Origin of the sequence: Sporichthya polymorpha DSM 43042 (assembly GCF_000384115.1) — a bacterium.
Lineage (GTDB): Bacteria > Actinomycetota > Actinomycetes > Sporichthyales > Sporichthyaceae > Sporichthya > Sporichthya polymorpha.
This window is the reverse complement of the sequence record NZ_KB913029.1, coordinates 4,725,799-4,840,297: the sequence shown is the minus strand read 5'-3', so window position 1 is coordinate 4,840,297 and position 114,499 is coordinate 4,725,799. Positions and strand designations below refer to the sequence as shown.

100 protein-coding genes (2 of these 100 running past the window's edge) are annotated in these 114,499 nt (G+C 70.7%); 58 read left to right on the top strand and 42 right to left on the bottom strand.

Features of this window, described 5'->3' with window-relative positions:
- Positions 1-505: the 5' portion of a branched-chain amino acid ABC transporter permease gene (locus SPOPO_RS0123495; RefSeq protein WP_211210951.1), read on the bottom strand. It extends 767 nt beyond the left edge of the window; the window shows 505 of its 1,272 coding nt (coding positions 1-505); the start codon lies at positions 503-505; its stop codon lies beyond the left edge, outside the window.
- Between the two features lie 133 nt (positions 506-638).
- Here SPOPO_RS0123495 and polA point away from each other — a divergent pair, with 133 nt between their 5' ends.
- A complete protein-coding gene (polA, locus tag SPOPO_RS0123490) occupies positions 639-3,347 on the top strand; it encodes a DNA polymerase I (RefSeq protein ID WP_028985050.1) in 2,709 nt (902 codons plus the stop codon).
- 312 nt (positions 3,348-3,659) lie between these two features.
- On the top strand, positions 3,660-5,054 hold the full coding sequence (locus tag SPOPO_RS33245; RefSeq protein ID WP_169577225.1) for an SdrD B-like domain-containing protein: 1,395 nt from the start codon (positions 3,660-3,662) through the stop codon (positions 5,052-5,054).
- Positions 5,055-6,265: 1,211 nt separating this feature from the next.
- Here SPOPO_RS33245 and SPOPO_RS0123475 read toward each other — a convergent pair.
- Positions 6,266-7,120, bottom strand: a complete 855-nt coding sequence (locus SPOPO_RS0123475; RefSeq protein ID WP_019877592.1) for a class I SAM-dependent methyltransferase — start codon at positions 7,118-7,120, stop codon at positions 6,266-6,268.
- Positions 7,121-7,388: 268 nt separating this feature from the next.
- Here SPOPO_RS0123475 and rpsA point away from each other — a divergent pair, with 268 nt between their 5' ends.
- Both rpsA and coaE read left to right on the top strand, forming a co-directional pair.
- The gene (rpsA, locus tag SPOPO_RS0123470) at positions 7,389-8,870 is read left to right on the top strand and encodes a 30S ribosomal protein S1 (RefSeq protein ID WP_019877591.1); all 1,482 of its coding nucleotides are present in this window, start codon (positions 7,389-7,391) and stop codon (positions 8,868-8,870) included.
- Positions 8,871-8,995: 125 nt separating this feature from the next.
- A complete protein-coding gene (coaE, locus tag SPOPO_RS0123465) occupies positions 8,996-9,601 on the top strand; it encodes a dephospho-CoA kinase (protein ID WP_019877590.1) in 606 nt (201 codons plus the stop codon).
- Between the two features lie 162 nt (positions 9,602-9,763).
- Here the strand turns inward: coaE and SPOPO_RS0123460 are convergent, their stop codons facing one another.
- Positions 9,764-11,206, bottom strand: coding sequence for a CpsD/CapB family tyrosine-protein kinase (locus tag SPOPO_RS0123460; protein WP_156870181.1), 1,443 nt, complete (start codon positions 11,204-11,206; stop codon positions 9,764-9,766).
- 203 nt (positions 11,207-11,409) lie between these two features.
- Positions 11,410-11,700 carry a hypothetical protein gene (locus tag SPOPO_RS0123455; RefSeq protein ID WP_019877588.1) on the bottom strand — a complete coding sequence of 97 codons (291 nt, stop codon included), beginning with the start codon at positions 11,698-11,700 and terminating at the stop codon, positions 11,410-11,412.
- A 168-nt stretch (positions 11,701-11,868) separates the two neighbouring features.
- Between SPOPO_RS0123455 and SPOPO_RS0123450 the strand changes: the two genes are divergently transcribed.
- The 7 genes from SPOPO_RS0123450 to SPOPO_RS0123420 all read left to right on the top strand — a co-directional run bounded on the left by SPOPO_RS0123450 (position 11,869) and on the right by SPOPO_RS0123420 (position 20,382).
- Positions 11,869-13,599 carry a PEP-utilizing enzyme gene (locus tag SPOPO_RS0123450; RefSeq protein WP_019877586.1) on the top strand — a complete coding sequence of 577 codons (1,731 nt, stop codon included), beginning with the start codon at positions 11,869-11,871 and terminating at the stop codon, positions 13,597-13,599.
- Positions 13,600-13,654: 55 nt separating this feature from the next.
- Positions 13,655-14,992 (top strand): MFS transporter, encoded by a 1,338-nt coding sequence (locus SPOPO_RS0123445; protein WP_019877585.1) that lies wholly within the window; start codon positions 13,655-13,657, stop codon positions 14,990-14,992.
- Between the two features lie 88 nt (positions 14,993-15,080).
- Entirely contained in the window at positions 15,081-15,869 is a 789-nt protein-coding gene (locus SPOPO_RS0123440) for an inositol monophosphatase family protein (protein ID WP_019877584.1), read from the top strand.
- Between the two features lie 38 nt (positions 15,870-15,907).
- Entirely contained in the window at positions 15,908-16,831 is a 924-nt protein-coding gene (gene cysD, locus SPOPO_RS0123435; RefSeq protein ID WP_019877583.1) for a sulfate adenylyltransferase subunit CysD, read from the top strand.
- On the top strand, positions 16,832-18,082 hold the full coding sequence (locus tag SPOPO_RS0123430) for a sulfate adenylyltransferase subunit 1 (protein ID WP_019877582.1): 1,251 nt from the start codon (positions 16,832-16,834) through the stop codon (positions 18,080-18,082).
- 31 nt (positions 18,083-18,113) lie between these two features.
- Entirely contained in the window at positions 18,114-19,229 is a 1,116-nt protein-coding gene (locus SPOPO_RS35975) for a lysyl oxidase family protein (protein ID WP_019877581.1), read from the top strand.
- Positions 19,204-20,382: a serine hydrolase domain-containing protein gene (locus SPOPO_RS0123420; RefSeq protein ID WP_019877580.1), complete on the top strand. Its 1,179-nt coding sequence runs from the start codon at positions 19,204-19,206 to the stop codon at positions 20,380-20,382. Before SPOPO_RS35975 ends, SPOPO_RS0123420 begins: the two co-directional genes overlap by 26 nt.
- A 104-nt stretch (positions 20,383-20,486) precedes the next feature.
- Here the strand turns inward: SPOPO_RS0123420 and SPOPO_RS31310 are convergent, their stop codons facing one another.
- The 3 genes from SPOPO_RS31310 to SPOPO_RS33235 all read right to left on the bottom strand — a co-directional run bounded on the left by SPOPO_RS31310 (position 20,487) and on the right by SPOPO_RS33235 (position 23,012).
- Positions 20,487-21,437: a DUF559 domain-containing protein gene (locus SPOPO_RS31310; RefSeq protein ID WP_169577224.1), complete on the bottom strand. Its 951-nt coding sequence runs from the start codon at positions 21,435-21,437 to the stop codon at positions 20,487-20,489.
- Between the two features lie 229 nt (positions 21,438-21,666).
- Positions 21,667-22,311 carry a sortase domain-containing protein gene (locus tag SPOPO_RS31305; RefSeq protein WP_019877578.1) on the bottom strand — a complete coding sequence of 215 codons (645 nt, stop codon included), beginning with the start codon at positions 22,309-22,311 and terminating at the stop codon, positions 21,667-21,669.
- Positions 22,308-23,012 carry a hypothetical protein gene (locus SPOPO_RS33235; protein ID WP_019877577.1) on the bottom strand — a complete coding sequence of 235 codons (705 nt, stop codon included), beginning with the start codon at positions 23,010-23,012 and terminating at the stop codon, positions 22,308-22,310. The genes SPOPO_RS31305 and SPOPO_RS33235 overlap by 4 nt, the downstream gene beginning before the upstream one ends.
- Before the next feature lie 126 nt (positions 23,013-23,138).
- Between SPOPO_RS33235 and uvrB the strand changes: the two genes are divergently transcribed.
- The gene (gene uvrB, locus SPOPO_RS0123400; RefSeq protein WP_019877576.1) at positions 23,139-25,256 is read left to right on the top strand and encodes an excinuclease ABC subunit UvrB; all 2,118 of its coding nucleotides are present in this window, start codon (positions 23,139-23,141) and stop codon (positions 25,254-25,256) included.
- Positions 25,257-25,275: 19 nt separating this feature from the next.
- The gene (locus SPOPO_RS0123395; protein WP_156870177.1) at positions 25,276-25,851 is read left to right on the top strand and encodes a hypothetical protein; all 576 of its coding nucleotides are present in this window, start codon (positions 25,276-25,278) and stop codon (positions 25,849-25,851) included.
- Positions 25,852-25,854: 3 nt separating this feature from the next.
- Here SPOPO_RS0123395 and SPOPO_RS0123390 read toward each other — a convergent pair whose 3' ends face one another.
- The 3 genes from SPOPO_RS0123390 to SPOPO_RS0123380 are packed head-to-tail and all read right to left on the bottom strand — an operon-like array spanning position 25,855 to position 27,936.
- Complete coding sequence (locus SPOPO_RS0123390) at positions 25,855-26,199, bottom strand: cupin domain-containing protein (protein ID WP_019877574.1); 345 nt, start codon at positions 26,197-26,199, stop codon at positions 25,855-25,857.
- Between the two features lie 19 nt (positions 26,200-26,218).
- Positions 26,219-27,466, bottom strand: coding sequence for an acyl-CoA dehydrogenase family protein (locus SPOPO_RS0123385; protein WP_019877572.1), 1,248 nt, complete (start codon positions 27,464-27,466; stop codon positions 26,219-26,221).
- Positions 27,467-27,522: 56 nt separating this feature from the next.
- Complete coding sequence (locus tag SPOPO_RS0123380) at positions 27,523-27,936, bottom strand: SCP2 sterol-binding domain-containing protein (protein ID WP_028985046.1); 414 nt, start codon at positions 27,934-27,936, stop codon at positions 27,523-27,525.
- Between the two features lie 147 nt (positions 27,937-28,083).
- On the opposite strand from SPOPO_RS0123380, the gene SPOPO_RS0123375 reads away from it, so the two are divergent.
- Entirely contained in the window at positions 28,084-30,744 is a 2,661-nt protein-coding gene (locus SPOPO_RS0123375; protein ID WP_019877570.1) for a helix-turn-helix transcriptional regulator, read from the top strand.
- A gap of 67 nt (positions 30,745-30,811) precedes the next feature.
- Here the strand turns inward: SPOPO_RS0123375 and SPOPO_RS0123370 are convergent, their stop codons facing one another.
- Entirely contained in the window at positions 30,812-31,672 is an 861-nt protein-coding gene (locus SPOPO_RS0123370) for a hypothetical protein (protein WP_019877568.1), read from the bottom strand.
- 118 nt (positions 31,673-31,790) lie between these two features.
- Between SPOPO_RS0123370 and SPOPO_RS0123365 the strand changes: the two genes are divergently transcribed.
- From SPOPO_RS0123365 to SPOPO_RS0123355, 3 genes are read left to right on the top strand one after another with little or no spacing between them, the layout of a single operon-like run.
- A complete protein-coding gene (locus SPOPO_RS0123365; protein ID WP_019877567.1) occupies positions 31,791-32,915 on the top strand; it encodes a response regulator transcription factor in 1,125 nt (374 codons plus the stop codon).
- Positions 32,899-34,017 carry a helix-turn-helix transcriptional regulator gene (locus tag SPOPO_RS35770; protein WP_019877566.1) on the top strand — a complete coding sequence of 373 codons (1,119 nt, stop codon included), beginning with the start codon at positions 32,899-32,901 and terminating at the stop codon, positions 34,015-34,017. The genes SPOPO_RS0123365 and SPOPO_RS35770 overlap by 17 nt, the downstream gene beginning before the upstream one ends.
- 48 nt (positions 34,018-34,065) lie before the next feature.
- Positions 34,066-34,863 carry a TIGR03084 family metal-binding protein gene (locus SPOPO_RS0123355; protein WP_019877565.1) on the top strand — a complete coding sequence of 266 codons (798 nt, stop codon included), beginning with the start codon at positions 34,066-34,068 and terminating at the stop codon, positions 34,861-34,863.
- A 36-nt stretch (positions 34,864-34,899) separates the two neighbouring features.
- Here the strand turns inward: SPOPO_RS0123355 and SPOPO_RS0123350 are convergent, their stop codons facing one another.
- Together SPOPO_RS0123350 and SPOPO_RS0123345 are read right to left on the bottom strand one after the other, a co-directional pair.
- A complete protein-coding gene (locus SPOPO_RS0123350; protein ID WP_019877564.1) occupies positions 34,900-36,507 on the bottom strand; it encodes an HNH endonuclease signature motif containing protein in 1,608 nt (535 codons plus the stop codon).
- A 99-nt stretch (positions 36,508-36,606) separates the two neighbouring features.
- Positions 36,607-37,392 carry a maleylpyruvate isomerase family mycothiol-dependent enzyme gene (locus tag SPOPO_RS0123345; protein WP_019877563.1) on the bottom strand — a complete coding sequence of 262 codons (786 nt, stop codon included), beginning with the start codon at positions 37,390-37,392 and terminating at the stop codon, positions 36,607-36,609.
- Between the two features lie 145 nt (positions 37,393-37,537).
- Between SPOPO_RS0123345 and SPOPO_RS0123340 the strand changes: the two genes are divergently transcribed.
- Positions 37,538-38,947, top strand: coding sequence for an aldehyde dehydrogenase family protein (locus SPOPO_RS0123340; RefSeq protein ID WP_019877562.1), 1,410 nt, complete (start codon positions 37,538-37,540; stop codon positions 38,945-38,947).
- 168 nt (positions 38,948-39,115) lie between these two features.
- Here SPOPO_RS0123340 and SPOPO_RS0123335 read toward each other — a convergent pair whose 3' ends face one another.
- Genes SPOPO_RS0123335 through SPOPO_RS0123320 form a run of 4 tightly spaced genes read right to left on the bottom strand, consistent with a single transcriptional unit; the run spans position 39,116 to position 45,438 of the window.
- A complete protein-coding gene (locus SPOPO_RS0123335) occupies positions 39,116-40,288 on the bottom strand; it encodes an acyl-CoA dehydrogenase family protein (protein ID WP_019877561.1) in 1,173 nt (390 codons plus the stop codon).
- A gap of 9 nt (positions 40,289-40,297) precedes the next feature.
- Complete coding sequence (locus SPOPO_RS0123330; RefSeq protein WP_019877560.1) at positions 40,298-41,857, bottom strand: long-chain-fatty-acid--CoA ligase; 1,560 nt, start codon at positions 41,855-41,857, stop codon at positions 40,298-40,300.
- Positions 41,854-43,833 (bottom strand): ATP-binding protein, encoded by a 1,980-nt coding sequence (locus SPOPO_RS0123325; RefSeq protein WP_019877559.1) that lies wholly within the window; start codon positions 43,831-43,833, stop codon positions 41,854-41,856. The genes SPOPO_RS0123330 and SPOPO_RS0123325 overlap by 4 nt, the downstream gene beginning before the upstream one ends.
- A 9-nt stretch (positions 43,834-43,842) precedes the next feature.
- Positions 43,843-45,438: an acyl-CoA carboxylase subunit beta gene (locus SPOPO_RS0123320; RefSeq protein ID WP_019877558.1), complete on the bottom strand. Its 1,596-nt coding sequence runs from the start codon at positions 45,436-45,438 to the stop codon at positions 43,843-43,845.
- A 442-nt stretch (positions 45,439-45,880) separates the two neighbouring features.
- Here SPOPO_RS0123320 and SPOPO_RS0123315 point away from each other — a divergent pair, with 442 nt between their 5' ends.
- Complete coding sequence (locus SPOPO_RS0123315) at positions 45,881-47,431, top strand: ABC transporter substrate-binding protein (RefSeq protein WP_019877557.1); 1,551 nt, start codon at positions 45,881-45,883, stop codon at positions 47,429-47,431.
- 58 nt (positions 47,432-47,489) lie between these two features.
- Here the strand turns inward: SPOPO_RS0123315 and SPOPO_RS31290 are convergent, their stop codons facing one another.
- The 11 genes from SPOPO_RS31290 to SPOPO_RS0123260 form a co-directional block, all read right to left on the bottom strand.
- On the bottom strand, positions 47,490-48,383 hold the full coding sequence (locus tag SPOPO_RS31290) for an alpha/beta hydrolase (protein WP_033385169.1): 894 nt from the start codon (positions 48,381-48,383) through the stop codon (positions 47,490-47,492).
- Between the two features lie 46 nt (positions 48,384-48,429).
- Positions 48,430-49,203, bottom strand: coding sequence for an SDR family NAD(P)-dependent oxidoreductase (locus tag SPOPO_RS0123305; RefSeq protein ID WP_019877555.1), 774 nt, complete (start codon positions 49,201-49,203; stop codon positions 48,430-48,432).
- Positions 49,200-50,393: a lipid-transfer protein gene (locus SPOPO_RS0123300; RefSeq protein WP_019877554.1), complete on the bottom strand. Its 1,194-nt coding sequence runs from the start codon at positions 50,391-50,393 to the stop codon at positions 49,200-49,202. The genes SPOPO_RS0123305 and SPOPO_RS0123300 overlap by 4 nt, the downstream gene beginning before the upstream one ends.
- Positions 50,390-50,803, bottom strand: a complete 414-nt coding sequence (locus SPOPO_RS0123295) for a Zn-ribbon domain-containing OB-fold protein (protein ID WP_019877553.1) — start codon at positions 50,801-50,803, stop codon at positions 50,390-50,392. Before SPOPO_RS0123295 ends, SPOPO_RS0123300 begins: the two co-directional genes overlap by 4 nt.
- On the bottom strand, positions 50,800-51,336 hold the full coding sequence (locus SPOPO_RS0123290) for a MaoC family dehydratase (RefSeq protein WP_019877552.1): 537 nt from the start codon (positions 51,334-51,336) through the stop codon (positions 50,800-50,802). The genes SPOPO_RS0123295 and SPOPO_RS0123290 overlap by 4 nt, the downstream gene beginning before the upstream one ends.
- Positions 51,333-51,776: a MaoC family dehydratase gene (locus tag SPOPO_RS0123285; RefSeq protein ID WP_019877551.1), complete on the bottom strand. Its 444-nt coding sequence runs from the start codon at positions 51,774-51,776 to the stop codon at positions 51,333-51,335. Before SPOPO_RS0123285 ends, SPOPO_RS0123290 begins: the two co-directional genes overlap by 4 nt.
- The gene (locus SPOPO_RS0123280) at positions 51,773-53,524 is read right to left on the bottom strand and encodes an AMP-binding protein (RefSeq protein ID WP_019877550.1); all 1,752 of its coding nucleotides are present in this window, start codon (positions 53,522-53,524) and stop codon (positions 51,773-51,775) included. The genes SPOPO_RS0123285 and SPOPO_RS0123280 overlap by 4 nt, the downstream gene beginning before the upstream one ends.
- A gap of 4 nt (positions 53,525-53,528) precedes the next feature.
- Entirely contained in the window at positions 53,529-55,133 is a 1,605-nt protein-coding gene (locus SPOPO_RS0123275; protein ID WP_019877549.1) for a flavin-containing monooxygenase, read from the bottom strand.
- A gap of 12 nt (positions 55,134-55,145) precedes the next feature.
- Positions 55,146-55,625, bottom strand: a complete 480-nt coding sequence (locus SPOPO_RS31285; RefSeq protein ID WP_019877547.1) for a nuclear transport factor 2 family protein — start codon at positions 55,623-55,625, stop codon at positions 55,146-55,148.
- A 2-nt stretch (positions 55,626-55,627) separates the two neighbouring features.
- Positions 55,628-56,713 (bottom strand): LLM class flavin-dependent oxidoreductase, encoded by a 1,086-nt coding sequence (locus tag SPOPO_RS0123265; protein ID WP_019877546.1) that lies wholly within the window; start codon positions 56,711-56,713, stop codon positions 55,628-55,630.
- Positions 56,714-56,804: 91 nt separating this feature from the next.
- Positions 56,805-57,089: a hypothetical protein gene (locus SPOPO_RS0123260; RefSeq protein WP_019877545.1), complete on the bottom strand. Its 285-nt coding sequence runs from the start codon at positions 57,087-57,089 to the stop codon at positions 56,805-56,807.
- Between the two features lie 111 nt (positions 57,090-57,200).
- Between SPOPO_RS0123260 and SPOPO_RS0123255 the strand changes: the two genes are divergently transcribed.
- The gene (locus SPOPO_RS0123255) at positions 57,201-57,854 is read left to right on the top strand and encodes a TetR/AcrR family transcriptional regulator (RefSeq protein ID WP_084671481.1); all 654 of its coding nucleotides are present in this window, start codon (positions 57,201-57,203) and stop codon (positions 57,852-57,854) included.
- A 4-nt stretch (positions 57,855-57,858) separates the two neighbouring features.
- Here the strand turns inward: SPOPO_RS0123255 and SPOPO_RS31280 are convergent, their stop codons facing one another.
- Positions 57,859-58,578 carry a TetR/AcrR family transcriptional regulator gene (locus SPOPO_RS31280; protein WP_019877543.1) on the bottom strand — a complete coding sequence of 240 codons (720 nt, stop codon included), beginning with the start codon at positions 58,576-58,578 and terminating at the stop codon, positions 57,859-57,861.
- 384 nt (positions 58,579-58,962) lie between these two features.
- Between SPOPO_RS31280 and SPOPO_RS0123245 the strand changes: the two genes are divergently transcribed.
- From SPOPO_RS0123245 to SPOPO_RS0123225, 6 genes are all read left to right on the top strand, one after another.
- On the top strand, positions 58,963-59,364 hold the full coding sequence (locus SPOPO_RS0123245) for a hypothetical protein (RefSeq protein ID WP_019877542.1): 402 nt from the start codon (positions 58,963-58,965) through the stop codon (positions 59,362-59,364).
- 94 nt (positions 59,365-59,458) lie between these two features.
- Positions 59,459-59,866, top strand: coding sequence for a hypothetical protein (locus SPOPO_RS0123240; RefSeq protein WP_019877541.1), 408 nt, complete (start codon positions 59,459-59,461; stop codon positions 59,864-59,866).
- A complete protein-coding gene (locus tag SPOPO_RS31275) occupies positions 59,863-61,953 on the top strand; it encodes a branched-chain amino acid ABC transporter permease (RefSeq protein WP_051098427.1) in 2,091 nt (696 codons plus the stop codon). Before SPOPO_RS0123240 ends, SPOPO_RS31275 begins: the two co-directional genes overlap by 4 nt.
- Entirely contained in the window at positions 61,950-62,729 is a 780-nt protein-coding gene (locus tag SPOPO_RS31270; RefSeq protein WP_084671479.1) for an ABC transporter ATP-binding protein, read from the top strand. Before SPOPO_RS31275 ends, SPOPO_RS31270 begins: the two co-directional genes overlap by 4 nt.
- Complete coding sequence (locus SPOPO_RS0123230; protein WP_019877540.1) at positions 62,722-63,420, top strand: ABC transporter ATP-binding protein; 699 nt, start codon at positions 62,722-62,724, stop codon at positions 63,418-63,420. The genes SPOPO_RS31270 and SPOPO_RS0123230 overlap by 8 nt, the downstream gene beginning before the upstream one ends.
- 8 nt (positions 63,421-63,428) lie before the next feature.
- Positions 63,429-64,799, top strand: a complete 1,371-nt coding sequence (locus SPOPO_RS0123225; RefSeq protein ID WP_245541744.1) for a hypothetical protein — start codon at positions 63,429-63,431, stop codon at positions 64,797-64,799.
- Positions 64,800-64,808: 9 nt separating this feature from the next.
- Here the strand turns inward: SPOPO_RS0123225 and SPOPO_RS35970 are convergent, their stop codons facing one another.
- Positions 64,809-65,951: a helix-turn-helix transcriptional regulator gene (locus tag SPOPO_RS35970; protein WP_019877539.1), complete on the bottom strand. Its 1,143-nt coding sequence runs from the start codon at positions 65,949-65,951 to the stop codon at positions 64,809-64,811.
- Positions 65,948-67,069, bottom strand: a complete 1,122-nt coding sequence (locus SPOPO_RS31260) for a helix-turn-helix transcriptional regulator (protein WP_019877538.1) — start codon at positions 67,067-67,069, stop codon at positions 65,948-65,950. The genes SPOPO_RS35970 and SPOPO_RS31260 overlap by 4 nt, the downstream gene beginning before the upstream one ends.
- A gap of 107 nt (positions 67,070-67,176) precedes the next feature.
- Here SPOPO_RS31260 and SPOPO_RS0123210 point away from each other — a divergent pair, with 107 nt between their 5' ends.
- The 3 genes from SPOPO_RS0123210 (at position 67,177) to SPOPO_RS0123200 (ending at position 70,950) form a co-directional block, all read left to right on the top strand.
- Complete coding sequence (locus SPOPO_RS0123210; protein ID WP_019877537.1) at positions 67,177-68,061, top strand: hypothetical protein; 885 nt, start codon at positions 67,177-67,179, stop codon at positions 68,059-68,061.
- A 136-nt stretch (positions 68,062-68,197) separates the two neighbouring features.
- Entirely contained in the window at positions 68,198-70,015 is a 1,818-nt protein-coding gene (locus SPOPO_RS0123205) for an acyclic terpene utilization AtuA family protein (RefSeq protein WP_019877536.1), read from the top strand.
- Positions 70,012-70,950: a phosphate acyltransferase gene (locus SPOPO_RS0123200; RefSeq protein ID WP_019877534.1), complete on the top strand. Its 939-nt coding sequence runs from the start codon at positions 70,012-70,014 to the stop codon at positions 70,948-70,950. Before SPOPO_RS0123205 ends, SPOPO_RS0123200 begins: the two co-directional genes overlap by 4 nt.
- Here the strand turns inward: SPOPO_RS0123200 and SPOPO_RS0123195 are convergent.
- Positions 70,931-72,145 (bottom strand): hypothetical protein, encoded by a 1,215-nt coding sequence (locus tag SPOPO_RS0123195; protein WP_156870173.1) that lies wholly within the window; start codon positions 72,143-72,145, stop codon positions 70,931-70,933. The genes SPOPO_RS0123200 and SPOPO_RS0123195 overlap by 20 nt on opposite strands.
- 586 nt (positions 72,146-72,731) lie before the next feature.
- On the opposite strand from SPOPO_RS0123195, the gene SPOPO_RS0123190 reads away from it, so the two are divergent.
- The 7 genes from SPOPO_RS0123190 (at position 72,732) to SPOPO_RS0123160 (ending at position 81,392) form a co-directional block, all read left to right on the top strand.
- Complete coding sequence (locus tag SPOPO_RS0123190; RefSeq protein WP_019877532.1) at positions 72,732-73,700, top strand: ester cyclase; 969 nt, start codon at positions 72,732-72,734, stop codon at positions 73,698-73,700.
- A 185-nt stretch (positions 73,701-73,885) separates the two neighbouring features.
- Complete coding sequence (locus SPOPO_RS0123185; RefSeq protein ID WP_019877531.1) at positions 73,886-74,491, top strand: NADPH-dependent FMN reductase; 606 nt, start codon at positions 73,886-73,888, stop codon at positions 74,489-74,491.
- Between the two features lie 42 nt (positions 74,492-74,533).
- On the top strand, positions 74,534-76,813 hold the full coding sequence (locus SPOPO_RS0123180; protein ID WP_019877530.1) for a glycerol-3-phosphate 1-O-acyltransferase: 2,280 nt from the start codon (positions 74,534-74,536) through the stop codon (positions 76,811-76,813).
- Positions 76,810-78,294 carry an HAD-IB family hydrolase gene (locus SPOPO_RS0123175; protein WP_019877528.1) on the top strand — a complete coding sequence of 495 codons (1,485 nt, stop codon included), beginning with the start codon at positions 76,810-76,812 and terminating at the stop codon, positions 78,292-78,294. Before SPOPO_RS0123180 ends, SPOPO_RS0123175 begins: the two co-directional genes overlap by 4 nt.
- Entirely contained in the window at positions 78,291-79,727 is a 1,437-nt protein-coding gene (locus SPOPO_RS31255; protein WP_019877527.1) for a wax ester/triacylglycerol synthase domain-containing protein, read from the top strand. Before SPOPO_RS0123175 ends, SPOPO_RS31255 begins: the two co-directional genes overlap by 4 nt.
- Before the next feature lie 10 nt (positions 79,728-79,737).
- The gene (locus SPOPO_RS31250; protein WP_019877526.1) at positions 79,738-80,601 is read left to right on the top strand and encodes an alpha/beta fold hydrolase; all 864 of its coding nucleotides are present in this window, start codon (positions 79,738-79,740) and stop codon (positions 80,599-80,601) included.
- On the top strand, positions 80,598-81,392 hold the full coding sequence (locus SPOPO_RS0123160) for an alpha/beta hydrolase (protein WP_019877525.1): 795 nt from the start codon (positions 80,598-80,600) through the stop codon (positions 81,390-81,392). Before SPOPO_RS31250 ends, SPOPO_RS0123160 begins: the two co-directional genes overlap by 4 nt.
- Before the next feature lie 23 nt (positions 81,393-81,415).
- Here SPOPO_RS0123160 and SPOPO_RS0123155 read toward each other — a convergent pair whose 3' ends face one another.
- On the bottom strand, positions 81,416-82,294 hold the full coding sequence (locus tag SPOPO_RS0123155) for a prephenate dehydratase (RefSeq protein WP_019877524.1): 879 nt from the start codon (positions 82,292-82,294) through the stop codon (positions 81,416-81,418).
- Positions 82,295-82,963 carry a TetR/AcrR family transcriptional regulator gene (locus SPOPO_RS0123150; RefSeq protein ID WP_019877523.1) on the bottom strand — a complete coding sequence of 223 codons (669 nt, stop codon included), beginning with the start codon at positions 82,961-82,963 and terminating at the stop codon, positions 82,295-82,297.
- Between the two features lie 188 nt (positions 82,964-83,151).
- Here SPOPO_RS0123150 and SPOPO_RS0123145 point away from each other — a divergent pair, with 188 nt between their 5' ends.
- From SPOPO_RS0123145 to SPOPO_RS31245, 6 genes are all read left to right on the top strand, one after another.
- On the top strand, positions 83,152-83,550 hold the full coding sequence (locus SPOPO_RS0123145; RefSeq protein ID WP_019877522.1) for an SCP2 sterol-binding domain-containing protein: 399 nt from the start codon (positions 83,152-83,154) through the stop codon (positions 83,548-83,550).
- Positions 83,551-83,710: 160 nt separating this feature from the next.
- A complete protein-coding gene (locus SPOPO_RS0123140) occupies positions 83,711-84,757 on the top strand; it encodes a zinc-dependent alcohol dehydrogenase (protein WP_028985041.1) in 1,047 nt (348 codons plus the stop codon).
- A gap of 47 nt (positions 84,758-84,804) precedes the next feature.
- Positions 84,805-86,142, top strand: a complete 1,338-nt coding sequence (locus tag SPOPO_RS0123135; RefSeq protein ID WP_019877520.1) for a cytochrome P450 — start codon at positions 84,805-84,807, stop codon at positions 86,140-86,142.
- Entirely contained in the window at positions 86,143-86,340 is a 198-nt protein-coding gene (locus SPOPO_RS0123130) for a ferredoxin (RefSeq protein WP_019877519.1), read from the top strand.
- A 6-nt stretch (positions 86,341-86,346) separates the two neighbouring features.
- Positions 86,347-87,576, top strand: coding sequence for an NAD(P)/FAD-dependent oxidoreductase (locus tag SPOPO_RS0123125; protein WP_019877518.1), 1,230 nt, complete (start codon positions 86,347-86,349; stop codon positions 87,574-87,576).
- A 64-nt stretch (positions 87,577-87,640) separates the two neighbouring features.
- On the top strand, positions 87,641-87,955 hold the full coding sequence (locus SPOPO_RS31245; protein WP_019877517.1) for a PRC-barrel domain-containing protein: 315 nt from the start codon (positions 87,641-87,643) through the stop codon (positions 87,953-87,955).
- Positions 87,956-88,023: 68 nt separating this feature from the next.
- Here SPOPO_RS31245 and SPOPO_RS0123115 read toward each other — a convergent pair whose 3' ends face one another.
- The gene (locus tag SPOPO_RS0123115; protein WP_019877516.1) at positions 88,024-89,184 is read right to left on the bottom strand and encodes a thiolase family protein; all 1,161 of its coding nucleotides are present in this window, start codon (positions 89,182-89,184) and stop codon (positions 88,024-88,026) included.
- Between the two features lie 188 nt (positions 89,185-89,372).
- Between SPOPO_RS0123115 and SPOPO_RS0123110 the strand changes: the two genes are divergently transcribed.
- The 6 genes from SPOPO_RS0123110 (at position 89,373) to SPOPO_RS0123085 (ending at position 96,071) form a co-directional block, all read left to right on the top strand.
- The gene (locus tag SPOPO_RS0123110; RefSeq protein WP_019877515.1) at positions 89,373-90,203 is read left to right on the top strand and encodes an SDR family oxidoreductase; all 831 of its coding nucleotides are present in this window, start codon (positions 89,373-89,375) and stop codon (positions 90,201-90,203) included.
- 4 nt (positions 90,204-90,207) lie between these two features.
- Positions 90,208-91,464, top strand: a complete 1,257-nt coding sequence (locus SPOPO_RS31240) for a LuxR C-terminal-related transcriptional regulator (protein WP_156870169.1) — start codon at positions 90,208-90,210, stop codon at positions 91,462-91,464.
- A gap of 70 nt (positions 91,465-91,534) precedes the next feature.
- Positions 91,535-92,857 carry an FAD-dependent oxidoreductase gene (locus tag SPOPO_RS0123100; RefSeq protein ID WP_019877512.1) on the top strand — a complete coding sequence of 441 codons (1,323 nt, stop codon included), beginning with the start codon at positions 91,535-91,537 and terminating at the stop codon, positions 92,855-92,857.
- Between the two features lie 155 nt (positions 92,858-93,012).
- Positions 93,013-94,617: an ABC transporter substrate-binding protein gene (locus SPOPO_RS0123095; protein WP_019877511.1), complete on the top strand. Its 1,605-nt coding sequence runs from the start codon at positions 93,013-93,015 to the stop codon at positions 94,615-94,617.
- A 183-nt stretch (positions 94,618-94,800) separates the two neighbouring features.
- Positions 94,801-95,295 carry a MarR family winged helix-turn-helix transcriptional regulator gene (locus SPOPO_RS0123090; protein WP_019877510.1) on the top strand — a complete coding sequence of 165 codons (495 nt, stop codon included), beginning with the start codon at positions 94,801-94,803 and terminating at the stop codon, positions 95,293-95,295.
- 20 nt (positions 95,296-95,315) lie between these two features.
- Positions 95,316-96,071, top strand: coding sequence for an SDR family NAD(P)-dependent oxidoreductase (locus SPOPO_RS0123085; protein ID WP_019877509.1), 756 nt, complete (start codon positions 95,316-95,318; stop codon positions 96,069-96,071).
- A gap of 47 nt (positions 96,072-96,118) precedes the next feature.
- On the opposite strand, the gene SPOPO_RS0123080 is transcribed toward SPOPO_RS0123085, so the two are convergent.
- From SPOPO_RS0123080 to SPOPO_RS0123060, 5 genes are all read right to left on the bottom strand, one after another.
- The gene (locus tag SPOPO_RS0123080; protein ID WP_028985040.1) at positions 96,119-96,976 is read right to left on the bottom strand and encodes a mycofactocin-coupled SDR family oxidoreductase; all 858 of its coding nucleotides are present in this window, start codon (positions 96,974-96,976) and stop codon (positions 96,119-96,121) included.
- Between the two features lie 90 nt (positions 96,977-97,066).
- A complete protein-coding gene (locus SPOPO_RS0123075) occupies positions 97,067-97,840 on the bottom strand; it encodes an enoyl-CoA hydratase/isomerase family protein (protein ID WP_019877507.1) in 774 nt (257 codons plus the stop codon).
- 9 nt (positions 97,841-97,849) lie between these two features.
- Complete coding sequence (locus tag SPOPO_RS0123070) at positions 97,850-98,611, bottom strand: 3-hydroxyacyl-CoA dehydrogenase (protein ID WP_019877506.1); 762 nt, start codon at positions 98,609-98,611, stop codon at positions 97,850-97,852.
- Between the two features lie 54 nt (positions 98,612-98,665).
- On the bottom strand, positions 98,666-99,550 hold the full coding sequence (locus SPOPO_RS0123065) for an alpha/beta fold hydrolase (RefSeq protein WP_019877505.1): 885 nt from the start codon (positions 99,548-99,550) through the stop codon (positions 98,666-98,668).
- Between the two features lie 19 nt (positions 99,551-99,569).
- On the bottom strand, positions 99,570-100,625 hold the full coding sequence (locus SPOPO_RS0123060) for a phosphotransferase family protein (RefSeq protein ID WP_019877504.1): 1,056 nt from the start codon (positions 100,623-100,625) through the stop codon (positions 99,570-99,572).
- A gap of 434 nt (positions 100,626-101,059) precedes the next feature.
- Here SPOPO_RS0123060 and SPOPO_RS0123055 point away from each other — a divergent pair, with 434 nt between their 5' ends.
- The 4 genes from SPOPO_RS0123055 (at position 101,060) to SPOPO_RS0123040 (ending at position 106,439) form a co-directional block, all read left to right on the top strand.
- Positions 101,060-102,226 (top strand): FAS1-like dehydratase domain-containing protein, encoded by a 1,167-nt coding sequence (locus SPOPO_RS0123055; protein WP_019877502.1) that lies wholly within the window; start codon positions 101,060-101,062, stop codon positions 102,224-102,226.
- Positions 102,223-103,443, top strand: coding sequence for an acyl-CoA dehydrogenase family protein (locus tag SPOPO_RS0123050; protein WP_019877501.1), 1,221 nt, complete (start codon positions 102,223-102,225; stop codon positions 103,441-103,443). Before SPOPO_RS0123055 ends, SPOPO_RS0123050 begins: the two co-directional genes overlap by 4 nt.
- Positions 103,444-103,483: 40 nt before the next feature.
- Positions 103,484-104,584 (top strand): acyl-CoA dehydrogenase family protein, encoded by a 1,101-nt coding sequence (locus tag SPOPO_RS0123045; protein WP_028985037.1) that lies wholly within the window; start codon positions 103,484-103,486, stop codon positions 104,582-104,584.
- A gap of 241 nt (positions 104,585-104,825) precedes the next feature.
- On the top strand, positions 104,826-106,439 hold the full coding sequence (locus tag SPOPO_RS0123040; protein ID WP_033385163.1) for an ABC transporter substrate-binding protein: 1,614 nt from the start codon (positions 104,826-104,828) through the stop codon (positions 106,437-106,439).
- A gap of 166 nt (positions 106,440-106,605) precedes the next feature.
- Here SPOPO_RS0123040 and SPOPO_RS0123035 read toward each other — a convergent pair whose 3' ends face one another.
- Complete coding sequence (locus SPOPO_RS0123035; protein ID WP_019877498.1) at positions 106,606-107,541, bottom strand: glycosyltransferase family 2 protein; 936 nt, start codon at positions 107,539-107,541, stop codon at positions 106,606-106,608.
- A 192-nt stretch (positions 107,542-107,733) separates the two neighbouring features.
- On the opposite strand from SPOPO_RS0123035, the gene SPOPO_RS34555 reads away from it, so the two are divergent.
- Genes SPOPO_RS34555 through SPOPO_RS0123015 form a run of 4 tightly spaced genes read left to right on the top strand, consistent with a single transcriptional unit; the run spans position 107,734 to position 111,288 of the window.
- A complete protein-coding gene (locus SPOPO_RS34555; protein ID WP_156870167.1) occupies positions 107,734-108,693 on the top strand; it encodes a hypothetical protein in 960 nt (319 codons plus the stop codon).
- A gap of 44 nt (positions 108,694-108,737) precedes the next feature.
- On the top strand, positions 108,738-109,718 hold the full coding sequence (locus tag SPOPO_RS0123025; RefSeq protein WP_019877496.1) for a GDP-mannose 4,6-dehydratase: 981 nt from the start codon (positions 108,738-108,740) through the stop codon (positions 109,716-109,718).
- A 2-nt stretch (positions 109,719-109,720) separates the two neighbouring features.
- Positions 109,721-110,428 (top strand): sugar phosphate nucleotidyltransferase, encoded by a 708-nt coding sequence (locus tag SPOPO_RS0123020; RefSeq protein WP_019877495.1) that lies wholly within the window; start codon positions 109,721-109,723, stop codon positions 110,426-110,428.
- Positions 110,425-111,288, top strand: a complete 864-nt coding sequence (locus SPOPO_RS0123015; protein ID WP_156870165.1) for an NAD-dependent epimerase/dehydratase family protein — start codon at positions 110,425-110,427, stop codon at positions 111,286-111,288. Before SPOPO_RS0123020 ends, SPOPO_RS0123015 begins: the two co-directional genes overlap by 4 nt.
- Here SPOPO_RS0123015 and SPOPO_RS33230 read toward each other — a convergent pair.
- Positions 111,285-113,063, bottom strand: coding sequence for a glycosyltransferase (locus SPOPO_RS33230; protein ID WP_019877493.1), 1,779 nt, complete (start codon positions 113,061-113,063; stop codon positions 111,285-111,287). The two genes, SPOPO_RS0123015 and SPOPO_RS33230, sit on opposite strands and share 4 nt — an antisense overlap.
- 219 nt (positions 113,064-113,282) lie before the next feature.
- Here SPOPO_RS33230 and SPOPO_RS0123005 point away from each other — a divergent pair, with 219 nt between their 5' ends.
- Entirely contained in the window at positions 113,283-114,197 is a 915-nt protein-coding gene (locus SPOPO_RS0123005) for a glycoside hydrolase family 16 protein (protein WP_019877492.1), read from the top strand.
- A gap of 44 nt (positions 114,198-114,241) precedes the next feature.
- Positions 114,242-114,499, top strand: the start of a protein-coding gene (locus SPOPO_RS33225) for a glycoside hydrolase family 16 protein (protein WP_019877490.1). Its footprint extends 1,176 nt past the window's final position; only the first 258 of its 1,434 coding nucleotides appear in the window; the start codon lies at positions 114,242-114,244; the stop codon falls past the right edge of the window.

Here is a 114,499-nt window from a genome sequence, read left to right as displayed (position 1 = left end):
CGTGCGAGAAGTTGACGAGCCCGGTCGTGCCGTAGATCAGGGACAGGCCGACCGCCGCGAGCGCGAGGATCAGCCCGAACCGCAGTCCCTCGGCCGTCAGCTGTACCCACTCGATCGTGTCCGACTTGGCGACGGCCCGCCCCTCGCCGAGCGGGAACAGCTGAGGTGCCGCCTGGCCACCGACGATCGAGCGGGTGACGCTCGTGTTGTCCGGATTCCGCAGGCTCACGTCCTCGGGCAGCGTCTCGGTGTCGAGCGTCACCGTGTACTCGCCGGGACCGGGCAGTGGGACGGCCCAGTTGCCCTCGCCGTCGCTGCGGGCCTCCCCGACCTGGTTGCCGGCGGGGTCGGTGACGAAGATGCGCACGTCCGCGACCGCGGCGTCGCCGTTGCGCAGTCGGCCGTGCACGTCCTCGCCCTCGGCCGCGGCGGGGCTCGCGAGGAGGGGTATGGCCAGGAGGGCGAGCACGAACGCCGCCAGCACGCCGGCCAGCCTGCGGAACACCGTCCCGCCTCCCTGGGGATCGTCGGTCACGTTTTGTCGGAGCTGATTGTCGGAGTCGATCATGCCCGCCCGAGGCGGGCGGGGGGCCGGAATCGTCAGAGGCGCGCGGTAGGTTCGCACGGTGAGTGACCACATCCCCGGCCAGATCCCCGGTCAAAGTGCCGGAAGCGGACGTGCTGGCCGGTTGCTGCTGCTCGACGGGCATTCGCTCGCATATCGGGCGTTCTACGCGCTGCCGGTCGAGAACTTCTCCACGACGACGGGGTCGCCGACCAACGCGGTCTACGGCTTCACCTCGATGCTCATCAACACGCTGCGCGACGAGGCCCCCACCCACCTGGCCGTGTGCTTCGACATCTCGCGCGCGACCTTCCGCAGCGAGGCCTTCCCCGAGTACAAGGCGAACCGCACCTCGACGCCCGACGAGTTCCGCCCCCAGGTCAGCCTGATCCGCGAGGTGCTCGACGCGCTGAAGATCCCCGTGGTGACCGCCGAGGGCTACGAGGCCGACGACGTCATCGCGACCCTCGCGGTCCAGGCCGAGGCCGAGAACTTCGAGGTGCTGATCCTCACCGGCGACCGGGACTCCTTCCAGCTGGTCAGCGACCACGTCACCGTGCTCTACCCCAAGCGCGGGGTGTCCGAGCTCTCCCGCATGGACCCGGCCGCGGTCGAGGAGCGCTACGGGCTGACCCCGGCGCAGTACCCGGACTTCGCCGCGCTGCGCGGCGACCCGTCGGACAACCTGCCGTCGATCCCGTCGGTGGGCGAGAAGACCGCCGCGAAGTGGATCCGGGAGTTCGGCTCGCTGGCGGAGCTGATTCACCGCGCCGACGAGGTCAAGGGCAAGGCCGGCGACGCGCTGCGCGCGCACCTGACCCAGGTCATGACCAACAGCCAGCTCACGGAGCTGGTCCGCGACGTCCCCCTCGAGGTGCGCCCGGCCGACCTCGCGCTGCAGAACTGGGACCGGGACGAGGTCCACCGCGTCTTCGACACCCTGCAGTTCCGCGTCCTGCGCGAGCGGCTGTGGGCGACGCTGGAGTCCGCCGAACCCGAGGCCGAGGCCGGCTTCGAGGTCGCCGGCGAGGTGCTCGCCTCCGGGGAGCTCGCCGAGTGGCTGGCCGAGCACGCGAGCGGTGCGGGCCGCACCGGCGTCGACGTCACCGGCACGTGGGGGCGGGGGACCGGGACGCTGACCGGCATCGCCCTCGCGGCCGCCGACGGCACCGCCTGCTTCCTCGACCCGGCGACGATCTCCCCGGAGGACGACGCCGCGCTGGCCGCGTGGCTCGCCGACGCGTCGCGGCCGAAGGCGCTGCACGACGCGAAGGGCCCGATGCTCGCGTTCGCGGCGCACGGGTGGACGCTCGCCGGCGTCACGTCCGACACCGCGCTGTCGGCCTACCTCGCCCTGCCCGGGCAGCGGTCGTTCGAGCTGTCCGACCTCGCGCTGCGCTTCCTGCACCGCGAGTTGCGCAACGACAGCGCCGACGGCGGCCAGCTCTCCTTCGACGGTGGCGACGAGGAAGCGGCCGCGAACGCGGCGATGGTCCGCGCCCGGGCCGTCATCGACCTCGCCGAGCACCTCGACGGCGAGCTGACCGCCCGCGGTGGCGCGATGCTGCTGGCCGAGGTGGAGCTGCCGCTGGTCGGCGTCCTCGCGGAGATGGAACGCATCGGCATCGCGGCCGACGCCGAGTACCTCGCGCACCTGTCCGCCCACTTCGGCGGCGAGGTCAAGGCCGCCGAGCAGGCCGCGTACGCCGCGATCGGGCACGAGGTGAACCTCGGCTCGCCGAAGCAGTTGCAGGTCGTGCTCTTCGACGAACTGGCGCTGCCGAAGACCAAGCGCATCAAGACCGGCTACACGACCGACGCCGACGCGCTCGCCGACCTCTACGCGAAGACCGAGCACCCCTTCCTCGAGGCGCTGCTGCGGCACCGCGACGTCACGCGGCTGAAGTCCACGGTCGACGGTCTGATCCCGATGCTCGACGACCACCACCGCATCCACACGACGTTCAACCAGATGATCGCCGCGACCGGGCGCCTGTCCTCGACCGACCCGAATCTGCAGAACATCCCGATCCGTACCGAGGAGGGCCGGCGCATCCGCACCGCCTTCGTCGTCGGCGAGGGCTACGAAGCGCTGATGACCGCGGACTACAGCCAGATCGAGATGCGGATCATGGCTCACCTCTCCGCGGACGAGGGCCTGCAGGAGGCCTTCGCCTCCGGCGAGGATTTGCACACGACCGTCGCGTCGCGCGTCTTCGGCGTCCCCGCCGACGGCGTCACGCTCGAGATGCGCGCGAAGATCAAGGCGATGTCGTACGGCCTCGCGTACGGCCTCTCGCCGTTCGGCCTGTCCAAGCAGCTCAACATCTCGACCGACGAGGCGCGCGAGCTGATGGACGAGTACTTCGAGCGCTTCGGCGGCGTGCGCGACTACCTGCGTGCCGTCGTCGACCAGGCCCGCATGGAGGGCTACACCTCCACGATCCTCGGCCGGCGCCGCTACCTCCCCGACCTCACCAGCGACAACCGGCAGCGTCGCGAGATGGCCGAACGCATGGCCCTCAACGCCCCGATCCAGGGCTCCGCCGCGGACATCATCAAGGTCGCGATGCTCGGCGTCGCCGACGCCCTCGCCCGCTCCGGCATGAAGTCCCGCATGCTCCTGCAGGTCCACGACGAACTCGTCCTTGAGGTCGCCCCGGGCGAGCAGGAGGCCCTCGAGGCCCTGGTCCGCGAGCAGATGGGCGCGGCCTATCCCCTCTCCGTCGCCCTCGACGTCTCCGTCGGCACCGGCCGCACCTGGCACGACGCCGGCCACTGACCCTCCCCGCCCCCGCCCCACCCGTACCAGCCGTACCAGTGGGGGTGACACCCCTTGTTGAACGCAGTGGGGGTGTCACCCCCACTGGTGAGGGCGGGGCGGCTGTGAATCGCGCGACAAGGGTCAAGACCTGCGGCGGGGGCGCCGATAGAGCGCGTGATGGGCCGGCACAGTGCACCGAAGAAGACACGGGGACGGAAGCGGATTCCGGGGGCCTCGACCGCAGCGCGCACGGACGCAGCGCGCACGAACGCAGCGCGCGCGGGCGCGCGGAAGCGGGCGTGGTCCGACGCGGGGACCGGCGCGACCTCGATGGTCGCGGCTGCGGCGGCGGTGTCGTCCGCGATCCTCGGGACCGTCACGATCGTCCCCGGCACCGGGGAGGGCGGGGGCGAATCGGTCTTCATGGCCTCGACCCGGGCGGACGGGAACGTTCTGCGCGGCATCTCGGCCAACGACCTGCTGCCGTACGTCCCGCTGCAGCCCTACGACGTCGAGGTGCCGCGGCCGGTGCCGGGGCCCGATCTGTTCGAACTCCTGAACCTCAACGCCCCCGTGGCGGACGACCTGCCCGCGCCGCTGCTCACGACGCCCGGCTCGAAGGCGATCCCGGCGCGCGTGCTCGCCGCGTACCAGTCGGCGGCGCGGATCATGCGGCAGCAGCGCCCGGACTGCCACATCTCCTGGCCGATCCTCGCCGGCATCGGCCGCATCGAGTCCGGCCACGCCCGCAACGGTGAGGTCGACGCCAAGGGCACCACGCTGCGCCCGATCCTCGGCCCGGCGCTGACCGGCGAGGGCAACTTCGCGCTGATCCGCGACAGCGACGGCGGCAAGCTCGACGGCGACAAGGTCTACGACCGCGCCGTCGGCCCGATGCAGTTCCTCCCCGGCACCTGGGCCGGCCTCGGCCGCGACGGCAACGGCGACGGCAAGGCCGACCCGAACAACATCGCCGACGCCGCCCTCGCCGCGGCGACCTACCTCTGCCTCGGCGGGGGAGACCTGCGTGACCGCGAGGACCTCCTCGCCGCGGTCTTCCGCTACAACCGCTCGTGGGAGTACGTCTCGCACGTGCTCGCGTGGGCCGGCGTCTACGCCAAGGCCGGCGCGAAGCCCGGCAAGGGCGGCCAGGGCACCGGCACGACCGGCCCGACGACGCCGGCCAAACCGAAGCCGACGCCCGCACCGACGACGCCCAAGCCGACGCCCGCCACGCCGGCCCAGCCGACGCCGGTGCCCAGCCCGGTGCCCAGCCCGGTCCCCAGCCCGGTCCCCAGCCCCGAGCCCAGCCCGGAGCCGGCCGACCCCGGCACCAACCCGACCCCCGAGCCCACGCCGGCCCCGACGACCGCCACCGTCGGCGGCCGGGTGTTCCTCGACGCGGACGGCTGGACCGAGACCGACACCGTCGACGACGAGGACGACACCGCCGTCGTCGGAGCCACGGTGCGGATCTTCGGCACCTCGGCCGCCGGCGAGGCGGTCGACCTGACCGTCGAGACCGACGCGGCGGGCCGGTTCCTGCTGCCGGGACTGGCCCCGGGTACCTACTCGGTGCGCCTCGCGACGCTACCGAGCGGGCTGCGGCCGCTCGGGGTCCTCGCGGCGACCGGCTGGCTCCTCGGCGGCCAGGGTCTCGAGAACGTCGAGGTCGCCGCCGGTCACTCCGTCGCGGTCGGCTTCTTCGCCGAGCCCGGCGCCTGAGCCGACCACCGGACCGACGGGCCGCTCGCCGAGCGTCCGCCGCTCGGACACCAGCCCGGCCAGCGACAGCGTCGCCGCGGCCGCGCACACGCTGAGCACGATCGCGCGCACCGAGTCGTTCGCGACCAGCTGGACGGTGAGGATCAGCCCGACCAGCACCGCCGCCACGCGCAGCCCCGCCCGCGGGTCACCCTGCGCGAGCCGGGCGTAGACGAGCAGCTGCGCGACCGCGAACAACGAGCCCGCCAGCGCGAACAGCGGCACGTCGTTCCCGAGCTCGGCGTAGGAGTTGCCGCCGATCAGGTCGACGACGAGATCGGGCACCAACGCCGTCCCGAGCGTCAGCACCGCACCCGAGGCCGCGACCAGCGCCAGCGAGACCCGCATCGCGCCGCCGCGCCGGGCCTCGTCGACGAGCATCGGGTACGCCAGCACCGCGATGAACGCGGGGAACCAGAACGCCCCCTTCGCAACGACCGCGCCGAGCGCGTACAGCCCCGCCTCGGAGGCGTCGAGCTGGTGCCGCGCGAGCAGGACGTCGACGTTGGTGAGCGCGAAGAAGGAGAACAGCGCCCCCGCGGCGACGGCGAACTCCCGCGCGGCGCCCGGCTCACCGACCCCGATGACCGGGTGCGGCGCCGGCGCGATCCGGGCCGCCACCACTGCCGCGGCCGTCGCGCCCACCAGCGCCCCGACCAGCCCCGCCGTCACGGTGTCGCGCACCGCGAGGCCGACGAGCGTCCCACCGAGCCGCCCGGTGGCGACGACGATGTAGAGGACGGCGAGCGCCCCGAACCGCTCGGTGCCCTGGGCCAGGCCGAACCGGGCGCCGACGAGCGTGAGCGGGAACAGCGACGCGGCGACCAGGAGCACCTGCGTCGCGTCGAGGTGGAGAAACGCCGAGAACGCGGGCGCGGCCAGGGCCAGTCCGCCGGCGATTCCGAACGCGACCCGGCGGCCGAGGGCGAGCAGGGCGGGCGCGGCGGCCGGTCCGTCGGTCGCCAGGCGGCGCGCGGTCACCGACTGCAGCGCGAGCGACCCGACGTACGCGACGAGCACGATCCCCATCAGCGACGCGAACGCGCCGAACTCGTCCGGCCCGAGCACGCGGGACGCGACGACGTTGAGCGCGTAGCCGAACGCGTTCGACACCGCGAGGCCCGCGGCCAGCAGGGCCCCGCCGCGGACGACGCCCGGTCCGGTCGCTGAGCTCACGCGGCCTCGCCGGGGCCGGGCTTGGTGCAGCAGAAGATCGCCGTGCCCGGGACCAGCCGGCCGCGCAGCGGGCTCCACCCGCCCCACACACGGTCGTGCCCGTCCGGCCACTCGGGCTCGACGAGGTCGACGAGCCGCAGCCCGGCACCGACGATCTCGCGGACCCGGTCCCCGAGCGTCCGGTGGTGCTCGGCGTAGACCGGGCGGCCGTCGGTCCCCGTCTCCACGTACGGGCGGCGGTCGAAGTAGGAGTCGCGGACGACCAGCCCGTCCGGCCCGGGGTCGTCGGGCAGCGCCCAGCGGATCGGGTGGGTCACGGAGAACACCCAGCGTCCGCCCGGGCGCAGCACACGGGCGACCTCCCGCATCACCCGCGCCGAGTCCGCCACGAAGGGGAGCGCCCCGTACGCCGAGCAGGCCAGGTCGAACGCGGCGTCGGCGAACGGGAGCGCCCCGGCGTCGGCCTGCACGACCGGCACCCGCGCCCCGGTCCGGCGGTCGAGCGCCCGCGAATGCCGTAACTGCTCGATCGACAGGTCGAGCGCGACCGGGTCCGCCCCGGCCCGGGCCAGCCACCGGGAGCACTGCGCCGCGCCGGCGCCGATCTCCAGCACGCGGCGCCCGGCCACCGGGCCCAGCAGCCCCGCGGTCGCCTCGGACAGGCCCTCCGGGCCCCAGACGAACTCGGCGTCGCCGAGGAACGTCCCGTGCTCGGCCTGGTACTCGGCGGCCACCCGGTCCCACCAGCCCCGATTGGCCCAACGGGAGGCCGGTTCGTCACAGTCCGTGCGCCCCACGGAGGCGACCTCGGGCCCGGCCGGCCCCGGGGCGAGGCCGGAGTCGTGGGTCATTCCGCTCCTCGGCGTAGGGGCGCCGGTACGGCCCGATACGGGGCGTGATTGACCGGCTTTCCGGCGAAGACGTATTCTGGCAGGCGCGGTGTGGGCTCGTGCGCTCCGGACATAGGGAGAGCACGCCCGTTGGTCGTTCCGGTTGTAGTTCTTTGGTTGCGCTTCACGTCGTCGCGTAGACAGGGGATTGGCGAGCGGTAGTCGGCAGCGGGAGCCGTCCGCTCGCAGACCACCCGACCAATTATCCGTATCCGGAGCAACCCACCACATGACGAGCACCGTCGAGGCCAACCCCGCACTGCACACCCCGCCCCAGGTCGCGGTCAACGACATCGGTTCGGCTGAGGACTTCCTCGCCGCGATCGACGAGACCATCAAGTACTTCAACGATGGCGACATCGTCGAAGGCGTCATCGTCAAGGTCGACCGGGACGAGGTTCTCCTCGACATCGGTTACAAGACCGAGGGCGTCATCCCCTCCCGCGAACTCTCCATCAAGCACGACGTCGACCCGTCCGAGGTCGTTTCCGTCGGCGATGAGATCGAGGCCCTGGTTCTCCAGAAGGAGGACAAGGAAGGCCGTCTGATCCTGTCCAAGAAGCGCGCCCAGTACGAGCGCGCCTGGGGCACGATCGAGAAGATCAAGGAGGAGGACGGCATCGTCACCGGCACGGTGATCGAGGTCGTCAAGGGTGGTCTCATCCTGGACATCGGCCTCCGTGGCTTCCTCCCCGCCTCGCTGGTGGAGATGCGCCGCGTCCGCGACCTGCAGCCGTACGTCGGCAAGGAGCTCGAGGCCAAGATCATCGAGCTGGACAAGAACCGCAACAACGTGGTCCTGTCCCGCCGCGCCTGGCTCGAGCAGACCCAGTCCGAGGTCCGCCAGACGTTCCTGACGACCCTTCAGAAGGGCCAGGTCCGTTCCGGTGTCGTCTCGTCGATCGTCAACTTCGGTGCGTTCGTCGACCTCGGTGGCGTCGACGGTCTGGTGCACGTCTCCGAGCTGTCCTGGAAGCACATCGACCACCCGTCCGAGGTCGTCGAGGTCGGCCAGGAGGTCACGGTCGAGGTCCTCGACGTCGACATGGACCGCGAGCGCGTCTCCCTGTCGCTGAAGGCGACCCAGGAAGACCCGTGGCAGCAGTTCGCGCGCACTCACGCGATCGGCCAGGTCGTTCCGGGTCGCGTCACCAAGCTCGTTCCGTTCGGTGCGTTCGTCCGCGTGGACGAGGGCATCGAGGGTCTGGTCCACATCTCCGAGCTGGCCGAGCGCCACGTCGAGATCCCGGAGCAGGTCGTCCAGGTCGGCGACGAGATCTTCGTCAAGGTCATCGACATCGACCTCGAGCGTCGCCGCATCTCGCTCTCGCTGAAGCAGGCGAACGAGAACGCCGGCGCGATCGGCGACGACGAGCACTTCGACCCGGCGCAGTACGGCATGCCGGCCGAGTACGACGAGCAGGGCAACTACGTCTACCCCGAGGGCTTCGACCCGGAGACCAACGAGTGGCTCCCGGGCCACGAGGCGGCCCGCGAGAAGTGGGAGGCGCAGTACGCCGCTGCCCGCGAGCGCTTCGAGGCGCACCGCAAGCAGATGCGTGCGGCCGCCGAGGCCGACGCCGAGGCCGGCGCTGCCGCTGCGGCTCCGTCGACCTACTCCTCGGAGGGCTCGTCCGACACCGACGGCGGCACCCTCGCCTCCGACGAGGCGCTCGCCGCCCTCCGCGAGAAGCTCACCGGCCGTTCGTGAAACAAGGGGTGTCACCCTTTGTTGAACGGCTGACGTAGCGTCAGCAAGGCCCCGTCCGGTTCGCCGGGCGGGGCCTTCCTGCGTGTCCGGACGCCCGCGTCCGACGACACAGCCGCTCTGAGAGGATGCGCGGCGTGCTCATTGCCGTGACCGGGGGCATCGGCTCCGGGAAGACGACCGTCACCGACCTGCTCGAGGCGAAGGGCGCGGTGATCGTCGACGCCGACGTGATCGCGCGGGAGGTCGTCGAACCCGGAACGCCGGGGCTGGCCGCACTGGTGGAGGCGTTCGGCCCCGAGATCCTCGCCGCGGACGGGGCGCTCGACCGGCCCCGGCTGGCCGCCATCGCGTTCGCCGACCCGGACGCCCGCGCCCGCCTGAACGGCATCGTGCACCCGCTCGTGCGGGCCCGGTCGAAGGAGCTCACCGAGGGCGCGCCGCCCGGGTCGATCGTCGTGCAGGCGATCCCGCTGCTGGCCGAGACCGCCGGGCGCGGGAACTTCGACCTCGTCGTGGTCGTCGACGTCGACCCCGAGGTCGCGGTGCAGCGCCTCGTCGCCTGGCGCGGGATGACCGAGGAGGACGCCCGGGCTCGCATCGCGGCCCAGGCGTCGAGGGAGGAACGGCTCGCGATCGCCGACGTCGTCCTCGACAACTCCGCGGACCGCGCGCACCTCGAGACGCAGGTGGATCGGCTTTGGGCGGACCTGCAGCGCCGCGCCCGCCCCTGAGTCCCGACCCCGTCGACAAGGGGTGACACCCCTTATCGACGGGGGTGTCGAGAAGGGGTGACACCCTTTATCGACGGGGGTGTCGAGAAGGGGTGACACCCTTTATCGACGGGGGTGTCGAGAAGGGGTGACACCCTTTGTCAACCAGTGCGGCGCCGTTGGTCAGGAGCGGCCGCCCACCAGCTCGGCGGGGGAGTCGTCCCACGCCGGGACGGCCGTCGTGCCGTTGTCGTACTCGGCGGCGGGCCGGGTGATCAGGTACGGGGTGCGGACCTCGGTCTCGCGGGAGGTGCCGATCAGCACCAGCCCGGCGACCTTGTCCACGGTCCCGCAGCGCTCGAGCAGGTCGGCGGTCTGCTTGGCGGCGCCGCGGTGGGTCCGGCCCGCCTTGGCCACGATCAGCACCGCGTCGGCGATCTCCAGCGCGTCGAGCGCGTCGCCGGCGCAGGCCAGCGGTTCGGAGTCGAGAACGATGACGTCCACGAGCCGCCGCGCCACCGTCAGCACCTGCGGCAGCGCGCTGGCCAGCTGGCCGGGCTCACGGCCGCCGCGCGTCCCGATCGAGAGGACGAGCACCCCGGGGGTCTCGGTCTGCTGCACGACCTCCGCGAGCCGCGCGCCGGGGTCGGCGGCGGCGAGCAGGTCCGACAGGCCGGTGTTGGGCTGGATGCCCACGCCGTAGTGGGCGGTGGGGTGCCCGAAGTCGCAGTCGACGAGCAGCACGCGCCGGCCCGACTCGGCCAGCGCCGCCGCCAGGTTGCGCGCGACGCTGGAGCGCCCGTCGCCGCGGTTCGGCGACGTCACCGCGATGACGCGGGGAGCGGCCTCGCCCTGCTTGCCGCGGTTCAGCACCGCGCAGCGCAGCACGCGGTAGGCCTCGGCGACCGTGCCGGTGGGGCGGGCCAGGAACGCGACGTAGCCCGCGTAGCGCGCCCGGGCCCGGGTGCGGGGGATCTCGATGAGCACGGAGCTGCGGTACGCCCGCTCGAGCGAACGTCGGTCGTGCAGCCGCCCGTCGCGGCCGGGCGCGATCGTGCCCGCGAGCAGGACGCCGAGCACCAGGCCGGCGAGGGCGCCGAGCGCCCCGCGCTCGTACGGGTCGGACGGGATGCGCTCGGTCGTCCGCGGCGCCGCGACCGGGGTGCCGATCGGGCGCAGCGAGATCCCGGTGGTGGCGGCGATGTAGTCCGCGGCGGCCTGGGCGTACGCGGCGGCCACCTCGACGGCGGCCGGCGAGTCGTCGCCGGTCGTCGCGGTGACGACGATCGAGCCGGCCTCCTCGTCGAGCGCGACGGTGACCGTGTCGGAGAACAGGTCCGAGCGCAGGAGCATGTTGCGCTCCGCGGCCGCGTCGGCCACCTCGGGCTGCGCGGCCACCCGCGAAGCGAGCTCGAGCTGCTGCCGGGCCTGCGAGGTCGACGCGGTCGTGGCGTCGGGGGAGAAGACGAGCTCGGTCGACGCGCTGCCGGGCGAGGACCGCAGACGCTCGGCCGCGGACGGCGCCGTCGCGACCGCCAGTCCGGCCCCGAGCGCGATCAGGACCGCGACCACCCACCACCGACGTAGGACTCTCCGGCCGAACCGGATCCCCCCGAAGTTCCCCATCGCCAACCGCCTTCTCACTACTCGTGGACTCGGGCACGCGGCGAACCCCGACGCGATCGGAAGCCCCCCCGATGCGTCTGTGGTGCCTGTGCACCGTGATCGTTTCTGATGTCCGTTTTGTCCGGCAATGCCTGAGGGACAAACATGACCGGAAGTAAACTTCTGGTTCTGTTGTGACGGACGGGCCGCGAGGGCTCGCGAGGTCAGTCCTCGCGCGGAACCAGCGGCAGGACCGGCGCCGGCGGCCGGGGCGTGGCCCCGGGGGCCGGCAGGCCGTCGACGAGGGCGCGGACCAGGTCGAGCACGTCGTCGGCATCGAGGACGAGCGCGGCGAACGGACCCTCGGTCGCGCCGATGCCCAGGCGCACGGTCCGGGCGTCGGCGGACCAGGCCACGCTGAGGGCCTGGGCGGGGTCGGCGACGTCGGAGAACGAGGCGGCGGGCGGTCCGAACGCGGGGCGCGAGGGACGGCGCAGCGGCACGACGTCGGCCATACGGGCGATTGTCGCTGGCGACGACGGAGCGTTGTCAATCGCGGCCGGAGGATCTTCCGCGATTCTCAAGACGGCCGTTGTGCCTTAGTTTCGACCCGCGTTCACCCGTGCTTCACCCGCCGGTCACGTCCTGTCCCCGCGGGCCCACCCTCGACCCTCGAGGCAGCCATGAGCGAGCTCGTCGAAGAGCGTGTCGTCACCGCCATCAGCCACGACCAGATCGCTGCGCCGGGCAGCGGGACCTGGGTCCTCGACGCCAGCCACTGTCCCCGTCCCGTGTGCCGGTTCGCCGCGCCGCTGTTCCGCTCGGGGTTCCAGCGCGGCTTCGGGGAGACGTTCGCCCGGTACGGCGTCCTGCTCGACCACATGGACGTGGCCGTCATCCGGGGCTTCATCTACAACCAACTGCGCGTCCTCGGCGCCCCGCCGGAGGCGGTGAACCACCCGCCGAAGGAGATCTTCGACCAGATCCTCGCGGGCTCGCCGCCCCACCAGGAGCGGCTCGCGACCGCCGACCTCGTGTGGGCGACGCGGCGCTGGCGCGAGGACCTCGAGCGGTGGGACACCCTGGAGAAGCCGGCCCGGGCCGCCCGCCGCGACGCGCTCGACGCGGTCGACCTCGCGAGCCTGAGCGACGAGGAGCTGCTCGAGCACCTCGCGATCTGCCGGGACGAGGTGATCGAGGGCTGGTACGTCCATCACCGGTACAACGGCGCGGCCCTGCTCCCGGTCGGCGACTACGTCGTCCACGCGCTGGGCTGGACCGGCTGCTCGCCCTCCGACCTGCTGATGGCGCTGGCCGGGACCAGCCCGGTCTCCTCGGGCGGCGGGCCGGAACTGGCGGCCCTGGCCGCGGCGGTCCGCACCGACCCGGGCGCGCAGGCGCTCGCCACCGCCGAGCGCGACCCGGCCGAGATCATCGACGCCCTGGCCGGCTGGGGCGGGGCGGTCGGCGCCGCCTTCGCCGCCTACGAACGCGTCGTCCGCTTCCTCGCGATCGAGGGCGAGGACTCGATCGGTATGCCGTGCACGATCGAGGAGCCCGAGCTGATGGTCAGCCGGCTGCGCGCCGCGCTCGCCGCCCCCGCGGTCGACCCGGCGCAGACCGCGGCCCAGGCTGCCTGCGCCGCGATCCGCGAGGCCGTCCCGCCGGAGCACCGGGCCGAGTTCGACGACCTGCTGACCGAGGCCCGCCTCCTGTACCGGATGCGGGACGAGCGGGCCGTCCACGGCGACCGGGCCGTCGGCGCCGTCACCCGCCGCGCCCTGCTCGAGGTGGGCCGCCGGCTGGTGCAGCGTCAGTTGCTCGACGCCCCGGACCACGCCGTCGACCTCGACTACGACGAGGCGGCGGCCCTGCTGCGCGACGGCGTAGGTCCCGACCCCGCCGAGGTCGCCCGCCGGGTGTTCTGGCGGCTGAGCGCGGACTACCGCGAGCTGCCGCCGATCTTCGGCGAGGTCCCCGGCCCGCCGCTGCCGGCCGAGTGGCTGCCGCCGGCGGCCGCGCGCATCCACGTCGCGTTCGGCTTCGCCATCGACGCCGTGCTCGGCGACGTGGGCCCGACCGCGGCGGTCGAGGACGGCGTCGTGCGTGGGATGCCCGTGGGCGGCGGGGTGCGCGAGGGCATCGCGAAGGTGCTGCGCGGCGCCGACGACCTCGACCGCATCGAGCCGGGCGACGTCCTCGTCACGACCTCCACCGGCCCGGCGTTCAACCTCGTGCTGCCGATGCTCGCGGGTCTGGTCACCGACCGCGGTGGCCTGCTCTCCCACGCCGCGATCGTGGCGCGGGAGTTCGCGCTGCCCGCGGTCGTGGGCTGCGCGATCGCGACGCTCTCGATCCCCGACGGGGCGCGCGTGCGCATCGACGGCGACGCGGGCACGGTCACGCTGCTGTGATGCTCTCGGCACGAGCGGGGTACCGGGCCAGGCACCGGGTGAGGCGAACCTGGTGATGTCCCCGGTCGAGCGGCGGCTGCTCGCGGCCGCCTGCCTGACCACCACGCTCGTGCCGATCAGCTCGACGATGATCGCGGTCGCGCTGCCGGACGTCCGCGAGGACTTCGGGCTGTCCGTGGCGGCGGCGGTGTGGCTGGTCAGCTCCTACCTCGTCGTGACCGCCGCCGGCCAACCGGTCGCGGGGAGTCTGGGCGACCGCCTGGGCCGGCACCGCCTGGTCGTGTTCGGGATCGTCGGCTTCGGCGCGGCCTCGATCCTCGGCGCGGCCGCGCCCACGTTCGAGATCGCCGTCGCGGCCCGGTGCATCCAGGCCGTGTGCGGCGCGCTCGCGCTGGTCAACGCGGCCGCAACGGTGCGCACCGTGCTGCCGGCCGAGCGACGCGGTCGGGCCTTCGGCCTGATCGGCGCCTCCGCGACGCTCTCCGCCGCGGCCGGGCCTCCGGTCGGTGGCGTCGCGGTCGCCGCCGCCGGGTGGCGCGGCACGTTCCTCGCCGTCCTGCCGCTCGTGGCGCTCGCGCTGATCACGGTGCTGCGCTGGCTGCCGGCGGGGGAGGCGGCCGAACCCGCGAGGTCCCGCTCGCGCTTCGACATCCTCGGCTCGGTGCTCCTGCTCGGGACGCTGTCGCTGTCCGCGGTCCTGGTCAACCAGCTCTCGACCGACCGCCCCGCGACCCTGCTCGTCGGCCTGGGGGCCGCGGCCACCGTGTTCGCGTTCCTGTTCGCCCGCCAGGAGCGAGCGCACCCGCAGCCCGTCCTCGACCTCGGCGTGCTCCGCGTGCGGGCCGTCGCCGCGGCCGGGCTGGCGATCGGCGCCTCGAACCTGGCGATGTACCTGGTGCTGCTGGCCGTGCCGCTGCTCATCGAAGGGCACACCTCCAGCGCGGGCGCGGGCGTGATCCTCGCGCCGATGCTCGTCGGCTCCGGCGTCTTCAGCCCGATCGGCGGCCGCCTCGCGGACCGCTACGGCCGGCGCGCCCCGGCGATGGGGGGCTGCGTCCTGCTCGCGCTCGCGATGGGCGGCATGGTGCCGCTCGACCTGCACGAGAACGTCGTACTCACCGCGGTCCTGCTCGGTCTGGCCGGGGTCGGGCTCGGGCTGTCGACGTCCGCGATCGTCACCGCCGGGGCCGAGGCCCTGCCGGCGGCGCAGGCCGGGGTCGCGGCGGGGGTGTCCTCGTCCTCGCGGTACCTCGGCAGCATCCTCGGCACGAGCCTGCTCGCCGTGCTCGTCGACAGCGGGACCGGCCGGCCGGTCTTCGCGGTCGCCGCCGCGGCGGCGGTGGTCTCGGCCCTGGCCGCGGCGGCCTTCGTCCCCGACCGCCTCGCACGGTGACTGCCCCCACGCCGGCCGCCCCGTACGCTGATCGGCGGATCGGACCCGGCGCGACGCCCGGGCCGCCGCTTCACGAGGGGAATCGCACGTGGCGTACGACGCTGGATCGGAACAGGCGCTGGACGACCTCGCGCTCGCCCGGGAGCTCGCGGCGGCCGCCGGGGAGCGCCTGGCCGAGCTCCGCGCCGGCTGGGAGGGTGACGAGGCCGACCTGCGCAAGGCCGGCGACGCCGCCGCCCAGGACCTGCTCGCCGCGCGCCTGTCCACGGCCCGTCCGGACGACGCCGTGCTGTCCGAGGAGGCCAAGGACAACCCGATCCGGCTCGACGCCGACCGGGTCTGGATCGTCGATCCGCTCGACGGCACCCGCGAGTTCGGCGAGGGTCGCCACGACTGGGCCGTCCACGTCGCCCTGTGGGAGCGCTCCGCCGGTGCCGCGGGGGACCTGACCGTGGGCGCGGTCGCCCTGCCCGGGCGGGGCCTGGTGCTCTGCTCCGACGGGGCGCAGCGCGTGCCCGAGGCCGCGGACGGCAGCCCGATCCGCATCGCGGTCAGCCGCACGCGCCCGCCCGCGGTCGCCGTGGCGGTCGCGGAGGCGCTCGGCGCGGAGCTGGTCCCGATGGGCTCGGCGGGCTACAAGGTCACCGCGGTCGTCCTCGGCGAGGTCGACGCCTACGTCCACGGCGGAGGTCAGTACGAGTGGGACTCCGCGGCGCCCGTCGCGGTCGCCCGCGCCGCCGGCGTGCACACCAGCCGCCTCGACGGATCGCCGCTGGTCTACAACCGGCCGGACCCGCTCCTGCCCGACCTGGTCATCGCGCGCGCCGAGCTGGCCGAGCCACTTCTGGCCGCCATCGCCGCCGCGTCCACGACCTGAGTGATCGTCGCCGGGCCCGACACGGGAGAATTCGCCTCATGAGCGAGAAGACGATCGCCTCGAACGACTACCAGCTGAGCCAGTTGCGGGTGCTGGAGTCCGAGTCGGTGCACATCATCCGCGAGGTCGCGGCCGAGATGGAGCGGCCCTGTCTGCTGTTCTCCGGTGGCAAGGACTCCGCGGTCATGCTGCACATCGCCGCGAAGGCGTTCGCCCCGGCGAAGATCCCCTTCCCGGTGATGCACGTCGACACCGGCCACAACTTCCCCGAGGTGCTCGCGTTCCGCGACGCCGAGGTCGAGCGCTTCGGCGTCCAGCTGATCGTGGCCTCGGTGCCCGAGGCGATCGAGCGCGGGATGGTCCGCGAGGAGCCGAACGGCTCGCGCAACCGCATCCAGACGCCGGTCCTGCTCGAGGCCTGCGAGAAGCACCGCTTCACCGCCCTGTTCGGCGGCGCGCGCCGCGACGAGGAGCGTGCCCGGGCGAAGGAGCGGATCTTCTCCTTCCGCGACGAGTTCGGCCAGTGGGACCCGAAGAACCAGCGTCCCGAGCTGTGGAGCCTCTACAACGGCCGCATCCACGCCGGCGAGTCGATCCGGGTCTTCCCGCTGTCGAACTGGACCGAGCTGGACATCTGGCACTACATCGCCGAGGAGGACGTCGCGCTCCCGTCGATCTACTACGCCCACGAGCGCGAGGTGTTCCTGCGCGACGGGATGCTGATGGCGAACAACGAGTTCTGCCGTCCGCGCGAGGGCGAGGAGACCTTCACCGCGATGGTGCGCTACCGCACCGTCGGTGACGCCACGCTGACCGCTGCGGTGCGGTCGGACGCCACGAGCGTCGAGGCGATCATCGAGGAGGTCGGCGCCACCCGGCAGACCGAACGCGGCGCGACCCGCGGTGACGACCGCGCGACCGAGGCAGCAATGGAAGACCGCAAGAAGGAGGGCTACTTCTAAATGGACCTTCTGCGGTTCGCCACCGCCGGTTCCGTCGACGACGGCAAGTCGACGCTGATCGGCCGGCTGCTCTACGACACCAAATCGATCTTCGAGGACCAGCTCGAGCACGTCGAGAAGGTCAGTCGCGACAAGGGCCGCGAGTACACCGACCTCGCGCTGCTCACCGACGGCCTGCGCGCCGAGCGCGAGCAGGGCATCACGATCGACGTCGCGTACCGGTATTTCGCCACCCCGAAGCGGAAGTTCATCATCGCGGACACCCCGGGGCACATTCAGTACACGCGCAACATGGTGACGGGGGCGTCGACCGCGGACCTCGCGATCATCCTCGTCGACGCGCGCAACGGCCTGGTCGAGCAGTCGCGCCGGCACGCGTTCCTCGCCTCGTTGCTGCAGGTGCCGCACGTCGTCGTCGCCATCAACAAGATGGACCTCGTCGACTGGGACCAGGCGGTCTACGACCGCATCCACGCCGAGTTCACCTCGTTCGCCGCGCGGCTGCGCATCCCCGACCTGGTGACGATCCCGGTGTCGGCGCTCAACGGTGACAACGTGGTCGAGCGCTCGTCCGCCTCGCCCTGGTACGGCGGCTCGTCGCTGCTGCACCACCTGGAGAACGTCCACGTCGCCAGCGACCGCAACCTGATCGACGTCCGGTTCCCCGTGCAGTACGTGATCCGGCCGCAGACCAAGGAGCACCACGACTACCGCGGCTACGCGGGCCAGGTCGCCGGCGGTGTGCTCAAGCCCGGTGACACCGTGACGGTCCTGCCGAGCGGTTTCTCGACCACGATCGAGGCGATCGACTCCCTTCACGGCCCGGTGGAGCAGGCGTTCTCGCCGATGTCGGTCGTCGTGCGTCTGAAGGACAACCTCGACGTCAGCCGGGGCGACATGATCTGCCGCCCGCACAACATGCCGACGGTGACGCAGGACATCGACGCGATGGTCTGCTGGATGGCGACCGAGCCGCTGCGTCCGGGGATGAAGCTCGCGATCAAGCACACGACGCGGTCCGCGCGGGTGCTCGTCAAGGATCTGCAGTACCGGCTGGACATCAACACGTTGCACCGGGACGAGACCACCGGCGAACTCGGACTGAACGACATCGGACGGGTGCGTCTGCGCACAACCGCCCCGCTCTTCGTCGATGATTACGGCAAGAACCGGGCGACCGGGGGATTTATCCTCATCGACGAGGGAACGAACGTGACAGTCGGCGCCGGGATGATCACCGACACGCAGTGACACGGCCGCCTCGAACTTTGGAGCGGTGCACATGTCTCGGCCGGGTCGTACTTTCGCCACTGCTGTCGGCGTCCTCGCCTTCGCGCTGACCGCTCCGAGCGCGCTGGCGGGGGAGGCGGACCTCCCGTCGGTAGCGGTCGACGACCCGTCGCCCACGCCGTCACCGTCGCCGACGCCCAGCCCGACCCCCGGCGGTCTGCTGCCGAACGCCACGACCCCCACCCCGACGCCGTCACCGACGCCGACGCCGGTCCAGCCGAAGGACGTGGGTAAGGAGCCCGACCCGAAGTTTCTGCCCGATCTCCGGCTCGGCGGCGTGGAGGACCTGCGGCTGGTGCGGACGGCGAGCAAGAGCCTGCAGCTGCGCTTCACCAGCACGCTGCTGAACTACGGTCCGCGTGAGCTGAAGATCCGGGCCGTGCGCAAGAAGGCGCGGGGGGAGTTCAAGGTCGCGCAGCGGATCCGGCTGAAGAACGGCCACTGGACCTGGCGGCAGCTGCCGGTCGGCACCGTTTACGCCGGTGACGGCCACACCCACCAGCACCTGAAGGACATCGTCCGGTACCGGATGTACCTCGTCGACTCCGACGGCAACCTGGTGCGGGAGGACAAGCGCCGCGCCCGCAAGATCGGCTTCTGCATCTACGACAACGTGCGCCGGCCGGCGCGGCCGGGCCAGCCGCGGAACCCGGTGTTCCGCGAGAATGGCTGCGGAGCCCGCAACTCGACCAAGCTGCTCATGGGCCTGTCCGTCGGCTGGGGCGACCGCTACCACTGGCGCCTCCCCGGCCAGTACGTCAGCCTGGCCGGGCTGCCCGCCGGCACCTACACGCTGATCGGCGAGGCGAACCCCGAGGGCGTGCTCTACGAGCAGAAGACCAAGAACAACGGCGTTTTTATGGAGTTCAAGCTCCGGCGCAAGGACAAGGCGTCGATCAAGGTCCTGAGCAAGGGCTACCGACCCGCCGAGAAGTCGGTCGCGAACGTCTCGTCGCACGACGACTCGGAGAACTCCGACCACCCCGACGACGGTCACTCGCACTCGACCGAGCCGGCGGCCACCGTGGCCCGACCCGTCCGAGCTCTGGCGTCACGGCGCCGGGGACGGTTGACTACGCCTCATGTCCTTCGACGCGAGCAATCTTGACGCCATCCTCGCCAACGCCGTCGCCGAGGGGCACGTCCCCGGCGTAGCGGCTGTCGTCGTCGACCGCGACGGCACGCTGTACTCCGGTGCCGCCGGCTCGGTGCGCGCGGGCGGTGAGGCCGTCAGCGCGTCGACGATGTTCCGGTACGCCTCGTGCACGAAGGCGCTCGCCAGCGTGGCCGCTCTCCAGCTCGTCGAGCAGGGGAGGATGTCGCTCGACGACGAGGTGACGGCGCTGCTGCCGGAGTTCGCCAAGCTCCAGGTGCTCGACGGGTTCGACGGCGAGCAGCCGATCCTCCGTCCGCCGGCACGCTCGCCGCGGGTGCGCGAGCTGCTGACGCACACGTCCGGTCTGACGTACTTCTTCACCAACGCCGCGATGGCGCAGTTCCACGCCGCCACCGGCGCCCCGGACGTGCTGACGGGGCAGAAGGCCGCGCTCACCGACGTGCCGCTGGCCCGGGACCCGGGCCAGATCTGGGACTACGGCACCAACACCGACTGGCTCGGGCTGCTCGTCGAGCAGGTCAGCGGACAGCCGTTCGACGCCTACCTGGACGAGCACGTCCTCGGCCCGCTGGGGATGACCGACGTGACGTTCTCCCCGACGCCCGAGCAGCGCGCCCGGTTGATGCCGGTGCACGCCCGCACCCCGGACGGCGGCCTGGTCGAGACCCCGCTCGAGCTGGCGGAGAACCCCGAGTACTTCTCCGGCGGGCACGGGCTCTACGGCACCGCCGAGGCCTACGGCCGCTTTCTCCGCGCGATGCTGCGCGGCGGCGAGCTCGAGGGCAACCGCGTCCTGCAGCAGGAGACCGTGGAGCTCGCATTCAGCGATCAGCTGCAGGGCGTCCCGATGCCGACCGAGGGGATCGTGTCGACCGTCCCGGAGCTGACCAACGACGTCCCGCCGTTCCCGTTCGCGGAGTCCTGGGGCCTCGGCTTCCACCTGGTGCTCGAGGACGTCCCCGGCGCCCGCCGCGCCGGCACCGGCGACTGGGCCGGCATCTTCAACCTCTACTACTGGATCGACCGGTCCACCGGCGTCGGCGGCATGATCCTGACCCAGGTGCTCCCGTTCTTCGACGCCGGCGTCGTCACCACCTCGATGGGCCTCGAAGCCGCCGTCTACGCCGAGCTCGGCATCGCGTAACGCGCCTCGCTTCGCCCCTGGTTGCGCTTCACTCGCTGGGAACAGCCTCTACTCGCCCGGTCGGGCGAGTGAGGCCTGTCGCCGGCGAGTGAAGCGCGCGTCTGTCAGCCCTGCGCGCGGCCGCGGCGGAGGGCAGCACGGACGCGGCGCAGGAAGTCGTCGGCCGAGTTCATCAGCTGACCCCACGTCACGCGGATCACCTGATAGCCGGCCTCGCGGAGGGCGTCCTCGCGGAGCTTCTCGTTCCAGAGGGCGTCGGGGTCGTCGTACTTGACCCGGCCGTCGAACTCGACGATCACCCGCTCGTCGGCGAACAGGAAGTCGACCCGCGCGATCTTCGTCCCGTCGTCGCGGTAGATGTTCACCTGTGCCTGGGGTCGGAGGCCGGCCTCGGCGAGCACGGCGCGGGTGAAGGATTCGCCGACGGACTCGGTGTCGCCGTCGGCGATCTCCAGCGCCCGGGCGGCGCGGCGGGTGTACGGCCACCCGCGGCAGTCGGCCAGCACCCGGTCGATCTCCGGCTTCGTCGTGAGCTGCTGGCGCAGCGCCGATTCCGCCAGCACGACGCCCTGCCGGAAGTTGTGGTGCCGCGCCAGGTCGACGACCGTCCGCGCCACGGTCGTTACCGGCAGGCCGCCCGGCCCGGTCGTGACGTGGTCCGCCGGCAACTGGGCCGGCCAGAGCCGCAGACCCGGGTAGGTGCGCACCTTGCCGAGTTCCGGCACCGCGAGCCACACGGTGTCGAGGTCCGGTGGCGTGAGGAAGTCCAGCCCCCAGAGCACCCCGGCCGACCGGTGCGCGACGACCGCGTCCGGGGAGCTCACCGCGAGCAGTGCCGCGCCGGCGCATGCGACGTGCTGATCGCGCGGGTCCGGCTCCGGTCCGCCCCGCTGGTAGATGCCGCGGCGGAGCGTCGCCCACTCCCGGGCCACGCGCAGGCGCTCGATCTCGTCCCGGGTGTACCCGAGCTCCCGCGCCCGCGCGGCCGGGATCAGCGGCTCGATCGCCCCCGGCCGCGGCGGTGCCGTCGTTCCCCAGTCGTCCGGTCGCTTCATGACGTCCCCCCGGTTCGCCGTGTCTGCCCGGGGATTCTTGCCCATTCGCACGCCCCGACCGCGAAGTTGTCCACAGGCCGCGCTGCCGCGCGCTCGCCTCGGCGTCGCCGAATCGCGCTTCACTCGCCGGGAGCAGCCCTTACTCGCCCGGCCTGGCGAGTGAGGCCTGTCCCCGGCGAGTGAAGCGCGTACAGGGGGGGGGGGCGGGCGGGGCGGGGGTGACGGCGCGTCAGGCCTTGCCGGGGGCCATGCGGGCGAAGACGACCACGTTGTCCTGGTAGCCGCCGCGGGCGCGGTCGTAGCGGCCGGTGCAGGTGATCAGGCGCAGGTCGGCGTGCTTGCCGTCGGTGCCGTAGACGCGCGACGTCGGGAACCGGTTGCGCGGGTGGATCTCGACCTTCTGCACCACGAAGGTCACCGTGGAACGGTCGCGGAGGAGCACATGGATGCGGTCGCCGGGGCGGGCCTTGCCGAGTGCGGCGAACACGTCCGGGCCGGTCCTGGAGTCGACGTGGCCGGCGACGACGGCGCGGCCGATCTCGCCCGGCTCCGGACCGGCCTCGTACCAGCCCGCCATGCCGTACTCCGGCGGGACGAGTTCCTTCTGCTTCCCGAGGTGCAGCGGTTGCAGGACGGCGTCGATCCCGAGCCGAGGGAGGCGGACCCGCGCGGGATAGGGCCGATCCTCGGCTGCCGCAGGTGCGGTCCCGGCAGCCGCCGCCGGAGTGGGCGCAGGCAGGCTGACGCCGGCGACGGCGGGGCCCTCGCCGCCGCCGCCGCATCCGCCGAGCAGGGCGACGCACGCCGCGGCGGCCGCCCACCGGCGGGACCGGTGGGCGGCCGACGTCGACCTCGTCAGGGGGTCGGTGGTCACCCCGCGCGGCGCCGGTGCAGGGTGAGCGTGCCGACCGCGAGTCCCCCGAGGGCGAGCACCGTCAGCGGGAACGCGACGTCGGCGCCCGCGGAGGTGCCGCTCAGGCCACCGCCCCCGGTGGCGACGCCGCCGACGCCGGGCTCACCGTCGTCCTGCGGGGTCCCGACCCCGCCCACGCCGCCGTCGTCGCCGTCGTCACCGCCACTCCCGCCGCCGGGCGTGGGGGTCGGGGTGACGACCTCACCGTCGTCGTCGCAGGCGATCCGGAACACCTTGGTCTTGGAGCCGTCGTCGGTCGTGGCGGTCACCCGGTAACGACCGTTCTCGAGACCGTGCTCGTCGGGGTCGAGCACGGGGGTCCGGCCGTCGCCGGCCGGCCGGCCGTTGTCCGGGCCCACCGTGAACGACCCGGGGTTGCCCCGCGGCTCGCCGCCGTTGGGCCCGCCCGGAGGCAGGGAGAAGCGGTAGTCGACGACCTGGTTCGAGTCGAAGTTGAAGCCCGCGAGGTAGAAGCTGCAGACCTGTCGCGGCTCGTTGGCGCGTCGTTCGAACGGGGTGTCGGGGGCGTGGACCTTGATCGTGCCGTTGTTGCCGGGAGCGTCGACCGCCGCGGCGGGGCCGGACAGGACGAGCGGCGCGCCGCAGACGGCGGCCGAGACGAGCAGCGCTCCGGCTCGGGAGCTGCGGATGGACAGGGACATGGGGGCCTCCGTGGCGGGCGTGCCGATGGAGTGGGGTGGGCGAAACGTGCCCACCGTCGCACCTCCCAAACCTGCAGGCCAGGAGCTTCTCCGCCGGATGTCGGTGGCGGGACGTACCGTGGGCGGGTGAGACCCACCACGGACATCGAGCGGAGCACCGCCCCGTTCCGCGTCGTCAGCGAGTTCCAGCCCTCCGGGGACCAGCCGGCCGCGATCGCGGAGCTGGCCCGGCGCGTCCGGGCGGGGGAGCAGGACGTCGTCCTCCTCGGCGCCACGGGCACCGGCAAGTCGGCCACGACGGCCTGGCTGGTGGAGGAACTGCAGCGCCCGACGCTGGTCATGGCGCCGAACAAGACGCTGGCCGCGCAGCTGGCGAACGAGTTCCGGGAGCTGCTCCCGCACAACGCGGTCGAGTACTTCGTCTCCTACTACGACTACTACCAGCCCGAGGCGTACGTCCCGCAGACGGACACCTACATCGAGAAGGACTCCTCGATCAACTCCGAGGTCGAGCGCCTGCGGCACTCGGCGACGAACTCGCTGCTGACCCGGCGGGACGTCATCGTGGTCGCGAGTGTGTCCTGCATCTACGGCCTGGGCACGCCGCAGGAGTACGTGGACCGGATGGTCCGCCTCAACGTCGGTGACGAGATCGACCGCGACACACTGCTGCGCCAGCTCGTCACGATGCAGTACACGCGCAACGACCTCGCGTTCACCCGCGGGACGTTCCGGGTGCGCGGCGACACCGTCGAGATCTTCCCGGTGTACGAGGAGCTCGCGCTGCGGCTGGAGTTCTTCGGCGACGAGATCGAGCGCGCGATGACCCTGCACCCACTGACGGGTGAGGTGATCCGCGAGGAGCAGAGCATCCACGTCTTCCCGGCCACGCACTACGTCGCGGGCCCGGAGCGCATGGAGCGGGCGATTTCAGGCATCGAGCTGGAGTGCGAGCAGCAGCTGGCACGCCTGGAGAAGCAGGGCAAGCTGCTGGAGGCGCAGCGGCTGCGGATGCGCACGACCTACGACATCGAGATGATGCGTCAGGTCGGGTTCTGCTCGGGCATCGAGAACTACTCGCGGCACATCGACGGTCGCGAGGCGGGCAGCCCGCCGCACACGCTGCTCGACTACTTCCCGGACGACTTCCTCCTGGTCATCGACGAGTCGCACGTGACGGTTCCTCAGATCGGCGCGATGTTCGAGGGCGACATGTCACGCAAGCGGACCCTCGTCGACCACGGGTTCCGGCTCCCGTCGGCGATGGACAACCGTCCGCTGAAGTGGGAGGAGTTCGTCGAGCGAATCGGGCAGACCGTCTACCTCTCCGCGACGCCGGGCCCGTACGAGCTCGGCCGCGCCAACGGGGTGGTGGAGCAGATCATCCGCCCGACCGGCCTGGTCGACCCCGAGATCGTCGTCAAGCCGACCAAGGGCCAGATCGACGACCTCGTCCACGAGATCCGCACGCGGGCCGAGCGCGACGAACGCGTCCTGGTCACCACGCTGACCAAGAAGATGTCCGAGGACCTCACCGACTACCTGCTCGAGATGGGCATCCGGGTGCGGTACCTGCACTCCGAGGTCGACACCCTGCGCCGCGTGGAACTGCTGCGGGAGCTGCGGATCGGCGAGTTCGACGTCCTCGTCGGCATCAACCTGCTCCGCGAGGGTCTCGACCTGCCCGAGGTCTCCCTGGTGGCGATCCTCGACGCGGACAAGGAAGGCTTCCTCCGGTCCGGGACCTCGCTCATCCAGACGATCGGCCGCGCGGCCCGGAACGTGTCCGGCCAGGTGCACATGTACGCCGACACGGTCACCCCCTCGATGGCGAAGGCGATCGACGAGACGAACCGGCGCCGGGCGAAGCAGGTCGCCTACAACCTCGAGCACGGCATCGACCCGACCCCGCTGCGGAAGAAGATCGGCGACATCCTCGAGCTGATCGCGCGCGAGGACGCCGACACCGCCGAGCTCATCGGTGGCGCCGGGCGGCAGCGCAGCCGCGGCAAGACGCCGGTGCCGGGTCTGTCGTCGAAGGTGTCCACGGAGGCCGGCAAGCACGCGGGGGACCTCGCGACGATGCCGGCGATGGACCTCGCGGACCTCATCCAGCAGCTCAACGACCAGATGCACGCCGCCGCGGCCGAGCTGCAGTTCGAGCTGGCCGCGAGGCTGCGGGACGAGATCAAGGAACTGAAACGCGAACTGCGAGGGATGCGGGAAGCCGGGTCGCCGGCCTGATCTGTCGTACGCTGCGCCAATGCGGAGACTGGCGGGGATCGTGCTGGCCGCGGCGCTGCTCACCGGAGCGGCCGCGTGCGGGGGAGACGACAAGGACCCGGTCGGCAGCGATGTCGAGGTGGGCACCGAGACCGGCAACCTCAAGCCCGAGGACGTGCGCGCCTCGGCGTCCGAGGTGGCCGACGGCTGGCGCGAGCTGGAGCGCTACGCCGACGACGTCGTCGCCAAGCTCGGGTCCGACGAGGCGGCCCTGCCCGAGCTGCAGGAACGGTTGCTGACGATCTGGGAAGCGATCCTCGGCTCGGTGAAGGCCAACGACCCCGCGACCTTCGACACCGCCGACGCGGCACTGAAGACGCTGATGTCGGCTCAGGGCTCCGCCGACAAGGCCGAGGCCGAGGAGGCCGCCGACGTCGTCGAGGACGCCGGCGAGGACTATCTGGAGAAGTTCCCGGCCTCGGGCGCCTCCGCGTCCCCGTCGGCGTCGAGCGGTTCGCCGTCCGACGACAGCGAGGACTCCGACAGCGAGGACAGCGGTGCCGACGACGGCGGGTCCGACGTCAAGTCCGACGCCGACCCGCCGATCTCCTACTGAGCCTCAGAACTCCTCGTAGGCGACGTCGGTCATCCCCGGGGTGCCGGGGCCGTAGACGTAGCTCATGCGGGCGTACTCGGGGGCGGCGTAGGTCGCCCGGCTTCCGGCCGGGACGACGATCGTCTGCCCCGGGCGGACGACGTGCGTCTCGCCCTCGCAGGTGACGTGGAGTTCGCCCTCCAGCACGGTGTTGATCTCGACGTGCTGGTGCCGGTCGGTGAAGGCCGCGCGCGTGAGCGTCCATTCCCCGACGGTGATGCCGTCCACCGACACCGATGCCCCGCCGGTGAGGCGGGGCATCGACGCGGAGGGGCTCGTCGGCACGGTGGTGACCGTGGCGCGTCCCATGTTTGTCCAGTCTCCGACGTCAGTCGTTCAGCTCGTCCGGCTGGAGCATGTACTCGCCGATGAAGCTGTAGGTCTGGTCGGCGTTGAGGGGCTGGTAGAGCGCCGCGCAGGAGTCGCGGTAGAAGCGCTCGAAGATCGTGCCCTTGCGGAACGCCGACCCACCGACCATCGACATGGCCTTCTGCGCCATCCAGGTCGTGTTGGACGCGATGGTCGTCTTCGCGAGACCGATGTACGGCACGCGGAGCTCGATCGGCCACTCCTCGTCGTAGCCGTCGATGACGTCGTTGCAGGTCTGCCACAGGATGCGGCGGTTCTGCTCGACCCGGACCGCCATGTCGCCGACACCGTCGATGATGTGGCCGACCTGACCGACCTTCACGTCCGACGCGGCGATCGCGCCGAACACGGCGCCGAGGTGCTTCTTCGCCAGCGTCGCCCGGGTCTCCTCGAGGATGCGCAGCGACATGCCGTAGTAGATGCTCGCGAAGAGCAGCGACGCCCACTCGAGCGAGGAGAACAGGCCGGTGCGGTTCTCGCAGACGTAGTTCTCCTCGGGCACGTAGAACCCGTCGAAGACGATGACGTGCGTGCCGGTGGCGTGCATGCCGAGCGCGTTCCACGTCTTCTCGATGCGGACGCCGTTCCCGATGCCGTTCTCGTCGACCTCGAAGTCGTTGATGTACATCATCTCGGCGGCGACGCGCTCTTCGAAGTCCGTCGGGATGTTGCCGTCGGCGTCGGTGATCGTGGCGCTGCTGACGACGATGTCGGCGGCCTCGCCGAGGGTGCCCCACATCTTCTTGCCGTAGATCTTCCAACCGCCGCCGGGCTGGGGGATGGCCTTGGTGTCGGCGAGACCGGAGAAGCCGGCGCGCTGCTCGGACCACGGGCCGAAGATGATCGCGCCCTCGTTGATCTTGTCCAGCCACTTCTTCATCTGGACCTCGCCCATGTTGCTCATGACGATGCCGAGGGTGATGAAGTGCATGTTGTAGGCGAGGGTGATCGCTGAGTCGCCACGCGACATCTCGGTGATGACTTTGGACAGCTGGAGGATGTTGCCCCCGGGGCCGCCGTAGGCCGGCGGGACGATCAGGGAACCGAGCTTCGAGGACTTGAACAGCGGGATCGTCGGATAGGCGAACGTGTTCTCGGCGTCGTACTTCATGCCGATCTCACGGAAGTACTCGGAAAGCTCCTGAGCCTTGGCGAACCAGGGCTCGAAGTCCTCGTCCGACAGGGTGCGGCCGTGCTCGAGAGTCATCGGGGGTCTCCGATCAAAGTGTGTCGTGCGAGCGGGGGGAAGAGCGTGTGGGGGCGTCAGCCGACGATCAGGTCCTCGCGGCCGTCCGCCTGAAGCGTCGCGAGGTAGGTCTCGAAGATCCCGCCGGTGAGGGGGAGCAGCTTGAGCGCGACCGAGCGCTTGCCGTCGAGCTTGACCTTGCGCTGCGCCATGGCGAGGGTGAAGTTGAGCTTGCCCTGCCAGAACCGGTTGCTGTTGTCGCTGGACATGCGCAGCTGCACGTTGTGGGGGACGCTGTCCGCGGCCGCGCCGGTGAGAACCTTCTGGCCTTCCCAGTCGATCGTCATCTCGCAGTCGGGGTCGGTCTGGATCAACCGGATCACGAGTCCGGTGCCCTTCGTCGCCTCGACGAACTTCGGGTCGTTGACGGCGGCGGTGAACGCCCCGCCGATGTACTTGTAGACCTCTTCCGCGTCCTTGAAGACCGCCATCGGGCTTCCCTTTCCGTCGTCGTAGCGGGCCATCTGCCTGACTGAGTGAGAGAATTCCGGGGCGCCCGAGCAGGCGGGAGAGTAAGGAACTACTCCCTCGAGTGACGGGCGGCACTCTCGCCAGACAGCGCGGTCGAGGAGGAGGTGGTGACGACGGACCCGCAGGCGGCACGCGTCGACCTCCTCGCCGGCCGGGCGTGGCCGCTCTCCGGACGCGATCGCGAGATCGAGAAGGTGCGTGAGGCCCTCCGCGGGCCGCGCGCTCGCAGCGTCGTCCTGGTCGGCCCGGCGGGTGTCGGCAAGACCCGGCTCGCCCGCGAGGCCCGCCGGCTGGCCGAAGGAGTGGGCCGTTCGACGCTCTGGGTGACGGCGACCCACTCGAGCGCACGCACACCGCTCGGTGTCTTCGCGGCCCTGCTCCCGGATGCCGTGGGCTCCGCCGCGACCGACACCCTGCAGGACCTCCTGCGGCGGGCGGCGGTGCAGCTGGTGGAACGGGCGAAGGGTCGCCCGCTGGTGCTGTTCGTCGACGACGCGCAGCTGCTCGACGAGCCGTCGGCCGGGTTGATCCACCAACTGGTCGCCACGGACACGGTGCTCGTGGTGGCGACCGTCCGCAGCGGCGAGCGTCTGCCGGACGCCGTGACCTCGCTCTGGAAGGACGACCTCGCCGACCGCGTCCAGCTCGCGCAGTTGGAGCACGAGGCGGTCGAGGCCCTGCTCACCGGCGCGCTGGGGGCGCCGGTCGACCCGGCCGCCGTCGTCGAGTTCACGACGCGCAGCGGCGGCAACGTGCTGTTCCTGCGTGAGCTCGTACTCGGCGCCCTGGCCGACGGGACGCTCGTCGCGGAGGAGGGCCTCTGGCGGCTGCGGGCCGCGCTGGCGCCGTCCGACCGCCTGGTGGAGCTCGTCGACGCACGCCTCCGTGACCTCGACCCCGCGGCCCTGGACCTGCTCCGGCTCGCCGCGTACGCGGAGCCGCTCGGCAGCCGCGAGCTGGAGATGGCCGGGGGGCTGGACGCCGTCGAGACACTGGAGCAGCACGGCCTGGTCGTGTGCGAGCGGGACGAGCGCCGCCTGCAGCTACGGGTCGCCCACCCGGTGTACGCCGACGTGGTCCGGCGACACACCTCGGCGGTGCGCCGCGGCGTGATGGCACGTCAGCTCGCCGACGCCGTCGAGGCGGCCGGTGCACGGCGGAGCGACGATGTGCTGCGCGTCGGCATCTGGCGCATGGAGGGTGGCGGCGGTACGAACCCGGACCGGCTGCTGCAGGCGGCGGTCGCGGCGCGCTGGCGGTACGACTTCGCCCTGGCCGAGCGCCTCGCGCGGGCGGCGGTCGACGCCGGCGCGGGCTTCGAGGCCCGTCTGCTCGCCGCGCAGACCGTTTCCCTGCAGGGACGGCCCGAGGACGCCGTCGACGAACTCGCGGTGCTCGTCGAGTTCGCGCGCACGGACGCCGAACGGGCGGAGCTGGCGGTCGTCCACATCGAGTGCCTCTGGATGCAGCTCGGCCGGGCCGGGGAAGGGCTGCATGTCGCCGACCGGGCGGAGGAGGCGATCTGCGACCCCGAGTTGCGCGTCAAGGTCTCAGCTCGGCGCCCGGGTCTGCTGCTGTCGAACTCCGGCCCCGGGCCGGCGGCGGAGGCGGCCGCCGCGCTCGCTCCGCACGCGGACCCGCTGACGGCGTCGTGGCTCCGCCTCGTCGAGGCGTACGGACTCGGCCGGCTCGGGCGGATCGACACGGCGCTCGAGGGGTCGGCCGAGGGGTACGCCGCCGCCACCGAGCTGGGACCGGGGGACTGGTATCCGTGGTTCTACCTGTTCACCCGCTGCGAGGCGCTCGCGCACGCCGGCCGGTACGCCGAGGCGGAGGCGCTCGCGCGGGCGGAGTACGAGCGCGGCCTCGCCGAGGGCAGCAGTGAGGCGCGGGCGTACTTCCTCTGGCACCTGACGCGCACGGTCCGGGAACGCGGCGACGTCGAGGGCGCGGCGCGCGCGGCGCGTGAGGCGATCACCCTCCTGCACCGGATCGGGCGTCGCGGTTTCGAGCACAGCCTGCGGTCCACGCTCGCGCTCGCGCTGGCGTTGGGCGGTGACTTCCGCGGCGCGACCAGTGCGCTGGTCGCGGCGGACGCGCTCGGTGTCGACCCACCGCAGTGGAGCGCGACCGAGCACGCGGCCGCCCGCGGCTGGGCGGCGGCGGCCGAGGGGCGGCTCGGCGCCGCGCGCGAGGAACTGGCCGAGGCGGCCGCGATCGGCGAGCGCATCGGCGACCTCGTCGGGGCGGCGGCGGCCCTGCACGACATCGCGCGACTGGGCGATCCGAAGCCCGTGGCGCCGCGGCTGCGTGCCCTCGCGGCCGACCTCGGCGGCGAGCTCGCGCCGGCCCGGTGCCGGCACGTCGACGCTCTCGTCGAGGGCGACGGCGAGGCGCTCGAGCGCGCGGCGACGGAGTTCGACCGGCTCGGGGCCGCGCTGCTCGCGGCCGAGGCGGCGGCCGACGCGGCGGGTGTGTGGGAGCGCGCGGGCCGCGGCCAGCGCGCCGCCCGCGAGTCCCAGCGGGCGGCGGCGTTCGCGCGGAGTTGCCCGGGTGCCTCGACCCCGGCCCTGATGGCGCTGTCGACCCGCGAGCCCCTCACCCCGGCGGAGCGGGAGACTGCGCTGCTGGCGGTGTCGGGCCGGACGAATCGCGAGATCGCCGAGGAACTGCAGCTTTCCGTCCGGACCATCGACAACCGCCTGCAGCGGATCTACGCGAAGCTCGGCATCTCCCGCCGCTCGGACCTGGCAGACCTGGTGCGCTGATCTCTCGTCAGCGAAGGACGACGAAGGGCCCGGCACCAACGGTGCCGGGCCCTTCGGTGAGGCCGCGTCAGACCCCGACACTCTCCCGGTGCGGAGCCGCGTCCCGGCGGCGGCCGGTCGGCTCCTCGGCCGGATCCAGCGGCTCGGGCAGGAACTTCGTCGCGCCCAGGACGGCCAAGGCACACAGGCCGTACACGAGGAACGTGGCGACCCAGACCAGTTCGCTCGCGAAGGTGACGCCACCCTCGTCGTCGAGGTGCAGTGCCACGATCAGCGGGGCGCCGATGCCGACGTTGGTGCCGAACATCGTGAACGGGTGCGCGTACAGCAGGCTCGCCATGCCCCATCCGGACTTGATGCGGCGCCACAGGTTGACGGCCAGCACCGTGAACAGGATGGTCTGCGTGCCCTCGAGGACGCCGATCACCAACGGGTAGTTCCAGATCCGCATCTCGTACGGGCCGTAGTACGTGTAGACGTTCGTCCCGGTGCCGATCACCTCGAAGACGCAGGAGGTGACGATCTCGACGCCCCAGATCCCGAACAGGAACTTGGGCGTCGCCAGGCCCTGGTACATCTTCCAACCCGCGTAGAGCACCGGGCCCGCGTAGAGGATCAGGTAACCGCTGTGCGTCCACACCGGCTGCACGCGTTCGAAGGCGGTGAAGTGCGAGTACATCGCGCCGCCCTCGCCGTTGTGCACGTCGTAGAACCAGAGGTCGAACAGGACGTCGTAGATCGGCTCGGCGAAGGCGCCGATGAACACACCGAGCGACGCCAGCACGTAGAAGGAGGTGCGGTGGGCGCGGCCGAGGTAGAAGGCCCACACCAGCATCGCGACGGTGATCCCGTAGCTGCCCCACGTGAAGACGTGTTGCCAGGCCATGTCCAGCTCGCGCTGCATGACCTCCTCGGGTACAGCACCCATTCGATCTCCTTTGACGATTGGCCCGGAACGGCGGACGGTCAACGGTAAATCGTGATAAACATGCCGGCCTCTCCCTACCGTGCCGATTTAGGTAGCCATTAGTGGTAGAAACGTCGCCATGACGTCCCTGGCGCTGCTGCTGGAGCAGGCCGCCGAGCTCCGCGAGCGGGCGGCGGCCGCGCTGGCCGGGGGCGGACGACAGGACCGGGCCGGGCGGCGTCGGTTGACCGACGCGCTGGAGGACACGACGGCGAAGCTCGCCGCGGTCCTGCGCCGCCCGGCAGCGCCCGGGATGGACCTTGGAGCGCTGGGGCGAGCCCTCGCCGACCTCACGCGGGCCGGGGCGGACCTGGCCGAGGACGCGGTCTCGCGCCGCTTCGCGGCCGTCGACCGGATTCACGAGAGCCTCGGCCGCCTGCGGGCGATTCCCGACGTCGGCGAGCTGCTCGAGGCTGCCGCCGCCGAACTCGCGCACTGCTGCGATCTCGACCGCACGGTGGTCAGTCGACGACGCGGCTCCACGTGGCGAGCCGAGGCCGTGTGGATCTCACCCGGCGTCGATCCCGACGTCGCCGCCCGCACGCGGGCGTACCTCACCGAGCAGTGGATCCCGCTCCGGGCGGGGACCTTGGAGAACGACCTGGTGCGACGCCGGTGCGCCGCGCTGGTCTCCGCCCAGGACGCCGGTGTCGACCGCGAGCTCGTCGAGGCGGCCGAGAGCGTCGGCTACATCGCCTCTCCGGTGATGCCGAGCGGGGAGGTGATCGGGTTCCTGCAGGGCGACCGCTGGGTCGGCAGTCGCGAGCTCACCGACCACGACCGGGACAACCTCTGGACGTTCGCGGAGGGCTTCGGGCTCATCTTCCAGCACCTGGTGCTCTCGCAGCGGCTGGACCAGCAGCGCGCGCACCTGCGCGAGGCGTTCGTGGCCGCCGAGCGCAATCTTGCCGAGCTGAGTTCGGCGGAGCTGCTGCTGGCGCGGCGGGAACGACCGCGGCCGGCGGGGACGGAGAGCACGGGACCGGCCGGCGCGGTGCCGATGTTCAGCCGCCGTGAGCGCGAGGTCCTCGAGCTCATGGTGGCGGGAGCGCGGAACACCGACATCGCCGAGCGGCTGGTGATCAGTGAGTCGACGGTCAAGGCCCACGTCAGCCGGGTGACGCACAAGCTCAAGGCGGCGAACCGTGCCGAGGCGGTCTCCCGATTCCTCCTGCTGGAGCGCGGTCGTGCCGCCGCCCCCTGACGTCGGTCGCAACCGGCGCGCGTACTCCGCAGTGGTGACCCGGCTGCGCGGCCTTGCGGAGGTGATCGGAGCGGACTTCCCGGTCACCCCGTCGGGCGCCGTCGCCACCGCGTTGTCGGAGGCGGCGGCGGAGCTGAGCGATCGCTGCCTGGCGCGGCTGGCGGCGAGCGGAGACGCGGATCCCGCGCTGGCCGGCGCGTTCGCTGATCTGCAGGAGACGTACGCGCAGCTGCGTCGGCAGGAGCTCGCCGACCGACATCTGCGCCTGGCCCAGTGCGAGCGAGGGTTGGCCCGGCTGCGGGGGGCGCCGTACACGGCGGACCTGCTCGACCGGGCGGGTGCCGAGGTCGCGCGCAGCTGCGGCCTGCAGCGCGTGGTGCTGTCGCGGGTCGAGGAGGGGGCGTGGGTGCCGTGGATCGTCCACGCCGGCGCCGATGACCCGTGGCAGGAGTTGCGTGGTCGGGTGCTCGTGCTGCGTCCGCGCGTCGGCCCCGAGGGCCGGGTGGTCGCCGAGAGCCGGGCGGTCCTGGTTCAGGACCGGACGGGGGCCGCTCCGGGATGGCCGTCCGGGCCGCCGTACGTGGTTGCTCCCATTGCCCCGGCCGGGACGGTGATCGGCCTGCTGCACGGCGACCACGGCCCGGACGGACCGGCCTGCGACGCCACCGATCGGGACGTCCTGAGCCGATTCGCCCAAGGCTTCGGGCACCTGTACGAGCGGACGGCGCTGCTGGAGAGCATGCGGCTGCAGCAGCAGCAACTCCGGGACCTGCTGGCCGTGCTCAACGCGACGACCGAGCAACTGACCGAGTCGGCGATCGAGCTCACGGCCGCCCTCGGCGCCGACCCCGTTCCGCCGATCGCGCCCGCCGCGGCCGTGTTGGACGACCGGCTGGCGGCGCTCACCGGCCGGGAACGCCAGGTGCTCGAACTGGTCGCCAGTGGGGCGCGTAACGCGGAGATCGCGGAGCGGCTGGTGATGAGCGAGGGCACGGTGAAGGTGCACGTGAAGCACATCTTGGCGAAACTGGGGGCCTCGAACCGGTCCCAGGCGATCGCGCACTATCTGGGGAGAGTCGCGAGCGATGTGAATCGCGGATAACATGGTGTTGCGGTCCGCGGCCGCATCCCGACGGAAAGGACCTCGCCCATGTCCGGCCTGATGTCGCAGCTGGTCACCGATCTGGCGGCGGAGACCGAGATTGTCGAGCAGATGCTCGCCGGGCTGACCGAGGCCGACTGGGAGCGGCCCACGCCGGCCGAGGGCTGGGCGATCCGCGACCAGATCTCGCACCTCGCGTTCTTCGACCAGGCCGCGGCGCTCGCCATGACCGACCCGGAGCGTTTCCAGGCCGAGGCGGCCGAGCACATCGCCGCCGGGATGGACTTCCCGGACCGCATCGCCGTCGAGTGCCGATCGATGCCGGTGCCCGAGCTGCACGCCTGGTTCCGGCGTGCGCGCCTCGAGCTGATCACGCAGGCGGGGGAGCGCGATCCCAAGGAGCGCGTGCCCTGGTACGGCCCGGCGATGAGCGTCGCGTCCTCGGTGACCGCGCGGATCATGGAGACCTGGGCGCACGGGCAGGACATCGCCGACACGCTCGGCGTGACCCGGCCAGCGACCGAGCGCCTGAAGCACGTCGCGCACATCGGCATCGGTGCGCGCGCCTACAGCTACCGCGTGCGCCGGCTGGAGGCGCCGGAGGACCCGGTCCGTGTCGAGCTCACGGCCCCGGACGGCAGCCTCTGGACCTGGGGTCCCGAGGACGCCGAGAACCGCGTCACCGGTGACGCGCTCGAGTTCTGCCTGGTCGTGACCCAGCGTCGGAATCTGGCGGAGACTCAGCTCGTCCGGACCGGCCCGATCGCCGAGCAGTGGATGACCATCGCTCAGGCCTTCGCCGGCGCCGCCGGCCCCGGTCGACCCGCCCCTGCCGCCGCGCACTGACGCGCTGACAAGCGGGCACCCTCAGGTGCCCGCTGGTCAGAACGGCGGGTTGTCCTCGTCGAAATCGGCGGTCCTCGAAGCAGCCCGGGCCCAGGGTGTGGGGGCGGGTTGTTCGAAGTCGGGGGGTTCGTCCCCGACCGGTGGGGGTGGTCGGGTGATGAACACTTGCCCGGTGGGGGTGGTCCAGGTCAGGACCCCGTGCTCGTCCTGCGAGCACGTCCATCCCGGCATGTGTTTGATCCGATGGTGGAACTTGCACAACGCCGAGAGATTGAAATAGACGGTCCGGCCGCCGATCTCGAAGGCGATGGTGTGGTCCAGTTCGCACCGGTCGGCCGGGACCCGGCAGCCGGGGAACCGGCAGTGCCGGTCCCGCGCCCGGATCGCCCGCTTGAGCCTGGCCGGGGGTCGGTAGACGTCGGCGCGGGAGTTGTAGTCCGCGAGCAGCGCGGCGATGTCCACCGGCACTGACGGGTGATACACCGTCAGGTCCGCCTTGGCCCGCGCCCGCGCCGCCGGGATCCGTTCCCCACCCTGAACCTGCACGAACCCGGAGTCCTCAGGCTCAGACGAGCTTTCGCCAGATGCGTTCTCGCCGTGCATGTGCACGACATAGCCGACGCGGGGGTCCTGGTTGCCGGGGCGGGTGATCAGGTCGACCGCGGCGTCGGCCTTGCGCTGATCCAGGGTCCTGGGGTCGCCGGGGACCTTCAGGCGGGCGGCGGCATCGATCACCCCGTAGACCGCCATCGCCTCCTCGGCCGGCAGCAACAGGGAGATCCACGCCATCCCGTCCCCGGCCGGACTCATCGAGACCCGGCGTTCGGTGCGGGCCCGCTCGTGCCGCTTACGCGCGGCGGCGGGGTCGAGCTCCTCCACCCGCTTACGCACCCGGCGCCCGAACGAGGCCGGGGTCAGGTTCTTCGCCTTGTCCAGGCAGTCCCGCTCGACCCGCGCCGCATCGGCGACATTCAGGTCCCGGGTCTCCTCCCACAGAACCTTCGCCGCCCGTTCGGTGAGCACCCCGGCCTCCAGGGCCTTCAAGGTCTCAGGCAGGCGCCGCAACAACCCGGAGGCGAAATCACTGCGCGCGCGGGCCGCGGACGGGGACAGGTGCAACACCACACCGAGCTCGGCCGCGGCGGAGGACTCCGCGGCCTCGATCACCGCCTCCAACTCCTCACGGGTGGCGCCCTCGGCCGCGGCCTGCGCGACCGCAACCGCGGCCTCCTGCGCCCGCTGCATCGCGAACTCCGCCATCCCCCGCAACTCAGCACCGTTGCACCGGGCCGCATCGGCCCGCGAGCGGACGATGCGCTGGAGCATCCCGTCGGTGGTGGCGTACTCCTGCTCCCACAACGCGAACGCGGTCGCCTCCCGCTCCCGCCACCGCTCCGCATCCGCGGCCGAGAACGACCTCTCCGTCTGCTCGGACTCCTCACGCGAGCACCGGTCGAGCAGCGCCGCGACCTCCGGCGGCGGGTCGTCCCACACCCGCGCGTCCGCCTCCGCGAGCACCCGCGCCAGCGTGGCCTCCACATGCTCGGCGGGCGGTTCGTCCTCCGGAACGTGCCACAGACCCGCGCGCAGCTCAGCGAGGTCGATCCCGTCGACCTCGTCCGGTTGGATCAGCTGCTCGAACATATGTTCGAAGACTACCCCGGTCCGCTCCGGAACGCAAGAGGTCGGGCCAGAAGAGTTCTGGCCCGACCTCGCGGGTTCGACGAAGCGTCGTTCGCGGCCTCAGATGATCCGCTTGGTGTCGAGGAACCTGGTGCCGATCTCCTCGTCGCCCTTGATGGCGATGCCGGCCTCGCGCCAGGGTTCGCGGTCGGTGCCCCAGATCGGGAAGGTGGTGGCCGGGCCCTCGATCGTGACGGCGGCGCTGGAGGACGGGCCCTCCGTCACCTTCACCCGCTTCGCGCCGGGTGCGACGGTCCACGTCCCGCCACCGGGGCCGACGAGGCGGAACTCGACCGGGGCGGAGAGCCAGGACAGGCGGTCGCCGCTCATGGGGGAGAGGCCGGCGATCATCCACTCGATCGAGGTGGCGAGAGCGTTCTCGTCCTGCGCGGGCATCGTGCGGCCGAGGGCGGCGGCGATGTCGTAGCGGGCGTGGAGACCGTGGTCGAAGACGAAGGCGCTCGTCAACAGCTTCGCCGGGTAGGCACCGACCTCGGCGACACGCACGGGCAGCGAACGGGCACCGGGAGCCTGGACCACCTTCATCACCGGCACGCACCGGTTGCCCCACACCTCGTACTCGCGGAGGAGCTTGGCCGGCTCCCACGAGCGCCGCTTCTCGGCGTCGCGGTTGTTCGCCGCCTCGATGTCCTTGCCCGCCAGGAGCTTGAGCACCCACGGAGTGAACGTCCCGTGACACGCCGCGCCCATGTGGGAGACCACGTCGCGGACCGCCCAGCCGGCGCACTTGCTCGGCGCCGCCCACTCGTCCTCGCGCAGGTCGCGGAGCAGGGTGAGGATGTGAACCCGGTCGTTCTGAAAGGCCGCAGCCCGATCCAGTGCCATGGGGTCACGTTAACGACGAATCACGTCGCCCGTCAATGGTTCCGGGCGACATCGGGCCTAGCCGCGGGCCCTTCGTGCGGGATAGGATTGCCGGTCAGAGTTATCCATCACTAACGCCGCAGACGAGATCCAGGACGGTTATCCCATGACCTCAGTCGCCGACCGGTCCACCGCGAGCACCACGACGGACCCGGGCGCCCAGCTGGCCGCCGAGACGGTGGCGCGCCTGCGTGCCGTGCACCGCACGGGCCGCACGCTTCCGCTGGAGTGGCGCAAGCGTCAGCTCGAAGGCATCATCCGGCTGGTCACCGAGCGCGAGTCCGAGCTCGCCGAGGCGCTGGCCTCCGACCTCGGGCGTACGCCGCACGAGACGTGGTTCGGCGACATCGCGTCGACGGTCGGTGAGGCCGAGTACGCGCTCAAGCACCTGAAGAAGTGGATGAAGCCGACCCGTACCGGCGTGCCCCTGGCCCTGATGCCGGGCAAGGCCTCCTACCGGTACGAGCCGCTGGGCACCGTCCTGGTGATCGGTCCGTGGAACTACCCCTTCTACCTGACGCTCGGCCCGCTCATCGGCGCCGTCGCCGCCGGCAACTGCTGCGTCGTCAAGCCGTCCGAGCACGCGCCGGCCGCGTCGGCCGCGCTGGCCCGCCTCATTCCCGAGTACCTCGACTCCGAGGCGATCGCGGTCCTGGAGGGTGACGCCGCGATCACCCAGCAGATCATCGACCAGAAGATGGACCTGGTCTTCTTCACCGGCGGCACCGAGATCGGCCGCAAGATCGCCGAGGCGTGTGCACCGCACCTGACCCCGGTCGTCCTCGAGCTTGGTGGCAAGAGCCCGGTCATCGTCACCAAGAACGCCGACCTCGGCGTCGCCGCCCGCCGCATCTCCTTCGGCAAGCTGCTGAACTCGGGTCAGACCTGCGTCGCGCCGGACTACCTGCTGGTCGAGAAGAGCGTTCGCGAAGAGTTCGCCGCGGAGCTCAAGAAGGCCATGTCCGACATGCGCGCCGGCGCGCCGGAGAAGCAGCGCATCGTGAACGACCGTCAGTTCCAGCGGCTGACCGGCCTGCTCACGGGCCTCAAGCCCGAGACCGGCGGCAACGCGGACCCGGCCTCGATCGCAATCGAGCCGACCGTCGTCCTCAACCCGGACCGCACCGCTCCGGTCATGCAGGGCGAGATCTTCGGCCCGATCCTCCCGATCATCGACGTCGACTCCCTCGACCACGCGATCGCGATCATCAACGAGGGCGAGAAGCCGCTCGCGGCCTACATCTTCAGCAAGTCGAAGGCTGAGATCGAGCGCTTGTTCAGCGAGGTCCCCTGCGGTGGTGCGGTGGCCAACCACATCGCCATGCACGTGCTCGCGCCGCAGCTGCCGTTCGGCGGCGTCGGCTACTCCGGCATGGGTGCCTACCACGGCAAGTGGGGCTACGAGGCCTTCAGCCACCGCAAGGCCACGCTGAAGATGCCGACCAAGCCCGACCTCAAACTGATGTACCCGCCGTACAGCGAGCGCGACCAGAAGATCCTGCGCAAGCTGGCCTAGCCAATCCGCGAGTGAGTGCGGCGGTCGACTCCGCCGCACTCACCTTCGGGGACAGGCTCCCGCTCGCTGGCGCTCGCTTTCGCGTGTCCTTCGGCCACGCGGGTCGCTTAGAGCCCCTCAGGCGAGCGCGGCTGCGCCGCCCGCCGCACGTTGTCGCGCCCCGCTCGTTCAGTAGGACTTCGGGAGACCGAGGCTGTGCTGGGCGACGTGGTTGAGGATCATCTCCCGGGAGACGGGGGCGATCTTGATCAGCCGGGCGAGGCCCCAGAGGTGGGCGACGCCGTACTCGGTGGCGAGGCCGTTGCCGCCGTGGGTCTGGATCGCCTGGTCGACGCACTTCATCGCGGCCTCGGCGGAGGCGAACTTCGCCATGTTCGCGGCCTCGCCGGCGTCGGCGCGGCTGTCGTAGAGATCCGCGGCGCGGAAGGTCATCAGCCGCGCCAGCTCGAGGTTGATCTTCGACTCGGCCAACGGGTGCGCGACGCCCTGGTGCGTGCCGATCGGGGTGCCCCACACCGAACGCTCGTTGGCGTAGCGGACCGCCCGGTCGAGGACGTAGCGGCTGATGCCGTTGCAGAGCGCGGCGCCGGTGATCCGCTCCGGGTTGAGTCCGTGGAAGATCTGCTTCAGGCCGTCGCCCGGGTCGCCGACGACGCGGTTCGCCGGAACGCGGACGTCGTCGAAGCTGAGCAGGAACTGCTTCTCCGGCAGGACGAGCTCGGTCGGGATGTGCGACTTGCCGAGCCCGGGGGCGTCGGTGTCGACGATGAACAGCGCGAGCTGACCCTTGCCGGTCCGCTCGTCGGTGCCGATCTTGGCGACGACGAGCATCGCCTGCGACTCGTCGACGCCGGAGATGTAGATCTTCGAGCCGTGAAGCACCCAGTCGCCGTCGGGCTGCTTCGTCGCCCGCAGCGAGAGGTTGTGCGAGTTCGACCCGGCGTCAGGTTCCGTGATGGCGAAGCACATCCGGAAGTCCGGCTCGGTCCACCGCGGTAGCCATTCGGCGCGCTGCTCGGCCGTGCCGAACTCGGCGATGACCGGACCGCAGATCGCGGAGTGCACCACCATCAGCAGCAGGGGACCGCCGGCGGTCGCGATCTCCTCGCACACGACGGCGAGCTCGGACAGCCCGGCGCCACCGCCGCCGAACTCCTCAGGCAGGTTCACCGAGGTGAACCCGCCCTTGACGACGGCCGCCCACAGGTCGTGCGTGGGCTCGCCCGCCGCCGCCTTTTGGCGGAAGTAGCTCGGTCCGAACGGGGCCACCGCGGCCGCCACGCTCTTGCGCAGCAGCACCCGTTCCGGGCTCTCGTTGTCGATCGTCGAGGTCGCGACCATGGGACGAGACTAGTTGATGGCGCGGTCCTGGCCCGCCCAGAACGGGGCGCGCAGGTCCTTCTTCAGCACCTTCATTGCCCCGGACAGGGGGAGCGGCTCGGTGCGGAAGTCCACCGAACGGGGGACCTTGTAACCGCCGATCGAGTTCCGGGCGTGCGCGATCACGTCGTCGGCCGTGAGAGTCGAGCCCTCCGTCACCACGCAGATCGCGTGGACGGCCTCGCCCCACGTCTCGTGCGGGATACCGATGACCGCGACCTGGAGCACCTCCGGGTGCGAGGCGATCGCGTTCTCGACCTCGACCGAGTAGATGTTTTCGCCGCCGGAGATGATCATGTCCTTCGCCCGGTCGACGAGGAACAGGTATCCGGCCTCGTCGAGATAGCCGACGTCGCCGCTGGCGTACCAGCCGTCGCAGAGGGCCTTGGCGGTCTCCTCCGGGAGCTTGAGGTAGCCCTGCATGAAGTTGCCTCCGCGGGCGTAGACCTCGCCGGCCTCACCGGGCGGGAGATCGTTGCCCTCGGCGTCGACGACCTTGATCTCGATGCCGGGCAGCGCGCGACCGCAGGAGCCGAGGCGCGAACCCTCGCGGTGGTCCTCGTCGTGGAAGAACGTGAGGACGGTGGCCGCCTCGGTCATGCCGTAGCCCTGGATGATCCGGGTGTCCGGCAGGAGCGCGAGGAGCTTCTGCAGCAGTGCCTTCGGCATCGGCGAGGCGCCGTAGATGAGGCGCTTCAGCGACGAGATCCGCTCCGGGGCGAACTCGGGGTGCGTCAGCACCATGCCGATCATCGTCGGCACGAGCACGGTGACGGTGCAGTTGTAGGTCTCGCAGGCCTTGAGAAATCCGGCGGGCTCGAACATCGACTGGATGACGACCGGGACGCCGAACATCGAGGCGCCCACGACGCCGAGCATCGTCGCGCCGTGGAACATGGGCGTCGAGATGATGTAGGTGTCGCCGCGCTCCCACGGGATGCTCATCGCAATGTGGTACTGGTTCAGCACCTCGGCGCGCTGGTCGAGCATGACGCCCTTGGGCTTGCCCGTGGTCCCGCCGGTGTACATGACGACGGCGAGGTCGTCCTCCTCCGGTACCTCCGGCCAGCGATTGCCGGCGTCGGCGAGCAGTTCCTCGTAGCGGATGTCCGCGGTGCCGTCGCCGCCGCCGATGAGCACCACGTGCTTCAGCCCGGCCGCCTCGCGGATCTTTTCGATGACCGGCGCGAAGTTCGAGTCCACGAAGCAGACCGTGGACTCGGCGTCCCGCAGGACGTAGGTCAGCTCGTCGGGGGAGAACCGCAGGTTCAGCGGGTTCACGACGAACGCGCCGAGGAAGCCCGCGTGCCAGAGCTCGAGGTACTCCATGCTGTTCATGCTCAGCACGGCGACGCGGTCCTGTGGACCGACGCCGAGCTTGGTCGCGACCGCGTCGCACAGCTGCGACACACGGTCGGCGTGCTCACCGAACGTGCGCTGCTCGCCGGTGGCCGCGTTGATGAAGCCGACCTCGTCGGCGCGCTGACGCCAGGTCGGCAGCAGCGTGCGGGGAAAGACCAGTTCCTTCATGACGCCTCCTCAGCCATTTCCACCAGAACGGCTCCGCGCTCGACTTGAGTTCCCTGCGCGACGTTGATCGAGCGGACGACTCCGTCCGCGGGGCTCGTGATGGTGTGCTCCATCTTCATGGCCTCCATCACCAGCAGGGGCGTCCCCGCGGCGACGGCGTCGCCCTCCGCGACGAGGACCCGGACGATGGCGCCCGGCATGGGCGCAATCAGGCCGCCGGCCGGACCGTTCGCGCCGGGAGCCGGCAGCGGGTCGACGAGAGCGAAGGCGGAGGAGCCGTTGACGCTGTCGACGAGCACGCCGTCACTGCCGGCAACGCCGAGCAACTGGACGCGGTAGCAGCGCCGGACCCCGCCGATGGTGAGGTCGACCTGCCCCGCCCCGGCCGCGTGGAGCTCGATACTGACCGGCTCGTCGTTGACCTCGACGATCGGGGCCGTCGGGTTCTGCAGGTGGTACGCGACCTTGATCGGGTCGCCCTCGCCCTTGAGCTCGACGGACTCCAGCGTGGCGCGGTTGTTGCGCCAGCCGATCGGCAGCCCGGTCTGGACGTCGCGGCCCGCGGCGCGGGCCGATGCGACAGCGAGCGCGGCCGCCACGGCATGATGACGGTGCGTCAGTTCGCTGGTGAGCGGGTCAGTGAGTCCGTCAACCCGCTGCAGGAAGTCGGTCGTCGTGTCGCCGGCGAGGAATTCCGGGCTGCGCAGGATGCGCACGAGCAGGTCGCGGTTCGTCGTCAGGCCGTGCAGGCGCGCCCGGGCGAGGGCGTCCGCGAGGCGGTCCGCCGCGATCCGACGCGTCGGCCCGTGGGCGATGACCTTGGCGACCATCGAGTCGTAGTAGGGCGAGACGACGGAACCGGACTCGACACCGGTGTCGACGCGGATGCCCTCGCCCCCGAACTCGAAGACCTCGAAGGTGCCGGAGACCGGGAGATAGCCGGCCGCCGGGTCCTCGGCGCAGAGCCGGACCTCGATCGCGTGCCCGTCGATCGTCGGGTTCAGGGCCTCGGCCGGCAGCGCCTCGCCCCGGGCAACGGCGATCTGCAACGCGACGAGGTCCAGCCCGGTGATGCACTCGGTCACCGGGTGCTCGACCTGGAGACGGGTGTTCATCTCGAGGAACGCGAAGGTGCCGTCGTTGCCGGCGATGAACTCGACGGTGCCGGCGCCGCGGTAGTCCACGGCACGAGCGGCCTTGACCGCCGCGTCCATCAGCCGCGCGCGCCAGGCCTCGTCAACGACGGGGGAAGGAGCCTCCTCCACGACCTTCTGGTGACGCCGCTGGATCGAGCATTCCCGCTCGAACAGTGCGGCGACCTGGCCGTGGTCGTCGGCGACGATCTGGACCTCGATGTGCCGGGACGGCGCGATGTACCGCTCGATGAACACGGTGCCGTCGCCGAACGCCGCCTTGGCCTCGCGCTGGGCACTCTCGACCGCGCCGAGCAGCTCGTCGGCCGTGTTCACCACGCGCATGCCGCGGCCGCCACCGCCGGCGGAGGCCTTGACGATCGCGGGCAGGCCGATGTCCGCGAGCGCTGCCCGCAGGTCCTGGCCCTCGCCGTCGGTGACCGTCACGCCCTGGAGCGTCGGCACGCCCGAGGCGGCCATGATCTCCTTCGACGTGACCTTGTCGCCCATGCTGCGGATCGCGGCCGGCGGGGGACCGATGAAGGTCATCCCCGCGGCCACGCACGCCTCGGCGAAGTCCGCGTTCTCGGAGAGGAAGCCGTAGCCGGGGTGGACGGCGTCGGCACCGACCTGCTGCGCGGCCTCGATAATCAGATTGGCCATCAGATAGGTGTCGGCCGCGGCCGTGCCCTCGAGCCGGACCGACTCGTCGGCCTCGCGGACGAACAGCGCGTCCGCGTCGGCGTCGGAGTACACCACGGCCGTCCGGATGCCGAGCCCGCGGGCCGCGCGGATGACGCGGCGGGCGATCTCGCCCCGGTTGGCGATGAGGATCTTCTGCACGTACGACCCCTACATTCTGAAGACGCCGTAGCCGCGGCGCCCTTCGACGACGTTGTTGTGGACGGCGGACAGGGAGATGCCGAGGACGGTCCGGGTGTCGGTCGGGTCGATGATCCCGTCGTCGTAGACCTTGCCGCTCATGTAGAAGGCGTGCGACTCCTTCTCGATCTGCGCCTCGATGGCGGCGGTGCGCTCGCGGTCGCGGTTCTCGTCGAACTCCTTGCCCGCGGCGGCCGCGGCCTCGCGGCCCACGATGGAGAGCACACCGGCGAGTTGCTGAGGCCCCATCACGGCCGTGCGCGAGTTCGGCCAGGCGAACAGGAAGCGCGGGTCGTACGCCCGGCCGCACATGCCGTAGTTCCCGGCGCCGTAGGACGCGCCCATGATCACGGTGATGTGGGGGACGGCGCTGTTCGCGACGGCGTTGATCATCTTCGCGCCGTCCTTGATGATGCCGCCCTGCTCGAAGCTCTTGCCGACGATGTAGCCGGTCGTGTTCTGCAGGAAGATCAGGGGAGTGTCGACCTGGTTCGACTTCTGGATGAACTCGGTCGCCTTCTCCGCCTCCTCGCTGAAGATGACGCCGCGGGCGTTGGCGAGAATGCCGACCGGGTACCCGTGGAGGCTGCCCCAGCCCGTGATCAGGCTGGTGCCGTACTCGGGCTTGTACTCCTCGAATTCGGAGCCGTCGAGCAGTCGGGCGAGCACCTCGTGCGGGCTGAACGGCACGCGAAGGTCGGCGGAGGCGATGCCCAGCAGTTCCGCCGGGTCGTAGAGCGGCTCCACCACGGGCTTGGGACGGGGACCGAGTTTGGTCCAGTTCCAGCTCTTGACGATCTGACGGCCGAGGCGAATCGCGTCGCGCTCGTCGGTCGCGAGGTAGTCGGACAGACCGGAGACGGTGGAGTGCATCCGCGCGCCGCCGAGCTCCTCGTCCGTGGACACCTCACCGGTCGCCATCTTGACCAGCGGCGGGCCGCCGAGGAACACCTTCGACTGCTGGTCGATCATTACGTTGTAGTCGCACATGCCGGGCACGTATGCCCCGCCGGCGGTGGAGTTGCCGAAGACGAGCGCGACGGTGGGGATGCCCATCGACGAGAGCTGCGTCAGGTCGCGGAAGAGCTGACCCGCCGGCACGAACAGGTCGGCCTGGGTGGGGAGGTCGGCGCCGCCGGACTCGACGAGGTTGATCACGGGGAGCCGGTTCAGTCGCGCGATGTGCAGCGCGCGCAGCATCTTCTTCCACGTGTACGGGTTCGACGTGCCGCCCTTGATCGTCCCGTCGTTCGCGATCAGCAGGCACTCGACGCCGTGGACGACCCCGATCCCGGTGACCACGCTGGCACCGACCTTGAAGGCGGTGCCCCACGCGGCGAGGGGGGAGAGTTCGAGGAAGGCTGACCCGGGGTCGACGAGCAGGTCGATCCGCTCACGACAGGTGAGGCGACCCCGCTCGCGGTGGCGGCGCATGTACGCCTCGCCGCCGCCGGCCCGGGCCTCGCTCAGCTGCTCCTCGAGCAGCTTGAGCATGCCGAGGTTGTGGGTCCGGTTGCTCAGGTAGTCGTTGGTGTTGACGTCGATATCCGAACGCAAGATGGGCACGCGAGAGCCTCCAGGACACACAGCGGGGCGTTAAGAGGTTTATAGCGGTTAACTGTCGTGGAGACAACCGGGTGCTGGTGTGACGGAGGCGGGTTTGAGGCTGGGCACCGCCGATCCGACGTGATCGCCGTGTTACGTCGCAGCTCGGGTCGATGTTTCGGCTGCAGCTGGTATGACCTGCGGCGATCCGTCCCGGATCAAGATCATGTTATTGAGATCTAACATTAGGTCTTGCGTCGGTGTGGCGCCGGTCTCTATTGTCGTCGGGATCCACTCGGACGCTTCACTCACGTTTTCACACACTAACCGCGCGGCTCACCCGGATGGCGGGGCCGCGAGCCAACTGATCCGGACCGGTTCGGTCCGGGGAGGGAATTCATTCATGGCAGCTACCACGAGGCCGCGGCGCCTGATCACAGCCGCCGCGGCAACTCTTCTCTCGGTGGCGCTCGTTGCAGGCTGTGGTGGCTCGGACATCACCGAGGCCCAGGCGCCCGGCGTTGCCGCCGGGGGCGACACGGGCACCAGTGCCGACACGGGCGCCATCGACTCCGGCACCACCGGCACCACGGGCGCCGCGACGGGCGACACCGGTGCGGCGGCGCCCGGGGCACAGACGGGGACTGACCCCGCAGCGGCCGCCAACGCGGGTACCGCAGCCAACGCGGGCGCAGCCGCCGGCGGCACCACGGGCGGCGCCGCGGCGCCGGGCACCAAGGGCGGCAAGGCGGGTAACGCCGCCGGCGGTGGCAAGGCCGGCGGCGCAGCCGCTGCCGGCGGGTCCGCCGTCGAGAGGACAGTCGCCAGCCACGCGATCTTCGGTGGCAACGCGCCGTGCAAGCCGGCGACGCTGTCGGAGGTGGCGATCGGCAACGTCAGCACCCTGTCGGGTGTTCTCGGCGAGCTCTTCTCACCGGTGCGGCCGGCTCTGGAGACCTGGGTCGCCTCCCAGAACGCCTGCGGCGGTCTGAACGGGCACAAGATCCGGCTCTACATCGAGGACGACCAGGGCGACCCGTCGACGGCTTCCTCGAAGGTCCAGGCGATGATTCAGTCGAAGAAGGTTCTCGCCTTCGTCGGCAACATCCAGGTCCTGACGGTCGACGCCGTCAAGCCCGTGATCGAGCGCTCCGGGATTCCGATCATCGGTGCCGACATCACCAACGCGACGTGGTTCGGCAGCGACAAGCTGTTCCCCCAGGGCCCGCCCGGATTCGGCGTCGCCTTCGGTTACCTCGACGGTGCGGTGAACTACTTCAAGAAGAAGAACGTCGGCAACATCTGGTGCATCGAGGTTCCGCGCGCGTGCGAGCAGATCAACCGCGCGATGAAGGAACTGGCACCGGAGTTCGGCGCCACCTTCAAGAAGGACATCCAGGTGTCCATCACCTCGCCGTCGTACGTCCAGCAGTGCCTGGACTTCAAGGCGGCCGGTGTGGAGGTCCTCGCGATGACCTTCGACGCGGCGTCGATGAACCGGCTCGCCCGATCCTGCTCGCAGGCACAGTACTTCCCGAAGGTCCTGCCGTATCCGCTGGGTGTCGGTAACGAGAAGCAGTTCCTCCAGGGGAACAAGTGGCTGGGCGATGCCTACGTCACCATGAACCACTTCCCGTGGTTCGGGAACTCGACGCCGGCGGAGAAGTACTGGCAGGCCTCGATCAAGAAGTTCAACCCGGGCTTCACCTCGGGTGGCGCGGCGAGCCTCGGCTGGACCGCGGGCGCGCTCCTGGTCGCGGCGGCCGCCGAGCTGCCGGCCGAGAACCCGACCACGGCCGACCTGCTCAAGGTGCTCTACCAGTTCAAGGGTCAGAAGTTCACGGAGCTTGGCGGCCTGACCGGTCCGCTGACCTTCAACGAGGGCGGTACGCCGAAGGTTCCGTACTGCCTCTTCGCCGGCATCGCGAACGCCGACAACACCGGCTGGGCGAAGGCCATCAGCAAGCCGAAGTGCACCAACAAGTTCGCGCCGAGCGACCCCCAGGGGAAGTAGGCGCACGCACGAAAGCGGCGGCCGGAGCACTCACTCCGGCCGCCGCTTCGTGTTGTGCTCAGGCGGTGCGTTCCCGGACGAACGCGCCGATCTCGTCGAGCGATCGGCGCCCCTCGGGAAGGATCTGGTGGAAGAGCGGCCAGATGTGCGCCTGGCCCTCGCCCACGATGAGGCGCGCGGTGACACCGACCGCCTGAGCGCCCTCGACGATCCGGACCGAGTCGTCGTGCAGGATCTCGTCGGAGCCGACTAGCACGAGGAGCGGCGGCAGTCCCTCGAGGTCGGCCAGCGCGGGGGAGATGTAGCGCGAGTCGAGCGGTTCCGATCCGGCGTACAGGCCGCCGAGTCCGGCGAGCATGTCCGCCGACGCGATCGGGTCGACGTCGGCGCGCGTCCGAATCGATCCGCCGGACAGCGTGAAGTCGGCCATGGGGGAGACGAAGACACCCGCCGCGGGGAGCGGGGCGCCCTCGTCCTTCAGCGCCAGCAACGTGGCGGCGGCGAGACCGCCGCCGGCGGAGTCACCCGCGACGACGATCCGGTCCGGCGGAAACCCTCGGTTGAGCAGCCAGCGGTACGCGGCCTTCGCGTCGTCGAGAGCGGCCGGGTAGGCGTGCTCCGGCGCCAGTCGGTAGTCGACCAGCAGGACCGACGCTCCGGCAGCCGCGGAGAGCCCTGCGCCGAAGAAGCGGTAACCGTGCGCCGAACCGAAGACGTAACCGCCCGAGTGCGTCCACTGCACGACGCGACCCCGATCGGCACCCTCGGCCGTGACCAGGAGGGCGGGGACGCCGTTCGCGTCCACCTCCTCGATGCTCGTCCCGTCCGGCACCGGGAACGATGCGAGCAGTTGTTCGTACCCCTCGCGGTACTCGGGGACCCCGGCCGGTGGCGCGAGGGCCTCCAACAGGCCCTGCCACAACTGACGTACCTTTTCCTGCTCAGCGCTCATGTCGCGCCACTCCTCACGAGTTCGGGTTGGTGAAATTCCTGTCGGATCAGCCGATGCACAGTTGGCCCCCGTCGACAGTCAGCGAGGGCCCGGTGATGAAGGACGCCTCGGGGGAGGCGAGGAAAACCGCGGCGGCGGCGACGTCGTCCGGGCTGCCGAGTCGGCGCAGCACGATGTCGCGGCCGGCGGCGCCGTCGCGGTCCCGGGGGACCGGCACGTCGACTCGTGTCATGGAGGTGTCGATGACGCCCGGGTGCAGAGCGCAGACCCGGATCCCGCGATGCCCCAGTTCCTTGGCCAAGGAGTAGGTCAGGGTCCGAACCGCGCCCTTGGCGGCGCAGTAGGCCGAGATGCCCGGCACCCCCTGCAGGCCGCCGATGGACGACAGATTCACGATCACCCCGGGGCGCTGCGCGGCCACCATCGACCGGGCGGCCGCCTGACACGCGAAGAACACGCCCTTGAGGTTGACGTCGAGCACGGCGTCGAAGTCGTCCTCGATCATGTCGAGGACTCGGGCGGCCCTCAGCAGGCCGGCGTTGTTGACCAGGACGTCGACCCCGCCGTGACTTTCGGCTGCCTCTACGGCCCGTTGCAGGTCGGCCGGCTTGGTCACGTCGGTGCGTACGAACTCAGCCTTGGAGCCGGCCGCCCGGATGAGTGCGTGGGTCGGTTCGCCGCCCTCGCGCGGCCCCTCCTGCAGGTCGGCGACGATCACCGCGGACGCTCCGGCTTCGGCGAAGCGGATCGCGATGGCGCGTCCGATGGCGCTGGAGCCGCCGGTCACGATGGCGACCCGGCCTTCCAGACGCGCGCTCATGCGGTGAGCACGATCGACGCGCCGTTCGCGCCGAGGCCGAGGACCGCGGTCTGGGCCACGCGGGCGTTCGGAACCTGACGGCCCGTCGCCTGGCCCCGCAGCTGCCAGGCAATCTCGCAAACCTGCAGCACGCCCTGAGCGGTGGTGGCCTCCCCGAAGGAGAGGAATCCGCCGCTGGGATTGATCGGCAGGGACCCCCCGATCGTGAGCTCGCCGCGCTCCAGCATCCAGTCAGCCTTGCCGGGCTCCACGAAGCCGAAGCTCTCCGGCCAGGCCAGGACGTGCCAGGCGGTGTTGTCGGCCAGTTCGAGAACGTCGACATCGGCCGGCTCGATCCCCGCCGCGGCCTGAGCCCGGGCGACGGCGCCGGCGACCTCGCTCGTGTGGGGGACTGACGCGTCGGTGACGTTCTGGGCCACGGTCGGGATCCGGATCGCGGGATCGCCGAACTGTCCGGTCGCGACGGCGGATCCAGCGACCTGCACGAGGGGAACCCCGAGCCTGCGGGCCGTTTCCTCGGACCCGAGGACGACGGCGGCGGCTCCGTCACTGACGGGGCAGATCTCCAGGAGATGCAAAGGGTCGGAGACCATCGGTGAGGCGAGGACGTCGGCGACGCTCGACTCGCCGCGGAAGCGGGCTCGCGGATTGCCCGCGGCGTGACGGCGCATCAGCACCGCGGCGGCAGCGAAGGTCTCCGCGGTGGTGCCGTGCTCGTGCATCCGGCGTCGCGCCTCCATCGCCCAGTAGGCCGGATTCGTCGCGCCGACTGCGACCCAGCGCAGGTAGTCGCTGTCCCGGATGTCGTCGGGCGAGCCCGGCGGCCGCGGGATGAAGCCCTTAGGCATTTTCTCCGCCCCGAGCGCGGCCACGATCTCGAGTTCTCCGGAGGCGACCAATGATGCGGCGGTGTGCACAGCGACCCCGCCGGCCGCGCATCCGCCGCCGACATTGACGGCCGCGGCGCCGTTCTCACTGACCGCCTGGAGCACCTCGTTGGCGTGCAGCCCCCAGCCCATCCCGCCCTCGAAGCGGGAGCTCGCCGCGACCAGGCCCTGCAGGTCGCGCCACCGCAGGCCGGCGTCGGCCGTCGCAGCGGCGAGCGCCCCGACCGCGAGCTCGAGCTGGGTCTTGTCCGGCCACTTGCCCCATCGGTGTGCAGCGACGCCGAGTACGTAGACAGGTCTCATCGGGGCACCGGTTCGTAGGCATAGGTGACGACCAAGCGGCCGCCGTCGTCGGTGTAGAGCGGGAGTGTCGTCAGCTGGACCGCCGAGCCGATGGGAATCTCGCCCGGGGGCGCGTCGGTCAGGGGGGCCATCACGCGCAGTCCTTCGGGCAGCTCGACCAGTCCGACCGCTGAGGGTTCCCAGGCGTCGGCGCGGAACAAGGCCGGCGGTCGGTAGTACTGCACCGTCCAGCTGAAGAGGGTGCCGGAGCGGCCAAGGGCCGTGTCGACGAGCGTCTTGTCGTCGCACTCCGGGTTGCGACAGCTGACGGCGCGCGGGAAGTAGTTCGCGCCGCACCCGGTGCAGTGCGAGCCCGCCAGGGCGACGCCAGCGTCGTCGAAGGTGAGGAGGTCGTCCGCAACGGCATTCACAGCGACAAGATGTCCCGGGTCTCGGTGAAGTAGAGGGTTCCGTCCGCGACGTCCGTGACCGTCACCTCGTGCCGGACGTACCGCCGCTCGCGCTTGACGAACTTGTTGATCGCCTTGGTGGTGATGCGCACGGTCGCGCCGACCGGGATGGGTGCGTGGATCGTCGAGTCGTGGAAGGTGTGGATCGACCCGATCGCGAACGGCTTCGTATGGTCGAACTGCACCGACAGGACGAAGTGCGACACGAGCGTCGGCGGAACGATCGCACCGCCGAACGGGGACTCGCCCGGGATGTACCAGGTGTTCATCCGCCACCCCTCGTACCAGGGGTTGAAGTCCTCCACAGCGTCGGCGTAGAGGATCACCAGCTCCGGGGTGACGTGGAGGTCGCGGGAGAGTTCGTCACCGACCTCCACCATGTCCCAGTACGTCTGGCACTCCTCCTGCAGGCTCTCGATGAAATCGCGGGTCTGCTGCACCTGGATCTCGGTCATGGGGCGCAGCGAGTCGGTCGCGGGGGCTTGCGTGTTCACGGAACGGTCACCTCCACAAGTCCCACGGTCTTGGTCTCGCCCTCGTCGTTCGCCGCCCAGATCTCGACGGAGAAGCGCATCCCGTTGTCCATCGGCGCCTTGTCACGCACGACGCCGTAGGTGGTGATCACCTCGTCGGCGTAGGTGGAGGCGACGTACTTGCACTGCATCCGGGCGTTGGCGAAGAAGTGCCGGCCGAAATGGTTGACGCACATCTCCGCCAGGTAGGCGGTGTTCATCTCCCCGGTTTGAATCGGGGCGCGCAGCCCGGTCTCCGCCGCGTACACCGGATCCCAATGATTCGGGTTGAAGCGGCCCCACAGCCGGTTTCCCATCAGTTGGATCGCGGCCTTCTTCTTGACCCCGACCAGTTCGTGGCCGATCGGAGTGTCTCGGGTGATCAGGCCGTCGGCCGGCGGAGCGCCGTTCTGGGGTGTCATGCCGAAACTCCTTCTCGCGGCGGATTCGCCGACGAACTCATCAACGCTTTGGCGCGTTCGGACAGCAGGAACTTGCGTGCGCGGCCGCTCGGGGTCAGGGGGATCTCCTCGGCGGCGACGAAGAAGACGTGTCGGGGGACCTTGAACCGGGCCAGGTTGGCGGCCACGAGGTCGGTCAGTTCCTGCGCCGTGACCTCGACGCCCGGCCGGAGCACGACAAACGCGGCGCCGGTCTCGCCCATTCTCCGATCGGGGACCGGCGCGATGTGTGCCTGTGCCACCGCGGGGTGCGTCAGGAGCACCGCCTCGGCCTCGGCGGGTACGACCTGTTCGCCGCCGCAGCGGTAGCAGTCCTTCGCCCGTCCGACGAGGACGACGTAGTCGTCGTCGTCGAGCAGCCCGAGATCTCCGGTGCGCAACCACCCGTCGGCCGTGAAGCTCGCCGCGGTCGCCTCGGGTTTGTCCCAGTAGCCGCGAGTGACACCGGGGCCGAACGCCTGCAGCTCGCCGACCCGGTTTCGGCCGAGGTCCAGTCCTGTGTCGGGGTCGACGGCGCGGTACACGACCAGACGGCCGCCGAGGTCCGGATCGCCGGCGACACCGACGTCGCGCAACCGACCGTTGGTCGTCCGCCGCTTCTCCGGGCCGTCGTTGGGACGGGTCACGGTGGTGGAGGCGGTCGTCTCTGACATCCCGTAGCCGGTCGTGATCTCATCCGCGCCGAGCTCCGCGTCGATGCGGTCCCACAGCCCCGGGGGAGTGGCGGTGCCCGAGGAGATCACCGAGGCCAACGACGAGAGATCCGCGGGCCGTCCGGCTCGGATCCGTTCCTGCTGGGCGTCCAGCACCGCCTGCGTCATCAGCGGGATGGCCAGCATGTCGGTGCACCGGTGGCGCTCGATCGCGTCCAGGCTGGCGTGGGGGTCGAAGGCGACGTGCGGGACGATCGCGCCGCCGACGAAGATGGCCGGCAGCATGCCCTCGACGTACCCGAACACGTGGTACATCGGCAGCGCGAAGTGGATCCGGCGAGCGTCCTCGAATCCTCGTCCGTAGGCCGCGCCGTAGGCGGTGCGCAGCAGCATGTCGTGCGTCAGTTGCACGCCCTTCGGGCCGCCCGTCGTGCCGGAGGTGTAGAGGATGTCCGCGTCCGACCTCGGATCGACTTCCGGTAACACGACGCCGTCGTCGGCCGCCGCGTCGAGCTCGGAGAGCGTCCGGACGCCGGTGGGTACGCCCTTGCCGTCGTTGTCGAAAACGATCACGTCGCGCAAGTGGGGCAGGCGTTCCCCGCCACCGCCGGTCGGCCACCCCGGCGCGATGTCGTCCAGCATCGCGAGGTAATCCGTGTTGCGGAGCCGCGCCATGACGATCAACCCAACTGCCTGCGACTGTTCGAGGACGTACGCCAGTTCGTCGCGGCGGTTGAGAAAGTTCACCGGGATCTTGGTCGCGCCGGTGCGAGAGATCGCGAACGTCGCGGCGACGAACTCTGCGTAGTTCGCCATCTCCAGCGCGACGTGCTCGCCCGGGCGGATGCCCGCTGCCACCAGACCGCGGGCCAACACCTCGGACCAGTCGCGCATCTCGGCGTAGGTCCAGGAGTGGTCGTCGGTGATGACGTACGGTCGGTCGGGCCACCGAGCGGCGACGTCGTCCAGCTGCCCGTGCAGCGTTCGCGGCACCCAGTGCGGGTGGCGCGACTGGAGCGCAGCCCGACGATCGGCCAGGGAGGGGAGGCGGCCCATGAGCTCAGTCCTTCCGGAAGGAGTAGCCGGGATAGCCGTCAGCGGCGCACTTGGAGATGACGTCGCGGTAGTCGCGCAGACCGCCGGTGTAGAGCATGAAGACGCGCGGTTTGCCCGGAACGTCGTCGCCCATGTAGTACGAGCGGGCCTTCGGGTAGAGGGTCTGCTCCGCACGCCGCAGCAGATGACGTGTCCAGTCCCTCTGCGCCTGCGGCTCGACCTCCACCCGGGTGGCTCCGCGCGCGTCCATGTCCTCGAACAGGTCGGCCAGCCAGTCGACGTGAAGCTCGATCCCGACGAGGACGTTGATGAGAAGACCGGGGCTGCCCGGGCCGGCGACGGCGAACATGTTGGGGAATCCGTGAGTACCCAGCCCGAGGTAGGTCTCGGGACTGCTGGACCAGGCCTTCCGGAGCGTCAGACCGTTTCGCCCGACGATCTCAGGGCGCAGCAGCGACCCGGTGATGGCGTCGAAACCCGTGGCGAACACCAGAACGTCCAAGTGGTGGACCTCGCCGGAGGACAGCGCCAGACCCTCAGGCCGGAGCTCAGCGATCGGGTCGCTGCGGATGTCGACCAGGGTCACGTTCGGTCGGTTGAACGTCGCGAAGTATCCGTTGTCGACAACCGGCCGCTTCGCGCCGAACGGGTGGTCGCGAGGCGTCAGCTTCTCCCGAACATCTGGGTCCTCCACGATCGCCGCGATCTTGCTGCGTATGAAGTCGGCCGCTAGAGCGTTCGCCTCTTCGTCGATCAGCAGATCGCGGAAGGCGAGACCGAAGCCGAATCCGGCCCCGTTCCAGGCTTCCTCGAAGATCTCGTTGCGCCGGTCCTCCGGAACCTCGACCGTCGCCTCCTTGCGAGGACGGAACCCGAGACCACTGGGTGAGGCGAGGATGCGCTGACGACGCGCGGCGTAGTCCGTCTTCACGGCGACGTCCTGCTCGTGCGTGATCTCCTGGTGCATCGCCGGCACACTGAAGTTGGGCGTGCGCTGAAAGACCGTCAGGTGCAGCGCATCCTCAGCGAGGATCGGCACGGACTGCATGCCAGACGACCCGGTTCCGATCACGCCGACCCGCTGGCCCGCCACGTCGACGGGGTCGCGGGGCCATTCGGCGGTGTGCAGTACTCGGCCTCGGAACGTCTCCCGTCCCGGTAGTTCCGGACGTTTCGTGGTGGAGAGGTTGCCGACCGCCCAGATCAGGTGTCGGCCGGACCAATGCTCCCCCCTCGTCGTCGTAGCGATCCAGCGGCCGGCGTCGTCGTCCCACTGGGCGCTGACCACGCGCCGGTTGAGGTGAATGTCCCGACGCAGGTCGAAGCGATCGGCGACGTGCTCGATGTACGCAAGGATCTCCGGCTGCGTCGCGTAGCGCTGAGTCCAGCGCCATTCCTGCTCGAGCTCGGGGGAGAAGGAGTACGAGTAGTCGTAGCTCTCGATGTCGCACCGGGCACCGGGGTAGCGATTCCACCGCCAGACGCCGCCGATGCCGTCGCCGGCCTCGAGGACTGCCACGCTGCGACCGCGGGTGCGCAACGTGTGCAGGGCCCGGAGGCCGGCAAATCCGGCGCCCACCACGACCACGTCGAACTGGAGGGCTGTCATGCTGCGGTCCTCTCAGGCGTCGAGCACGAAGCGCTCGTCGGGCGTGAGCGTCCAGGGTTGAGTCACGGGCGTCGCGTAGTGCAGGGAGATCTCCCTCTTGGTGAACCCCCACCTGCCCCTACGGCGTTCGCAGGTGTCCACGTACGACGCGGCAAGCATGAGCGCTCGGCCGCTCCGGTCGGTCGCGGTGACATCGGCATCTACCAACATCCGAGCGCTGTCACCGTCCAGCCTGACCACGACGTTCGTTGCGTAGTGGTGCATCTCGTGGAAGTACTCTCGGAGGGTGTGCAGGATCGTTCGGATCTGCTCGAGGCCGTAGTGGTTGCCGAACGTCTCGCCTATGAGGTACTCCGCGTCGTCGTGCCACACGGACAGCCACAGGGCCTCGTCGTACGAGTCGACTGCGCGGTTGTAGGTGGCCGCCAACTCGATGACCGCGTTGCGGTCCTCGAGAGCTCGGATCCGGTCCTCGACGGACAGCGGGCCCACGATCAGACCCCCGCCGGTTCCAGCTGCATTTTGCTGATGGCCGGAATCACCTTCTCACCGAACAGACGCAGGCTGTTGCGGGCGACATCATCCGGCATGCCCGCGTAGGAGAGGACGATCAGCGGCTCGAAGTCGCCGACAATCCGCTGACGCTCCCGGTACTTCTCGATGATCTGCTCGGGCGTGCCCCAGTTCTGCGCGTTGATGTAAGCAGTCCGGGCGCCGTCGAGACCGGCGGCCTTGATGAGGTCCGCGCCCTGCTGGTACGCCTCGTAGCCCTTGGTGTCCTTGAAGTGGTCGCCGGCGAAGTCGTAGTGCTCCATGACCGAACTGAAGTGGGCGCCGATGTACTGGTGAGCCAACCGCTCGGCTTCCTCCGGATCCTCGTGACACAGCGTCACATCGGTGAGCTTGGGCGCCGGGACCGCTCGGCCGGGGTTGTGCTTGGCGAATTCCTCGCGCCAGGCCTCGATGCCGGGAACGTGGTTCTCGATGGCGTGCTGAATGAACGTCATCATCGTTGCTCCGCAACGGGCTGCGGCCATCTGCGAGTCGGGTGACATCGCCACGCAGAACAAGCTGTCGCGGTAGCCCTTGCGCGGCCGCGGCCGGATCTCCACCCGGGGTTGCCGGTAGAAGGCGCCGTCGTTCTCCGCGATGCCCGTGTCCAGGCCGCGCAGGATCATCTCGATGGCTTCGTCGAAGCGCTCGCGCGACTCGTTCATGTCCTGGCGCATCCCGCGGTACTCCTTGCGGGACAGGCCGCGGCCGACACCGAGCGCGACACGGCCCGGAGCGACGTACTCGAGCATCGCCATTTTCTCGATGACGCGCAGGGGGTCGTTCCAGGGCAGGATCACCGCACCCGGGACCAGCCGGATGTTCTTGGTGAGGCCCGCCAGGTAGGACAGGTACTGCATGTTGTCGCCGCACATGCCGTACGCCTCGAAGTGGTGCTCGACGCACCAGAGCGAGTCGAAGCCCAACCGGTCGGCCTCCAGGGCCATGCCGATCTCGTACTGCCAGGTCTGGTAGTCGTCCAGATCCTTGTGCCAGTTCTGCATGACCTGCAGGAGGCCGAGTTTCATGAGAACTCCTCGAAAAGCGTCGCGTGGGTTAATGGGTGTCTTTACATCTGTTAATTCAATGCAAGCGAAAGCCCGACGGCCGTGAGCGGGATCAGATCTGTTGCGCGACCGGGTGCAGTGCGGTGCCGGCGGCCCACGCGAACTGGCCGCGGAGAGCGGCGCGCAGGAAAGCGTGGCGCGGGGCCGCGGCCTCCGGTGGGACGACTTGGAAGGTGTACCCGGTGGCGGCGGCCCGGTGGAAGGCGTGGTTCAACCTGCTGATCAGCGACTCGTCGAGGTCGGTGGTCGAGCCGAGGTCGACCACCACCTGCAGCGATGCGCGGGGCTGCGAGGGAATGGGTTGTGAAGCTTCGACCATCTCGACGTGCACGCTCATGGGCGTCTCCGTGGGCCGGGTCCAGCTCTTCTGTGGTCCGGAGCACATACTTCTCGCGTGCCTTTACAGATGTCAATAGAGGCGTCAGGGATTTCCGGTTAGACTTTTCCCGTGACCACTCCGCTGGGGACCCAGGCGGCCGATGCCGTCGTCCCGCCCGCAATTCCGCCTCGATACCGCAGCCAGCGTCGCCGGAGCCTCCAGTCGCGCGCCGCGATCTGTGAGGCAGTCAAGGAGTTGCTCTCCGAACGTCGCCTTGACGAACTGACGGTCAATGAGATCGTCGAACGCGCAGAGATTTCGCGCCCGACGTTCTACTCCCACTTCGAGACCAAGTACTCGGTCGTGGCCGCGCTCGTCGAGGAGATGGGGGCGGCGGTCTACCGTGACTGGCGGCCGGTGCTGGAGGCGGACGGCCCTTTCACCGAGGAAGAGCTCTTCAACGTCGCCATGGCGACGCTGAGTCGGTGGCGCGAGCGGGGCGCCTTGTTCGCCGCGACCATCGAAGGCTGGCACAGCGACCAGGAGATCCACGACGCTTGGAGCGCAGTTCTTGAGCGCTTCCGCGTCGCGGTGACGGCGCGGGTGGAGCGATTCCGCCCGCTGCAGCCGGACGACGCGATGACGGTCCCGGCGATGATCTCCGTGTTCGAGCGATGCGTGTACCTCGCGGTCAGTGTCCCGAACAGCCCGTTCGGGACCTCCGACGAACAGCTCGCCCGAGTCCTCGCTTCGATCTGGATCCGGAGCCTGTCCGGCTCCTGACCGATCAGCCGGCGGCCGCGGTAGATTCGACCGGCGCCTTGCCCTCGTGGTTGGCGGCCGCCCGAGCGCTCCGAGTCGATCCGGCCTTGCCGTTGGAGGACGTCTTCACGACGCCCTCGGCCGGCATCTTCGGGAGGGCGGCCGCCGGGGTCCCGATGAGAGCGTGCAGCGCCATCCGGCCCAGCGTGGGACCGACGACCTCACGCGGGAGCCGGTTGTGGAACTCGGTCGCGGACTGGATGAGCGAGATCGCGCCCTGGCACATGGTGCGCACCTGCTCGACGTCGAGGTCGGTGCGCAGTTCGCGGACGATCCGCACCCATTCCTCGGTGTACAGGCGCTGCAGATAGCGCAGACGGTGCCGGTCCGCCTCCGGGAGGCTACGGAACTCGGTCCGCCAGACCTGGATGTTCTCGGTCTGGTCGAAGACGAAGTCGACGTGGTTCTCGATCACGGCCTCAAGCGCGTCCAGTGGGTCCGAGACCGCGCGGACGACCTCGACCACCGCTTCGAGGTGGGAGGTGATCGCGTCGTCCAGGCACGCGATGAGCAGCGCTTCCTTGCTCGGGTAGTGCCGGTAGAACGCGGGGCCCGTGAGACCGAGTTCGCCGCTGATGTCGTTGATCCCGACCGCGTGGTAGCCGTGCTTCGCGAACAGGCGCGCCGCGACCGCGATCAGCTCGCGTTGACGCGGCGTGCGGATTTCCTCGGTCGCTGCGGACACGGCGAACTCCTTCCGGCAGGCGCAAAAGTACCCGGCGAACCCGCCAGAAGCACCAGAGCTGCCTTGCGTAACTGGTCACTAACAGCCTAGCAGCCGATGGCCGCCCTGCGTCTCTAACATTTATAGATTCCTGAACACAGCGGCCGACACCTCTCTGACCTGCGTTAACGACAGCAGCGAGAAGGGTGGTAAGCGCGATCCCAGGTCGGCAAAGTCCGTTATGTCTTGACAGCGAAGTTATCCGTTACTAGCGTCACAGCGTCTCGCCTCGCGGTCGTACGTCACCAGACCGCACGGGTGGCCCACATCCGAAATTCGAAAAGAGTCGGCCGCGCCAGCCCTGGGTGCGCGGACCCTCGTCATCCAGCTAGCCCCGGAGTTGTCATGGACTTGAAGGTCCTCAAGAGCCAGTGGGACCGCACCGCCGCCATCGCGCTGACGATCGCGGGAGCGGTCTGCTTCCTGTTGGGATACGCCGGCGTGGCCGACTCGGCCTACCTCGCCGAGCAGACCCGCTACATCGTCTCGGGTGGCATCGGCGGGATCTTCCTGCTGGGCCTCGGCGCGACCCTCTGGATCTCGGCCGACCTGCGTGACGAGTGGCGCAAGCTCGACCGGATCGAGCGTGCGCTCGGCGAGGGTGTGCTGCGGTGGGACACCGACGTCGTTCGGGACGTGGCGGACGCGAATTCACGTACCGCGACGGAGATCCCGGTCACCAACACCAATGGTGCTTCCGCCCGGTCCGGGCTGGCGCACGCGGCTGCTTCCCGTGACCACGCATAGCCGGAGGCAGAGTCGCGCCGCGGGCCAGACCGGTTTCGCCCGGGCCGCTTCGCCGGTCGGGGTGGGTGTCGCCCCGTCCCCGTGGACGACTCAGATGTATGCCGTGTACGCCGGGATCGCCGGTCTCGGCGCCGTGCTGTTCGTCGTCGGGACGAGCCTGGTCAGTTCCGAGACTCTCTACGACGACCAGGTTCCCGGGATCAACCTCGCCATCGTCGGCGTGGTCCTGGCGAACGCAGCGGGGGCGCTGCTGCTGCTGGCCGGGCGCCGCGCAGTGCTCGCCCGTCGTGTCCGGGTCCTCGGCGCGGTGCCCAAGGTCGTCGAGGAGGTCGAGGTCGTGACGGTCGTGCCGGCCGCGTCGGGCTCGTTGATCGCGGGCGAGGGTCTGGTCCATTTCCACCGGGCTGACTGCGTGATGGCCTCCGGTCGTGACTGGCCGGCCGTTGACCGTTCCGTGCACGAGGGTGCCGGCCGGATCGCCTGCGGAGTGTGCAAGCCATGAACCAGTTCCTCAATTACCTGGTCCCCGGCATCGCGGACGGGTCGGTCTACGCCCTGGCCGCGCTCGGCCTGGTGCTGACCTACAAGACCTCGGGCGTGTTCAACTTCGCCCACGGCGCGTTGGCCGCGACCGCGGCGTACGTGTTCTACGAGGGCTACGTCGAGCAGGATTGGCCGTGGCCGGTCGCGTTCCTGCTCAGCCTGTTGCTCGTCGGCGTCATCGGCGGCCTTCTGCTCGAACGCATGGCGTCCCTGTTGTCCTCGGCGCCGACCGTGACCACCGTCGTCGCGACCGTGGGTCTGCTCGTTCTCCTCCAGTCGCTGATGACGGCGATCTACGGGGCGGCGGACAAGAAGAGTGGTGACTTCCTCCCCACCGGCGGTCCAACCGTGGGCGATGTGAGGATCTCCTACGGCGACATGATGGTCACCGGTTTCTGCCTGGCCGCCGCTGCTGGGTTGTTCGTGTTCTTCGACCGCACCCGCATGGGCAAGGCCATGACCGCGGTCGTGGACGACCCCAACCTGCTCTCGCTGCAGAAGGGGAACCCTTCGGTCGTTCGCCGGCTGTCCTGGGTGCTCGGTGCCTGCTTCGCCTCGACCTCAGGGATGCTGCTCGCCCCGAAGCTCGGTGTCTCGGTCAACGTCCTGGTGCTGATCGTCATCGCGGCCTACGGCGCGGCGGCGGTGGGTCTGTTCCAGAACCTGCCGTTGACGGTCGGCGGTGCGTTCGTGATCGGCATCCTGGTCAACTACTTCCCCTCGCAGGCGCAGAAGACCGACTCACTGTTCCTGCAGAGCCTGCCGCGCAACATTCCGTTCCTGGTGCTGCTGCTGGTGTTCCTGTTCGTGCCGGCGCGTAAGCTCACCGAGCGCGGCGTCCGCAATGCGCGGCGGTTCAAGCCGCCGCGGCAGTTCTCCCCGCCGGTGACCCGCGGCGGAATGGCGGCGCTGGCGCTGCTGCTGATCGCGGTTCCGCACGTCGTCACCGACACCGACGTCACCGTGTACTCGGGCTTTTTGGCCTACGCGATCATCTTCCTCTCCCTCGGCATGTTGCTCTACATGTCCGGGATGATCTCGCTGTGCCACCTGGGTTTCGCAGCCCTGGGCGCGACGACCTCCGGCAAGTTGATGACCCTCGGGTTCTTCGGCTGGCTGCCGCTGATCGGGGACAAGACGGTGTCGTGGCCGGTCGCGATCCTGATCGGCGGTCTGGTGGCCGTGCCGTTCGGCGCGATCGTCGCGATCCCGGCGATCCGTCTGGCCGGCATCTACGTCGCGGTGGCGACCTTCGGCTTCGGGATCCTGCTGCAGCAGGCCTTCTACCTCGCTCCCGTCATGTTCGACAACGGTGCGTTGGTGCAGCACCCCCGGCCGGGCACGGAGTTCAGCGTTCCGGGAACCTCGAAGCGGTTCGAGCCGGTCGAGGGCACGACCGCGGGCCTGTTCGGGATCGACTTCAACAACGAGAAGAACTACTACTACCTCGCGCTGACGGTGTTCTTCCTGATGGCCGCGATCGTGCTCATCATCCGCCGTAGCCGCCTCGGGGCGCTGCTGCGGGCGATGTCGGACTCCGGGGTCGCTCTCGAAGCGCACGGGGCGAACACGAACGTGATGCGCGTGGCGGTGTTCTGCCTGTCGGCGTTCATGGCCGGCGTCGGTGGAGGCGTACTCGCCGGCGTCACCCAGTCCGCCAGTGGCTCGCCCGGCGGCGTGTTCGACTACACGACCTCGCTGGTGTTCGTCGCCATCCTCGGCTTCTGCGGCCGCCGGCCGATCGTGTCCCCGCTGCTGGCTGCCTTCGCCTTCGCCGTGGTCAAGATCTACCCGCCGTTCGACAGCCCCACGATGATCGACTACCGCGGCGTCATCTTTGGCGCCCTGGCCATCTTCGTGGCGATCGCACCCGCCCTCAACCTCGGCCGGTTCCTCGGGCCGCGGGGCAAGGAACGCGACGGCGAGGACAGCGGAACCGGTAGCACGCAGTGGCGCGAGCGGATCGACATCACCCCCGGCCAACCGATCACGGTCCGCACCGACGCCGACCTCGCCCTCGTCGGTGGGAAGGAGCGCTCGTCATGACTGGCGGAATGACTGTCGACCTCGACGTCCAGAACGTGACGGTCCGTTTCGGCGGCATCGTGGCGGTGAACGACGCGACCCTGTACGCGAAGGGCGGGCAGATCACCGGTCTGATCGGCCCGAACGGCGCGGGGAAGACCACGTTCTTCAACGCGTGCACCGGTCGTAACCATCCGCAGTCGGGCACGGTGCGACTGGGGGGCAAGGACCTGCACGGTCACCGCTCCTCGCACCGAGCCCACCGTGGGCTGGGCCGCACGTTCCAGCGGATGGAACTGTTCGAGTCGCTGACCGTGGTGGAGAACGTGCGGACCGGTCCGGCCGCCTACTTCTCCAGCTTCCGCCCCCTGGGGTTGATGTACTCCACGCGCAAGGAGACCAAGGAGATCAACGCTCGCGCCGCTGAGGCGATGGCGCACTGCGGCATCGAGCACTTGTCGAACAAGGTCGTCGGTGACCTGTCCACGGGCCAGCGGCGGCTGGTGGAGTTGGCGCGGGCTATCGCCACGCCGTTCAAGTTCCTGCTTCTGGACGAACCGTCCTCGGGTCTGGACGTGTCCGAGACGCACGCGTTCGGCAAGGTTCTGACCGACTGGGTCGCCGAGACCGGCAACGGGATCCTGATCGTCGAGCACGACATGGCCCTGGTGGCCGAGATCTGCGAGTTCATCTACGTCCTGGACTTCGGGAAGATCATCTACTCCGGCCCGACCCAGGAAGCCCTGCGCAGCGACATCGTGCGCGCTGCCTACCTCGGGGAGGTCTCTGTTGCTTGAGCTGCGCAACATCACCGCCGGCTACGACACCGGCACCGTCCTGCGCGACGTCTCGATCGTGGTCCCCGACAACGCGGTCGTGGCACTGCTGGGGCCGAACGGCGCCGGCAAGACCACGCTGCTGCGGGTCGCCTCGGGACTGCTCAAGCCCTACTCGGGCCAGATTCTGATCGACGGTCAGGACGTGACCGGGCAGGCACCGTACAAGCTCTCGCGCAAGGGGATCATCCACGTTCCCGAGGGCCGGGGAATCTTCCCGTCGTTGACGGTGGCGGACAACATCCTGCTGCAGTCGCCGGCGGGGGACTACCGCAAGTCCTACAAGACCGCGACGGCGACGTTCCCCCGGTTGGGGGAGCGGGCGCGGCAGATCGCCGGGACGATGAGTGGTGGCGAGCAGCAGATGCTCGCGCTGTCCCACGCCTACGTCGCCAACCCCAACGTGGTCCTGCTCGACGAGGTATCGATGGGACTGGCGCCGAAGATCGTCGAGGAGATCTTCGAGTACCTGACCGACCTCGGACGCCAGGGCGTCGCACAGCTGTTGGTCGAGCAGTACGTCGGACAGGCACTGAAGATGGCCGATTACGTCTACATCCTCGACCGAGGACGCATCAGTTTTGCCGGCGAGCCCGGAGAGATCAGTGAGGAGAAAATCATGAACAGCTACCTCGGGTCGTTGGCCTCATGACCGCCCGCATGAGCACCCGGAACCGCGCCCCCCGCTGGGCCCTGGCCCTGACCGCGCTCGGCACCCTGGGCGCCGTCGGCGCGTCCGCCGCAGTGATCGCCCTGCCCGGATCCGCCTCGGCGGAGGACACCCGCTACAACCTCGAAGCCCGCGGTGACGCGTTCTACTTCGAGGTCAACGGCGACGAGATCCCGGCGTCCCCGAAGAACGACGCCGGCTCGCTCACCGCCTCGGCGCAGACCACCAACTCCGGCGGCAGCCAGGGCTTCGCGGGCATGCCCTACTGGGGCAACACCGTGCAGACCCTGCCGGGCACGGCCAACGGCATCCCGAACCAGTTCGGCGCCGGTCAGGTCCAGATCCCCTTCGCCGTCCTGCCCGGCTACGTCCAGACCGCCTCCAACGCCACCCAGGAGGCCTCGGAAGACTTCGGCTACGGGCGTATCAAGTCCACGAGCACCGACACGGCTTCCTCCGCCTCGGCGGCCTACGGCGCACCGCCGAACGTCCCCGCACCCAACCAGCAGCAGAGCGCGAACGCCAGTACGGAGGCCAAGGGCAACAGCGTCACCGCCGTTGCCTCCGGCAGCTCGGCCGGGTTCGTCTCCGGTCCGCTCGAGGTCGGCAACTCCACGGCGCTGGCGTCCATCACCCAGGCGGTCAGTGGCGCTCCGAAGATCGAGGCCAAGACCTTCGGGCGGTTCTCGGTCAACGGCCAGGACTTCGGCTTCGACCAGAACGGCTTCCGCTACCTCGGCCAGGGCCAGGACAGCAAGCAGGCCATCGCCCAGGCCAACGACGTCCTCAAGAACGCCGGCATCAAGCTCGAGCTGGCCCCGGTTCTCACCGACAAGGACGAGACCGGGAAGACGACGTACACCATCGGCGGCCTGATGGTCACCACCACCCAGGCCAGCCCCACCGGTGCCGGCAACTTCGAGATCACCTACATCCTGGGCCGCGCCAAGGTTGGCGCCTCGTTCGCCAAGCTCGGTTACGCCGCCAGTGCCGGGACCACCTCGGCCGGCACCTCCGACAGCAGCGCCGGATCGGCCTCCGGCAGCGGGACCAACAGCACCACCGACGCGGCAGCCGTGGACACGGCTCTGCCGGCTGTCGCCGGCCTGCCCGACGACCTGGCCGCGCAGGCGGCTGAGGTCCCGTCCACGCTCGCGCTGGTCACCGACACCGGTGTTCAGACCTTGCCGGGTGCCGCTCCGGTCTCGGGTGACGTCGTCCGCAGCCTCGGGTTCTCGGTGAAGCCGGGTCAGACCGGCGACGGTAGCGAGTGGCTCTACGCCATGCTCGTTCTCGCGGGAATCACGGTTCTCGGCGGGCACTTCATGTTCACCCGCCTCGCTGCGGCCCGTAACGCCTGAGCCGAACGGTCATCTCTGGCCGCCGACCCCTCGGGGTCGGCGGCCAGATGCGTTTACGCGCGGGGGCTCCGCTGCCGCGTAACGCGCAATCACCTGAGCCCGGTTCAGATTGCCGAGCTTGGCGAAGATGCGCTTCACATGGGTCTTGACCGTTCCCTCACCCACCACCAGTCGCGCCGCTATCTCGCGGTTGCTGGCGCCGGCCACGATCAGCTCGAGCACCTCGGTCTCCCGTGGTGTGAGTTCCGGCGGCGGCTCCCGAAGTGCGCGAACCGGCGTCGCGGTCGCTGACGTCGGCGTCCCCAGTTCGAGCTCGGCCTCGGTCAGGTCCAACAGCGCCCGGTCGACGGACGCGAGCAGTTCGCGCACGCGTCCTCGCCGCGCGCGCATCTGTTCGAGCAGGGCCGTGCGCTCGTAGAGATGGCCGAACCCTTCCGCGAAGCGACCGAGGATGTCGCGATCCGTCTCGTCGCAGGCGCGGCTCTCCGCCTCGTGGTCGGCGTGCAGAAAGCCGAGCACCCGCCCGGCGGGCACGATCGGGGCGACGACGTAGGAGTGGGACCGCCCTTCGCGGATGATCGGGTGGATGTCGGGTGCGGTCACATCGTTCACGAGCGCCGCTCTGTGCTCACGCAGGAGCTGTGTCTCGCGGATCGATTCGTCCAGCGGGATGGAGTTCATGCTCCAGGCAGCGACCCAGGGTTCACCGGCGACAGCATCGTTGACCTGCCAGGGGAGCCATCGGCCGTCCTCCACCCGGGACAGCAGCACGCGCGCGAATCCGCAGCTCCGGGTCACCTCGGGGCACACCTCGGCGAGGAGCGTGGCGGTGGACGGGCAAGCGCGGAGTCGGGCGAGGCCTTGCTCCGCCCTGGCCAGCCGGGAGACTCCGCTGACCAGGTCGTGCTCACGGAGCAGCAGAGCTATTCGTTGCGCATCTGCGACGACCCTGCCGAGACCGACGACGTCGGCGCCGGGGGAGCCGAGCGCGGCCAGGCACGTCTCGGTCAGTGACTCGAGGTCCGGGGCTTCGTCCGGTCGGCGCGCCGGGTCTGCTCTGCTGCCGAGGAGCGCGCGGGCTCGATTGTGCAGCGAGTGGGCAGCGGAGATCAACGCCGCCCGACGTTCGGCCGGATCGCCCGAGGTGCTCACGTCGTACCTTGCAGGCGGCGCAGATAGCGAGCCACGGCGTCGGCGCGGCCGGTCGCGCCGAGCTTGCGGTAGATCCGAGTCGCGTGCGCCTTCACCGTCGCCTCGGACAGGAAGAGGCGCTCCGCAATCTCCAAATTGCCCGCCCCGGTGACGATCAGTTCCATCACCTCGCGTTCGCGGCGGGAGAGAGGAGTGTCCGACGGTGCGTCACTCGCCGTTTCTGCGCCGGAAGTGACGCCGAGTGACTCCAATTCGCGGCCGACGAGCATCAGCTCGGCGGAGTTGAGCGCGGCAAGTTCCTGCTCGGCCGTGGCGAAGGCGGAGTGCACGCGTTCTCGCTGCGCCTGCAGCCGCTCCAGGCGTGCGACGTGTTCGAAGATGAGGCCGAATCCCTCGGCGAAGGTCCAGAGGTTGTCGCGGTCGACCTCCGTCAACACTCGGCGACCGAGCGAACAGTCCACCTGGAGAAACCCAATGACCTCGCCGCTCGGCATCACCGGAGATGCGACGTAGGCGGAGCTGTAGGTGGCGGCGACCAGGTCGCGATCGACCCGCGGATCCGTCGCTGAAATGACCGCAGCGGTCCGCCGGTGCACCAGGTCGCTCTCCAACGTGCCCGGACGCAGAGGAATCCACTGCCGTGTCAGGTATGCCCGGGTCTCGGCGGCGACGCGGGGATCGACCTCTGGGCTGATCCAGATCGCTGCGGCCTGCCAGGTCGACCCACGCCGGCGTGAGATCACCGTGCGGTCGAAGTCGCAACATCGGGCGAGCTCCTCGGCCGCGGCTTCCAGCAGGTGCCGGACGTCGGCGATGCGCCGCAGGCGGGACAGGCTCTCGTGAATCCGCGGCAGGGTGGCGAACCGGCGTTGCACCGTGGATTCGATCAGATGCGCCCGCAGCCGGGTGACCTCGGTCAGGGCACGCCCCGCGGCCGCGACCGTTTGCGGGTCCGCGGGGTTAGCGGCCCGTAACTGAGCGACCAGCTGCTGGGCGGTGGACTCCAGGCCCGCGGCCGCCTCGACGACCTCGACGGCGTCCGACCGACCGGACGTCGCGAGCAGAACTCGAACCCGGCCAACGAGCTTCAGGGCGGCCGCAGCCGGTGGGGGCTCCATACGTCGGAAGTATCCCCGAAGACTCATGGGATTACGACTTCAGGAGGACGCCTCAGCGCGATAACGGGCATTAACGTTCAAGGGCCCCGACCCGGAGAGAGGCAGCGATGATCCGATTCCAGGGCGACGCGGGACCGATCCCGCTCCCCGCGCCAGAGACCTACACCCGTGACCTCAACGAGGTCATGCAGACCATCGCCACCGTCGGCCTGTGGGCGGGCACGATCGCCCTGCTCATCTACGCCGCCCGGATCGGCCGCCAGGAGCGCTCGCCGCTTCCTGTGTTCATCGTCCTGGCCGTCGCCGCGGGCAGCATCTTCGAGCCCATCTACGACATCACGTACCACCTGCACTGGCTCGGCGCGGATCCCGAGGGCAACGGACCGCAGTGGACGCTCTTCACGTCCTTCGGCTTGCCGCAGCCGGTCTGGGTGATGCCGGCCTACGTCGTCGTGTTCGCGTTGCCGGCGGTCCTCCTGTACCGCACGTTCGCCGGCGGTGTGACGCTCAAGAAGATTTACCAGTACGCGGCGCTGACCGCATTCACGACGGCGCTGTTCGAGACCATCGCGGTGAACTCTGGCCTGTACACCTACTACGGGGAGGCGCCGATGCGCTTCCTCAACTACCCGCTGTTCATCGCCTTCATGGAGTGCGCGCAGATCACCGGCTTCGCGGTGCTGTGCGCGGTGATCAAGCTGCGGGCCACCAAGTGGCAGCACAACCTGATCGTCTTTCTGGTGTTCCCGGCGAACTTCGCCTTCGAGTGCCTGGGCGCCGGATTCCCGACGCTGGTGGCGATGAACGCTCCGAACCCCTCGACCGCGGTCATGTGGGCCATGGCTCCGGTCAGCATCGGCCTCGCGGCGGCCGGCCTGTACTGGACTAGCCAGGCGCTGTTCGCGGTCCAGCGGCTCGCCGAGCTCGAGGGCCGGGCGCCGTCGCTCTCGCCGACGAGTCGTATCGAGCAGATCGCCGCCCCCGTCGTCTGACGACCGATAGTTGGTACGTTCGCCCGCCGGCTTTCTCGCCGGCGGGCGGATGTGTTTAAGCTCCCAGAAGCTCCATCCGGCGGCGCACGTTAACTGTGGTTAACTGGGCCGGACACCGTCTCACCCGGAGGTTCCCGTGACCGAGAAGATCGTCATTGCCAACTGTGGCGGGTTCTGGGGGGATGACCCCACGGCGGCCCGGCGTCAGGTGGAGGGTGGTCCGATCGACTACCTGGTCATGGATTACCTGGCCGAGGTGACGATGGCGATTCTGCAGAAGCAGAAGGCCAAGCGCCCGGAGCTGGGGTACGCGGGGGACTTCCTGACCCAGCTGCGGGATGTGCTGGTGCCGTGCATGGACAAGGGCGTCACGATCATCGCGAACGCCGGTGGGGTGAACCCGCATGCGTGTGCGGCGGCGGTGGAGAAGCTCGCCGAGGAGCTCGGGGTTCGGGACAAGGTTCAGCTCGGTGTGGTGTCCGGTGATGACCTGTACTCCGACCTGGACGACCTGCTGGCCTCGGGTCAGGTTCTGACGAACATGGAGACCGGCCGGCCGCTCTCGGACGTGCGGGACGCGGTGTCCTCGGCGAACGTCTACATCGGGGCGCCGGCGATCGTGCGGGCGTTGGAGCTGGGCGCGAACGTGATCGTGGCCGGTCGGGTGACTGACACCTCGGTGGCGATGGCGCCGATGATCCACCGCTTCGGCTGGGCCCCCGATGACTGGGACAAGCTCGCCGCCGGTGTGGTGGCCGGGCACATCATCGAGTGCGGCTGCCAGTGCACGGGTGGGAACTTCACTGACTGGCACCTGGTCCCGGACCACCGCAACATGGGTTACCCGCTGGTCGAGGTCTACCCCAGCGGTGAGTTCGTGGTGACCAAGCACCCCGGCACCGGTGGCCTGGTGTCCGTGCACACCGTTTCGGAGCAGCTGCTGTATGAGATGGGCGGCCCGGCGTACCTGTCCCCGGACTGCATCGCCCGTTTCGACTCGATCGAGTTGACCCAGGAGGGCCCGGACCGGGTCCGCGTCTCCGGGATCGTGGGCGCCCCGCCGCCCGAGTTGCTCAAGGTCGCCGTGTCCTACTCCGACGGGTACCGCTCGGTGGGGCGGTTGCTGCTCTCGGGTCCGGACACGCTGCGCAAGGCGAACAAGGTCGCCGAGGTGTTCTGGCACGCCGCGGGCGGTCAGGACCTGTATGAGGAGGCCTCGACCCAGTTCATCGGCTGGGACGCCTCCCACCCCTCGCTGACCGCGACCGAGCCCAGTGAGGTCCTGATCCAGTTCGGTGTCCGCGACCGGGACAAGGCCAAGATCGAGGCGCACTTCGCCCCCATGGTCGTCGGCGTCATGCTCCAGGCCCTGCCCGGCATGACCGTCCCGGCCGATCAGGGCCGCCCCCGCGTGGCCGAGGTCGTGGCCCACTGGCCCGCGCTGATCTCCCGGGACGCGGTCAAGGCCACCGTCACCGTGGACGGGGTCACCGAACCGGTCTCCTCCTCCGCCGCCGCCTACACCGACGTCCGCGTCCCGGTGGCCCCGCTGCACAAGCCCACCCCGGCCGACAGTGCCCGCCCGCTCGAGGAGCTTTCCGCCGAGGGCGAGACCATCACCGTCCCGCTTCTGCAGCTGTGCATCGGCCGCTCCGGGGACAAGGGCGACACCGGCAACGTCGGCATCCGCGCCCGCAGCCCCGAGATCTACCACTGGATCAAGGCCAACATCACCGCCGAGGTGGTCAAGCAGCAGTTCAAGGACATCTGCTACGGCGAGGTCGAGCGCTTCGAACTGCCCAACCTGCTCGCCCTGAACTTCCTGCTCCACGAGAGCCTCGGCGGCGGCGGCGCGAACTCCCTGCGCTTCGACGCCCAGGGCAAGACCTTCTCCCAGTACCTGCTTTCCATGGAGGTCACCGTCCCGGCCGCGCTGGTGGCCACCGCCGCGTGACGCTCTCGGAGCACCTGCGGGCCGGTGCTGCGGCCCGGCCCGCACGGATCGTCTTCTGCGAGGCGGACGACCCGCGCGTCCAGGCCGCCGCCAAGACTTTCGGGGACGGTCTCGGCACGCCGGTGTTGCTGACCGCCGAACTGCGGGAGCAGGTCCGACCCGACCTGACGCCGGGTCATGTCGAGCGCCGCACCGCCCGCGGTGTCTCCGCCGAGGACGCGGCCGCCGAGCTCGACGACCCGCTCCTCGTCGGTGCGCTGATGGTCCGGGCCGGTCTCGCCGACGGAGCCGCTGCCGGTGCCGTGGCGACGACCGCGGCGACCGTGCGCGCCGCGCTCCGGGGCATCGGGCCCGCGCCGGGCGTCTCGACCGTCTCCAGCTTCTTCCTCATGGAATGCCCGCACGCTGCCGGCGGCCCCCGGACGGTCGTCTTCTCCGACTGTGGCGTCGTCCCCGACCCGACCGCCGAGCAACTCGCCGACATCGCGATCGCGAGCGCCGCGAGTGCCGAAGCCCTGCTCGGTGAGCCGGCGCGGGTGGCGCTGCTCAGCTTCTCCACCAAGGGCAGCGCGGAGCACGCCCGGGTCGAGAAGGTCCGCCGGGCCTGCGCGCTCGCGGGGGAGCGGCGGCCCGACCTCGCGATCGACGGCGAGCTCCAGGGCGACGCCGCCCTCGACGCCGTCGTCGGTGCCGCCAAGGCCCCGGGGAGCTCCGTCGCCGGTGCCGCGAACGTCCTGGTCTTCCCGGACCTCGACGCCGGCAACATCGCCTACAAGCTCGTCGCCCGTCTCGGCGGGGCGGTCGCGGTCGGCCCCGTGCTGCAGGGCCTCGCACTCCCGATGAACGACCTGTCGCGCGGCGCGAACGCCGACGAGATCGTGGACCTCGCCTGCGTCACCGCGCTCCAGGCCGCCGCTATCCGGCGACCGGCGTAGCGCTCGGCTCCGGGCTGGCTTCCGGGCTGGCTTCCGGGCTGGCTTCCGGGCTCGATTCCGGGCTCGGCGGGAGCGTCCCCTCGGGAATCTCCGGCGGGGCGACCTTGGGACGCTCGGAGAGCAGCGTCCGCGGGTAGCCGGGGTCGCGGTCGCCGAGCCGGGCGTCGTCCCACATGTCGTTGCCGAGCAGCGCCAGGATCTGGGTGATCTCGGTGGCCTCGGTCCGAAGCTTCGCCGGGACCAGTCGGCTGACCTGCGCCACGCGCATCGCCTCGGCCTGGGTGAGCAGGCCGAGCATCACCCGGGTGTTGAGCTCGCGTTCGTCCTGCGGGTCCGGAGCGGCGTAGAGGGCGTCGGAGGCGGCGGTGAGCTCCTTGGCAAGCCGGTCCAGGTCCTCGGACGATCCGTCGGCGATGGCCTTCACCTCGGCCTCGATGGTCGGGATCTTCGCTGCCTCGACCGCGGCCTTCCACGTCTCGGCCGTGTCCTCGGGCCGCTCGTTCTGGTACTCGCGGTTCTGCGGGACCCCCGGCTGAGCTTGGGCCAGCGGCGGGCCGGGCGCGAGGTCGGTCCCGGCGAACGAGGGCACGTCCACGGCGCGGGAGTACTCGAAGCCGGGGACCTCCTGCTCAGCGGTGACGAAGGGCTCGAGCTCGTCGCTGCCGAGGTCGTAGAGGCGGTCGGCGACATAGCGGAGCCGGCCCATGATCAGCTGCACCTGCCGGTTGAGCTGCTCCTCGTCCTTCCCCCGGAGCGCGGCACCCAGCTTCGCGAGTCGAGCGTGGGCGATGTAGAGCTCGACCGCGTCCCGGTAGTTGTCCAGCGCGCGGGGAGCCCGGGGGAACGGCTTGCGCTCGGCGAGTAGGGCGCGCGAGTCCAGGAACTGGCGCAGGGCGAGGTCCGCCGCCGCGTCGACCGCCTTCTCGTCGGCCTTGCCCGTCCGCCAGTTGTTGATCGTCTGGAGGTAGCCGACGGCACCCTGGGACATCCCCGCGAAGTCGCCGACGACCTCGCCCTTCCAGCGGTCGCCGGGGGTCCCCTCTTCGTCGTCCGAGCCGCTCAGGGCCAGGGCGACCCCGCCCGCGCACAGGACGACGAGCGCGACCACCGCCGCGATCCACTGATTGCGCCGCTTGCTGTACCAGCGGTTGCGCCGGGCGGCTTTACCGGTCACCCGGCCGGGTCGACGAGCCATGATCTCCGCATCCTGCGAGGGGTCCTGGGCTGGGCGCCCCGGAGGGGCCCTGAAGTCTAACGACGCGGTTCGCATCGGGGTCGGCGCCGAACGCCGGCTCTTCTACCTTGTCAGCTGTGTTTGGCCGTCAGTAACCTGTCCCCCGGGAGGGTCCCGCTGCCCACCCCCTTCGACGGTGCCCATCGCGGATGTCAGCCGCACCGGGCCCGACGGGGAGCCGGCGCACTGGGGATGGTGAGCCGGAGAAGCCGCGACCGCATGCGGAGGCTTCGAACTCCCCGCGTGCCGTCGGGTCGGTTCCACCGGGACGGGAACCGACCCGACGGCCTTCTCCGTTCCGAGCCGCTCGTGGAGCGCCGGCTTGTTCCCCGTGGCTGCGCGGGCCCCCGCGGCATCGCGACCACCGATCGACGCCGGCGCGAGATCACGTGTCCAGGCGGCTGGCCGCTGCTGAATCGCAATTAACTCCACGAGATCCGTCTCCTGCGCTTGCGCCACTCGGGGGACCCACGTTAGCGTTAATGACGATAAACGTGAGGACGCCGTCCGCGTTCCACGCGATCACCCCAACCGGAGGGACCTCGACGTGCACTACAACTTCGGGATCGAGTGGCTGAAGGCCTTTCGTGAGAGCGCGGAGAAGGTCTGTGCTCTGTACGACCGCGATGGGTTCGTCTTCGAAGACGTCATGCTCGACCAGCACAACATCACCGACTACGGCGACCTGCTGCGCAATTTCGCCCCGTACGCGAACAAGGACCCGGAGAACGGCGTCGGGATCCACAACTTCCGGATCCGCTCGTACACCGGCGACCGCCGGTCGGGGCTGCTGCGCTGGGAGTGGTTCCCGGAGCACGCCGGCTCCTTCCTGGGCCTGGACGTCGCGGGCAAGCCGTTCGGTACCCAGGGCCACACGTTCCACCAGTACAACGAGCAGGGCCTGATCGTCCGCGAGTCGTCCTGGTGGGACGCCGCGGCGGTGCTGCGCGCGGTCGGCCCGGTCAGCCCGACCAAGAGCCTGACCGGCAAGACCTCGATCGCTTCGCCGGAGGGTGGCACGTTCACCCGCGCGGGCTCGGGCATGGAGCACGCCCAGCGTTGGTGCGACGCGCTCGGCAACGATCTCGCCGCGTTGCGCGCCATGTACTCGGACTGGTTCACCCTGGAGTGGACCGTGGTCGACGACCACGAGCAGGACACGGTCACGGACAGCGACATGCTCGCGAACGCGCTCGGCGGCATCTCCAGCAAGGAGAACGGAACCTACACGTTCACGCCTCGCGAGGTGTTCGAGGGCAACGGGCACCAGCTGACGCACTGGACGGTCACCATCGAGGGCGCCACCACGTTCCGGGGCCTCCCGACCGGCGGCAAGACCCTGACCACGATCGGGTCGACCTTCCACGAGTTCGACTCCGAGGGGCGGATCCTGCTCGAGTCCACGATCTGGGAGGACAACACCATCTTCGTCGAACTCGGTGTGCCGATCCTGCGTCCGCACTACTGGGAGGCCGACTTCGACATGGAGGCCTTCGTTGCGAGCCTGGGCGGCTGACGCTCGGACTCTTCTCGGGAAACGACGGGAGGCGCGACCGGGGCAGTCGTGCGGCGGCCGGCTGCGCCTCCCGATCTCTGTCCCGCTGCAACGAACAGGCGTGGGCACCGGCGTAGACGCCCGATAGGTTGAGCGTCTGCGCCGGTGTTGATTTGCGGCGCGACCGGGACAAGGAGGCGAGTGGCATGACCGAAAGCCCGATCCGGGTGCTCTGCATCGGGGGCTCGACGCGCCCGAACTCGAGTTCGGAGAAGGCGGTGCGGGTCAGTGCCGCGGCCGCGGAGGCCGAGGGCGCGGTGGTCGACCTGATCGTCAGCCGCGACCTGATGCTCCCCATCTACGACACGGAGACGCCGGACCGGACCCCGGAGGCCCAGCGGTTCGTCGCCGCGGCCCGGGCGGCCGACGCGCTGATCATTGCCTCGCCCGGCTACCACGGGACGATGTCGGGGATGATCAAGAACGTCCTCGACTACCTGGAGGACACGAACGCCGACGAGCGGGTGTACCTCGACGGCGTCCCGGTGGGCTGCATCGCCGTGTCCTACGGCTGGCAGGCCACGGTCTCGACGCTGCAGAGCCTGCGCACGACCGTGCACGCGCTGCGCGGGTGGCCGAGCCCGTTCGGCGCCACCATCAACGCGACGGAGAAGATCTTCGACGGCGACGGCGCCTGCATCGACGAGCGAGCCAAGTTCGGCCTGGAGACCGTGGCCAAGCAGGTCGTCGAGTTTGCCAAGCTGCGCAAGGCGGGGCTGGTCACGGACCTGGCAGTGGCCGGTACGGTCTGACCACGGCCGGTCCCGGCCGGTGGCCCGTCGACAGGAGCCTCGGTGAGCGTCCCCCCGGATGTCCCGGTCGTCGTGCTGGCGCAGGGGCGCACACGGACCGAACAGCAGCTGATCCGCGAGTGGGTCGCCGCGAATCACCGCGGCGCCCCGATTCGCGACCTCGACTCCGACGCGAGCTTCGACGACCTGTCCGACGACACCCTGCTGGTGCCCGTCCGGGTCACCTGGGTCTCGACGGCGTCCTCGTCGCGCCGGCCCTCCGAGCTGCTCGCGCACCTCTCGCCGCGCCGCCCACCGGGCCCGCTGCAGAAGGTGCTCATGCGCAACTCCCCGGGCCGGGCCGGCGTCGTCCGCGGCGAGCCCGCGACGGTCGGTGACCTGCGCGCCCGGTTCGCCGAGGAGACCGGCAACGCGTCGTCGTTCGCGACGTACGTGAGCCGGGTGGCCACGGTGGCCGTCGACCGGGCGGAGCGCCGCCTGATCGGTGACCGCTACAAGGTCCCGCGCCAGGTGGTCGAGCAGATCACCGCGTCGTCGCGCTTCCGGGCCAAGGCGGCCGAGCTCGCGAAGCAGCTCGACCGCCCCGAGGCCGACGTGCTCGCCGACCTGCGCGAGTGCCTCAACGAGCTCGTCACCGTGCAGAGCCCGGCGGCGATCGACGCCTTCCGCACCGTCCTGTCGCCCATGCACTCGCGGGCCTGGAAGGTGCAGGTCGACACCTCGAACCTCGAACGCCTGCGTGCGATGAACAAGGAGCAGGCGCTGGTCTTCCTCCCGGCGCACCGGTCCTACGTCGACCCGCTGGTGCTGGCCGAAGTGCTTCACGAGCAGGACTTCCCGCGCAACCACCTGCTCGGTGGCAACAACATGTCGTTCTGGCCGATCGGGCCGCTCGGCAAGCGGGCGGGCGTCATCTTCATCCGTCGCGCGGACACCGACGCCGCCGGCGACGCCATCTACAAGTTCGCGTTGCGTGAGTACCTCGGGTATCTGACGGCCAAGAAGTTCAACCTCGAGTGGTACATCGAGGGCGGCCGCACCCGGACCGGCAAGCTGCGGCCGCCGAAGATGGGCCTGCTCGCCTACCTCGTCCGCGCGCTGCAGGACGAACGGACCGAGGACGTCGCGATGGTCCCGGTCTCGATCGTCTACGACCACATGGCCGAGGTGCGCGCGCTGGACGCCGAGCAGGGCGGCGCCGCCAAGGCGGCCGAGAGCACGCGGTGGCTCGCGCGGTACGTGCGCGGCCAGCAGCGGATGAGCGGCAACGCCTGGATCCGCTTCGGTGAGCCGTTCTCGCTCCGCTCCGCGCTCGACGAGGCGGGGGAGGGCCCTGCCCAGCTGGACAAGGTCGCCTTCCGCATCTGCGACGGCATCAACCGGGCGACGCCGGTGACGTCGTCGGCACTGATGACGTTCACGCTGCTCGGCAGCCACGACCGGGCGCTGACCCTCGCCGAGGTCGGTCGCGTGCTGGCTCCGCTGCTCGACTACCTCGACGCCCGGGGGATCCCACGGACCGACAGCGACCCCGCGTCGCCGCACTCCCTCCGCGAGCAGGCCGGTCTGCGCGCCGCGCTCGACCAGCTGGTCGCCGTCGGTGTCGCGACGGTGTTCACCGGTGGCCCCGAGCCGGTGTGGTCGATCCAGGCCGGGCAGCATCGAGTCGCCGCCTTCTACCGCAACGGCGCGCTGCACCACCTGGTCACGCGCGCGATCGTCGAGCTCGCCCTGCTCGAGGTCTCGGCCAAGCCGGTGTGCGAATCCTCCATCGCCGAGGCGTGGGCCGAGGCGCAGCGCATGCGCGACCTGCTCAAGTTCGAGTTCTTCTTCCCGCCGAGCGAGCAGTTCCGCGCCGACGTGGTGAAAGAGCTTCAGTTGCTCGACCCGAACTGGGAGAACCAGGACGGGCCCGACGGCGGCGCGAAGATCCTGTCCTCCTCGCGTCTGCTCGTCGCCCACCGCGCGCTGCGGTCGTTCTTCGACGCTCAGCTGGTCGTCGCGACCGCGCTCGCCGAACGCGACCCGGCCGCCGAGGTCGTGACCGGCCCGTTCCTGGAGGAGTGCCTCGGCCTCGGGCAGCAGATGCTGCTGCGCGGGCGCTTGCACCGCGCGGACTCCGTGTCGCGCGAGCTCTACTCGTCGGCGCTCCGCCTGGCCCGGCACCGCGGGCTGCTGGAGACGGCGGCCCCGGGATCCGGCGAGGACGAGGCCGTGCAGGCCGCCCGGCACGACTATCTCGCCGAGGTGACCGACGTCCTCGAACGGCTCGGCCGGATCGACCGGCTCGAGGCTGACCTGCTCGAAGAGGTGCTGGGATGACGCTGGACAAGCTGCTCGCGGACGTCTTCTCCTCGCCCCGCGGACCGGAGATCGGCGCGTTCTTCGACTACGACGGCACGCTGATCACGGGCTACTCGGCGACGACCTTCTACAACCAGCGCTTCAAGGACCTCGACATCGGTCCGCAGGAGCTGGCCAGGACGCTGTGGACCGCGGTGCGCGGCATTCACACCGAGGAGGACTTCGCTGCGCTGCTCGAGCTCTCCCTCGGGGCGTGGAGCGGCAAGACCGAGGAGGACATGACCAAGCTCGGTCAGAAGCTCTTCGTCTCGGAGATCGCCGGCAAGCTCCACACCGAGATCTGGGAACTGGTCGAGGCCCACCGCGCCATGGGGCACACGATCGTGCTCGCCTCCTCGGCGACACGGTTCCAAGTCGAACCGATGGCCGAGGCGATCGGTGCCGACCACGTGCTCTGCACCCCGCTCGAGTCGGTCGACGGTGTGCTCACCGGCCGTACCGGGGGCACCCCGCTGTGGGGGAGTCAGAAGGCCAACGCCGTCGTCGATCTCGCCCGCGCCAAGGGCATCGACCTGACGCGGTCGTTCGCGTACAGCAACGGCGACGAGGACGTCCCGTTCCTCTCGGCGGTCGCGCACCCCACCGCCGTCGCGCCCGACAAGGGGCTGCGCGAGGAGGCCGAGCGACGCGGCTGGCCGGTGCTCGACTGCGTGCCGCGCGGGAAGCGGCCGGGTGTCGTCGACGTCGCCCGCACCGGCGCGTTCTACGGCGCCTTCGCGGGGGCCTTCGTCGCCGGCCTCGGCGCCGGTCTGCTCAACCGCAAGCGGACACAGGTCATCGACATCACCTCGACGATCGGCACCGACCTCGGCTTCGCGCTCGCCGGCGTGGAGGTGAAGGTCATCTCCGGCGCCGAGCACCTGTGGTCGCACCGGCCGGCGGTCTTCATCTTCAACCACCAGAGCAACATCGACGCGGTCGTCGCGATGAAGCTGGTGCGCCAGAGCTACACGGGCGTGGCGAAGAAGGAGGCGAAGAACATCCCGGGCTTCGGCCAGCTGTTCCAGATCGCCGACGTGGCCTTCATCGACCGCGGCAACGTTCAGGACCCGAAGGCGGCGCTGGCGCCGGCCGTCGAGAAGCTGCGCAGCGGCCTGTCGATCGTCCTGTCCCCGGAGGGAACCCGCTCGCCCACGCCCCGTCTCGGCCCTTTCAAGAAGGGCGCCTTCCACATGGCGATGCAGGCCGGCGTCCCCATCGTCTCGATGGTGATGAAGGGTCAGAACGAGGTCATGTGGCGGGGTTCTCAGACCGTGCGGTCCGGTGTCATCGAGGTCGTCGTGCTCCCACCGGTCGAGACCACCGACTGGAAGGCCGAGGACGTCAGCGCGCACGCCGAGGCGATCCGCAACGACTGGCTGCACACGCTCGCGCACTGGCCGGGCCGGCCCTCCGCTCCCGAGTCGGTGACCGACGGCGCCGGAAAGGCGACGCCGTGACCACCGAAGCCCCCATGGCGAGCGCCGAGTGGGGCGGCGGCAGCGACGTGATGAACGCCTTCGAGGCGCTCATGTGGCGGGTCGAGGACGCCTCCCCGGTTCGGTCGACCTGCGTCGGGATCGAGCTGCTCGACGGCACGCCGAACTGGAACGCGGTGGTCGAGACGCACCACCGCCTGACCCGGCTGATCCCGCGCCTGCGGCACCGCGTCGTGTCCCCGCCGATGGGGCTGGCGCCGCCGCGATGGGCCGAGGACCCCAACTTCGACCTGCACTACCACTTGCGCCGGACGCGTCTGCCCGACGACGCGGGCTGGGCGGGCCTGCTCGCCGCCGCCGAGAAGGCGGCGATGCGTGGCTTCGATCGGGCGCGCCCACCGTGGGAGGCCGTGCTCTACGAGGGCATGCCCGACGGCAAGTCCGCGTACGTCCTGAAGCTGCACCACTCGATCTCCGACGGTCTCGGGATCATGAAGCTGCTGACGTACCTGCACCCGCCGGCCGGGCTGGAGACCCCGGTGGGGCCGGAACTGACGCCCCGTCCGAACAAAGTGATGACGCCCCTGGACGCCCTGCGGGCGCACGCGGTCGAGGGCGCGCTCGGGACGCCGGACGTCCTGCGCAAGGCCGGCAGCACCGCGCTGCGGGCGCTGTCGAACCCGCCGGAGTCGGTCCGCTCCTCGGTGCGTTACACGTCCTCGCTCAAGCGGGTGCTCTCGCCGCCCGCGGCGGAACCGTCCCCGCTGCTGGCGGAGCGGAGCACCAACTGGCGCTTCGCCGCGCTGGACGTCGACTTCGCCGCGCTGCGCGCGGCCGCGAAGACCGTCGGCGCCTCGATCAACGACGCCTACCTCGCCGCCCTGCTCGGCGGGTACCGGCTCTACCACGAGGCGATGGGGGTGCCCCCGCAGCCGGTGCCGATCGCCATCCCGATGTCGCTGCGTCCCGCGGAGGCCGCGAACGGCGGCAACGAGATCGCCAGCGCCCGCCTCGCCGGACCGATGGAGATCGTCGACCCCGCGAAGCGGATGCTCGAGATCGGGGACCAGGTGCGCCGCGCCCGCGCTGAGCCGGCGCGAAACAACCTCAGCGTGATCGCCCCGGCGATCGCCCGGCTCCCCGCGGGCGTCATCGCCCAGATCGCGGGCGGCATGACGAGGGCGAACGACCTCCAGGCGAGCAACGTCCCCGGTCCCCGGGTCGAGGTCCACCTCGCCGGGGTGCGCGTGGAGCGGTTGTACGGGTACGCCCCGCTGCCGGGGTGTCCCGCGATGATCACCCTCGCGACGCACGGCCCGGTCGCGTGCGTCGGCGTCAACTACGACGCGGCGTCGTTCACCGACCCGGAGACCTTCGTCCGCTCGCTCGTGGGCGGGTTCGACGAGGTGCTGCGGGTCGGCGGCGACAACCCGCCGCCGGTGCTGGCGCGCTAGGAGGGCGGCGATGAGCGAGCCGTTGACCGATGCCTACGTGGGCGGCACCGGGACCCCGATGGTGCTCTTCCACGGCATCAACGGGTCCTGGCGCATCTGGCGCCCGGTGATCCCGACGCTCGAGCAGCGGCATGCGCTGTTCGTCCCGACGCTGATCGGACACCGGGGCGGCCCGGAGCTCGCGGCCGGCCCCAACGGCATCCGCGTCATCGCGGACGACATGGAGAACCGGATGGACAAGGCGGGGATCTCCCGCGCCCATCTGGTCGGCAACTCCCTGGGTGGCTGGCTCGCGCTGGAGATGGCGGCCCGCGGCCGCGGGCGGTCCGTCGTCGCGTTCTCGCCGGCGGGCACGTACACCTCCGAGCGCGACCTGCGCCGGATCGGGACGCTGCTCAAGGTGGCGAAGGCGACCGCGCATCGGAAGTCCGTCGCCCGCCTGATGGCGAAGCCGCGTACCCGGAAGGTGCTGCTGCGCTCCGCGATGCTGCGCGGCGACCTCATCCCGGCTGAGGACCTCGCCGGCATGAACGAGGACCTGCAGGCCTGCACGATGCTCGACGGCCTGCTCGCCTCGCTTCGGCAGACCGGCCCGACCCGCGAGCTCGCGATCGCGGCCGACTGCCCCGTCCGCATCGTGTGGGCCGAGCGCGACCGCACGATCCCGTACAAGCGCTACGGCGCGCCGTGGCGGGAGATCCTGCCCGGCGCGGAGTTCCTCACGATGCCGGGCATCGGGCACGTGCCCATGTACGACGACCCCGCGTTGGTGACCCGCACGATCCTGGAGTTCACCGATCGCGTCGACCATCCCACCACCCCACCCACCACCCCACCAATCACCCCACGTGCGACGGAGGAACCCGCCGAATGACTTCCACCGACTTCGAGCTCACCGGCTCCCAGGGCAAGCTCGTCGTCCGCCAGGCGACGCCGGCCACGGCACAGCGCGTCGTCGTGATCGCGCACGGCTTCGGTGAGCACTCCGGCCGGTACGCGCACGTCATCGACCGCCTGGTCGCCGACGGGGCCGTCGTGTACGCCCCGGACCACCGGGGCCACGGCCGGTCCGACGGCCCGCGGGCGGTCGTGGACGACGTGGAGGCGATGGCGGACGACCTGAACCTGGTCGTGGCGCGCGCCGCCGAGGAGAACCCCGGCCTGCCGCTGGTGCTCATCGGCCACTCGATGGGCGGGCTGATGTCGCTGCGCTACGCCCAGCGGTACGGCTCGGCGCTGACCGGGCTCGTCGTCTCCGGCCCGTTCCTCGGCAACCCGGCGATGGCGCCGCTGCTCGACATGGAGGTCCTGCCGGACATCCCCATCGACCCGGCCGCGCTCTCGCGCGACCCCGCCGTGGGCGAGGCCTACGCGGCGGACCCGCTGGTCTACCACGGCCCGTTGATCAAGGAGTCGTTCGTCGGCATGTTCGCCGCCGTCGAGGCCGTCGCCGCCGGCCCGGTGCTCTCGCTCCCGGTGCTGTGGGTGCACGGCGAGGCCGACCAGCTCGCCGACTACCCGTCGGCGAAGGTCCTCGTCGAGAAGGTCGCCGGCAACGACCTGGTCGCCCGCTCGTACCCGGGCGCCGCGCACGAGGTCTTCAACGAGACCAACAAGGGCGAGGTTCTCGACGAGGTCGCGGCCTTCGTCGCCCGCGTCGCCTGACGCCCTGTCACCATCCCGGGGAGTCAGTCACCGGCGTTGACGAACTCGTGCCGGAGCGGCGAGCCGGAGAACGTGCCGAGCATCTTGAGCTCGGCCGCGAAGAAGGTCAGCTCCTCGAGTGCCCGGGCCAGGCCGGGGGAGGCGGGGTGGCCGTCCACCTCGGCGTAGAACTGGGTCGCCGCGAACTGCCCGTCGACCATGTACGACTCGAGCTTGGTCATGTTCACGCCGTTGGTGGCGAACCCGCCGAGCGCCTTGTAGAGCGCGGCCGGCAGGTTGCGGACGCGGAAGACGAACGCGGTCACGACGTCCGGAGCGTCCGGGAGGACGTCGGCGGGCTCGCGGGCGAGCATGACGAACCGGGTCGCGTTGTGCGCCTCGTCCTCGACGTTGCGCTCGGCGATCTCGAGCCCGTAGAGCTCCGCGGCCGGCTCGGGGGAGAGGGCGGCCGCGGTCGGGTCGCCCGCCTCCGCGATCTCGCGCGCCGCGCCGGCGGTGTCGCCGGCGACGACCGGACGCAGCCCGAGGCGGCGGATCGCCTTGCGGCACTGGCCGAGCGCGTGAGCGTGGCTGTGCGCGGTGCGCAGCTTCTCCACCGGGGCGCCGGGCAGCACCATCAGGTGGAAGTGGATCGGCAGGAAGTGCTCGCCGACGATGTGCAGCCCGGACGTGGGCAGCAGGTGGTGGATGTCGGCCACGCGACCGGCCACGGAGTTCTCGATGGGGATCAGCGCGCGCTCGACCTCACCGTCGACCACGGCGGCGAAGACGTCCTCGAAGGTCGGCAGCGGCACGGTCGGGTGGTCCGGCCACGCCTGAGCGCACGCCAGCTGCGAGTTGGAGCCGGGCTCACCCTGGTAGGCGATCCGGCCGGGGGATCGACCGGGAGACGGTGAACTCACTCAGTCCTCAACTTCCAGCAGGGTCAGCGCCGCGTCGATCCAGATCGGTAGGTGCCGGTCCGCGGCCGGGTCCCGGGCGTCGAAGGTGTAGGTGAGCATGACCCCGCGCATCGAGGTGAAGAGCAGGTCGCGCACCGCCGGGAAGTTCGGGTGCGCCGAGAGCTTGGGCCCGTACATGACCGCGACGGTCTGCCGGATCGCCGCGCCGAGGCGATGCTCCTCGGGGCGGAGCGTCTCCCGCAGCTCCGGACGGGTGCGGCAGGCGACCCAGAGCTCGACCGCGGCCCAGAAGTAGGGCTGCTCGAACGTCGACCAGCACCGCTTGACGGCCGCGATCACCCGCTCGCGGTCACCGCCGGACTCCGGACCCAGCCCCGCGGCCCAACGCTCGCCGTCGAGCAGGCGCTCCGCGGCCAGGTGCTGGGCGGCCGCGACCAGCAGCGCGTCGCGGGAGGGGAAGTGGTGCAGCAGACGGCCGCGGGAGACTCCGGCGCGCGCCTGGATCGCGAGCGTCGTCGTGTCCGCGTAGCCCTTCTCGGCCAGGCAGTTCACGGCGGCCTCAAGGATCAGGGCGCGGCTGTCCGCGCTCCGGTCCCCGCGTCGGCGGCCGGCGCCCGGCGCTCCGTCGGTGGGACCGCCGGAGGAGGGGGCCTGCGCAGGGTCCGTCACGCACGTCAGCGTAGTGAACGGGGCCGGAATACCCCTCGTCCTGCCAGGAGATATCCCGTTCGGCGCGTTGAACACCACCGTAGGCAGATGTGGTCTGATGCACACGTAACGGATGCTGCTCGGGCGGAGGCTGCAGGTTCGCCGTCCCGGGCCGGCAGCCGACCGACTAGCCAAAGGAGCAGCTCAGCATGGCTTACTTCGCCGACGCCAACGAGGTCGACAAGTACATCGGTGGTGTCTTCCGCGCTGCCGCGGAGCACCCGGAGAACGGCCCGAAGTTCAAGTCCGCGGGCATCGTGATGAAGGTCCTCTACACGGACCCCGACGTCGAGATGAACATCGTCATGCGCGACCCGATGCAGGTCGTCCTCGGTCCGATCGACGAGGAGGCCGACGTGACGCTGATGATGAAGGCCGACACCGCCGACAAGTTCTGGCGCGGTGAGTACAACCTCGCCGTCGGCATGGCCAAGGGCGAGGTCAAGGCCAAGGGCCCGGTCAACAAGATCCTCAAGCTCGTCCCGCTGACCAAGCCGCTGTTCCCGATGTACCGCGAGGCGATCGCGGAGAAGGACGCCCAGGGCTGACCTCCCCGGCGTCGGCCGTACCGGCGCCGTCGTACTGCAGCCGCGGCGGCGCCGGGCACCACCCGGACCCGGCGCCCGCCGCGCAGCTTCCCGGACATAAAATCCGGACAGCCTGTCCGAGCGACGGGGTCCGAGACGAAGGAGAGCAATCGTGGCGACGATGAAAGCGGTGGTGCTGCGGGGCCCGCACGACGTGGTCGTCGAGGAGGTGCCCGTCCCCTCCGAGATCGGCCCCGACGAGGTCCTGCTGAAGGTCGAGAAGACCGCCATCTGCGGCACCGACCTCCACGTCTACGACGGGCGCATGGAGCTCGAGCCCGACCTGCGACTCGGCCACGAGTTCCTCGGCACGGTCGTCGAGGTCGGTTCCGCCGTCGGCCTGTTCAGTGAAGGTGACCGCGGCGTCGCGTCCTGCGTCGTCAACTGCGGCTTCTGCCACCAGTGCCGCCGCCAGCAGCCCGGCAAGTGCCAGGGCGTGCGTATGTACGGCATGGGCCTGACGTTCGGCGGACTCGACGGTGGTCAGTCCGAGTACGTGATCGTCCCCGCCGCGGACCTCTCGATGCGGAAGGTCCCCGAGGGCACCGCCGGCACCGACGACGACTTCCTGTTCGTCGGCGACATCATGACCACCGGCTACGAGTCGGTCCGGCACTTCGGCCGCCCCGGCGACATCGTCGCGATCGTCGGCGCCGGCCCGGTCGGCATGTGTGCGGCGATGGCCGCCCAGGCGCTCGGCATGGGCAAGGTCATCGTGATCGACAAGGTCGCCTCCCGGCTGAAGGAGGCCGAGGCCTTCGGCGCCATCGGTATCAACGCCGACGAGACCAACGTCGTCGACGCCGTCTACGACCTTACCGAGTGGCGCGGCGCCGACCTCGTGATCGACGCCGTGGGTCACCCGTCGGCCCTGGAGACCGCGCTGAAGCTGCCGCGCTTCGGCGGCTCGCTCTACATCCCCGGCGCCTACGCCGAGGAGTCGCTGGAGCTGCCGTGGGGCGAGATGTGGATGAAGAGCCTCAACATCTCCGGCGGCATCTCGAACTTCACGCTCTACATGGACGAGGTCATCAACCTCATCGCCGCCGGCAAGCTCTCGCCCTCCGCCGTCATCTCGCACACCTTGCCGCTCACCGAGGCGGCCGAGGCGTACCGCATGTTCGAGGCTCGCGAGGCCACGAAGATCCTGCTCGACCCCGCACGCTGATCCTGATCATCTGACTCTCCGTCACGTCCCGGACAGGAGCACCAGAAATGACGATCGAGCACCAGCTTCCCGACATCGACTGGGATGACGACGGCCAGGCCGACTTCCTCCCGGCGACGAACCTGAACAAGCCGGACTACGACCCGGTGGACGTCTCGTCGAAGGCGTTCTGGAGCCAGTTGCTCGAGGATCAGGACCGCTCGTTCGCGATCCTGCGCCGGGAGCGTCCGGTGTCCTGGCAGCGTCCCGTCGAGGACGCGGTGACCCCGGACCCGGACGACCCCGGCTTCTGGGCGCTGACCCGCCTGGAGGACATCCAGCGGGTCAGCCGCGACAACGAGACCTTCATCTCGGGGCAGGGCGTGCTGTTCGACATGCTCCCGCCGATCTTCCTGGAGATGTCGCAGTCCTTCCTCGCGATGGACGACCCGGAGCACGCGAAGCTGCGCCGGCTGGTGTCCTCGGCCTTCACCCCGAGGCAGGTCCGGCGCATGGAGGACAAGATCCGCGAGATCACCACGCAGTGCGTCGACGACATCGTCGGCCGGGGGAAGATCGACTTTCCGGCCGAGTTCTCGAGCCGCTTCCCGCTGAGAGTCCACTGCGCGATCTGGGGCGTGCCGGACCACCTCGCCGAGGAGACCGGGGCCGCGGCCCGCGACGTCGTCGCCTGGGCCGACCCGGACCTGCTCGCCGGCCGGGACCCGCAGGAGGTCCAGGTCGAGGCCTGCGCCCGCCTGCACGACATCGCCGCCGAGATGATCTCGGAGCGACGGCAGAACCGGCGCGACGACCTCATGCAGGCGCTGATGGACGCCGAGATCGACGGCGAACAGCTCGACGAGGCGCAGATCGGCGCCTTCTTCGTGTTGATGTCCGTGGCCGGCACCGACACCACGCAGCACACCACGACATTCGCCGTGATGGGGCTCACGGAATTCCCCGAGCAGAAGAAGTGGCTGCTCGAGGACTTCGACAACCGCATTGACGGGGCGGTCGAGGAGTTCATCCGTTTCGGCACGCCGGTGATGACCTTCCGGCGCACCGCGGTGCGGGAGACGGAGATCGCCGGGCAGCGCATCATGCCTGGTGACAAGGTGGTTTTCCTCTACGCGTCGGGCAATCGTGACGACACGTTGATCGACCGCCCGTGGGAGCTGGACCTGTCCCGGGATCCCAATCCGCACTGCGGCTTCGGCGGGGGAGGGGTGCATTACTGCCTCGGCAGCCAGCTTGCGAAAATGATGCTCCGGCACGCACTGAAGGAGTTGCTGTTCCGGATCCCGGAGTTTCAGATCAGCAACCCGCGCTTCATGGGGACAAACTTCATGCGGGCGGTCACCCACCTGGACTTCGAGTTCACGCCCGAGCGCAAGGAGACATGAATGCCACGCATCGTGGTCGACTACAACAAGTGCACCGGCCTCGGCATGTGCGAGGCCGAGGCGCCTGACCTGTTCGAGGTCCAGGACGACGGCAGCCTGAAGGTGCTCAACGACACCCCGGGTTCCGACGAGCTCGCGGCGGCGCAGGCGGCGGTCGACGCGTGCCCGACCGAGGCCCTGACTCTGGTGGAGGACTAAGCACCCGTGCGGAACTCCCGACTCGTCGTCGTCGGCGCCTCTCTGGCTGGTCTGCGGGCCATCGAGGCCGCACGCCGATCCGGCTATGACGGCCCCATCACGCTGATCGGCAACGAGCCGCATCTGCCCTACGACCGGCCCCCGTTGTCCAAGGCGTTCCTCGACTCCGACGAGGACGAGAACGGCGCGCCGGTGGTGCCGACGTTCCGCGACGAGGCCACGCTCCGCGACGAGATGAACGTCGACCTGCGGCTGGGGGCGCCGGCCACGGCACTCGCGCCCGCCGGCCAGGTCGTCCTCCTCGACGGCGACGCCGTTCCCTACACCCAGCTGATTATTGCCACGGGTGGCGACGCCCGGAACCTGCCCGGTGGCGAGTCGCTCGAGGGCGTCCACGTGCTGCGGACCCTCGACGACGCCCTCGCCGTCCGCAAGGCGCTCGACGCGGGCGCGCGGACCGTCGTCATCGGCGCCGGCTTCATCGGCAGCGAGGTGGCTTCCGCCGCGCGCAAGCGCGGGCTGGAGTGCACGGTGCTCGAGGCGCTGCCGGTCCCGCTCGTCCGGTCGGTCGGGCCCGAGACCGGCAAGGTCGCGGCCGAACTCCACCGCAAGTACGGCACCGACCTGCGCTGCGGGATCGGCGTCAAGGCGCTCGAGGGCTCGACGCGCGTCGAGAAGGTCGTGCTCGACGACGGCACGGTCATCGAGGCCGACCTCGTCGTCGTCGGCATCGGCGTCCGCCCGTCCACGAGGTGGCTGGAGAGTTCCGGGATCGCGCTGCACGAGCGCGACGGCGGGATCCTCTGCGACGAGTTCCTGCGTACCAGCCTGCCCGGCGTCTATGCCGCGGGCGACGTCGCGCACTTCCCGAACCCGCTCTTCGACGGCGAGATGATGCGCGTCGAGCAGTGGACCAACGCGGCCGAGCAGGGCGCCCTGGCGGCCAAGAACGCGCTGTTCCCCGACGAGGCCAAGCCCTCGCAGGCCGTGCCGTACTTCTGGTCGGACTGGTACGAGTCCCGGATTCAGTTCGTCGGGATTCCGCAGTCCGAGGAGGTCCGCGTGGTCTCCGAGGAGCTCGGCGAGGAGAAGTTCCTCGCGCTCTACCGGCGCGGCGACCGCCTCGGTGGTGTCCTCACCATCGACCGACAGAACCAGATCATGAAGTACAAGCGCATGATCGCCCAGCGCGCGTCCTGGCAGGACGCCCTGGAGTTCGCCGGCATCACCGGCTGAGGCTCGGGTAAGCCCGTCCCCGTAAGCAATCCCGGTGCCACACTGGGTCATGGGGGTGGGGACGATGCCGGACAGCTCGGTGCTCAAAGGTCAGCCGCTGGTCGACGCCGACGGGGAGACCGTCGGCCGGATCGACGACGTCTACGTCGATCCGGACTCCGGCCGGGCGGAGTTCCTCGAGGTGCGGACGAGCCGCTTTCGCCGGAAGCGCCACCTCGTCCCGCTGACGCGGATCAACGTCGCGGGCGGCGCGGTCACCGTGCCGTACCCACGGGAGAAGATCGTCGAGGCCCCCCTCCGCCCCCGCCGCGAGCTCACCGCCGACGACGAGGCCCTGCTGCGCGACTACTGGCACCTGCCGGCCGTGAAAAAAGGGTGACACCCCCTACTCCGCAGTAAGGGGTGTCACCCTTTTTTGACAGTGGGCGCGCGCGGAGCGCGCCGGTACTACAGCAGCTCGACGATCGTGGCGTTGGCCATGCCGCCGGCCTCGCACATGGTCTGCAGGCCGTACTGGATGCCGTTGGCCTTCATGTGGTGGACAAGGGTGGTCATGAGGCGGGCGCCAGAGCCACCGAGCGGGTGGCCGAGGGCGATCGCGCCACCGTTCGGGTTGAGGGCCGCGGGGTCGGCGCCGAGCTCCTTCAGCCACGCCATCGGCACCGGGGCGAACGCCTCGTTGACCTCGAACGCGCCGATGTCGCTGATCTTCAGGCCCGACTTGGCCAGCGCCTTCTGGGTGGCCGGGATCGGCGCGGTGAGCATGATGACCGGGTCGTCACCGGCGAGCACCGCGGTGTGGATGCGGGCGATCGGGGTGAGGCCGAGGGCCTGGGCCTTCTCCGAGGTCATCATCAGCAGCGCCGAGGCGCCGTCGGTGATCTGCGAGCTGTTGGCGGCGGTGATCGAGCCACCCTCGGGGCGGAAGACCGTCTTGAGGCCGGCCAGGGCCTCCAGGGTGCCGCCCCGGCGGACGCCCTCGTCGCTGGTGACGAGCTGAAGGTTGCCCTCGGCGTCGGGAGCCTTGACCGGAACGATCTGGGAGTCGAACGCGCCGGAGTCCTGCGCGGCCGCGGCCTTGGCGTGCGAGTCGAGCGCGAACTGGTCGAGCTCGGTGCGGCTGAAGCCCCAGCGGTCGACCATCATCTCGGCGCCGATGCCCTGGTTCGGGGCGTCGCCGGGGTAGCGGGCGTTGAAGCTCGCGCCGAACGGCTCGCCGGGGGCGAACGAGGAGAACATCGGGACGCGGGTCATCGACTCGACACCGCCGGCGACGGCGACGTCGTACTGGCCGGAGATCAGGCCGGCGGCCGCGAAGTGGACTGCCTGCTGCGAGGAACCGCAGGCGCGGTCGACCGTCGTGCCGGTGACCGACTCGGGCCAGCCGGCGGAGAGCACCGCGGTACGGGCGATGTTCATCGCCTGCTCGTTGACCTGCATGACGCAGCCCCACACGACGTCGTCGACGACGACGGGGTCGATGCCGGTGCGCTCGACGAGGGAGGTCAGGACGTGGGCGGACAGCTCGGCGGGGTGGACGCCCGCCAGGGCGCCGTTGCGCTTGCCGAGGGGGGTACGGACTGCATCGACGATGACCGCATCGCGCATGTGTCGGTCTCCAGTGGTCGGGGGCGGTGTACTCGCCAGTAAGGGAGCTCCCTCAAACAGTCACCGTTGACTGGAGCCGATGTCAAGGTTTCCGGTGTATGACCCAGCCCACTAGGCTCCGGCCGTCCGGTTCATCCCCCCGGACGCCGCGGGAGTACCCCGCGTAGTACCCGGCGAAGGAGTCCCCCTTGGGTACGGCACCGTCCCAGAAGCTGGCCGGCCGGACGCTCGTCATGTCCGGCGGAAGTCGTGGCATCGGGCTGGCGATCCTGGTCGCCGCCGCGCGCGAGGGCGCGAACACGGTCTTCCTCGCGAAGACCGATCAGCCGGATCCGCGGCTGCCCGGCACCGTGCATACCGCGGTCGCCGAGATCGAGGCCGCGGGTGGCAAGGCCGTCGCGGTCGTCGGCGACGTGCGCAACGAGGAGGACGTCCAGCGCGCGGTCGACACCGCGGTCGAGACGTTCGGCGGCATCGACATCTGCGTGAACAACGCGAGCGCGCTCAACCTGACCGGCACCGAGGAGCTGCCGGTCAAGCGCTTCGACCTGATGCAGCAGATCAACACCCGCGGCACGTTCGTGCTGACGAAGGCCTGCATCCCGCACCTGAAGCGCTCCGACGCCGCGCAGATCCTCACCCTGTCGCCGCCGATCAGCCTGGCGCCGCACTGGCTCGGCCCGCACCCGGCCTACACGCTCTCCAAGTACGGCATGACGCTGCTGACGCTGGGCTTCGCGGCCGAGTTCGAGTCCGACGGCATCGCGGCGAACTGCCTGTGGCCGCGCACGACGATCGCGACGGCGGCGGTGATCAACCTGATCCCCGACGCCGCGAACGCCTCGCGGTCGCCGGAGATCATGGGCGACGCGGCGGTCGCGATCTTCACGGGTCCGTGGCGGTCCGGGGAGTGCCTCATCGACGACGACGTGCTCGCCGCGGCCGGCGTCACCGATCTGTCGAAGTACGGTGCCGGCCCTGATTTCGCCCCGGACCTGTTCGTCGACTCCGTGAGCTGACGCCGTGAGCAGCTCCCGTGTGGAGTTCATGCGCTCCCGGGACCCCGGTGCCCCCTGGCCCGGCCGTGGCTACCTGCTGCCCGCCGGGCGCCGCGAGCAGCTGCGCGCGTTGCTGGGCCGCGTCGCCGACCTGACGGGACGCGACGACCTCTGGGACCCCGCGCTCGTCGTCGACTACGCCGCCGCCCATGACGTGCTCGCCGCCGGGTGGGAGATCCTCCTCGGCGCCCTCGGAGCGCACCCGGTCGGGACGAACGGGTCGGCGGGCGCGCCCGTCAACGGGTCCGGGCCGGTGCCGGACGAGCTGATCGAGCTGCTCCGCGCTCTCAAGGCCTTCGACGACGACATCCGTGACGAGCGTCTGCTCCTGCGCGACGCCGCTCTGGCCCGCGTGCGGGAGGCGCTGGCCGCCCTCCGGCGGATCGACGCGACGGCGACGCTGGTCAACGAGGCCGCGGTCGCGGTGTGCAGCCTCGGCTTCGACCGCGCGATCGTCTCGCGCATCGACCACGGCCGCTGGCTCCCGGAGACGGTGTACGTGGGGCGTGACGCGCGGTGGGCGGAGGAGATCCTCGCCGCCGGCCGGGAGAACCCCGTCGTGCTCGACGAGAGCGTGCCGGAGTGGGACATGGTCCGCCGCGGGACCGCGCTGCTGATCTCGGACGCCCAGGAGAACCCCGGCGTCAACCGGCCGATCGCGGAGACCTCGCTGTCCCGGTCCTACGTCGCCGCGCCGATTGTCGCGCACGGGAGCGTGGTCGGGTTCCTCCACGCCGACTGCTACTACCAGAAGCGCAACCTCGACGAGACCGACCGCGAGGTGCTGGCGGCCTTCGGCGAGGGCCTCGGTTACGCCCTCGCCCGCAGCGCGGTCCTGGACCGGCTCAACGCGGTTCGCGTCGACCTCGGCAACCTGGTCACCGGCGTGACGACCGCGCTGCCGGTGGCGGACTGGTCCTTGCACCGGCCGCTCGATCCGCCGAGCGATCCGCCCGCCTCCAACGGGCACGCGTTCCTGCAGACCTTCCTCGCCCCGGGTGACGACGGGGAGGCCGCGCTGACGCGACGCGAGGTCGAGGTGCTGCGCCGCATGGCCGAGGGCGACACCAACGCGCGGATCGCCCGGCGGCTGGTGATCTCCGAGGGCACCGTGAAGACCCACGTGAAGCACATCCTCCGCAAGCTCGGGGCGTCCAACCGCGCGGAGGCGGTCTCCCGGTGGGTGCAGCTCGAGCGGCAGCAGCGGGTGCCGGGGGAGTAACCCGGAAGGGGGACGCTTCCACCCCCGAGTGCGGATCCGCGGGCCCGGAGCTGATCCCTACGCTCCCGCCATGACTGACCTGGACGTGGACGTCGACGTGGTGGTGGTCGGGGCCGGCGCGGCCGGCCTCGTGGCGGCGCGGAATCTGACGACCCGTGGGCTGACGGTCCGTCTGCTGGAGCGCGAGCAGCACTCCGGCGGGCGGATCCGGACCGAGCGCGAAGGCCCTGACCACTACGAGCACGGCGGGATCTTCCACACCGCCGGGTACCGCGCCTTCCGCACGCTGCTCGGCGAACTCGGTCTGGCCGGCGACGTCGTCGCCCTGCCGACGGCGTTCTCCGCCGGCGTGCGGGTGGGAGAGCAGTGGGAGCACGTCGACTACGGGTCCCTGCGGGGTCCGCTGACTTTCGGCGCGCTCGGGTGGCGCGACCGTCTGTCCGTCGTACGGGCGGCGATCCCGGCCCTCCTCGCCAAGCGGGCGGCCGCACGGGACCTGGGGGACCTGGTCGGACTGGCGCACCTGGACACCCGGGCGGCCTCGGCCGGTCTGACGACGAGAGCGTCGACCTACTTCACCGCGGGCCCCCACGAGTTCCTCTGGGGCGTCCCGTCCGAGCGGGTGTCGTACGCGATGCTCGCGCTGCAGCTGCACGTCTTCACCGGCGACCTCTGCGAGCTGCGCGGCGGAGCGAGCCGGTGGGTCGACGCGGTCGCGGCGGACCTGGACGTTCGGCTCGGCACGTCGGTGGAGCGGGTGGAGGACGACGGTGCCGGCGTCGTCGTCCGGACGGCGGACGGCGGGTCGCTCCGGGCCCGGGCGGCTGTGCTCGCCTGTCCGGCCGACGTCTCGGCCCGGTTGTGGCCGCAGGCCCCGGCGCCCGTCCGCGAGCACCTGACGCGCACGGCCTACTCCCGCATCGACTTCGTGTACCTACGCACCCGGGACGCCCTGACTCTGCGGGCGGGCGGCCGCGAGGTCGGCATGGAGGTGATCACCCCGCCGGAGGTGGGCGGCCGGACGATCGGCGGGGTGTACGTCGCGAACGGTTGGGTGCGCTCGGGTGGGCTGTGGCTCGTCACCGCCGCGAACGGTGCGGGCGCTGCCACGAAGAGCGACGAACAGCTCGCCGACGAACTGCAGAGCGACGTCGAGAAACTGCATCCCGAGATGGTGGGTCAGGTGACGGGCCGTCGGGTCGTACGCCACGACCCGTACACCCCGACGTTCACCGCCGGGTCCGTGCGGCGCCTCGCGGCCGCCCGTGCCGCCCTGCCGGGGTCGCGCATCGACCTCGCCGGCGACCACATGACCGCGCCGTGGGTGGAGGGCGCCGTGCGCAGCGGACAGCTGGCTGCGGACCGCGTCGCCCGCACCCTGCAGGCAACGTAGACCGACTGCCCGGGTGGGAGGGAGACATGTCCCTCCAAAGGACCGGGATCTACCCCCTACGGGGGGTGTAGGCCCCGACGGCCCGCCGAATACTTGCGGTGCTCTCCGGAACACCTGAGCCCCCGTCAGGTGTGAGGCCGACTCAAGGAGTGAGCATGCGCAGAGCGAAGAAGCAGGGTCTGCTCGCCGCCCTTCCCCTCGTCGTCAGCGGGGCGCTCATTCTGAGCGCGTGCAGCGGCGGATCCGGCAGCGACGAGAACACCGCCCAGCAGGAGCCGGTCTCTGCCCTGGACACCGCCGCCGACGCCGCGGCGGCCCAGGACGTCGGCGGCGCCGCGCCGGTCGACGCCGGGACCGCCGAGGGTGTGGCGGACGCCGGTCTCGCTCCGGTCGAGGCCCCGGGCGCCGCCCCCGTCGCCGACGCCGCGAAGTCGGGCTCAGCCGCGAAGACCGGCGCGAAGTCCGAGAGCGGAAAGGCCAAGGCCGTCACGACCGAGGCCGGGGACACCGCGGGCCTGACGAGCATCGACGACGCGGCGCAGCGGGCGGCGAACGCGAGGATCGCGGCGGAGAAGAACGGCGCCACCGACCTGGGCGTCACCAAGGACTCGATCAAGTTGGGCACGGTGTCGATGCACGGCGTCGCACTGGGCAACCTGATCGTGATACCGATGCTCAACGGGACCAAGGCGACGTTCGCCTCGATCAACGACCGTGGCGGCGTCCTCGGTCGGCGCCTCTCCCTGGTCGACTGCGACGACGGTCCGGGCGAGGTCTCGCGGTCGAAGGCCTGCATCAAGAAGCTGGTCGGCCAGGACAAGGTCTTCGCGCTGCTCGGTTACCTGAGCTGGGCCAGCGCCTCGGTGCACTCCGACCTTGCGCAGTACCGCCTGCCGGCGGTCGGAACGTGGGCGTACTCCCAGACGGAGTGGCAGGACCCGTACATGTTCCCGACCCACATGTCGATGATTCACGAGGCCATGGCCAACGCGCAGTGGGTGAAGAACGTCGTTCGGCCGAAGACCTACGGGCTGATCTGCCTGACGAGCCCGGAGATGCAGCTCTCCTGCGACGCGGTGAACAAGGTCCTCAACGCCTCGGGCGCGCAGCTCGTCAAGCGGATGGACGTCGGCATTTCCGAGACGTCGATGTCGGCGCAGGTGCTCGCGATGCGTGCGGCGAATCCGGACACGATCGTGCACTACGTGATCAACCCCGCGACGATCGTGAAGTTCATGGTCGAGGCCGCGCAGCAGGGCTACTACCCGCCGAAGGGGATCTCGGGCAACCACCTCGCGGCCGAGGTTCTGGGCCAGCTGTTCGGCAAGCACCCGGCGGGCCGGTACTGGACGAACACGACCTACAAGCTGTGGGGCTCGGAGTTCATGGCCGTGATGAACAAGTACGCCCGCGGCAACAAGGGTCTGAACCACCACATCGTCCAGGCCAACTACGTCGGCGCCCTGGTCTTCGAGCGGGCGGCCAAGGCGGTGGGTCCGAACCTGACGCGCGAGCGGCTCATGGCGCAGCTGAGCAACGGGGACGTGTACGCCGCCGACGCCTCGCTGGACCAGCGGTTCTCGTACTCGAAGGCCGAACGCGGCGGGTCGCAGGACAGCCAGACCTGGAACCGCAACTACGGGCAGGGCCGCGAGTTCATGTACAAGTACAACACCACGAACACGGCCTCGAACCCCGACGGGTCGCCGAACGGCTGGGAGCCGGATCCGGACCAGTTCGTCATCCACACGGACAAGTGATCGATCGGTGAGCGGCGCGCACCACCCGGATCACCCGCCGCGCTGACCAAGGCATCCCCGTCGTCGTCCCGGCCGCCTCCTCGCGGCCGGGACGTCGGCGTTTCGCGATTGCTCCAGTGCCCGAATATCTGGCGCTGCAGTATCCTGCGGGCGAGGGCGGCAGCCCGGACGACAGGAGACGCCGTGGCCGAGGATTCCGACGCGATCGGGTGGATGCGCGCGCGGTGGGAGGCCCGCGGTGCGCCGGCTCCCGCCCAGTTCGCCGCCCTGTTCTCGGTGCTGCGCGCCTCGGCGCTGATGACCGAGGAGGTCGACCGCGTCCTCAAGGAGCAGGGCCTGACCCGCACCGGCTACATGGTGATGATCACGCTGCAGGCCTCTGACGGAGCGTCACGCCCGCTGGGTCAGCTGTCGAAGCGGCTGCTCGTGCACCCGACGACGGTCACGATGGTCATCGACCAGCTCGAGAACGCGGGCCTGGTGGCACGCCGGCCGCACCCGACGGACCGCCGGACGGTGCTCGCCGAGCTCACTCCCGAGGGCGACGAGACCGCGACCCGAGCGAGCAAGGCGCTGGCGGCCGTAGGGTTCGGGCTGCCCGGTGTCGACGACGCGACCGCGGACCGGATCACCGCCGACCTCCGCGCGGTGCGACGCGGCCTGGGTGACAGCAAGTAGCGCGAGTACCGGGAGTCGGCGTGCACGATCTGACCGGCCGGACCGTCGTCGTCACCGGCGGCAACTCCGGCATCGGGCTCTCCCTCGCGGCCGGGGCGGCGCGGGCGGGCGCGGACGTCGCGATCTGGGGCCGCAACAAGTCCCGCAACGCCGGCGCCGCGGCCATGCTCGCCGTGCACGGTCGCCGGGTGCTGCCGGTCCGCTGCGACGTCGGTGACGAGGGCGAGGTCGCGGCCGCGATGCGCCAGACGCTGGCCGAGTTCGGCCGCCTCGACTGCTTCTTCGCCAACGCCGGCATCCACGCGGCGGCACCCATCCAGGACATGACGTTCGCGGACTGGCGCGAGGTGATGCGCGTGAACCTCGACGGCGCCTTCCTCACCACGCGCGAGGCCGCCCGCGTCTTCATCGAGCAGGGCACCGGCGGCTCGATGGTCGTGGTGTCCTCGACGATCTCCCGGTACGGCGGCGCGGGTCAGGCGTCCTACGCCGCCAGCAAGACCGCGCTGCTCGGCCTCGGCCGCACGCTGGCGGTCGAACTCGCGCGCCACCGCGTCCGGTGCAACATCCTGATCCCGGGCTGGACCCGGACGCCGCTGAACGCCCAGGCCCAGGCCAGCGAGAAGTTTCTGGCCGCGACGACGGCGCGCACGCCGGTCCGGCGCTGGGCCGACCCCGAGGAGTTCGAGGCGGTCGCCCCGTTCCTCGCGGACCCCAGTCTGACCTTCCACACCGGCAACGAGATCGTCGTCGACGGCGGCTACACGATCTTCTGACCCCGCCTCGCGGCGACGGCCGGCCGACCACCCTCAGTCGACCAGCCTCAGCCGACCATGCCGTGCGGGATCTTGAACGGTGCGCTGCCGCCCGCATCGAGGACCTGCGTGGTCCCGGTGATGTAGCGGCTCTCGTCGGAGGCGAGGAACAGCACCATGTTCGCGATGTCGATCGCCTCGAGGCCGGAGACCTTCAACGCGTGCATCATCGAGTAGCCCTCGTCGACCTCCTCCCGCGACGGGTCCTGCAGGTGGGGGAGGAACAGCTGGTAGATCGCGTCGTTGTGGGTCATGTCGGTGTGCACGATCGCCGGGTGCAAGGAGTTGCACCGGATGTTGAACGGCGCGAGCTCGATCGCGAGAGTGCGCATCAGTCCGGTGACGCCGTGCTTCGCGGCGTTGTAGTGGCCGAGGTTCGGGAACGCCACCAGGCCGGCGAGCGAGCTGGTGAGGATGATCGATCCGCCCTTGCCCGCCTCGATCATCGTGGGGATCGCCGCCTTCACTGTTTTCCAGACGCCGGTGAGGTTGACGCCGATCATCTCGTCCCACTGCTGCTCGGTGAGCTCCCAGAGCGGGGCGAAGCTGCCGATGCCGGCGTTCGCGACCACGATGTCCAGGCCACCGAGCTCCGCGACGCCGTCGGCGACGACCTGCTGGAGGCCGGGCAGGTCACGTACGTCGATCTGACGGGTTATCACGCGACGGTCGTGCTCCTCGACGAGCTTCGCGGTCTCGGCCAGGTCATCGGGCGTCCCCAGCCCGTAGGGCACGGTCTCCAGTTGTGCGCAGACGTCGACGGCGATGATGTCCGCACCCTCCTCCGCGAGGCGGAGGGCGTGCGCGCGGCCCTGGCCGCGGGCGGCACCGGTGATGAGGGCGACCTTGCCTGACACTCGTCCCATGACGACTCCCTGAGCTGTGACCTGGTTCACGCGGGGGCTGGATCGGCACGAGGCTAGGGGAGCCGCGGGCGGTTCGTCACTGCTCGGGAATCACCGCCCGGAGTGGGTCGCCTTCCCGGGGCCGTCGGACAGGAACGAGGCGACCGCGTTACGGGTGTCGGCGGTCTCGAACAGGGCGCCGGCCAGCTCGGGGGTGATGGCGGTGGCGGCGGGTTCGCCGGCGGAGCAGGCCGTGTCGATCAGCTGCTTGGTCATCTCGTGCGCCCGGGTCGGCCCCGAGGCGAGCCAGCTCGCGACCTCGCGCGCGGTCGCGTCGAAGTTGTCGGCGGGCAGGACGCGGTTCACCACGCCCCACGACTCGAGCGTCGCGGCGTCGTAGCGGTCGCCGGTGTAGACGAACTCCTTCGCCCGCGCCGGGCCGACGCGCAGGGCGAGGCGCTGAGGCCCGCCCATGAACGGGCTGAGGCCGACGATCTGCTCGACCAGGGCGAACTGCGCGCCCTCGGCGGCGAGGAGGAGGTCGCAGGCCAGGGCGACTTCGAAGCCCCACGTCAGGCAGAGGGCGTGCGCGGCCAGGACCGTCGGGTACGGGAGCGCGGCGATCCGGTCGGCGATGCCGAGGAGTTGGCGCGCGAGGGCGGTGCCGCGGTCGGCGTCCAACCCCGAGAACAGGTGGACGTCGACACCCCCGGTGAACACGCGACCCTCCGCGCGGACCAGGAGTCCACGCGGAGGGTCGGCGTCGAGCGTGTCGAGGGCCGCGACGAACGCGGGCCCCGTCGTGGCGTCCCACAGGTTGAGCGGCGGGTTGGCGATGGTCAGAACGGCCAGCGGCCCGTCCCGCTCGATCCGGAGGGGAGCCATGAGGACTTTCTACCGCGGCGCCATCCGGATCGCGCCGTCGAGGCGGATCGTCTCGCCGTTGAGCATCGGGTTCGACACGATGTGGTCGATCAGGTCGGCGAACTCGGCCGGGTCGCCGAGGCGCGACGGGTGCGGCACCGACTTCTCGAGCGAGGCGATCGCCTCCGGCGGCAGGCTGTCGAACAGCGGGGTCTTGAACAGGCCCGGGGCGACGGTGACGACGCGGATCTTCGTCGAGGCGAGGTCACGCGCGATCGGCAGGGTCATGCCGACGATGCCGCCCTTCGACGCCGAGTACGCGGCCTGGCCGATCTGGCCGTCGAAGGCCGCGACCGAGGCGGTGTTGACGATGACGCCACGCTCGCCGTCGACCTCGTCGTTCTTCGCGATCGCCGCGGCGGCGAGGCGGATGACGTTGAACGTGCCGATCAGGTTGATGGTGATCGTGCGCTCGAAGCTCTCGAGGTCGTGCGGGCCCTCCTTGCCGAGGGTCTTGATCGCGTAGCCCATGCCGGCGCAGTTGATGACCACGCGGAGCGGGGCGAGCGCGCCCGCGGCGTCGACCGCGGCCTGGACGGCCTCGGGGTCACGCACGTCGGCGCCGGCGAAGACCGCACCCTCACCGAGGCTCTTGGCGACGGCCTCGCCGTCGGAGGACGGAAGGTCGACGATCACGACCTTGGCGCCGGACGCGTGCAGCTTCTTGACGGTGGCCAGGCCGAGGCCCGAGGCCCCGCCGGTGACCAGGGCGGAGCTTCCGCTGATGTTCACGTGCTTCTCCTCTGCCAACTACTCGGGGGTAACAGGAGGATGCCACCTCCACGGTCAGCGCTGACCGTTGGGGTCCCGCTCGGCGATCCACCGGCCGATCAGGCCGTTCACGACCGCCGGCTTCTCCAGCTGCAGGAAGTGGCCGGCGTCGTCGACCGCGACGGCGCGGCTGCCGGGCGGCAGGTGCGGCTCGGCGAGCGGCAGGAGCTCGACGCGCATGCAGCCGTCGTCGGCCCCGTGCAGGTACAGCAGCGGCGCGCCGAGCGGGGCGATGCCGGTCCGGATCGCGCCCGGGCGCAGGTTGTCCCGGTAGTAGCGGAGCGCGGCGCGGCGGTTCTCCGGTCGCTGCAGCGCCGTCAGTGCGGTCTCGGCGTCGCCGCGGCCGGCGAACCCGGGGGACCAGTCGCGCCAGAGCTTCGGGATCAAGCGGTCCAGGGAGCGCTCCGAGATCCCGGGCAGCTGGTTGAACGCGGTGTACCAACTCCGGCGCAACTGGCCCAGGCCGGTGGTCAGCGTCGCGCGCCGGCGGAACGGGGCGATCACGGCGGCCGTCGGCGGAACCGCGAGCGTGACGTACCGCGCGAACGTCGCCGGCGCGGCCTGGGTGACGGCGTAGGTGACGACCGCGCCCCAGTCGTGGCCGACCAGCGCCGCCCGTGTGTCCCCGCCGAGCGCGGCGTGCAGCGCGAGCACGTCCTGGGCGATGGCCGGCGCCGAATAGTCGTCGTCGGGCGCGAGGTCGGTCGGCGCGTAGCCGCGGAGGAACGGCGCGACCACGCGGCGGCCGCGCGCGGCCAGGTACGGGCCGAGCTCCCGCCAGGTCCACGGGGTGTCGGGGAACCCGTGCAGGCACAGGACGAGCGGATCGTCCGGGCGGCCCCAGGCCAGCACCTCGAACGCCAGACCGTTCGCGGAGACCCGCAGTCGCTCGGGGTTCACCGTCGACTCCTGTGCCGGATCAGCCGGACTTCGTGAGCGCGAGGGCAGCGGCGAGCAGGCGCGGGTTCGCCGTGTCCAGGCACGCGAAGAACGGGTCGTCCGTGGTTCCGGCGAGGTGGCGGGTGTAGCTGGCCTCGAGCAGCAGCGCCATCTTCCACATCGCGAGGACCTGGTACCAGCGCAGATCGTCCATCGTGAGCTTCTGCTGTGTCAGCTCGGCGTAGATCTCGACGAGGCCGGCGCGGTCCGGGAAGCCCTCGCCGAGGGTGACCTCGCCGAGCAACTCCGAGAAGACCGCGGCGGTCTCGGGGGAGTCCGGCCAGAAGGAGAGGAGGAATCCGAGGTCGGCGAGGGGGTCGCCGATCGTCGCCATCTCCCAGTCCAGGACGCAGGTGACCCTGCTGGTCCCGGGGTCGACGAGGACGTTGTCGAGCTTGAAGTCGCCGTGGACGAGCGTGGAGGCCCGCTCCTCGGGCTGGTTCGCGAACAGCCACTCGCGGATCGGCGGCTCGTCGGCGAGAGGACGGACGCCCTTGGCGACGAATTCGTCCCGCTGGCCGGACCACCGCTTCAGCTGACGTGACAGATACCCGCCGGCGCGGCCGAGCTTGGCGGCCTCGAACGGCTCGATCGGCAGCGCGTGCAGCTCGGCGAGCGCGCTGACGAGCTCCCGGCCGACCGTCGCGCGCTTCTCCGGGCTGTCCAGCCACGGCGGCGCCTCGGTCCGGATGGCCTCGCCGGGCAGGCGCGTCATGACGTAGGCGGGGCCGATGCCGGCGGCGTCCCCGGTCTCAGCGATCGCGACGACCCGCGGCGTGCGGGTCGAGCCGACGTCGGCGAGCACCGTCAGCAGGCGTGCCTCGCGCAGGACGTCGTGCGCGGACTCCGCGTACTCACCCATCGGCGGGCGGCGCAGGATGTAGCGGTCCTCGCCCCGGCGCAGGGCGAACACGAGGTTCGAGTGCCCCGCGACGAGGGGCTCCAGCTCGATCGGCCCGTCCCCGGGCAGCACGCCGGGCAGCCAGGCGAGCACCTTCTCGGTCCACGCGGCGGTCAGGGCTGACGGATCGCTCATGGGATGCATGTATACCGACAGTCGGGGGGCTCCGCCCCCCGACCCCCCCCCGACGACCCCCACAGTCGGGGGGCTCCGCCCCCCGACCTCCTCCCCCCGACGACCCCCATCGGGGGGGGCTCCGCCCGACCTCCCCCGACGACCCCCACAGTCGGGGGCCCGCCCCCCGACCTCCCCCCGACGACCCCGGGGGATGCGCCCGACAACCGGCGGTCGGAGCCGAGGTGCGCCGAGTGTGCACTTGAGCACCGGTGCGGGCGGTGGGGTCGGGGCCGAGGTGCGCCGAGTGCGCAGATCGGCCCCGCCGGACCAGGTAGTCGCGTCACAAATACTCGACAACTAGACTATTGAGCCGTAGCGTTTGTGGACCGGAGTCGAGTGCGAGGGACCGCGTGAGCGTCGAGACAGCAAAACCAGCCGAGAAGCAAGCCCAGATGCCGCAGGCGGTCATCACCGACGAGATGATCGCCTCGATGCGGACGAAGGTCGGTGCGAACCTGCGGATCGACCACTCGGTGAACAACGAACTGGCCTCGCGGATCGCGGTGACCAAGTTCGTCGGCGGGATCGGCGACATCAACCCGCTTTGGACCGACGCCGAGCACGCCACCGCCTCGCCGTACGGCGCGCCCGTGGCCCCGCCGAGCTTTATCATCGGCTGCTTCTCCGGCATCCAGTTCGGCTGGCCGGGGCTGGGGTCGTTCCACTCGGAGTCGACGCTGACCTTCCACCGCCCGGTCTACTGGGGCGACGTGGTCGACGCGTCCTGCGTGTACACCGGCTTCGACGGTCCGTCGCCGAGCAGCTTCGCCGGCCGCACGGTGACCGACAAGTTTCTGAACAGCTACCACAACCAGCACGGCGAGCTGATCGCGACGATCGACTGGAACGTCATCAACTTCGAGCGGGGCAGCGCCTCGCAGAAGCAGAAGTCCACGAACGCGAAGCCGCAGCCGCAGCTGCCGCACCCGTGGGCCGAGGAGGAGATCGCCGAGATCGAGGCGCAGGTCCTCGCCGAGCGCCCGCGCGGCGCGGAACCCCGCTACTGGGACGATGTGACGGAAGGTCAGGAACTCGACGTGGTCACCAAGGGCCCGATCGGGCTCACCGACGAGATCGCCTTCGTCGCCGGCGGCGGCACGCCGATCCCGCGGTTGAAGGCCCACGCTGCCGCGCTGCACGACTACGCCGCCCACCCCGCGTGGGCGTTCCGCGACCCGATCACGGGCGCCAAGGAGCCGATCTACTCGGTCCACTACAACTACCAGGCCGCGCGGGCGATGAGCGTCGCCTTCCAGTACGACGTCGGGTTCCAGCGCCAGTGCTGGCAGCTGCACCACCTCACGCACTGGTCCGGCGACCACGCCTGGATCAAGTCGGCGCACTCGGAGTACCGGAAGTTCGTGTACCTCTCCGACGTCGTCCGGCTGACCGGCACGATCACCGGCAAGCGGGTCGACGAGGACGGCGACCACGTCGTCGACATTCGGACTGCCGCCGTGAACCAGCGCGGCGAGACCGTGATGCCGGGCTGGGCCGTCGTGGCCCTGCCGGTGCGCGGCGAGGACGGTTCCCCGGCGGGGCGCCGGGCCCGGGCATGAGCGAGCGGCCCACCCTCGAGGAGTTCACCGCTGCGGCGCGCGCCTGGCTGGCCGAGCGTTACCCCGTCGCGGTGGCCGACACCGGCAAGCGCCGCTTCGTGTGGGGCGAGGGCAGCGACGAGATCCGCGTGTTCGCCGAGCCGGACCCCAGTTCGGAGGCGGACGCCGTCGACGCCATCCGGGCGTGGCGGGCGGGCCTGTGGGAGGCCGGCTACGGCTGGATCACCGGCCCGACCGAGTACGGCGGGGCCGGGCTCCCGGCGGCGTACCAGCGTGCCTTCGAACAGGTCAGCCGGCAGTTCGACGTCCCGGGCGACGCCTCGCTGACCATCGGGCTCGGGATGATCGCGCCGACGATCCTTCAGCACGGCACGGAGGAGCAGAAGCAGCGCTACCTGCCGGCGCTCTACCGCGGCGAGAAGATCGCCTGCCAGCTGTTCAGTGAGCCCGGGGCCGGGTCCGACCTGGCCTCGATCAGCACGCGGGCCGTGCGAGACGGCGACGTCTGGCGGATCAGCGGGCAGAAGGTGTGGACCTCGGGTGCCCACCTCTCCGACATCGGCGAGATCATCTGCCGCACGTCGCCCGAGCCGCGGCACAAGAATCTGACGGCCTTTCTGGTCGACATGCATGCTCCCGGCGTGACCGTCCGTCCGCTGCGGCAGATGACCGGCGGCGCGGCGTTCAACGAGGTCTTCCTCGACGACGTCGTGGTGCCGGACACCGACCGGCTCGGCGAGGTCGGCGAGGGCTGGACAATCGCGATCACGACGCTCGCCAACGAACGCAACTCGCTCGGCAGCAGCTCGTTCGGCGGGGTCGGGATCCTCTCGACCGACCGGCTGGCCGGGCTGGTCCGGCACCAGGGGCTCGACGACGACCCGGCGGTGCGACAGCAGTTCGGCGAGGTCGTCTCGCACCTGCGCGCGGCGCGGTACGTCAACGAGGTGGTCGGGGCCCAGGCCCGGGCCGGTCGTCCGCCCGGCGCCGAGATCGGGCTGAGCAAGATCGCGTTGTCGGACAATCTGCGCCGGCTCGGCGACTTCGTCTCCGAACTGCTCGGCCCCGAGGTTGCGGCCGACACCGGGGAGTGGGGGACCTACGCCTGGTCGAGCCTCGTGCTCGGCGCCCCGGGCTTCCGGCTCGGCGGCGGGACCGACGAGATCCTCAAGAACACCGTCGCGCAGCGTGTGCTCGGCCTACCCCGGCCCAGCTGACCGAGACCGGATCGTCGGCGACGACCTGAGGGAGCATCAGATGAATGCCGAGCTCGTGCCCAGCGAGGACGAGCGCGCCCTGGCCGAGACCGTGCGCGACGTCCTGACCGACCTGTCGCCGATCGCGCAGGTTCGCGCGGACTTCGACTCCGAGGCCGGCTACGCCGCCACGGCGTGGAAGGCCCTGGCCGGCGACGTCGGGCTGTGCGGCCTGCTCGTCCCCGAGCAGCACGGTGGGCTGGGGCTGAGCTGGTCGGCGGCGAATGTCGTCCACCACGAGCTCGGCCGCTCCCTGTATCCGGGCCCGTTCCTGGCCACGTCGCTGGCGACCACCGCTCTGCTGGCGGCCGGGGCCGAGGCGGCCGTTCCGGCCGTCGCGGCGGGCGAGACCGTGGCGACGGTCGCGCTCGCCGACCGGCGCGGGAACTGGACCGGCGAGGGCGTGACGGCGACCGAGTCCGGCGGCGCCTGGCGGCTGACCGGCCGCCGGTGGCACGTGATCGCGGGTTCCGCGGCCGACCTCGTCGTCGTGCTCGCGCGTACCCCGGCCGGAGACGCCCTGTTCGTCGTCGAGCCCGGTGCCGCGGGCCGCACGTCCGCGCCCATGACCGGCATGGATCTGACGCGCCGTCTGGCGACGCTCGACCTCGCCGAGACCCCGGCAACACTGCTGGGGGAGCCCGGCGGCGCCGCGCCGCTGCTCGAGGTGGTCGGGCGGCACCTGCGGCTGGCCTTGGCCGCCGAGGCCGCGGGCGGGCTGGACTGGTGCGCGGGCACGTGCGTCGAGTACGCGAAAACCCGGCAGCAGTTCGGCCGCATCATCGGCTCGTACCAGGCCGTCGCGCACGCCTGCGTCGAGCTCTACGGGGCCGCGCGCTCCGCGCACGCCGCGGCGCGCTGGGCGGCCGTCGCGGCCGAGAACGGGGCGCGCGAGGCCGACCTCGCGAGTCACGTGGCCGCGCTGCGGGCGGGGGAGGACTACCGCGTCCAGACCGAGGCGGGCGTGCACCTGCTCGGCGGCATCGGCTTCACCTGGGAGCACGACATGCACCTGTACTACCGGCGCGCCCGGGCCGCCGGCACCCTCGCGGGGGGCGCTGCTGCCCACCGACTCGCCGTGGCGGGCCTCGCGGGCCTCTGAGGGCCAGACTTCGGGGCCGGGAGCCCGTCAACCCGCCGCGCCGAGCGGGCGCACGCGGGAAAAGGTACCCCCAGGTCCCCCGTCCGGGTGACAAATACCCATTTCGGGCGATGTGACCCAGCGCACGCGAAGGCCAAGATTTTCTCAGCCACTTTCTTCGGATCTCCAGGCGGTCGGAGCCCGGAGTGGCGGCGTCCCGATGCGTGCGTGAGCGCGCGCCATTCACCCTGAGGAGATTCAGGTGCGGAGAGCGAAGAAGCATGGTCTGCTCGCCGTCCTACCCATCGTCGTGAGTTCGGCATTGATTCTCAGTGCCTGCGGCGGCGGTAGTGACGACGCGGACAACGCAGCACAACAGGACCCCGGCGCGGTTGCGGCCGACGTCGGGGCGGCGCCGGCCGATGCGTCCGGTGCGGCCACGGGCACGACCGACGCCCCCGCCGGCGCTGCCCCGGTCGCCGAGGGCGCCACCGGAGCAGCCCCGGTCACGGGTGACGCGGGCGCGGCCCCCGTCGCCGGCCAGAACAAGGGCCAGAAGGGCGCAGCGGCCAAGACCGGCACCAAGGGTTCGGCCGGTGCCAAGACGGCGAAGGCGGCCGACCTCAAGGGTCTGACGGCCATCGACACCGAGGCCCAGCGTGCGGAGAACGAGCGCATCGCGGCGTCCAAGAACGGTGCCACGGACATGGGCATCACCAAGGACAGCATCAAGATGGGCACCGTGACGATGCACGGCATCGCGCTCGGGAACCTGCTCGCCACCCCGCTGGTCAACGGCATCAAGGCCACCATGGCCTCGGTGAACGACCGCGGCGGCGTCCTCGGTCGCCGGATGTCCCTCGTCGACTGCGACGACGGCCCCGGCGAGGTCTCGCGTTCCAAGGCCTGCATCAAGAAGCTGGTCGGTCAGGACAAGGTCTTCGCCTTCCTGAGCTACTCCAGCTGGGCCTCGGCGTCGGTCCACTCCGACCTGGCGCAGTACAAGATTCCGGCCATCGGGACCTGGGCCTACTCCCAGACCGAGTGGCAGGACCCGTACATGTTCCCGACCCACATGTCGATGATCCACGAGGCCATGGCCAACGCTCAGTGGGTCAAGAACGTCATCAAGCCGAAGACCTACGGCCTGGTCTGCCTGACCAGCCCGGAGATGCAGCTCTCGTGCCAGGAGGTCCAGCGGATCCTCGACGCGAGCGGCGCGAAGATGGTCAAGAAGCTCGACGTCGGTATCTCCGAGACCTCGATGTCGGCGCAGATCCTCTCCCTGCGCTCGGCGAACCCGGAGCACGTGGTCCACTACGTGATCAACCCGGCGACCATGGCGAAGTTCATGGTCGAGGCGGCCCAGCAGGGTTACTACCCGCCGAAGGGCATCTCGGGTAACCACCTCGCGGCCGAGATCCTGGGCTCGCTGTTCGGCAAGCACCCGGTCAACCGGTACTGGACGAACACGACCTACAAGCTGTGGGGCGCCGAGTTCATGGCGACCATGAACAAATACGCCCGCGGCAACAAGGGTCTGAACCACCACATCGTCCAGGCCAGCTACGTCGGCGTCCTCGTCTTCGAGCGCGCCGCCAAGGCGGTCGGCCCGAACCTGACCCGGGAGCGCCTGATGGCCCAGCTCGGCAACGGCGACATCTACGCCGCCGACGCCTCGCTCGACCAGCGGTTCTCGTGGAGCAAGGCCGAGCGTGGTGGCAGTGGCACGGACCAGACCTGGAACCCGGAGAACGGCCAGGGTCACGAGTACATGTACAAGTACACGTCGACCAACACCGTCTCCAACCCGGACGGTTCCCCGTCGGGCTTCCAGCCGGACCCCGACCAGTTCCACATCTACACCGGCAAGTGATCGATCGCCGGTGATCCCGGCGTAGCAGCTCCGCACAACCCGGGGCGGGCACCGATTCGGTGCCCGCCCCGGTCGCGTGTGAGGGCGCGCTGACGAGGAGGCGTGCCGAAGCGCGCGCCGGCGGGGCGCGTAGGGGGCCCGCTGGGGGCGCCGGAGGCCGGGTCGGTCAGCCGGCGAGGAAGAGCGGGGTCGACTGCTGCTGGGCCGCCTCGTGCTCCTGCACTACCTGCATCAGCATGTCGAGCGGGACCGTCGTGAGTCGGCGGCGCTCGATGTCGGCGACGATCGCCGGCCACTGGTCCGGGTGGGAACGCAGATAGCGGCGAATGAACGCGGTGACGCTCCGGCGCAATTGCCGCAGGGCGACCGCGTGCCACTCCTCGGTCGGGTGCAATTCCTCGAGCCGCTCGAGGATGTCCAGCCGCTGGGTGACGTTGAAGTCGTAGGACGGGGCCTGGCGCGACATCGATCCGGGGACCACGGCGCGGTAGTACGTCGCGTTCGCGTCCAACGGACAAATGCGGATCTTCAGCGGGTGCCGCATGAAGAACCGGATGTAGAAGGCGATGTCCTCGCCATTGCGGAGTTCGGGGTCGAATCCGATCTCGCGCGCCAGCGCCGTCGGCAGCATCTTGCCGACGCTGTAGGTCAGCGCGACCGGAATTTCGCTGATGTGCAGCGTGCGGCCCGCGAGTTCGAGCTGGCGCGACATCCGCGTGTCGAAGTTCGGGGCGACGCCGGCGCCGTGGACGTCGGCGAGGTGGGCCAGGCCGACCGTGTCCGGCGCGCTGCAGGTCAGGAGGCCCTCGAGGTAGCCCGGCGAGACGGTGTCGTCGTCGTCCACGAAGGTCACGTAGCGGCCGCGGGCCATCGCCATGCCGGCGTTCCGGGCGCGGCCGAGACCGAGAGCGGAGTACGACAGGTGGCGAATGATCAGATCCGGATGATCTTCACGAATCTCGTTGATCACCTTGATCGTGTGGTGCCGCGAGCCGTTGAGAACGACGACGATCTCGAAACGCGACTGGGGAAGCGTCTGCGCGGCCAGAGCGCGCAACATGCCGCCGATCTTGGTGGCCCCTTGATAGCTGCCAATGATCACAGAAACGTCGAGTTCGCCTGCAGAAACCCGATCGTTATGATCGAATAGCGGGAGAGCGTGGGAGATCAATTCGATACCTCCCTCACTCGAGGCCGCCCTTCTGACGGCAATACCGGCCGAATACTAGCGTGAAAGTCACCGGATCCCGATCCGCTAATCTGTCGGGATGCTCACAGCGCTACCCACTTCAGCGTGACTACAACCCCGTCCGCCGTGCGCACACTTCCTTCCCTGCCGGGCCGAGCGCTGGTCATCGCGCCGACGATTGAGCGGGCCGCTGCCTTCGCCACGGGGTTCGACGACGTCATCGCCGCCACCCCGGACGAGTTGAGTGACGTTCTGGCAACGGAATGCCACGACCTGGCCGTGGTGGGTATTGCCGGCTTTCCCGCCCGCGGGGGGCAGTTGGCGGGCATCGTCCGGCACGTTCTGGACGGGTGCCCCGGCAATGTCCAGATTGTCCTGGATGTGGCGGGTTCGCTCCAGACACAATTGAGCGACAACAGCGATGCGCTCCGTGGCTTAACCGTTACCGAAGGGCTCACCATCGCCGGCGTGCCGTGCCTGCGGTTCGAGCGGGCGCCGCTGCGGGAATCGGTCCCGGACGTGAGCGCGCTGCTGGCCGAGGTCGACGTTCCGGCGGTCCCTGCGGCGACGATGCTGGAGCTGCGGGCCGAGATCGCGCACCTGCGCACCGCGCTGACGTCCGCCCAGGAGCAGCTGCGGGCTCACGAGACGGCCGGCGCCCCCTCGCCGCCGGCGGGGAACGGGCTGCTGAGCCGGGGCGGCCGGATGCTGCTGGCGTGCGCCGGGGCCATCGTCGTCGTCGCGGCGCTGGTCCTCGGCGTCACCGACGCCTCGTACGTCGAGGTGGTCCTGTCCGCCGTCGGCGCCCTGGTGCTCCTGCAGCTCGTGTACGGCTGGCGCGGCGTCGAGCGCGGGCGCACGAACATCGCCAAGGTCGGCCAGGACCTGTTCACGGTCCGCCAGCAGATCGTCGAGCTCCAAAAGGTGATCGGCGGGCTGAACTCGCGGCTGCAGCAGATGGAGAACAACCTCGCCGTCGCGACCGCCACCTCGGCCGACACGGCGCACGCGGTGGCCACCGTGCAGGAGCGGCTGCGCGGCGGCCTGCCGCCGCTGGCGAACTGATCGGTCGGCCGAACCAGGAGCCCGGTGCCCTAGCATCCACTGCGATGAGCGCCTGGGTGGGTCGAGACGTCCTCGTGACGGGTGGTTGCGGGTTCATCGGCTCGCACCTGGTGGAGGCGCTCCTGGCGGCCGGCGCGCGGGTGCGTGTCCTCGACCTCTACAACGCGGCCAACTCGCGTGGGTTCCTGGAGGGGCTGTCGCACCCGGACCTGGACATTCGGCTCGGTGACGTCTCCGACCAGGAGTTCACGCGGGACGTCGTCGCCGGCTGCGACACGGTCTTCCACCTCGCCGCGCTGATCGGGATTCCCTACTCCTACGTGGCGCCCGGCCACTATGTTCGGGTCAACATCGGCGGGACGCTGGCGGTGCTCGAGGCCGTCCGACGCGAAGGGGTGCGACGGTTGATCCACACCTCGACCTCCGAGACGTACGGCACGGCGCAGTACACGCCGATCGACGAGAAGCACCCCGCCGTCGCGCAGTCGCCCTACGCGGCGACCAAGGTGGCCGCGGACCAGCTCGCCGGCAGCTACCACCGCTCGTTCGACGTCCCGGTCGTGACCATCCGTCCGTTCAACACCTACGGACCGCGCCAGTCGATGCGGGCGGTGCTCCCGACGGTGATGGCGCAGGCGCTGTACGCGGACGAGGTCAAGGTCGGCTCGGTCGAGCCGCGCCGGGACATGACCTACGTGTCCGACACCGTCAACGGATTCCTGCTGGCCGGGGCGGCGGAGGGCCTGGAGGGCGAGGTCTACAACCTCGGCACCGGCGTCGCGTACAGCGTGGGCGAGATGATCGAGATGGTGTTCGAGGTGACCGGGGAGCGGAAGCCGGTGCGGACCGACAGCGAGCGGGTCCGGCCCGAGCGCAGCGAGGTCGACGAGCTGCTGTCCGACTTCAGCCGGGCTCAGGACTCGTTCGGTTTCGCCCCGCAGGTCTCGCTCCTGGAGGGGCTGCGCCGGCTGCGCGACCACGTCGCGGAGAGCCGGCCCACCGACCCGACGAGCTACACGGTCTGACGATGCGTGCCTTCGTCCTGGCCGGCGGCCTCGGTAATCGCCTGCGTCCGCTCACCATCGTCATCCCGAAGCCGCTGGTGCCCGTCGGGGAGTTCTCGATCATCGAGATTCTCGCGAAGCAGCTGGCTGCGCAGGGCTTCGACCGCATGACGATCGCCGTGGGGCACCTCGCCTCGCTGATCCACGCGTACTGCGGCGACGGCAAGGCCTGGGGCATCGAGATCGACTACGTGCACGAGGACGAGCCGCTCGGGACGGCCGGCTGCCTCTCGCTCGTCGAGGACCTCACCGACGACCGTGTGCTCGTGCTCAACGGCGACATCCTCACCAACGTGAACTTCGCCGAGGCGTACCGCGCGCACGACCCGGCCGACGGGGCGACGATCTTCGCCAACCAGCGGTCGGTCGCCGTCGACTACGGCGTGCTCGAGAGCGACGGCGACGGCTACCTCGCCGAGTACATCGAGAAGCCGAAGCTCTCCTACGCGGTGAGCATGGGCATCTACGTGATCTCGGCGAACGTCATCTCGGAGTTCGTTCCGCCGGGGCAGCGTCTCGACATGCCGGATCTGATGCGGGCTCTGATGAAGTCCGGGCGGCGTGTGCGGGTCGTCCCGAGCGACGCGTACTGGCTCGACCTCGGCGCGATGGACGACCTGAACGCGGCGACGGAACGCTTCAACGAGGATCCCTCGTTCTTTCTCCCGTGAGAGTGCTCGTGACCGGCGCGGGCGGGATGCTCGGCCGGCACCTCGTCCCCGTGCTCCGGGAGCGCGGCCACGAGGTGGTCGCGGCCGACCGGTCGGACGGCGACCTCGGCGAGCCCGCCGCCGCCCGGCGGGTCGTGCAGGACGCGGCGCCCGAGGCCGTCGTCCACCTGGCGGGCGGGCCGGGGGACCGACCGGAGGAGTTGCGCTACGCGAACGTCGAGACGGTCCGGAACGTACTCATCGCCGCCGGGGAGACCGGGCGTCCGCACGTCGTCGTGCTCGGCTCGGCCGCGGAGTACGGCGACGGGGACCCGGCGGGCGGGCTGATCGGGGAGGACGCCCCGCTGCGCCCGGTGACCGAGTACGGCCGGGCCAAGGTGGCGGCGACGGTGCTCGCGACGGAGCTCGCGGCGGACCTCGGAATCCCGCTGACCGTTGCGCGGCCGTTCAACGTGGTCTGCGCGCGGCCGCCGGCGCGCACGCCGTTGGGCAACCTGAGCTCGCAGCTGCTCGCGCAGGACGGCCCGGAGCGTCTCGTGCGGTGCGGGCGCCTGGACGTGGTCCGCGACTTCGTGCCGGCGACCTTCGTGGCGGAGGCGCTCGCGGCGCTCGTGGCGGACCGGCACCTCGGCGTCCACAACGTCTGCTCGGGGGTCGGGACGACTCCGGGCGACGTCCTCGCCGCGATGGGTGCCCGGCTGGGCGTCGCGGTCCGGGTGGAGCCGGTGCCCGAACTCGTGGCCCTGCCGGCCGCCGACCGCGTCGTGGGGGACCCCGGGCGCCTGGATGCCCTCGGCGTGCGGTGCCGGCCGACGAGCCGCGATTTGGCGGCGTTGTGCCTCGGGGGCGCGGGGGCCTAGCCCGGGCGCGCGACCCAGGGGTGCGGCAGGGCGTCGAGCTGGGGCGGCGGGGCGAACCCGGCGGCGCGGGGGACCTCGGCGTCGAGCCAGAACTGCGAGCCCGTCGCCGGCATCCAGGTGTGCCCCTGGCCCCGGTAGTACAGGAAGCCGAGGTCGTGGATGCCGTAGATCCAGCCGCCGGACTCGCGGACCGCGCGGATCAGGTGGGCGTCCTCGCCGACGGGGACCGCCGGCCAGCCACCGAGGGCGGTGAGGTCGTCGCGGGCGAGCAGCATCGTGCCGCCGTGGACCCAGGTGGCCGCGGCCTCGGTCGGGTTCTTCGTCCAGCGGAGCGTGGCGTCGGCGTCCGCGACGTAGAGGTGGTAGCCGCTCGACCCCACCAGCGTCGCCCCGCTGTGGGCGTGGGCCTGGACCAGGTCGGTCACGTGGTGGACTCCGTACCAGTCGTCGTCGTCCATCTTCGTGACGAGCCGCCCGCTGCAGCGGGCGAGCCCGGTCTGCAGGGCGCGCCCGAACACGACGTCCGCGGGGACCTCGACCACGGTCAGCGGGCGGGTGAGCGCGGCGGCCGCGGCGGTGACCGCCGGATGGTCTGCGGCCGCGCCGTGCAGGACGAGGACGACCTCAAGGCGCGGCCAGTCCTGGCGCTCGACCTGCGCCAGCGCGAACGACAGCAGATCGGGGCGGCGGGTCGCGAGGACGACGCTGACGGTGGGCCCGGCGTCGCCCTGGCGGGCCCGCCAGTACGCGTCGGGGGAGAAGCGCCCGAGCGCGGTGCGGCGGGTCGACACGGACCAGGCCTCGCGGGCGAGCGGATCCTCGAGCTGGCTCGGCGTCAGATCGCGCAGCCGGGCGGCGAGGTCGGGCCCGAGTTCCTCGTCGAGGTCGGCCGTCAGGTGGGGGGCGCAGACCGGGACGCCCGCGCAGCTCAGCTGGGAAAGCACGCGGGACAGACCGGGTGCGGAGGCGTCGGCGACGCGGACGGCGGCGAACTCCCGCAGCGACCGGATGTGATTCTCCGTCAGACCGACTAGGGGATCCAGCGTGCCCAGGGTGCCGGCGGGGCCCTGCAGGAGCAGCCCGTCCGGGGCGGCGACGAGCTCCGCGAACCCGGCGGCGTCGGGCCGGAACCCGGCGGGGGAGCAGAACGCGGTGTCGACCGGGGGCAGGCCGGTCTGCTCCCGCCTCAGCACGAGGTCGGGCGGCGGGAGCGGGTCGGCCGGGTCGGGCTCCCGGGCGAGCGGGACGTGCGGGAGGCCCGTGGTCCAGGACAGGGCCGCCGGGTCCGCGACGGCGGCGCGGAGACCGGGCGCGCCGTGGCGGCGACCGATCTCCTCGACCGGGGACAGGCAGGCCCGGACGAGGGCGGCGACCGCGGCCGGCTTCGCGAGCTCGACCTCGACCTGGAGCGGCTTGCGGGTCAGGAGGGCGCTCGCGACCGGGCGGTTGCCGACGAGCGCCGGTGGGCGCAGGGCCCGGGGCCGGTCGGTCCGGGCGACGGCGACGCGCAGCCGGGGGGTGCGGCCGGCGTGGACGAGCCAGGGCAGCGCCCGTCGGAGCTCAGCCAGGGACCCGGCGCGAATCTCCACCTCCGCCCAGTCCTGGGCGTGCGCGGGACCGAGGGCCAGGAGCTCGACGGCCGTCCACCCCTCGTCGGCAGGAGGCGTGGCACTCAGGCCGACCAGGAGTTTCGGGTCGGCGGACGGGGCGGCCGGCGGATCGACCGGCGGGGCGGAACGTCGGACCTTGTCCGCCACGGAGCGGAACCGGGCCATGGGCAAACCCTAGGACACGGACACCCCTCCGGACGGGTACGGCGGGACTCGTCCGGACGGTTGGACATCTCACCCATGCGGGCCATTTCGGGCCGCCGCTCTGGCGTCGAAGGCCCAGGCTTGTCACAGTCGGGGAAAGGCGCCGTCCGACCAGCGTCTTTCGTACTCTGAGACCGCACCGGGGGAGCCCCGGTTTCGTTCCGAAAGGGCCCCCCTGTCATGAAGCGATCGCTCGTCGGCGCCGCCACCGCCGGTGCCCTGGCGCTCACCGGCGCTCTGTCCCTGGCCACGGTCGGCGGCGCGTCCGCCGGTGAGACCGCGCCGCAGCAGCAGACCGTGACGGCCAAGCCCGGCCAGAGCGCGGCGGTCGAGACCACCGCGGCGAAGAAGTGGAAGCTGGTCTTCAGCGACAACTTCTCCGGCAGCAAGCTCTCGTCGAAGTGGTACACGTACCCGACCGGTCCGTGGGCCGGCCGCAGCTGCGCGACCGCCACGCCCGCCATGGCGAAGCCGAAGAAGGGCAAGCTCCACGTGCGGGCGACCGTCAACAAGAGCAGGTCCGGCACGTCGAAGTGCAAGAAGTTCTTCTACAACGGCCAGATCGCGTCGAAGCAGGCGTTCCGCTACGGCAAGTTCGAGGCCCGGATCAAGTACCAGTCCTCGCCCGGCGTGGGCGGCGCGTTCTGGCTGCTGCCGGGCAAGGAGGCCCCGACCGACGTCTCGCCGAGCAACCCGGCGGCCTACCGCGGCGGCGAGGTCGACATCGCCGAGTACTTCGGTGACCGCTACAAGCCGGTCGGCAGCATGTACCACTTCGTGTACTGGCCGAAGCAGACCTCGGGCGGCATCAAGACCATCAAGACGGGTGGTCCGCAGCCGGGCTCGAAGAAGGCGCTGAAGGGCAAACTGCCCTCGAAGGGTTTCCACACCTACACGCTGGAGTGGACCCCCACCAAGTACGTCTTCAAGATCGACGGCAAGGTGACGGCCACGATCAAGCAGGGCGTGTCGAAGCGGAAGCAGTTCGTGCTGTTCAGCATGCTGACGTCCGACTGGATGCTTCCGTTGCAGAAGAGCAACTCGATGCCGGCGACGATGCAGGTCGACTGGGTGAAGGTCTACCAGAAGAAGTGATCATCTGCCTCTAGGCTGACCCGCAACTCTCGGGGAGGCAAAGGGTGAAGGTCAGGGCTTCCGGGCTGTTCGTCGTACTGCTGCTGCTCCTCGGCCTCGCCGCCTGCGGCGGCGGGGACGACGAGAAGACGGCGGTGGGCGAGGGCCCGCCGCTCGGGGTCTCGGTGGAGCCGCGCAAGCCGCTCGCCGGCGAGACCGTGGCCATCACCGGCAAGGCCGGTCCGGCCGGGCGTTCGGTCAATCTCGAGCGCCTGGCGGGGTCGGCGTGGGAGCAGGTGGAGTCAACCTCCTCGGGCGAGGAC

Excerpts from the sequence above, each read along its gene's own strand:
- SPOPO_RS0123140 (WP_028985041.1), top strand. The coding sequence starts at position 83,711 with ATGAAAGCGGTGGTGCTGCGGGGCCCGCACGACGTGGTCGTCGAGGAG.
- SPOPO_RS0123365 (WP_019877567.1), top strand. The coding sequence starts at position 31,791 with ATGACGTCCCTGGCGCTGCTGCTGGAGCAGGCCGCCGAGCTCCGCGAG.
- SPOPO_RS0123185 (WP_019877531.1), top strand. The coding sequence starts at position 73,886 with ATGACCGAAAGCCCGATCCGGGTGCTCTGCATCGGGGGCTCGACGCGC.
- SPOPO_RS0123450 (WP_019877586.1), top strand. The coding sequence starts at position 11,869 with ATGAGCGAGCTCGTCGAAGAGCGTGTCGTCACCGCCATCAGCCACGAC.
- SPOPO_RS0123210 (WP_019877537.1), top strand. The coding sequence starts at position 67,177 with ATGATCCGATTCCAGGGCGACGCGGGACCGATCCCGCTCCCCGCGCCA.
- SPOPO_RS31275 (WP_051098427.1), top strand. The coding sequence starts at position 59,863 with ATGAACCAGTTCCTCAATTACCTGGTCCCCGGCATCGCGGACGGGTCG.
- SPOPO_RS0123385 (WP_019877572.1), bottom strand. The coding sequence starts at position 27,466 with ATGACTCTCGAGCACGGCCGCACCCTGTCGGACGAGGACTTCGAGCCC.
- SPOPO_RS0123285 (WP_019877551.1), bottom strand. The coding sequence starts at position 51,776 with ATGACACCCCAGAACGGCGCTCCGCCGGCCGACGGCCTGATCACCCGA.
- SPOPO_RS0123340 (WP_019877562.1), top strand. The coding sequence starts at position 37,538 with ATGACCTCAGTCGCCGACCGGTCCACCGCGAGCACCACGACGGACCCG.
- SPOPO_RS0123305 (WP_019877555.1), bottom strand. The coding sequence starts at position 49,203 with ATGAGCGCGCGTCTGGAAGGCCGGGTCGCCATCGTGACCGGCGGCTCC.
- SPOPO_RS0123395 (WP_156870177.1), top strand. The coding sequence starts at position 25,276 with ATGCGGAGACTGGCGGGGATCGTGCTGGCCGCGGCGCTGCTCACCGGA.
- SPOPO_RS0123275 (WP_019877549.1), bottom strand. The coding sequence starts at position 55,133 with ATGACAGCCCTCCAGTTCGACGTGGTCGTGGTGGGCGCCGGATTTGCC.
- SPOPO_RS0123095 (WP_019877511.1), top strand. The coding sequence starts at position 93,013 with ATGCGCAGAGCGAAGAAGCAGGGTCTGCTCGCCGCCCTTCCCCTCGTC.
- SPOPO_RS0123160 (WP_019877525.1), top strand. The coding sequence starts at position 80,598 with ATGACTTCCACCGACTTCGAGCTCACCGGCTCCCAGGGCAAGCTCGTC.
- SPOPO_RS0123145 (WP_019877522.1), top strand. The coding sequence starts at position 83,152 with ATGGCTTACTTCGCCGACGCCAACGAGGTCGACAAGTACATCGGTGGT.
- SPOPO_RS31250 (WP_019877526.1), top strand. The coding sequence starts at position 79,738 with ATGAGCGAGCCGTTGACCGATGCCTACGTGGGCGGCACCGGGACCCCG.
- SPOPO_RS0123050 (WP_019877501.1), top strand. The coding sequence starts at position 102,223 with ATGAGCGAGCGGCCCACCCTCGAGGAGTTCACCGCTGCGGCGCGCGCC.
- SPOPO_RS0123115 (WP_019877516.1), bottom strand. The coding sequence starts at position 89,184 with ATGCGCGATGCGGTCATCGTCGATGCAGTCCGTACCCCCCTCGGCAAG.
- SPOPO_RS31310 (WP_169577224.1), bottom strand. The coding sequence starts at position 21,437 with ATGAAGCGACCGGACGACTGGGGAACGACGGCACCGCCGCGGCCGGGG.
- SPOPO_RS0123345 (WP_019877563.1), bottom strand. The coding sequence starts at position 37,392 with ATGGCACTGGATCGGGCTGCGGCCTTTCAGAACGACCGGGTTCACATC.
- SPOPO_RS0123240 (WP_019877541.1), top strand. The coding sequence starts at position 59,459 with ATGTATGCCGTGTACGCCGGGATCGCCGGTCTCGGCGCCGTGCTGTTC.
- SPOPO_RS0123300 (WP_019877554.1), bottom strand. The coding sequence starts at position 50,393 with ATGAGACCTGTCTACGTACTCGGCGTCGCTGCACACCGATGGGGCAAG.
- SPOPO_RS0123075 (WP_019877507.1), bottom strand. The coding sequence starts at position 97,840 with ATGGCTCCCCTCCGGATCGAGCGGGACGGGCCGCTGGCCGTTCTGACC.
- SPOPO_RS0123350 (WP_019877564.1), bottom strand. The coding sequence starts at position 36,507 with ATGTTCGAGCAGCTGATCCAACCGGACGAGGTCGACGGGATCGACCTC.
- SPOPO_RS31270 (WP_084671479.1), top strand. The coding sequence starts at position 61,950 with ATGACTGGCGGAATGACTGTCGACCTCGACGTCCAGAACGTGACGGTC.
- SPOPO_RS33230 (WP_019877493.1), bottom strand. The coding sequence starts at position 113,063 with ATGGCCCGGTTCCGCTCCGTGGCGGACAAGGTCCGACGTTCCGCCCCG.
- SPOPO_RS0123430 (WP_019877582.1), top strand. The coding sequence starts at position 16,832 with ATGGACCTTCTGCGGTTCGCCACCGCCGGTTCCGTCGACGACGGCAAG.
- SPOPO_RS0123445 (WP_019877585.1), top strand. The coding sequence starts at position 13,655 with ATGTCCCCGGTCGAGCGGCGGCTGCTCGCGGCCGCCTGCCTGACCACC.
- SPOPO_RS0123175 (WP_019877528.1), top strand. The coding sequence starts at position 76,810 with ATGACGCTGGACAAGCTGCTCGCGGACGTCTTCTCCTCGCCCCGCGGA.
- SPOPO_RS0123370 (WP_019877568.1), bottom strand. The coding sequence starts at position 31,672 with ATGGGTGCTGTACCCGAGGAGGTCATGCAGCGCGAGCTGGACATGGCC.
- SPOPO_RS0123225 (WP_245541744.1), top strand. The coding sequence starts at position 63,429 with ATGAGCACCCGGAACCGCGCCCCCCGCTGGGCCCTGGCCCTGACCGCG.
- SPOPO_RS0123100 (WP_019877512.1), top strand. The coding sequence starts at position 91,535 with ATGACTGACCTGGACGTGGACGTCGACGTGGTGGTGGTCGGGGCCGGC.
- SPOPO_RS0123055 (WP_019877502.1), top strand. The coding sequence starts at position 101,060 with ATGCCGCAGGCGGTCATCACCGACGAGATGATCGCCTCGATGCGGACG.
- coaE (WP_019877590.1), top strand. The coding sequence starts at position 8,996 with ATGCGCGGCGTGCTCATTGCCGTGACCGGGGGCATCGGCTCCGGGAAG.
- SPOPO_RS31245 (WP_019877517.1), top strand. The coding sequence starts at position 87,641 with ATGCCGGACAGCTCGGTGCTCAAAGGTCAGCCGCTGGTCGACGCCGAC.
- SPOPO_RS0123265 (WP_019877546.1), bottom strand. The coding sequence starts at position 56,713 with ATGAAACTCGGCCTCCTGCAGGTCATGCAGAACTGGCACAAGGATCTG.
- SPOPO_RS0123460 (WP_156870181.1), bottom strand. The coding sequence starts at position 11,206 with ATGGGGAACTTCGGGGGGATCCGGTTCGGCCGGAGAGTCCTACGTCGG.
- SPOPO_RS31290 (WP_033385169.1), bottom strand. The coding sequence starts at position 48,383 with ATGAGCGCTGAGCAGGAAAAGGTACGTCAGTTGTGGCAGGGCCTGTTG.
- SPOPO_RS0123245 (WP_019877542.1), top strand. The coding sequence starts at position 58,963 with ATGGACTTGAAGGTCCTCAAGAGCCAGTGGGACCGCACCGCCGCCATC.
- SPOPO_RS0123130 (WP_019877519.1), top strand. The coding sequence starts at position 86,143 with ATGCCACGCATCGTGGTCGACTACAACAAGTGCACCGGCCTCGGCATG.
- SPOPO_RS0123455 (WP_019877588.1), bottom strand. The coding sequence starts at position 11,700 with ATGGCCGACGTCGTGCCGCTGCGCCGTCCCTCGCGCCCCGCGTTCGGA.
- SPOPO_RS0123020 (WP_019877495.1), top strand. The coding sequence starts at position 109,721 with ATGCGTGCCTTCGTCCTGGCCGGCGGCCTCGGTAATCGCCTGCGTCCG.
- SPOPO_RS33235 (WP_019877577.1), bottom strand. The coding sequence starts at position 23,012 with ATGTCCCTGTCCATCCGCAGCTCCCGAGCCGGAGCGCTGCTCGTCTCG.
- SPOPO_RS0123420 (WP_019877580.1), top strand. The coding sequence starts at position 19,204 with ATGTCCTTCGACGCGAGCAATCTTGACGCCATCCTCGCCAACGCCGTC.
- SPOPO_RS0123335 (WP_019877561.1), bottom strand. The coding sequence starts at position 40,288 with ATGGTCGCGACCTCGACGATCGACAACGAGAGCCCGGAACGGGTGCTG.
- SPOPO_RS0123330 (WP_019877560.1), bottom strand. The coding sequence starts at position 41,857 with ATGAAGGAACTGGTCTTTCCCCGCACGCTGCTGCCGACCTGGCGTCAG.
- SPOPO_RS0123260 (WP_019877545.1), bottom strand. The coding sequence starts at position 57,089 with ATGAGCGTGCACGTCGAGATGGTCGAAGCTTCACAACCCATTCCCTCG.
- SPOPO_RS35975 (WP_019877581.1), top strand. The coding sequence starts at position 18,114 with ATGTCTCGGCCGGGTCGTACTTTCGCCACTGCTGTCGGCGTCCTCGCC.
- cysD (WP_019877583.1), top strand. The coding sequence starts at position 15,908 with ATGAGCGAGAAGACGATCGCCTCGAACGACTACCAGCTGAGCCAGTTG.
- SPOPO_RS31260 (WP_019877538.1), bottom strand. The coding sequence starts at position 67,069 with ATGGAGCCCCCACCGGCTGCGGCCGCCCTGAAGCTCGTTGGCCGGGTT.
- SPOPO_RS0123195 (WP_156870173.1), bottom strand. The coding sequence starts at position 72,145 with ATGGCTCGTCGACCCGGCCGGGTGACCGGTAAAGCCGCCCGGCGCAAC.
- rpsA (WP_019877591.1), top strand. The coding sequence starts at position 7,389 with ATGACGAGCACCGTCGAGGCCAACCCCGCACTGCACACCCCGCCCCAG.
- SPOPO_RS0123060 (WP_019877504.1), bottom strand. The coding sequence starts at position 100,625 with ATGAGCGATCCGTCAGCCCTGACCGCCGCGTGGACCGAGAAGGTGCTC.
- SPOPO_RS0123280 (WP_019877550.1), bottom strand. The coding sequence starts at position 53,524 with ATGGGCCGCCTCCCCTCCCTGGCCGATCGTCGGGCTGCGCTCCAGTCG.
- SPOPO_RS0123080 (WP_028985040.1), bottom strand. The coding sequence starts at position 96,976 with ATGGGACGAGTGTCAGGCAAGGTCGCCCTCATCACCGGTGCCGCCCGC.
- SPOPO_RS0123025 (WP_019877496.1), top strand. The coding sequence starts at position 108,738 with ATGAGCGCCTGGGTGGGTCGAGACGTCCTCGTGACGGGTGGTTGCGGG.
- SPOPO_RS0123380 (WP_028985046.1), bottom strand. The coding sequence starts at position 27,936 with ATGGCGGTCTTCAAGGACGCGGAAGAGGTCTACAAGTACATCGGCGGG.
- SPOPO_RS0123390 (WP_019877574.1), bottom strand. The coding sequence starts at position 26,199 with ATGGGACGCGCCACGGTCACCACCGTGCCGACGAGCCCCTCCGCGTCG.
- SPOPO_RS0123045 (WP_028985037.1), top strand. The coding sequence starts at position 103,484 with ATGAATGCCGAGCTCGTGCCCAGCGAGGACGAGCGCGCCCTGGCCGAG.
- SPOPO_RS0123005 (WP_019877492.1), top strand. The coding sequence starts at position 113,283 with ATGAAGCGATCGCTCGTCGGCGCCGCCACCGCCGGTGCCCTGGCGCTC.
- SPOPO_RS0123355 (WP_019877565.1), top strand. The coding sequence starts at position 34,066 with ATGTCCGGCCTGATGTCGCAGCTGGTCACCGATCTGGCGGCGGAGACC.
- SPOPO_RS33245 (WP_169577225.1), top strand. The coding sequence starts at position 3,660 with ATGGTCGCGGCTGCGGCGGCGGTGTCGTCCGCGATCCTCGGGACCGTC.
- SPOPO_RS0123135 (WP_019877520.1), top strand. The coding sequence starts at position 84,805 with ATGACGATCGAGCACCAGCTTCCCGACATCGACTGGGATGACGACGGC.
- SPOPO_RS0123475 (WP_019877592.1), bottom strand. The coding sequence starts at position 7,120 with ATGACCCACGACTCCGGCCTCGCCCCGGGGCCGGCCGGGCCCGAGGTC.